The organism is Faecalicatena contorta (assembly GCF_021531895.1).
Lineage (GTDB): Bacteria > Bacillota > Clostridia > Lachnospirales > Lachnospiraceae > JAFBIX01.
Genome location: NZ_JAFBIX010000001.1, coordinates 1 through 115,343 on the forward strand (window position 1 = coordinate 1; position 115,343 = coordinate 115,343).

At 38.9% G+C, this 115,343-nt stretch carries 121 protein-coding genes (1 of these 121 running past the window's edge); 43 read left to right on the plus strand and 78 right to left on the minus strand.

Going from position 1 to position 115,343, the window contains the following annotated elements; all coding sequences use genetic code 11:
• Positions 1-71: 71 nt before the first annotated feature.
• The 32 genes from ppk1 (at position 72) to JQM81_RS00160 (ending at position 32,249) form a co-directional block, all read left to right on the plus strand.
• Positions 72-2,111 (plus strand): polyphosphate kinase 1, encoded by a 2,040-nt coding sequence (gene ppk1, locus JQM81_RS00005; RefSeq protein WP_268826396.1) that lies wholly within the window; start codon positions 72-74, stop codon positions 2,109-2,111.
• A 509-nt stretch (positions 2,112-2,620) separates the two neighbouring features.
• Positions 2,621-2,902 (plus strand): sporulation protein YqfC, encoded by a 282-nt coding sequence (gene yqfC / locus JQM81_RS00010; RefSeq protein WP_235231424.1) that lies wholly within the window; start codon positions 2,621-2,623, stop codon positions 2,900-2,902.
• 16 nt (positions 2,903-2,918) lie between these two features.
• A complete protein-coding gene (locus JQM81_RS00015; protein ID WP_235231425.1) occupies positions 2,919-4,175 on the plus strand; it encodes a sporulation protein YqfD in 1,257 nt (418 codons plus the stop codon).
• A gap of 3 nt (positions 4,176-4,178) precedes the next feature.
• Complete coding sequence (locus tag JQM81_RS00020) at positions 4,179-5,186, plus strand: PhoH family protein (protein WP_235231426.1); 1,008 nt, start codon at positions 4,179-4,181, stop codon at positions 5,184-5,186.
• Complete coding sequence (gene ybeY, locus JQM81_RS00025; protein ID WP_235231427.1) at positions 5,183-5,677, plus strand: rRNA maturation RNase YbeY; 495 nt, start codon at positions 5,183-5,185, stop codon at positions 5,675-5,677. The genes JQM81_RS00020 and ybeY overlap by 4 nt, the downstream gene beginning before the upstream one ends.
• Before the next feature lie 12 nt (positions 5,678-5,689).
• On the plus strand, positions 5,690-7,360 hold the full coding sequence (locus JQM81_RS00030; protein WP_235231428.1) for a putative polysaccharide biosynthesis protein: 1,671 nt from the start codon (positions 5,690-5,692) through the stop codon (positions 7,358-7,360).
• A 2-nt stretch (positions 7,361-7,362) separates the two neighbouring features.
• Positions 7,363-8,184, plus strand: coding sequence for a pyridoxamine kinase (locus JQM81_RS00035; RefSeq protein ID WP_235231429.1), 822 nt, complete (start codon positions 7,363-7,365; stop codon positions 8,182-8,184).
• A 46-nt stretch (positions 8,185-8,230) separates the two neighbouring features.
• Positions 8,231-8,611 carry a hypothetical protein gene (locus tag JQM81_RS00040; protein WP_235231430.1) on the plus strand — a complete coding sequence of 127 codons (381 nt, stop codon included), beginning with the start codon at positions 8,231-8,233 and terminating at the stop codon, positions 8,609-8,611.
• 119 nt (positions 8,612-8,730) lie between these two features.
• Positions 8,731-8,952, plus strand: a complete 222-nt coding sequence (locus JQM81_RS00045) for a DUF896 domain-containing protein (protein WP_235231431.1) — start codon at positions 8,731-8,733, stop codon at positions 8,950-8,952.
• Positions 8,921-9,496, plus strand: coding sequence for a 5-formyltetrahydrofolate cyclo-ligase (locus JQM81_RS00050; protein WP_235231552.1), 576 nt, complete (start codon positions 8,921-8,923; stop codon positions 9,494-9,496). Before JQM81_RS00045 ends, JQM81_RS00050 begins: the two co-directional genes overlap by 32 nt.
• A 5-nt stretch (positions 9,497-9,501) precedes the next feature.
• Positions 9,502-9,684, plus strand: coding sequence for a DUF4250 domain-containing protein (locus tag JQM81_RS00055; RefSeq protein WP_235231432.1), 183 nt, complete (start codon positions 9,502-9,504; stop codon positions 9,682-9,684).
• The gene (miaB, locus tag JQM81_RS00060) at positions 9,650-11,089 is read left to right on the plus strand and encodes a tRNA (N6-isopentenyl adenosine(37)-C2)-methylthiotransferase MiaB (RefSeq protein ID WP_235231433.1); all 1,440 of its coding nucleotides are present in this window, start codon (positions 9,650-9,652) and stop codon (positions 11,087-11,089) included. The genes JQM81_RS00055 and miaB overlap by 35 nt, the downstream gene beginning before the upstream one ends.
• Before the next feature lie 78 nt (positions 11,090-11,167).
• Positions 11,168-11,584 carry a putative ABC transporter permease gene (locus tag JQM81_RS00065; protein ID WP_235231434.1) on the plus strand — a complete coding sequence of 139 codons (417 nt, stop codon included), beginning with the start codon at positions 11,168-11,170 and terminating at the stop codon, positions 11,582-11,584.
• A gap of 80 nt (positions 11,585-11,664) precedes the next feature.
• Entirely contained in the window at positions 11,665-14,313 is a 2,649-nt protein-coding gene (mutS, locus tag JQM81_RS00070) for a DNA mismatch repair protein MutS (protein WP_331472969.1), read from the plus strand.
• Positions 14,314-14,316: 3 nt separating this feature from the next.
• Positions 14,317-16,248, plus strand: coding sequence for a DNA mismatch repair endonuclease MutL (gene mutL, locus JQM81_RS00075; protein ID WP_235231435.1), 1,932 nt, complete (start codon positions 14,317-14,319; stop codon positions 16,246-16,248).
• 2 nt (positions 16,249-16,250) lie between these two features.
• Positions 16,251-17,192, plus strand: coding sequence for a tRNA (adenosine(37)-N6)-dimethylallyltransferase MiaA (gene miaA / locus JQM81_RS00080; protein ID WP_235231436.1), 942 nt, complete (start codon positions 16,251-16,253; stop codon positions 17,190-17,192).
• The gene (locus tag JQM81_RS00085; RefSeq protein WP_235231437.1) at positions 17,186-17,479 is read left to right on the plus strand and encodes a hypothetical protein; all 294 of its coding nucleotides are present in this window, start codon (positions 17,186-17,188) and stop codon (positions 17,477-17,479) included. The genes miaA and JQM81_RS00085 overlap by 7 nt, the downstream gene beginning before the upstream one ends.
• A gap of 28 nt (positions 17,480-17,507) precedes the next feature.
• Positions 17,508-18,794: an aminotransferase class I/II-fold pyridoxal phosphate-dependent enzyme gene (locus JQM81_RS00090; protein ID WP_235231438.1), complete on the plus strand. Its 1,287-nt coding sequence runs from the start codon at positions 17,508-17,510 to the stop codon at positions 18,792-18,794.
• Positions 18,795-18,808: 14 nt separating this feature from the next.
• Positions 18,809-20,032, plus strand: a complete 1,224-nt coding sequence (locus tag JQM81_RS00095; RefSeq protein ID WP_235231439.1) for an NAD(P)/FAD-dependent oxidoreductase — start codon at positions 18,809-18,811, stop codon at positions 20,030-20,032.
• Positions 20,033-20,058: 26 nt separating this feature from the next.
• Entirely contained in the window at positions 20,059-21,684 is a 1,626-nt protein-coding gene (locus tag JQM81_RS00100; RefSeq protein ID WP_235231440.1) for an NAD(P)/FAD-dependent oxidoreductase, read from the plus strand.
• Positions 21,685-21,790: 106 nt separating this feature from the next.
• Entirely contained in the window at positions 21,791-22,051 is a 261-nt protein-coding gene (locus JQM81_RS00105; protein ID WP_235231441.1) for a DUF4321 domain-containing protein, read from the plus strand.
• A gap of 36 nt (positions 22,052-22,087) precedes the next feature.
• Positions 22,088-22,780 (plus strand): RadC family protein, encoded by a 693-nt coding sequence (radC, locus tag JQM81_RS00110; protein ID WP_235231442.1) that lies wholly within the window; start codon positions 22,088-22,090, stop codon positions 22,778-22,780.
• Between the two features lie 15 nt (positions 22,781-22,795).
• Positions 22,796-23,818, plus strand: coding sequence for a rod shape-determining protein (locus JQM81_RS00115; RefSeq protein ID WP_235231443.1), 1,023 nt, complete (start codon positions 22,796-22,798; stop codon positions 23,816-23,818).
• Between the two features lies 1 nt (position 23,819).
• Positions 23,820-24,698 (plus strand): rod shape-determining protein MreC, encoded by an 879-nt coding sequence (gene mreC / locus JQM81_RS00120; protein ID WP_235231444.1) that lies wholly within the window; start codon positions 23,820-23,822, stop codon positions 24,696-24,698.
• 3 nt (positions 24,699-24,701) lie between these two features.
• Positions 24,702-25,220 carry a rod shape-determining protein MreD gene (mreD, locus tag JQM81_RS00125; RefSeq protein ID WP_235231445.1) on the plus strand — a complete coding sequence of 173 codons (519 nt, stop codon included), beginning with the start codon at positions 24,702-24,704 and terminating at the stop codon, positions 25,218-25,220.
• Positions 25,213-28,155: a penicillin-binding transpeptidase domain-containing protein gene (locus JQM81_RS00130; RefSeq protein WP_235231446.1), complete on the plus strand. Its 2,943-nt coding sequence runs from the start codon at positions 25,213-25,215 to the stop codon at positions 28,153-28,155. The genes mreD and JQM81_RS00130 overlap by 8 nt, the downstream gene beginning before the upstream one ends.
• Before the next feature lie 18 nt (positions 28,156-28,173).
• Positions 28,174-28,764, plus strand: coding sequence for a septum site-determining protein MinC (locus JQM81_RS13645; protein ID WP_235231447.1), 591 nt, complete (start codon positions 28,174-28,176; stop codon positions 28,762-28,764).
• Positions 28,746-29,537: a septum site-determining protein MinD gene (gene minD / locus JQM81_RS00140; protein ID WP_235231448.1), complete on the plus strand. Its 792-nt coding sequence runs from the start codon at positions 28,746-28,748 to the stop codon at positions 29,535-29,537. Before JQM81_RS13645 ends, minD begins: the two co-directional genes overlap by 19 nt.
• 12 nt (positions 29,538-29,549) lie before the next feature.
• Positions 29,550-29,762 (plus strand): cell division topological specificity factor MinE, encoded by a 213-nt coding sequence (locus JQM81_RS00145; RefSeq protein WP_235231449.1) that lies wholly within the window; start codon positions 29,550-29,552, stop codon positions 29,760-29,762.
• Positions 29,759-30,883: an FtsW/RodA/SpoVE family cell cycle protein gene (locus JQM81_RS00150; RefSeq protein ID WP_235231450.1), complete on the plus strand. Its 1,125-nt coding sequence runs from the start codon at positions 29,759-29,761 to the stop codon at positions 30,881-30,883. Before JQM81_RS00145 ends, JQM81_RS00150 begins: the two co-directional genes overlap by 4 nt.
• Before the next feature lie 12 nt (positions 30,884-30,895).
• A complete protein-coding gene (mgsA, locus tag JQM81_RS00155; RefSeq protein ID WP_235231451.1) occupies positions 30,896-31,291 on the plus strand; it encodes a methylglyoxal synthase in 396 nt (131 codons plus the stop codon).
• Positions 31,275-32,249 carry a D-alanyl-D-alanine carboxypeptidase family protein gene (locus JQM81_RS00160; RefSeq protein ID WP_235231452.1) on the plus strand — a complete coding sequence of 325 codons (975 nt, stop codon included), beginning with the start codon at positions 31,275-31,277 and terminating at the stop codon, positions 32,247-32,249. Before mgsA ends, JQM81_RS00160 begins: the two co-directional genes overlap by 17 nt.
• Positions 32,250-32,298: 49 nt before the next feature.
• Here the strand turns inward: JQM81_RS00160 and JQM81_RS00165 are convergent, their stop codons facing one another.
• Complete coding sequence (locus JQM81_RS00165) at positions 32,299-32,499, minus strand: DUF378 domain-containing protein (protein WP_235231453.1); 201 nt, start codon at positions 32,497-32,499, stop codon at positions 32,299-32,301.
• Between the two features lie 82 nt (positions 32,500-32,581).
• On the opposite strand from JQM81_RS00165, the gene JQM81_RS00170 reads away from it, so the two are divergent.
• The 8 genes from JQM81_RS00170 (at position 32,582) to JQM81_RS00205 (ending at position 39,122) form a co-directional block, all read left to right on the plus strand.
• Entirely contained in the window at positions 32,582-33,532 is a 951-nt protein-coding gene (locus tag JQM81_RS00170) for a TIGR01212 family radical SAM protein (RefSeq protein ID WP_235231454.1), read from the plus strand.
• A 17-nt stretch (positions 33,533-33,549) separates the two neighbouring features.
• A complete protein-coding gene (locus JQM81_RS00175) occupies positions 33,550-34,926 on the plus strand; it encodes an HlyD family efflux transporter periplasmic adaptor subunit (RefSeq protein ID WP_235231455.1) in 1,377 nt (458 codons plus the stop codon).
• A 17-nt stretch (positions 34,927-34,943) separates the two neighbouring features.
• Positions 34,944-35,639, plus strand: a complete 696-nt coding sequence (locus tag JQM81_RS00180; protein WP_235231456.1) for a YggS family pyridoxal phosphate-dependent enzyme — start codon at positions 34,944-34,946, stop codon at positions 35,637-35,639.
• Between the two features lie 22 nt (positions 35,640-35,661).
• Positions 35,662-36,207 carry a cell division protein SepF gene (locus tag JQM81_RS00185; RefSeq protein ID WP_235231457.1) on the plus strand — a complete coding sequence of 182 codons (546 nt, stop codon included), beginning with the start codon at positions 35,662-35,664 and terminating at the stop codon, positions 36,205-36,207.
• Positions 36,208-36,212: 5 nt separating this feature from the next.
• Positions 36,213-36,968, plus strand: coding sequence for an RNA-binding protein (locus tag JQM81_RS00190; RefSeq protein WP_235231458.1), 756 nt, complete (start codon positions 36,213-36,215; stop codon positions 36,966-36,968).
• 23 nt (positions 36,969-36,991) lie between these two features.
• Positions 36,992-37,501 carry a signal peptidase II gene (gene lspA / locus JQM81_RS00195; RefSeq protein ID WP_420370564.1) on the plus strand — a complete coding sequence of 170 codons (510 nt, stop codon included), beginning with the start codon at positions 36,992-36,994 and terminating at the stop codon, positions 37,499-37,501.
• Entirely contained in the window at positions 37,479-38,399 is a 921-nt protein-coding gene (locus tag JQM81_RS00200; protein ID WP_235231460.1) for an RluA family pseudouridine synthase, read from the plus strand. The genes lspA and JQM81_RS00200 overlap by 23 nt, the downstream gene beginning before the upstream one ends.
• 78 nt (positions 38,400-38,477) lie before the next feature.
• Positions 38,478-39,122, plus strand: a complete 645-nt coding sequence (locus tag JQM81_RS00205) for an AAA family ATPase (protein ID WP_235231461.1) — start codon at positions 38,478-38,480, stop codon at positions 39,120-39,122.
• Positions 39,123-39,195: 73 nt separating this feature from the next.
• Here JQM81_RS00205 and JQM81_RS00210 read toward each other — a convergent pair whose 3' ends face one another.
• From JQM81_RS00210 to JQM81_RS00225, 4 genes are all read right to left on the minus strand, one after another.
• Positions 39,196-39,930, minus strand: a complete 735-nt coding sequence (locus tag JQM81_RS00210) for a tRNA lysidine(34) synthetase (protein ID WP_235231462.1) — start codon at positions 39,928-39,930, stop codon at positions 39,196-39,198.
• A gap of 240 nt (positions 39,931-40,170) precedes the next feature.
• Positions 40,171-41,244, minus strand: coding sequence for a tyrosine-type recombinase/integrase (locus JQM81_RS00215; RefSeq protein WP_235231463.1), 1,074 nt, complete (start codon positions 41,242-41,244; stop codon positions 40,171-40,173).
• Positions 41,245-41,407: 163 nt separating this feature from the next.
• Entirely contained in the window at positions 41,408-42,832 is a 1,425-nt protein-coding gene (locus JQM81_RS00220) for a MerR family transcriptional regulator (RefSeq protein WP_235231464.1), read from the minus strand.
• Between the two features lie 335 nt (positions 42,833-43,167).
• The gene (locus tag JQM81_RS00225) at positions 43,168-43,527 is read right to left on the minus strand and encodes a LysM peptidoglycan-binding domain-containing protein (protein ID WP_235231465.1); all 360 of its coding nucleotides are present in this window, start codon (positions 43,525-43,527) and stop codon (positions 43,168-43,170) included.
• Positions 43,528-43,753: 226 nt separating this feature from the next.
• Between JQM81_RS00225 and lexA the strand changes: the two genes are divergently transcribed.
• Positions 43,754-44,371 (plus strand): transcriptional repressor LexA, encoded by a 618-nt coding sequence (gene lexA, locus JQM81_RS00230; protein WP_235231466.1) that lies wholly within the window; start codon positions 43,754-43,756, stop codon positions 44,369-44,371.
• A gap of 54 nt (positions 44,372-44,425) precedes the next feature.
• On the opposite strand, the gene rsfS is transcribed toward lexA, so the two are convergent.
• The 33 genes from rsfS to JQM81_RS00395 all read right to left on the minus strand — a co-directional run bounded on the left by rsfS (position 44,426) and on the right by JQM81_RS00395 (position 72,171).
• Entirely contained in the window at positions 44,426-44,779 is a 354-nt protein-coding gene (gene rsfS, locus JQM81_RS00235) for a ribosome silencing factor (protein WP_235231467.1), read from the minus strand.
• A gap of 3 nt (positions 44,780-44,782) precedes the next feature.
• Positions 44,783-45,367 carry a bis(5'-nucleosyl)-tetraphosphatase (symmetrical) YqeK gene (gene yqeK / locus JQM81_RS00240; protein WP_235231468.1) on the minus strand — a complete coding sequence of 195 codons (585 nt, stop codon included), beginning with the start codon at positions 45,365-45,367 and terminating at the stop codon, positions 44,783-44,785.
• Positions 45,368-45,373: 6 nt separating this feature from the next.
• Positions 45,374-45,985, minus strand: a complete 612-nt coding sequence (gene nadD / locus JQM81_RS00245; RefSeq protein WP_235231469.1) for a nicotinate-nucleotide adenylyltransferase — start codon at positions 45,983-45,985, stop codon at positions 45,374-45,376.
• A gap of 15 nt (positions 45,986-46,000) precedes the next feature.
• Positions 46,001-46,291, minus strand: a complete 291-nt coding sequence (yhbY, locus tag JQM81_RS00250) for a ribosome assembly RNA-binding protein YhbY (RefSeq protein ID WP_235231470.1) — start codon at positions 46,289-46,291, stop codon at positions 46,001-46,003.
• Positions 46,292-46,321: 30 nt separating this feature from the next.
• Positions 46,322-47,605 carry a GTPase ObgE gene (gene obgE / locus JQM81_RS00255; protein ID WP_235231471.1) on the minus strand — a complete coding sequence of 428 codons (1,284 nt, stop codon included), beginning with the start codon at positions 47,603-47,605 and terminating at the stop codon, positions 46,322-46,324.
• A 90-nt stretch (positions 47,606-47,695) separates the two neighbouring features.
• On the minus strand, positions 47,696-47,977 hold the full coding sequence (gene rpmA, locus JQM81_RS00260) for a 50S ribosomal protein L27 (RefSeq protein ID WP_016219110.1): 282 nt from the start codon (positions 47,975-47,977) through the stop codon (positions 47,696-47,698).
• The gene (locus JQM81_RS00265) at positions 47,974-48,315 is read right to left on the minus strand and encodes a ribosomal-processing cysteine protease Prp (protein WP_235231472.1); all 342 of its coding nucleotides are present in this window, start codon (positions 48,313-48,315) and stop codon (positions 47,974-47,976) included. Before JQM81_RS00265 ends, rpmA begins: the two co-directional genes overlap by 4 nt.
• Positions 48,316-48,329: 14 nt before the next feature.
• Positions 48,330-48,638 carry a 50S ribosomal protein L21 gene (gene rplU, locus JQM81_RS00270; protein WP_235231473.1) on the minus strand — a complete coding sequence of 103 codons (309 nt, stop codon included), beginning with the start codon at positions 48,636-48,638 and terminating at the stop codon, positions 48,330-48,332.
• 106 nt (positions 48,639-48,744) lie between these two features.
• Positions 48,745-49,629: a DMT family transporter gene (locus JQM81_RS00275; RefSeq protein ID WP_235231474.1), complete on the minus strand. Its 885-nt coding sequence runs from the start codon at positions 49,627-49,629 to the stop codon at positions 48,745-48,747.
• A gap of 24 nt (positions 49,630-49,653) precedes the next feature.
• The gene (locus JQM81_RS00280) at positions 49,654-50,442 is read right to left on the minus strand and encodes an amidohydrolase family protein (RefSeq protein ID WP_235231475.1); all 789 of its coding nucleotides are present in this window, start codon (positions 50,440-50,442) and stop codon (positions 49,654-49,656) included.
• Complete coding sequence (locus tag JQM81_RS00285; protein ID WP_235231476.1) at positions 50,443-50,856, minus strand: CBS domain-containing protein; 414 nt, start codon at positions 50,854-50,856, stop codon at positions 50,443-50,445.
• A 28-nt stretch (positions 50,857-50,884) separates the two neighbouring features.
• Positions 50,885-52,219, minus strand: coding sequence for an aspartate kinase (locus tag JQM81_RS00290; RefSeq protein WP_235231477.1), 1,335 nt, complete (start codon positions 52,217-52,219; stop codon positions 50,885-50,887).
• Between the two features lie 105 nt (positions 52,220-52,324).
• Positions 52,325-52,807, minus strand: a complete 483-nt coding sequence (gene ybaK / locus JQM81_RS00295) for a Cys-tRNA(Pro) deacylase (RefSeq protein ID WP_235231478.1) — start codon at positions 52,805-52,807, stop codon at positions 52,325-52,327.
• The gene (locus JQM81_RS00300) at positions 52,800-53,552 is read right to left on the minus strand and encodes a TIGR03936 family radical SAM-associated protein (protein ID WP_235231479.1); all 753 of its coding nucleotides are present in this window, start codon (positions 53,550-53,552) and stop codon (positions 52,800-52,802) included. Before JQM81_RS00300 ends, ybaK begins: the two co-directional genes overlap by 8 nt.
• Complete coding sequence (locus tag JQM81_RS00305; protein WP_235231480.1) at positions 53,536-55,401, minus strand: TIGR03960 family B12-binding radical SAM protein; 1,866 nt, start codon at positions 55,399-55,401, stop codon at positions 53,536-53,538. The genes JQM81_RS00300 and JQM81_RS00305 overlap by 17 nt, the downstream gene beginning before the upstream one ends.
• 171 nt (positions 55,402-55,572) lie before the next feature.
• Positions 55,573-56,895, minus strand: a complete 1,323-nt coding sequence (locus JQM81_RS00310) for a dicarboxylate/amino acid:cation symporter (protein ID WP_235231481.1) — start codon at positions 56,893-56,895, stop codon at positions 55,573-55,575.
• Position 56,896: 1 nt separating this feature from the next.
• On the minus strand, positions 56,897-57,739 hold the full coding sequence (gene rfbD / locus JQM81_RS00315; RefSeq protein WP_235231482.1) for a dTDP-4-dehydrorhamnose reductase: 843 nt from the start codon (positions 57,737-57,739) through the stop codon (positions 56,897-56,899).
• 101 nt (positions 57,740-57,840) lie between these two features.
• On the minus strand, positions 57,841-58,110 hold the full coding sequence (locus JQM81_RS00320) for a hypothetical protein (protein ID WP_328282581.1): 270 nt from the start codon (positions 58,108-58,110) through the stop codon (positions 57,841-57,843).
• 90 nt (positions 58,111-58,200) lie between these two features.
• Positions 58,201-59,484, minus strand: coding sequence for a bifunctional phosphoribosyl-AMP cyclohydrolase/phosphoribosyl-ATP diphosphatase HisIE (gene hisIE / locus JQM81_RS00325; RefSeq protein WP_235231484.1), 1,284 nt, complete (start codon positions 59,482-59,484; stop codon positions 58,201-58,203).
• Positions 59,485-59,499: 15 nt separating this feature from the next.
• Positions 59,500-60,087: an imidazoleglycerol-phosphate dehydratase HisB gene (hisB, locus tag JQM81_RS00330; RefSeq protein ID WP_235231485.1), complete on the minus strand. Its 588-nt coding sequence runs from the start codon at positions 60,085-60,087 to the stop codon at positions 59,500-59,502.
• Positions 60,088-60,116: 29 nt separating this feature from the next.
• The gene (gene hisD / locus JQM81_RS00335) at positions 60,117-61,406 is read right to left on the minus strand and encodes a histidinol dehydrogenase (RefSeq protein WP_235231486.1); all 1,290 of its coding nucleotides are present in this window, start codon (positions 61,404-61,406) and stop codon (positions 60,117-60,119) included.
• Positions 61,407-61,430: 24 nt separating this feature from the next.
• Positions 61,431-62,072, minus strand: a complete 642-nt coding sequence (hisG, locus tag JQM81_RS00340; protein WP_235231487.1) for an ATP phosphoribosyltransferase — start codon at positions 62,070-62,072, stop codon at positions 61,431-61,433.
• A 7-nt stretch (positions 62,073-62,079) separates the two neighbouring features.
• Positions 62,080-63,333: an ATP phosphoribosyltransferase regulatory subunit gene (hisZ, locus tag JQM81_RS00345; RefSeq protein ID WP_235231488.1), complete on the minus strand. Its 1,254-nt coding sequence runs from the start codon at positions 63,331-63,333 to the stop codon at positions 62,080-62,082.
• Positions 63,334-63,412: 79 nt separating this feature from the next.
• Positions 63,413-63,961, minus strand: coding sequence for a Holliday junction resolvase RecU (locus JQM81_RS00350; RefSeq protein ID WP_235231489.1), 549 nt, complete (start codon positions 63,959-63,961; stop codon positions 63,413-63,415).
• A complete protein-coding gene (locus JQM81_RS00355; RefSeq protein ID WP_235231490.1) occupies positions 63,919-64,923 on the minus strand; it encodes an RluA family pseudouridine synthase in 1,005 nt (334 codons plus the stop codon). The genes JQM81_RS00350 and JQM81_RS00355 overlap by 43 nt, the downstream gene beginning before the upstream one ends.
• Positions 64,924-64,949: 26 nt before the next feature.
• Positions 64,950-65,525: a hypothetical protein gene (locus JQM81_RS00360; protein ID WP_235231491.1), complete on the minus strand. Its 576-nt coding sequence runs from the start codon at positions 65,523-65,525 to the stop codon at positions 64,950-64,952.
• A gap of 18 nt (positions 65,526-65,543) precedes the next feature.
• Positions 65,544-66,323 (minus strand): SDR family NAD(P)-dependent oxidoreductase, encoded by a 780-nt coding sequence (locus JQM81_RS00365; RefSeq protein ID WP_235231492.1) that lies wholly within the window; start codon positions 66,321-66,323, stop codon positions 65,544-65,546.
• 18 nt (positions 66,324-66,341) lie between these two features.
• On the minus strand, positions 66,342-68,237 hold the full coding sequence (locus tag JQM81_RS00370; RefSeq protein ID WP_235231493.1) for a YgiQ family radical SAM protein: 1,896 nt from the start codon (positions 68,235-68,237) through the stop codon (positions 66,342-66,344).
• Positions 68,238-68,239: 2 nt separating this feature from the next.
• Positions 68,240-68,908, minus strand: coding sequence for an HAD family hydrolase (locus JQM81_RS00375; protein WP_235231554.1), 669 nt, complete (start codon positions 68,906-68,908; stop codon positions 68,240-68,242).
• A 1-nt stretch (position 68,909) separates the two neighbouring features.
• Positions 68,910-69,626, minus strand: coding sequence for a pseudouridine synthase (locus JQM81_RS00380; RefSeq protein WP_235231494.1), 717 nt, complete (start codon positions 69,624-69,626; stop codon positions 68,910-68,912).
• Positions 69,626-71,005, minus strand: coding sequence for an RsmF rRNA methyltransferase first C-terminal domain-containing protein (locus tag JQM81_RS00385; protein WP_235231495.1), 1,380 nt, complete (start codon positions 71,003-71,005; stop codon positions 69,626-69,628). The genes JQM81_RS00380 and JQM81_RS00385 overlap by 1 nt, the downstream gene beginning before the upstream one ends.
• Positions 71,006-71,062: 57 nt before the next feature.
• Positions 71,063-71,776, minus strand: coding sequence for a M23 family metallopeptidase (locus JQM81_RS00390; protein ID WP_235231496.1), 714 nt, complete (start codon positions 71,774-71,776; stop codon positions 71,063-71,065).
• Between the two features lie 206 nt (positions 71,777-71,982).
• On the minus strand, positions 71,983-72,171 hold the full coding sequence (locus JQM81_RS00395) for a hypothetical protein (protein ID WP_235231497.1): 189 nt from the start codon (positions 72,169-72,171) through the stop codon (positions 71,983-71,985).
• A 439-nt stretch (positions 72,172-72,610) separates the two neighbouring features.
• On the opposite strand from JQM81_RS00395, the gene JQM81_RS00400 reads away from it, so the two are divergent.
• Positions 72,611-72,922: a hypothetical protein gene (locus tag JQM81_RS00400; protein ID WP_235231498.1), complete on the plus strand. Its 312-nt coding sequence runs from the start codon at positions 72,611-72,613 to the stop codon at positions 72,920-72,922.
• Here JQM81_RS00400 and JQM81_RS00405 read toward each other — a convergent pair.
• From JQM81_RS00405 to JQM81_RS00430, 6 genes are all read right to left on the minus strand, one after another.
• The gene (locus JQM81_RS00405) at positions 72,908-73,537 is read right to left on the minus strand and encodes an ATPase (protein WP_235231499.1); all 630 of its coding nucleotides are present in this window, start codon (positions 73,535-73,537) and stop codon (positions 72,908-72,910) included. The genes JQM81_RS00400 and JQM81_RS00405 overlap by 15 nt on opposite strands.
• Positions 73,521-74,033: a pantetheine-phosphate adenylyltransferase gene (gene coaD / locus JQM81_RS00410; protein WP_235231500.1), complete on the minus strand. Its 513-nt coding sequence runs from the start codon at positions 74,031-74,033 to the stop codon at positions 73,521-73,523. Before coaD ends, JQM81_RS00405 begins: the two co-directional genes overlap by 17 nt.
• A complete protein-coding gene (rsmD, locus tag JQM81_RS00415; protein WP_235231501.1) occupies positions 74,027-74,596 on the minus strand; it encodes a 16S rRNA (guanine(966)-N(2))-methyltransferase RsmD in 570 nt (189 codons plus the stop codon). The genes coaD and rsmD overlap by 7 nt, the downstream gene beginning before the upstream one ends.
• A gap of 87 nt (positions 74,597-74,683) precedes the next feature.
• Positions 74,684-76,399 (minus strand): ABC-ATPase domain-containing protein, encoded by a 1,716-nt coding sequence (locus tag JQM81_RS00420; protein WP_235231502.1) that lies wholly within the window; start codon positions 76,397-76,399, stop codon positions 74,684-74,686.
• Positions 76,400-76,414: 15 nt separating this feature from the next.
• Entirely contained in the window at positions 76,415-77,116 is a 702-nt protein-coding gene (locus JQM81_RS00425) for a pentapeptide repeat-containing protein (RefSeq protein ID WP_235231503.1), read from the minus strand.
• Between the two features lie 15 nt (positions 77,117-77,131).
• Entirely contained in the window at positions 77,132-77,668 is a 537-nt protein-coding gene (locus JQM81_RS00430; RefSeq protein WP_235231504.1) for a prolyl-tRNA synthetase associated domain-containing protein, read from the minus strand.
• A gap of 131 nt (positions 77,669-77,799) precedes the next feature.
• Between JQM81_RS00430 and JQM81_RS00435 the strand changes: the two genes are divergently transcribed.
• Positions 77,800-78,390 carry a Maf family protein gene (locus JQM81_RS00435; RefSeq protein ID WP_235231555.1) on the plus strand — a complete coding sequence of 197 codons (591 nt, stop codon included), beginning with the start codon at positions 77,800-77,802 and terminating at the stop codon, positions 78,388-78,390.
• A 47-nt stretch (positions 78,391-78,437) separates the two neighbouring features.
• Here the strand turns inward: JQM81_RS00435 and JQM81_RS00440 are convergent, their stop codons facing one another.
• The 34 genes from JQM81_RS00440 to JQM81_RS00605 all read right to left on the minus strand — a co-directional run.
• A complete protein-coding gene (locus tag JQM81_RS00440) occupies positions 78,438-79,664 on the minus strand; it encodes an aspartate aminotransferase family protein (protein WP_235231505.1) in 1,227 nt (408 codons plus the stop codon).
• A gap of 287 nt (positions 79,665-79,951) precedes the next feature.
• Complete coding sequence (gene rpsU / locus JQM81_RS00445) at positions 79,952-80,128, minus strand: 30S ribosomal protein S21 (RefSeq protein WP_004054229.1); 177 nt, start codon at positions 80,126-80,128, stop codon at positions 79,952-79,954.
• 157 nt (positions 80,129-80,285) lie between these two features.
• Positions 80,286-82,940, minus strand: coding sequence for an alanine--tRNA ligase (gene alaS, locus JQM81_RS00450; RefSeq protein ID WP_235231506.1), 2,655 nt, complete (start codon positions 82,938-82,940; stop codon positions 80,286-80,288).
• Between the two features lie 163 nt (positions 82,941-83,103).
• Positions 83,104-84,615 (minus strand): 4Fe-4S dicluster domain-containing protein, encoded by a 1,512-nt coding sequence (locus JQM81_RS00455; protein WP_235231507.1) that lies wholly within the window; start codon positions 84,613-84,615, stop codon positions 83,104-83,106.
• A gap of 111 nt (positions 84,616-84,726) precedes the next feature.
• Positions 84,727-85,734 (minus strand): aspartate--ammonia ligase, encoded by a 1,008-nt coding sequence (asnA, locus tag JQM81_RS00460; protein WP_235231508.1) that lies wholly within the window; start codon positions 85,732-85,734, stop codon positions 84,727-84,729.
• A gap of 24 nt (positions 85,735-85,758) precedes the next feature.
• Positions 85,759-88,146, minus strand: a complete 2,388-nt coding sequence (locus JQM81_RS00465; protein ID WP_235231509.1) for a homocysteine S-methyltransferase family protein — start codon at positions 88,144-88,146, stop codon at positions 85,759-85,761.
• Between the two features lie 49 nt (positions 88,147-88,195).
• Positions 88,196-88,843, minus strand: coding sequence for a vitamin B12 dependent-methionine synthase activation domain-containing protein (locus tag JQM81_RS00470; protein ID WP_235231510.1), 648 nt, complete (start codon positions 88,841-88,843; stop codon positions 88,196-88,198).
• Positions 88,844-88,877: 34 nt separating this feature from the next.
• Positions 88,878-90,314: a glycogen synthase GlgA gene (glgA, locus tag JQM81_RS00475; RefSeq protein ID WP_235231511.1), complete on the minus strand. Its 1,437-nt coding sequence runs from the start codon at positions 90,312-90,314 to the stop codon at positions 88,878-88,880.
• 69 nt (positions 90,315-90,383) lie between these two features.
• Complete coding sequence (spo0A, locus tag JQM81_RS00480) at positions 90,384-91,172, minus strand: sporulation transcription factor Spo0A (protein ID WP_235231512.1); 789 nt, start codon at positions 91,170-91,172, stop codon at positions 90,384-90,386.
• Positions 91,173-91,291: 119 nt separating this feature from the next.
• A complete protein-coding gene (spoIVB, locus tag JQM81_RS00485) occupies positions 91,292-92,356 on the minus strand; it encodes a SpoIVB peptidase (RefSeq protein WP_235231513.1) in 1,065 nt (354 codons plus the stop codon).
• 100 nt (positions 92,357-92,456) lie between these two features.
• Entirely contained in the window at positions 92,457-94,130 is a 1,674-nt protein-coding gene (gene recN, locus JQM81_RS00490; RefSeq protein WP_235231514.1) for a DNA repair protein RecN, read from the minus strand.
• Positions 94,131-94,138: 8 nt separating this feature from the next.
• The gene (gene argR / locus JQM81_RS00495) at positions 94,139-94,588 is read right to left on the minus strand and encodes an arginine repressor (protein ID WP_235231515.1); all 450 of its coding nucleotides are present in this window, start codon (positions 94,586-94,588) and stop codon (positions 94,139-94,141) included.
• A 4-nt stretch (positions 94,589-94,592) separates the two neighbouring features.
• A complete protein-coding gene (locus JQM81_RS00500; protein WP_235231516.1) occupies positions 94,593-95,426 on the minus strand; it encodes an NAD(+)/NADH kinase in 834 nt (277 codons plus the stop codon).
• A gap of 18 nt (positions 95,427-95,444) precedes the next feature.
• Positions 95,445-96,254: a TlyA family RNA methyltransferase gene (locus JQM81_RS00505; RefSeq protein WP_235231517.1), complete on the minus strand. Its 810-nt coding sequence runs from the start codon at positions 96,252-96,254 to the stop codon at positions 95,445-95,447.
• Entirely contained in the window at positions 96,251-98,125 is a 1,875-nt protein-coding gene (gene dxs, locus JQM81_RS00510) for a 1-deoxy-D-xylulose-5-phosphate synthase (protein ID WP_235231518.1), read from the minus strand. The genes JQM81_RS00505 and dxs overlap by 4 nt, the downstream gene beginning before the upstream one ends.
• Positions 98,126-98,139: 14 nt before the next feature.
• The gene (locus JQM81_RS00515) at positions 98,140-99,042 is read right to left on the minus strand and encodes a polyprenyl synthetase family protein (RefSeq protein WP_235231519.1); all 903 of its coding nucleotides are present in this window, start codon (positions 99,040-99,042) and stop codon (positions 98,140-98,142) included.
• Complete coding sequence (xseB, locus tag JQM81_RS00520; RefSeq protein ID WP_235231520.1) at positions 99,032-99,256, minus strand: exodeoxyribonuclease VII small subunit; 225 nt, start codon at positions 99,254-99,256, stop codon at positions 99,032-99,034. Before xseB ends, JQM81_RS00515 begins: the two co-directional genes overlap by 11 nt.
• Positions 99,249-100,460: an exodeoxyribonuclease VII large subunit gene (gene xseA, locus JQM81_RS00525; RefSeq protein ID WP_235231521.1), complete on the minus strand. Its 1,212-nt coding sequence runs from the start codon at positions 100,458-100,460 to the stop codon at positions 99,249-99,251. The genes xseB and xseA overlap by 8 nt, the downstream gene beginning before the upstream one ends.
• A 16-nt stretch (positions 100,461-100,476) precedes the next feature.
• Positions 100,477-100,875: a transcription antitermination factor NusB gene (nusB, locus tag JQM81_RS00530; protein WP_235231522.1), complete on the minus strand. Its 399-nt coding sequence runs from the start codon at positions 100,873-100,875 to the stop codon at positions 100,477-100,479.
• On the minus strand, positions 100,876-101,259 hold the full coding sequence (locus JQM81_RS00535; protein WP_235231523.1) for an Asp23/Gls24 family envelope stress response protein: 384 nt from the start codon (positions 101,257-101,259) through the stop codon (positions 100,876-100,878). It abuts the gene before it with no gap.
• Positions 101,260-101,379: 120 nt separating this feature from the next.
• A complete protein-coding gene (locus JQM81_RS00540) occupies positions 101,380-102,981 on the minus strand; it encodes a peptide chain release factor 3 (RefSeq protein WP_235231524.1) in 1,602 nt (533 codons plus the stop codon).
• 193 nt (positions 102,982-103,174) lie between these two features.
• Positions 103,175-103,810: a SpoIIIAH-like family protein gene (locus JQM81_RS00545; protein WP_235231525.1), complete on the minus strand. Its 636-nt coding sequence runs from the start codon at positions 103,808-103,810 to the stop codon at positions 103,175-103,177.
• 30 nt (positions 103,811-103,840) lie between these two features.
• Complete coding sequence (locus JQM81_RS00550) at positions 103,841-104,440, minus strand: stage III sporulation protein AG (protein ID WP_235231526.1); 600 nt, start codon at positions 104,438-104,440, stop codon at positions 103,841-103,843.
• Positions 104,430-104,807, minus strand: coding sequence for a stage III sporulation protein AF (locus JQM81_RS00555; RefSeq protein ID WP_235231527.1), 378 nt, complete (start codon positions 104,805-104,807; stop codon positions 104,430-104,432). The genes JQM81_RS00550 and JQM81_RS00555 overlap by 11 nt, the downstream gene beginning before the upstream one ends.
• Positions 104,808-104,816: 9 nt before the next feature.
• On the minus strand, positions 104,817-105,977 hold the full coding sequence (locus JQM81_RS00560; protein WP_235231528.1) for a stage III sporulation protein AE: 1,161 nt from the start codon (positions 105,975-105,977) through the stop codon (positions 104,817-104,819).
• A complete protein-coding gene (locus tag JQM81_RS00565; protein ID WP_235231529.1) occupies positions 105,974-106,360 on the minus strand; it encodes a SpoIIIAC/SpoIIIAD family protein in 387 nt (128 codons plus the stop codon). Before JQM81_RS00565 ends, JQM81_RS00560 begins: the two co-directional genes overlap by 4 nt.
• A gap of 16 nt (positions 106,361-106,376) precedes the next feature.
• The gene (gene spoIIIAC / locus JQM81_RS00570; protein WP_235231530.1) at positions 106,377-106,571 is read right to left on the minus strand and encodes a stage III sporulation protein AC; all 195 of its coding nucleotides are present in this window, start codon (positions 106,569-106,571) and stop codon (positions 106,377-106,379) included.
• An 11-nt stretch (positions 106,572-106,582) separates the two neighbouring features.
• The gene (locus JQM81_RS00575) at positions 106,583-107,104 is read right to left on the minus strand and encodes a stage III sporulation protein AB (protein WP_235231531.1); all 522 of its coding nucleotides are present in this window, start codon (positions 107,102-107,104) and stop codon (positions 106,583-106,585) included.
• Complete coding sequence (gene spoIIIAA, locus JQM81_RS00580) at positions 107,101-108,045, minus strand: stage III sporulation protein AA (RefSeq protein ID WP_235231556.1); 945 nt, start codon at positions 108,043-108,045, stop codon at positions 107,101-107,103. Before spoIIIAA ends, JQM81_RS00575 begins: the two co-directional genes overlap by 4 nt.
• Positions 108,046-108,209: 164 nt before the next feature.
• Positions 108,210-110,297: a polyribonucleotide nucleotidyltransferase gene (locus JQM81_RS00585; protein ID WP_235231532.1), complete on the minus strand. Its 2,088-nt coding sequence runs from the start codon at positions 110,295-110,297 to the stop codon at positions 108,210-108,212.
• 183 nt (positions 110,298-110,480) lie between these two features.
• On the minus strand, positions 110,481-111,200 hold the full coding sequence (locus tag JQM81_RS00590) for a LytR/AlgR family response regulator transcription factor (protein ID WP_235231533.1): 720 nt from the start codon (positions 111,198-111,200) through the stop codon (positions 110,481-110,483).
• Between the two features lie 113 nt (positions 111,201-111,313).
• The gene (locus tag JQM81_RS00595) at positions 111,314-113,410 is read right to left on the minus strand and encodes an RNA polymerase sigma factor (RefSeq protein WP_235231534.1); all 2,097 of its coding nucleotides are present in this window, start codon (positions 113,408-113,410) and stop codon (positions 111,314-111,316) included.
• A 176-nt stretch (positions 113,411-113,586) separates the two neighbouring features.
• Positions 113,587-113,853, minus strand: a complete 267-nt coding sequence (rpsO, locus tag JQM81_RS00600) for a 30S ribosomal protein S15 (protein WP_235231535.1) — start codon at positions 113,851-113,853, stop codon at positions 113,587-113,589.
• 126 nt (positions 113,854-113,979) lie between these two features.
• A protein-coding gene (locus JQM81_RS00605) for a Na/Pi cotransporter family protein (RefSeq protein ID WP_235231536.1) crosses the window boundary here: on the minus strand, positions 113,980-115,343 show its 3' portion. Its footprint extends 286 nt past the window's final position; 1,364 of the gene's 1,650 nt are visible here — the last part of the coding sequence; its start codon lies off the right edge, out of view; it ends in the stop codon at positions 113,980-113,982.

Consider the following 115,343-nt stretch of genomic DNA (forward strand, 5'->3'; position numbering starts at 1 on the left):
CTCTTTTTGTAGTTGTGATATATGTAATACGATATAAACTTATACAATACTGATAAAGAAAGGTGTATACAATGGATAATATGTATATGAACAGAGAATTATCCTGGCTCAAATTCAATGAACGAGTACTGGAAGAAGCAGAAAATCCATCTGTGCCGTTATGTGAAAGGCTGACATTTATGTCAATCTATCAGACTAATATGGATGAATTTTTTATGGTGCGTGTGGGTTCACTTTTTGATCAGACATTGCTTCAAAAAGAAATCCGGGAGAATAAGACAGGGATGACTTCTCAGGAACAAGTAGATGCAATATTGAAGCAGACTCGTAAGACAGACTGCCGTAAAGAAGCTGTCTATGACGAACTCATGGAATGTATTGCAAAAGAAGGAATTCAAATTTTAAGATTCCAGGATATTGATTCCGAAGGATGCAAGTATCTGGAAAAATATTTTGATTCAGAGATTGCCCCACTAATTTCGCCAACTGTTGTAGGTAGACGGCAGCCATTCCCATTTCTTCGCAATAAAGAGATATATGCAGTTGTTGTGTTGGAAACAAAGAATAAAAAAGAAAGAATAGGTCTGATTCCATGTACCGGTAGTGTATTTGGCCGTATGGTCAATATTCCTGGCATGCAGGGAAGTTACATATTGACAGAAGAATTAATTTTACATTTTGTATCAAAAATATTCAAGGGCTATAAGATTAAATCAAAATCCCTTATGCGCGTTACAAGAAATGCAGATATTGACGCGGACGCTCTGTATGATGAAGATCTGGATTACCGGGAATTTATGGTAGGTATCATTAAGCAAAGGAAGAAGTTGGCACCAATCCGTCTGGAGCTTTCAAGAGAAATGGATTCTTATGGCATCTCCCTTCTTTGTGATTATCTCGAATTAGGAAAGAATCATGTGTTCAAAACTTCAACACCGCTTGATCTTTCTTTTGTATTTCAGATACAAGATCTTCTTCGAAAAGAAACCAAACTGTTCTTCCCCAAAAGAACATCTCAAAAATCAGATCAGTTTCAGGAAGGAAGAAGTATCATAGAACAGATAAAAGAAGAAGATAAGCTTCTTTCTTATCCTTATGAATCAATTCGCCCTTTCTTACATCTGTTAAACGAAGCCGCAGAAGATAAAGATGTAGTTTCTATCAAGATGACTTTGTACCGTGTGGCAAAGCAAAGTAAAGTGGTAGAGGCATTGATCGAAGCTGCTGAAAATGGCAAAGAAGTAGTAGTATTAGTTGAACTTCGTGCGAGGTTTGATGAAGAAAATAATATTGAATGGTCCAGACGCCTGGAAAATGCAGGATGTCAGGTCATCTATGGACTCGACGGTTACAAAGTGCATTCAAAATTATGTTTGATTACCCGAAAGACCGATAAGCAGATTGAATATATTACACAGATCGGAACCGGAAACTATAACGAAAAAACTTCTAGACTTTATACAGATTTATCATTAATGACATCCAACGTGGATATTGGTATAGAGGCTTCTAATGTTTTTCAGGCACTTGCAAAAGGGGAAGTCATAGAAAAATCCGAACATCTTCTTGTAGCACCCAAATGTCTTCAGAATAAAGTTCTTGAGATGTTGGACGAAGAGATCGCACATGCAAAAAGTGGAGAGGAAGCTTATGCTGGTTTTAAACTGAATTCATTGACTGATAAGAAGATCATCGATAAATTAATAGAAGCATCCAGTGCCGGTGTTAAGATTGATATGATCATTCGAGGAATCTGTTGTCTGATTCCAGGAATTGAAGGAAAGACAGATAATATTCGTATTATCAGTATCGTAGGAAGATTTCTGGAACATTCCAGAATCTATATATTTGGATCTGGTGACCGAAGAAAATACTATATTGCATCTGCAGATTTTATGACCAGGAACACAGTAAGAAGAGTAGAAGTTGCGGCACCAGTCTATGCAGAGCATTTAAAAGAAGAATTGCAGAACATGTTTGATATTATGTTAAATGATAATCAAAAAGCAAGGCAATTGTATCCGGATGGTACATACCGGAGAGTAGAGAATGATCAGAAACCTCTTAATTCACAGGAAAAATTTTATGCAATGGCATATCATGAAGAATAGACACGAACAATGTTGAAACTTGCGAATTCTTTTTCTGTATAACAATAAAAAAATCCTGTACAATAATATCATATTTATTGAATGATAGGAGGATTTGATACAATGCAGGAAAAAGAAGTATCACTGTGCACGTGGATTCATCATATCGCGACAGTTACAGGAATATATGCCGGTTTATACCAGTTAATGACAAAGGAATTGAACTGTTGGAGAAAAGGAGGGCTGATTCTTTTTACATCGTTTCAGTCCTGGGCAGGCATTAAAATCCTTAGAGATGCTGTCACAGGTATTCCCAGATTTCGGCAGGTCTGTGACAGCATACATAATCTAACCAATGATTCAGGGCAAAGGCAAAGAATACTCTGGTTACTGACAATTGCCTGTATTTTTTATAAATGTATGATTCCTTGTCAGTTAGGTTCAAAGTGTTCCGTAAGAATAAAAAGGAGGCATGCATAATCTTCATACTCGCCACATAGATTATTATAAATTCTGCGAGTGGCATTTCTATGAAATCAAATAACGATCATTTCCTTCGAAATAAAATAGCTGAGTTATCCGAATTGCCAAAGGATGTTGTCATGGGAATGCCGGTATTGACTATCCTTGGACAAAATGAATTGTGTCTGGAGAATTATAGAGGAATTATTGAATACACAGATTCTTTAGTACGCATTCAGACAAAAACCGGGCAGATTCGCATCTTTGGAAAAAATCTACATGTCATCTATTATACGAACGACGAGATGAAGGTAAACGGACAGATTTTGTCCGTTGAATATCAGCATTAAAAAGGAGGATATTAAGTTGCTGCCAAAGATCATTCGATACATGAAAGGGTTTATTCGAATACGGGTCACCGGGTACTCAACAGAACGTTTCCTAAATGCATGCTGCCATAAAGGAATTTCGTTATGGGAACTACAGCCGGTGCAAGGCGCTTATGAAATGAATATTTCAATTCAGGGATTCCGACAGTTGAAACCGATTATCAGAAAGACTGGAACAAAAGTGGTAATTGTAAAAAGACTGGGGCTTCCTTTTTTTTTACACAAATATCACAGACGAAGATTTTTCATTGCAGGTGCTTTCATCTGTGTTTGCCTTACCATCTTGATGTCGCATTACATATGGAATATCAACATCACTGGAAATCAGACATATACAGATGATACATTATTGAAATTTCTTGCAGAAAAGAATGTTGCAAATGGAATGCCAAAATCCGAAGTTGATTGTGACCGAATCGTAAAAGATATTCGAAAAGAATATGATGATATCATCTGGGTATCTGCATCAATTCAGGGAAGCCGCCTTATCATTCAAATCAAAGAAAATGAAGATTCTATGGACACTTCTACGATCACATCAGATAATACTACAGAAATATTACCAACCGATATCATAGCTGATCACGACTGTGTTATTACAGAGATTATTTCAAGAAATGGTGTACCGGCTGTAGAAAAAGGAACCGAAGTAAAGCAGGGAGATATTTTGGTGTCCGGTCAGGTTCCTGTCACCGATGATTCTGGTGAAATAATCAGCTATCAATATTACGAAGCAGATGCCGACATTCGTGGACGGACCACAATTGTATATCAAGAAAAGATGCAGATGACATATGAAGAAAAGGAATATCTATCTGTAGAAAAAGAAGAATATTATCTAAGTATTGGTAATTATAGATTACGATTTGCATCTATCCATAATCAGTATGACTCATGGGAAATGCACGGTTGGGAAAAACAGTTAAAGTTTGGGGAAAACTTTTATCTTCCGGTTTTTTATGGAATCAGAGACGCAAAACCGTATAAATCAATCAATAAAAAATATTCAACAAAAGAAGTTCAACAGATATTATCCGATAAATTTGAGGAATATTGTAAGGATTTGGAGAAAAAAGGGGTAGAAATTATTGAGAATGATGTTAAAATATACACAGAGTCTGAAAAGGCCGAGGCACGGGGAACATTAACTGTTATTATGTCGATCGGCACCTCAGCTCCTTCTCAATTATTGGAGATTCCAGTGCAAGAAGAACAAGATGAGTCAGGAGAATAACGAATGGGATTAATGGAAGCAGTCATTGACATACCGGCTGAGCATGAAAAGAATGTATTTGGCCAATTTGATGCTTATGTAAAAAAAATCGAGCGGACACTTCACGTAACTTTAATTGCAAGAGGAGAAAGTGTAAAAATCATGGGAGATGCTGCCAATGTAGAAAGAGCACGAAATGTGCTGGGACAATTGGTGGAATTATCTCGCAGGGGCAACACCATTCAGGAACAGAATGTAGATTATACACTTGCTCTCGTTATGGAAGACAGTGAAGAGAATGTGTTAGAAATCGATAAAGATATTATCTGTCATACCTTACAAGGGAAACCTATCAAACCAAAAACTCTTGGTCAGAAGAAATATGTAGATGCAATACGAAAGCAGATGATTGTATTCGGCCTTGGACCGGCCGGTACAGGAAAGACATATCTTGCCATGGCAATGGCAATTACTGCTTTTAAAAATAATGAAGTAGGAAGAATCATCCTGACACGTCCGGCAATTGAAGCTGGCGAGAAATTAGGATTTCTTCCAGGAGATCTGCAGAGTAAGATTGATCCTTATCTTCGACCACTCTATGATGCCTTGTATCAGATCATGGGAGCAGAGAGTTTTATAAAGAATTCAGAAAAAGGACTGATTGAGGTTGCCCCATTGGCATATATGCGTGGCAGAACTTTAGATAATGCTTTTATTATTCTGGATGAGGCACAGAACACAACGCCAGCGCAGATGAAAATGTTTTTGACGAGAATCGGATTTGGATCTAAGGTTGTAATTACCGGAGATGCCACGCAGAAAGATCTTCCATCCGGACAGATATCTGGACTTGACGTAGCAACATCCGTTGTAAAAAATATTGATGATATAAGTATCTGCCATCTTACCAGTAAAGACGTAGTTCGGCATCCATTGGTACAAAAGATTGTAAAAGCATATGAAGAATATGAGAAACACGAGATTCAAAACCGTAACCGGTCAAAGAACAGAGAGAAGAGGCGAAGATCATGACACTGTATTTTGAAGAAGAAGGCGAAGTAAAGCTTCCGTTGGAATGTCAGCAGATTGCGCAACAGGTGGTTGAAGCTGCCTTAGATTATGTGGGATGTCCGTATGAGGCTGAAGTGAATCTCTTGCTTACAATGAATGAACAGATTCATGAGATGAATCTGCAGTTTCGTGGGATTGATCGTCCTACAGACGTATTGTCTTTTCCATTGATTGATTATCCAATTCCTGGTGAATTCGATTTTCTGGAAGAAAGAGATGATTGTTTTAATCCGGAATCAGGAGAACTTTCTCTGGGCGATATCGTTATCTCTAAAGAAAAGGTTCTGACTCAGGCAGAAGAATATGGTCATTCTGTGTTGCGAGAATATGCTTTTTTAATTGCTCATTCTGTGTTACACTTAACTGGTTATGACCATATGGAAGATGAGGAACGTCAGATTATGGAAGAAAAACAGAATGAGATCATGAATATATTAAATATTTTACGATAAGATGGAGTTATTATGGCAAAACAACAAAGTAGAAAAGAAAAAAATTTTCTGGTTCAGGGTTCTATCCTGGCAATTGCCGGGGTAATCACTAAGCTGATTGGAGCAGTTTATAGAATTCCTCTTACCAATATCGTTGGAAGCGAAGGAATGGGGTATTATAACGTTGCATTTTCTATCTATACGGTAGCTTTAATGCTCACCTCATACAGTCTTCCTCTTGCTGTCTCAAAACTGGTATCGGCCAGAATCGCTGTAGGGGAATATCGGAATGCATATAAAGTATTCAAATGTGCCATGGCTTTTGCATTGATTGCAGGAGGGCTGGTTTCTTTAATTATATTTGTGAGTGCAGACTTTATCGCAACAAATATCATGTCCATGGAAATGAGTGTATATGCGTTGCGTGTTCTTGCTCCATGTATACTGATTGTTGCTTTGTTGGGAGTTTTAAGAGGGTTTTTCCAGGGAAATGGCTCCATGGTTCCAACCGCAGTTTCTCAAGTGTTGGAACAGATCGTCAATGCAGTCATGTCTGTTGTTGGCGCATATCTGTTGCTTAGCGCAGGAAAAAATATTGCGGAAACAAGAGGAAATCAATCGTTTGGTCCAGCTTATGCTGCTGCAGGCGGTACCATAGGTACGATTTCTGGTGCATTTTTTGCACTCTTAGTCAGTGCAGTCATTTATTTTGCTTATCAGAAAATATTTAAGCGTAAAATAAGACGTGACCGCTCGCGCCATAGGGAAAATTATAAAAAATTATCCAGAGTTCTTCTCCTCACGATCGCACCAGTCATCCTGAGCGCAACCGTTTATAATATCAGCGACTTTTTAGACACCGCAATCTTTAATAATATTATGGCTGCTCAGGGATATAAGAATGAAGAATATGCCAGTTTAATGGGAATGTTCAGCAGTCAGTACAGTACTTTGGTGAACGTTCCATTATCTGTTGCAAGTTCTCTTGCAGCTTCATTGATTCCAAGCCTTGTTACAACTGTACAGACGGGAAATCGCAAACAGGTACATAATAAGATTCATACGGTTACCAGATTCAATATGATGATTGCAATTCCATGTGCTGCTGGATTTCTAATTCTTGCAAAACCAATTATGGATCTGTTGTTTTACACGGAAGATAATGCAACAGCAGCTCTAATGTTACAGATGGGTTCTATTTCTGTTGTATTTTTCTGCTTGTCCACTGTAACGAATTCTGTGCTTCAGGGACTTGATGACATGATTACTCCTGTCAAAAATGCAGCAATTTCTCTATTAATTCATGTCATATCTCTAATACTGATGATGGTCATCTTCAAATGGAATATCTATGCAGTTGTATTAAGCAAGATTGTTTTTTCTGGTGCTATCTGTATCTTGAATGCTCATTCTCTGAGAGAACGGGTTGGTTATGTTCAAGAAAAGAAACGTACTTTTGTGATTCCAGTGATAGCGTCTGCTATTATGGCTGTGGTGACGATTATTATTCATTTGTTGTTTGAACTATTTGCTGGTGAGAGTATTGCCACAATTATTGCATTACTTGTAGCTGTCGTTACATATGGTGCATCACTTGTATTGCTCGGTGGAGTAACAGAAGAAGAGATGCTGGAAATGCCAAAAGGAACAACCTTAATATCTCTATGCAGAAAATTACATTTGATAAGAGGAGAATACAGATAAAAATGAGACCAGTAAAAAAAGTAGCTTTGCTGCATGATCTGTGTGGCGTCGGAAAAGCTGCACTTATGAATATGATGCCGATATTAAGTGTAATGGGAATTGAAGCATGTCCGATTCCAACAATATTATTATCCACTCATACCGGTGGATACAAAACGCCGGCTATTTCACACATTCCAGGAGATTATATCCGTAATTGTGCTGATCATTATAAAAAAGAACAGATCTCTTTTGATGCTATATTTATCGGTTATCTAGGAAGTGTACAGATCATAGATTCTGTTATCTACTTTATTGAACAATTTCCAGATACCATGGTAATATTCGATCCAATCATGGGCGATCATGGACAGTATTATTCTAATTTTGATGCTTCTTATGGAAAGGCTATGAGAAAACTGCTGCCTTATGCAGATGTTATTCTCCCTAATTTAACGGAATGTTATCTTTTAACCGGGAAAGAATATCAGATTACTGGAAACCATCGAAATGTCTTGCCATTATGTAAGGAATTGCGTAAATACGGAAATTTTGATATGGTTATCACCAGTGTCCCAAAAGATGACTGTAAAAAAGGAATTGTACTTTATGAAGATAACGCATTCCTATATATTGGAAATGGTGAAGTTTTAAGTGAATATCATGGCACTGGGGACGCGTTTGACGGAATGTTTTTGTCAAAACTACTTCAGGGTTATTCATTGTTAGAAAGTGTACAGGCTTCCCATGCTTTTGTATGTGCGTGCATTCAGGAAAGCCAAAAATTCGATTATCCTGAACGAGAGGGTCTCTTGATCGAAAAAACTTTGCGTAGACTTGTATAAATCAGGAATTTTCAGCCAATACTGTACTAAAAAAGGAGTTGTCCTTATGAAAAATAAGTATGGTATTGGTTTTTTTGTAGTCATGATCATTGCTTTTGTTTTAATCGCAGGAGCTTATCAATCAAGTTATCAAAGATCAAAAGAACTTGCTCAATCAAAAGTTACCGAAGAAAAAACAGAGAAAGCGGCAACATCTCTGGAACCTTCTGTTGCAACGGAAGGACAGGCACTTAAAGATGACTGTTTTTATCTGATGGAAGTTAATGGATATGTAGTCGTATATTTAAGTGATAAGAAGACGCCTTATGAATATACAGATATTTTATATGATGAACTTCCAGGCACTCTGCGTGAAGAAATAAAAAATGGAAAATATATCGAAGACACCGAAGCTTTATATGGATTCCTGGAAAATTATTCCAGCTAATATACTCTTTACGATAAATCTAACATTTTGGAAAAAGAAAAGCAGTGGACTTCTAGGAAAAGATAGTGTAAGATAAGTATCGTAATTTCTTAGAAACCAGATAAGGAAGGACAAAAGATATGGACGAAAAAAAAATCGCAAGAATTAATGAATTATATCACAAATCGAAAGCCGAAGGATTGACAATCGCCGAACAGAAAGAACAACAAATATTACGAAGAGAGTATATTGACTCATTTAAGCGCAACCTTCGCAGCCAGCTTAATAACATTTCCATCAAGGAAGCGGATGGAACAATTACAGATTTGGGTGAGAAATTTGGAAACCAAAAAGGAAATTAGAAAAAAGATTAGCCGACTGAGACAGGAATTGGATCCTCTTATATGGCAACAAAAAACAGAATCCATCGCATCAGCGGTGATTTCCCATCCGTGGTTTAGAGAGACAACCGATATTTATAGCTATGTTGATTGCCATGGAGAAACCGGTACAACTAAGATAATAGAAGAAGCCTGGCGATTGGGGAAAAATGTTTGGGTTCCGAAAGTTATTGGCGCTGAAATGATTTTCTGTCATATCAGCAGTATACAAGAGCTGCGGACAGGGGCATATGGCATATTGGAACCAGAAACAGACTGGATATCTGAAGGGACCGAGGGATTGATGATCATACCGGGAGTCGCTTTTGACAGCAGCTTCCATCGAATTGGTTATGGCGGTGGTTATTATGACCGATATCTTGCCGCACATCCAAGACTTCGTACAATGGCCATTGCCTTTGATTTTCAGATTTTTCAACAGATTCCTCATGAGACACATGATATCCAGCCGGAAGTACTGATTACAGAGACAAAAATATGCCAGAGAGAATACTATGAGGAGTAAGTGATATGCAGACAGGATTACCAAAAGATCCTATGCTTTTGCTGAGTGTGGTAAATACGAAAATCAGAGATTATTACCATACTCTGGATGCATTATGCGAGGACATGAATGTAGAAAAAGATGAGATTATATGCAAACTGAAAGGAATTGATTATGAATATGACGAATCAAAACATCAATTTGTCTAATGAGATACCGGATAAGGAACCTGAGCGTCAATATTATTACATAGAAAAAGCCAAAGAATATATTCAAAAAAAATCCCAGGAGATTGGACGACCGCTTACCTTTTGTGTAACCACATTTGGTTGTCAGATGAATGCCAGGGATTCCGAAAAATTACGCGGAATTCTATTGGAAATCGGCTATATAGAAGCATCTGAAGATATCGCCGATTTTGTTATCTACAATACCTGTACCGTTCGTGAAAATGCAAATACACGAGTTTATGGACGTTTGGGACAGTTGAAGCCAAGGAAGAAAAAGAATCCTAATATGATGATCGGTCTGTGTGGATGTATGATGCAGGAACCGGAAGTTGTGGAAAAGCTTAAGAAAAGTTATGGTTTTATTGATATTATTTTTGGGACTCATAACATTTTTAAATTCGCAGAACTAATCGTAACACGTCTGGAATCCCAGCGTATGATCATTGACATCTGGAAAGATACAGATCAAATCGTAGAAGATCTTCCAAATGAACGAAAATATTTCTTTAAGTCCGGAATTAACATTATGTTTGGCTGCAATAATTTCTGCAGTTATTGTATCGTCCCATATGTCAGAGGAAGAGAACGCAGCCGTGAACCCCAGGCAATCATTCGTGAAATTGAGCGATTGGTTGCAGACGGTGTAGTGGAGGTTATGCTGTTAGGTCAGAATGTAAATTCCTATGGTAAGAATCTGGAACAGCCGATTACATTTGCGCAGCTTCTCCAGGAAATTGAAAAGATTGACGGTCTTGAAAGAATTCGTTTTATGACTTCACATCCGAAGGATCTGTCTGATGAATTGATTGAAGTCATGGGAAATTCGAAAAAAATCTGTAAACATTTGCACTTGCCGGTTCAATCAGGCAGTACCAGAATACTTCAAAAAATGAATCGCAGATATACAAAAGAACAGTACCTGGAATTAGTAGATAAGATTCGGAAAGCTGTACCAGATATATCTCTGACAACAGATATTATTGTCGGTTTTCCGGGTGAAACAGAAGAAGATTTTCAAGAGACGCTTGATATTGTACGCAAAGTCCGCTACGATAGCGCGTTTACTTTCATCTATTCAAAAAGAACAGGAACTCCGGCTGCAGTCATGGAAGACCAGATACCGGAAGACGTAATCAAAGATCGTTTCGATCGTCTGCTGAATGAAGTGCAGACCATTGCATCGGAAGTATGTGCTGTTCATGAAGGAACTACTCAGCAAGTTTTGGTGGAATCTGTCAGTGAACATGACAGTTCAATGGTAACCGGACGTCTAAGTAACAATCTCCTGGTACATTTTGCAGGAAGTGAAGAATTAATAGGACAGCTGATAGACGTACATTTGACAGAATGCAAGGGCTTTTACTATCTCGGAGAGAAAATCTAGTCAAGAAATATATACCACCTATATTATGAATCAAAAACGCTCACACTATGTATGAACAACAAAGTGAGGGCGTTTTTTATGAGAAAATTAAGTGAGTATTTATTCTTATGGACTCTGGGAGGAAGTATATATTATCTGTTTGAAGTCGCATTTCGAGGTTTTTCCCACTGGACCATGTTTATACTAGGTGGAATCTGTCTTGTGTTTTTTACTATACAAGGCCAAATGGTTCATTGGAAAGATCCTTTATGGCGCCAGCTTCTTCGTTGTGTGATCTTTGTCACTGCAATGGAGTTCATTACCGGGATCATCGTTAATAAATGGATGAACTGGAAAGTCTGGGATTATTCCGATCAACCTTTTCAGTTGTTTGGACAGATTTGTCTGCCTTTTGTAATCATATTTTCAGGACTATGTGTCTGTGGAATTTTTCTGGGAGGTTATCTCTCTTATTGGTTATATGGTGAAGAAAAGCCTTATTACCATGTATTATAAATGAGAAATTCTATCTTTCTTATTTTGAGAAGAAATGATATAATAAAATGTAAAAATGTTAGCAAAAGAGGAGAATTAACGTGGCGGAATTAACACCAATGATGCAGCAATATATGGAGACAAAAAAGGAATATCCTGACTGCATCTTGTTTTATAGATTGGGAGATTTTTATGAGATGTTCTTTGATGATGCAATTACTGCATCCAGGGAACTTGAAATTACATTAACCGGAAAAAACTGTGGCCTTGAGGAACGTGCACCAATGTGTGGCGTTCCTTATCATGCTGTAGATGGTTACTTGAACCGCCTTGTATCTAAAGGTTATAAAGTTGCTATCTGTGAACAGATGGAAGATCCAGCCACAGCAAAAGGACTGGTCAAAAGAGACGTTGTTCGTATTGTGACGCCAGGAACTAATCTGGACACACAGTCATTAGATGAAACGAAAAATAATTATATTATGTGCGTTGTCTATATAGCCGATCGTTATGGATTATCAGTAGCGGATGTTACAACCGGAGAATATCTGGTGACAGAATTAGGTGACAGCGAAAAATTATTTGATGAAATCTATAAATTTATGCCCTCAGAGCTGATATGCAATGAGGCTTTTTATATGAGTGGCATGGATCTGGAACTATTAAAAGAAAAGTTAGGCATCACAATCTATTCTTTGGATGCATGGTATTTTGATGATGCCATCTGTCAGCGGACTTTAAAAGAGCATTTTCATGTGAATGTAGTGGAAGGTCTGGGACTTGCGGATTATGACTGTGGAGTCATTGCAGCTGGAGCACTGCTTCAATATCTGCTGGAAACACAAAAAAGAGATTTATCTCATATTACCAAATTATCTGTATATGCTTCTGGAAAATATATGCTTCTGGACAGTTCAACAAGACGAAACTTAGAACTATGCGAGACATTACGAGAAAAGCAGAAAAGAGGATCTTTACTCTGGGTACTGGATAAAACTAAAACGGCTATGGGAGCGCGAACTCTGCGTAAATATATTGAACAGCCATTGATTGATCGCAAAGAAATCGAACGTCGACTGGATGCTGTAGATGAGTTGAAGAATAACGCAATCTCACGGGAAGAAATACGAGAATATCTTTCTCCAATCTATGATCTGGAACGATTGGTCTGCAAGATTACTTATCAGTCTGCGAACCCAAGAGATCTGATTGCATTTGAAAGCTCATTGTCCATGCTTCCGCATATAAAATACATTCTTCAGGAAATGAAAGCACCACTCTTACACGAGATCTATGAAAATCTTGATACATTGGAGGAATTGTGCGATCTGATTCAAACAGCAATTCAGGATGATCCGCCACTTGCTATGAAAGAAGGCGGAATCATAAAAGATGGTTACAATGAAGAAGTAGACCGACTCCGATCAGCAAAATCAGATGGTAAAGAATGGCTTGCAAAATTGGAAGCAGATGAGCGAGAAAAGACAGGCATTAAAAACCTTCGTATTCGTTATAATAAAGTATTTGGTTATTATCTGGAAGTTACCAATTCTTTCAAGAATCTGGTGCCTGATTATTATACTCGTAAGCAGACACTTGCAAACGCTGAACGATATATCATACCAGAATTAAAAGAACTTGAAGATACTATTTTAGGTGCAGAAGACAGACTGTATGCATTAGAATATCAGCTTTATTGCGAAGTACGCGATCAGATTGCAAAAGAAATTCTTAGAATTCAAAGTACTGCTCATGCCATCGCACAACTTGATACATTTGCCTCAATGGCGTTGGTCGCCGAGAGAAATCAATATGTAAGGCCTAAGATCAATGAAAAAGGTGTGATCAATATCAAAGATGGACGTCATCCAGTTGTAGAGAAGATGATTCCAAATGACATGTTTATCGCCAATGATACTTACCTGAATGATAAGAAAAACCGTATTTCAATTATTACTGGTCCTAATATGGCAGGAAAATCTACATATATGCGTCAAACAGCGTTGATTGTATTAATGGCACAGATTGGATCTTTTGTTCCGGCTGCCAGTGCAGACATCGGACTGGTAGATCGTATTTTCACCCGAGTCGGAGCCTCTGATGACCTGGCTAGTGGACAAAGTACTTTTATGGTAGAAATGACAGAAGTTGCTAATATTTTAAGAAATGCGACGAATAAAAGCCTTTTGATTCTTGATGAGATTGGGCGAGGGACCAGTACCTTTGACGGATTAAGTATTGCCTGGGCAGTGATCGAACATATCAGCAACAGTAAGCTATTAGGAGCAAAGACACTTTTTGCAACCCATTATCACGAACTTACAGAACTAGAAGGCAAAATTGATAATGTAAATAATTACTGTATCGCTGTCAAAGAAAAAGGAGATGATATCATCTTTCTTCGTAAAATTGTAAAAGGAGGCGCAGATAAGAGCTATGGAATTCAGGTGGCAAGACTTGCCGGAGTGCCGGATTCTGTGATTCAGCGTGCGAAAGAAATCGTAGAGGAACTGGTTCATGCAGATATTACAGAGCGTATCAAAGATATAGCATCTCATGGACATGAACAACCTAAAGCGAAGCCAAAACATTATGATGAAGTAGACCTGGCACAGATGTCTCTGTTCGATACTGTAAAAGATGATGATGTAATTGATGAAATCAAAAGTCTTGATATCAGTAATCTGACACCGATTGAAGCTTTAAATACCTTATACCAATTACAGAACAAACTAAAAAACAGGTGGTAAAACATGAGCAAGATACACGTATTAGATTCGGTAACCATTGATAAAATCGCAGCAGGAGAAGTTATTGAACGTCCCGCGTCTGTTGTGAAAGAATTGGTTGAAAATGCCATTGATGCAGGTGCTACAGCAATTGTTGTGGAAATCCAGGATGGGGGGATCGATTTGATCCGCATTGCTGATAATGGATGCGGAATCGGAAAAGAAGATGTTCCAAATGCATTTTTGAGACATTCCACCAGCAAGATTCGCTCTGTTGATGATCTGGTACACATCGGTTCTCTCGGATTCCGCGGAGAGGCGTTGTCCAGTATTGCAGCAGTTTCTCAGGTAGAATTGATTACAAAGACAAAAGAACAGACCTTTGGAACACTTTACCGCATCTCCGGCGGAAAGGAAGAGGAGCTGGATGATACAGGAGCAAAAGATGGAACTACATTTTTGATTCGACAACTCTTTTATAATACACCAGCAAGAAGAAAATTTTTAAAAACTCCTATGACAGAAGCAAGCCATGTTGGTGACTTAATGACAAAAATGGCATTGTCTCACCCTGAGATATCATTTCAGTTCATCAATAATCAGCAATCCAAGCTGCATAGTTCAGGTAATGGCAATTTGAAAGATGTCATTTATCATGTCTACGGCCGAGAGATTGCATCGAATCTTCTGAAAGCAGACTATGAGTCTAATGGAATAAAGATTACAGGATTTCTGGGAAAACCGATAATTTCAAGAGGTAACCGTAATTTTGAAAATTATTTTATTAATGGAAGATATGTAAAAAGTACTATTATTTCAAAAGCTATTGAAGATGCATATAAAGACTTCACCATGCAGCATAAATATCCTTTTACCGTTCTTCATATTGAAATTGATGGAGAACATGTGGATGTCAATGTGCATCCGACTAAGATGGAATTACGTTTTAATAATCAACAGGAGGTTTATAATGCAGTATATACTGCAGTTGATCAGGGACTGCATGCTCAAGAGCTGATTCCTCACGTGGAAGTGTCCATACCAAAAGCGGATCCACCAGTTACACCGCCTATGCCAAAGGAAGTAAAGAACAATGTACCCATGCGTACTGTCCCGGCAAAGTCAACTGAGACAAAAAAAAGTTCATCTGCCCCGCAGCAAGAACGAAATCTCGATTATTTTATGTCAAAGATGCGGGAGCGTGTGCAATCGTATCATAATCAGAATTCTTCTGCGGAAGTTGTTGATCAGAAAAAGATCTTCAAGCCAGAGATACAGGTAGACAGGATTCGTGAAACAGTAAGTTACGCGAAAAAGGAAGAAGAAGCAAAACAATTAGACTTCTTTGAAGAAAAGTTATTAACCAAAGAAGCGAAAAATGAATATAAACTAATTGGACAAGTATTTGAGACATACTGGCTGGTCGAATTCCATGACAATCTCTATATTATAGATCAGCATGCGGCCCACGAAAGAGTTCTGTATGAAAGAACTCTAAAAAGTATGAAGACAAGAGAATTCACATCTCAGATGATCAGTCCTCCGATTGTATTAGATCTAAGCATGCAGGAAGCTGAATTATTGAACCGCTATATGGATCAGTTCACACGGATTGGATTTGAATTTGAGGAATTTGGGCAAGAATCTTATGCTGTCAGAGCAGTTCCGGATAACCTATTTGGAATTGCCAAAAAAGATCTGTTATTACAGATGTTGGATAGTCTTTCTGATGAAATTCACCGTAATCTTTCGCCGGATATGATTGATGAAAAAGTTGCTTCCATGTCATGTAAGGCTGCTGTAAAAGGAAATATGAAATTATCTGCAGATGAAGTAGATTCGCTGATTGGCGAACTTTTGACATTGGAGAATCCATACCATTGCCCACATGGACGGCCAACGATTATTGCAATGAGTAAACGAGAGTTAGAGAAAAAATTTAAAAGGATTGTTTGAATATGAAAAAATCATTAGTAGTTCTAACCGGGCCTACGGCTGTCGGAAAGACCAAAGCATCTATTGGACTTGCAAAAGCAATCGGCGGAGAGATCATATCTGCAGATTCCATGCAGGTATATAAACACATGGACATTGGTTCCGCGAAAATTCGGCAGGATGAAATGCAGGGTATTCCTCATTATCTTGTAGATGAACTGGAACCTTGGGAAGAATTTCATGTAGTACGATTTCAACAGATGGCCAAAAAAGCAATGGAAGAAATCTATTCTCACCACCATATTCCAATCATTGTAGGCGGTACTGGTTTTTATATTCAGGCGTTGCTTTATGATATTGATTTTTCGGAAAATGATGGAGATTTATCCTATCGTCATGAATTGGAAGAATATGCAAGAACATACGGCAATGAAAAACTTCATGAGCGTTTGCTTGATGTTGATCCTAATGCTGCTAAAGAAATTCATGCGAATAATGTAAAACGTGTCATTCGTGCTCTGGAATTTTATTATCAGACAGGAGCGCGCATTTCTGAACATAATGAAAAGGAACGCCAAAAAGAATCACCATATTGTTTTAAGTATTTTGTGCTGAATGATGACCGACAGAATCTATATCACCGCATTGATCAAAGAGTTGATCAAATGCTTCAGGACGGATTGGTAGAAGAAGTAGCACATTTGAAGGAGATGGGATGTACCAGAGAGATGGTATCCATGCAAGGGCTAGGTTACAAAGAAATTCTTGATTATCTGGAAGGTGCCTGCAGTATAGAAGAAGCTATTTACAAAATAAAACGTGACACAAGACATTTCGCAAAACGTCAGCTTACCTGGTTCAAACGCGAAAGACAGGTAAGCTGGATTAATAAGAAAGATTATAACTACGATGAGGAAAAAATATTACATGAGATGATAAAATCTTTGGAAGGAGTCATATGTTAAGAAGATTATTTGGCAGATCTGCTTTTTTAAAAAAGATGAATATATTAATGGAAGTCTATGCACAGTCACAAAATACATCTTCTACTTATAAACAGTTAATGGAATTAAAGCCATTAATCCGTACGGAAGGAGAAGAAGCCTGGTTCCAGCTAAATCGCGCTTCTTTGTTATATGATATGAAACGTTATCGAGAGGCAGCGGATGTGATTGTTGAAATCCAGCCAATAAATCCAGAGTTTAACGCACAGTGCGCAATTGTAAAAACAAAAATTCTGGAAGCATTATAGAGTATTGTAAAAATGGAAAGGGAATATTATGTTAGATGAAAAAGAACATTTATATAAAGAAATTGGCATTCAGCCTAAAGTACTGGAATTTGGTCAGGCCATAGAGGCTGATTTGAAAGAACGCTTTGAAAACATTGATCAGATTGCGGAGTATAATCAACTGAAGGTCATCCGCGCAATGCAGGAAAACAGGGTAGATGCCACATGCTTTAATTATGCCAGTGGATATGGGTATGATGACTATGGTCGTGATACACTGGAAAAAGTATATGCTTCTGTGTTTCATACAGAAAGTGCGTTGGTACGTCCACAGATTACTTGTGGCACACATGCTTTGGCTCTGGCACTTAGTGCGAATCTAAGACCGGGAGATGAACTTCTCTCCATTGCCGGGAAACCATATGATACTTTAGAAGAAGTAATTGGAATTCGTCCGTCGAATGGTTCACTTGCTGAATATGGTATCACTTATGCCCAAGTAGATCTATTGGAAGATGGTAGCTTTGATTATGATAATATTCGCAAAGCTATCAATGAACACACCAAGATTGCTACGATCCAGCGTTCCAAAGGTTATCAGACACGTCCAAGTTTCTCTGTAAAACAAATTGGGGAAGCAATTGCTTTTGTTAAAAAGATTAATCCCGATATCATCTGCATGGTAGACAATTGTTACGGTGAGTTTGTGGAAATTATTGAACCAAGTGATGTGGGTGCAGATATGGTCGTTGGTTCTTTGATTAAGAATCCGGGAGGTGGACTTGCTCCAATTGGCGGTTATATTGCTGGTCGAAAAGACTTGATTGATTCTTGCGGTTATCGGTTGACATCACCTGGATTAGGAAAAGAAGTTGGTGCATCCCTCGGTATTATGCGCTCTTTTTATCAAGGATTATTCCTTGCACCTACCGTTGTAGCAGGTGCACTGAAGGGTGCAATTTTTGCTGCAAATATTTATGAGAAATTGGGATACCATGTGGTCCCGAACGGCACGGAAAGTCGTCATGATATTATTCAGGCTGTAGAATTCGGTATTCCAGAAGGAGTCATTGCATTCTGTAAAGGAATTCAGGCGGCTGCACCAGTTGATTCTTATGTTACCCCAGAGCCATGGGCAATGCCGGGGTATGACAGTGATGTGATTATGGCGGCAGGAGCTTTCGTGCAAGGTTCCTCCATTGAATTGAGCGCTGATGGTCCGATCAAGCCACCTTATGCTGTATATTTTCAGGGAGGATTGACCTGGCCGCATGCAAAACTTGGAATACTGATGTCTCTGGAATATCTGGTCCGAGAAGGAATTGTAACGTTATAAAGTAAGGAGAGCTTATGAAACGAATTGGAATTATCGGTGGTGGTGCCTCGGGAATTATTGCAGCGATCTCAGCCGCCAGATCAGACAGTCATACACAAGTTTTCATTCTTGAACATAAAGATACAATTGGGAAAAAGATATTGGCAACGGGTAATGGACGATGCAATCTGACAAACCAGATAATGGAGGCTACCTGTTACCATAGTGAAAATATTTCCTTTGTAGAAGAAGTTCTGAACCGTTTTGGATATCAGGCAACACTGGATTTTTTTCATTCTCTTGGGCTGATTACCAAATCTCGTGGGAATTATATATATCCCCGTTCTGACCAGGCATCATCCGTATTAGACCTATTGATACTGGAACTGAAACGACTAGAGGTACAGATATATACCGGTGTTCATGTAACAAAACTGGAAAAAAGTAAAAGGGGATTTCGCGTATATACAAAAGAACAGACGTTCCGGGCTGATAAAGTAATTCTTGCCTGCGGTGGAAAGGCATCCAGTGCATTGGGTTCTGATGGGAGTGGATATTCACTGGCCAGATCTATGGGACATTCAATCATACCGGTGTTTCCCGCATTGGTTCAGTTGAAAGTACAGAAGCATCCATTTGCCAAGGCCTCTGGTGTACGCACAGATGCAAGAGTGACCGCCTATGTCAGTGGAAATGAACTGGGTTCTGACACAGGTGAATTACAGATTACGGCATATGGAATTTCTGGAATTCCCGTATTCCAGATCAGTCGTTACATTGCAAATGGATTGTATAACAAACAAAATACAGAAGTGCATATCGATTTTTTGCCAGATATAACACACAGTGAATTCAGGGATTTTCTCTTTGAACGAAAAAACGGGCATGAAGATATGTATATTGGTGATTATCTGACAGGAATATTCAACAAGAAATTAATTCCAAGATTATTAGAACAGGCGCATATTCGTATCCAGACAAAAGTTGGTGATCTCACGCAAAAACAATTACAAACTTTTGTGGATACGTGCAAGAAAACTGTCTTAACCATTTCGGATACGAATGGATTTGAAAATGCCCAGATTTGCGCTGGTGGTGTGTGTACCGAAGAAATATATTCTGCAACAATGGAATCTAAATATGTAGAAGGTCTTTATCTGACAGGAGAATTGCTTGATGTAGACGGTATCTGTGGAGGATATAATCTTCAATGGGCATGGGCAACAGGATATCTGGCCGGTGGCTCTGCCGCATCTTGATCATTACTTCGAAAGGAGAGACATGTATGATAAGAATCAATCAATTGAAATTAGATATTCACCACTCAGAGGCGGATCTAAAAGCGAAGATTCTCAAAACCCTTCGCATAAAGGAGGATGCGCTTCTTTCTTATTCTATTCAGAAGCAGTCTATAGATGCCCGTAAAAAACCGGATCTTTTTTATGTCTATGCGATAGATGTTATAGTAAAAAATGAATCAGCTCTGAAAAAGCACATAAAAAATAAGAACATCTTATTTCGAGAGAAGCCAATTCCTTATACAGTGCATGTAACTGGGACTGAAAAACTATCCTGTCGTCCTGTTATCATTGGCACCGGTCCTGCCGGACTTTTCTGCGGATATCAACTGGCATTACTCGGATATCGTCCAATTCTTCTGGAACGCGGAGCATCTGTAGATGAGCGAATCGCAGATGTAGATAGATTCTGGGAAAAAGGAATATTGAATTTAAATTCTAATGTTCAATTCGGGGAAGGTGGCGCAGGAACTTTTTCAGATGGAAAACTGAATACTCTAGTGCATGATTCACAAGGCCGCAATACTCGCGTCCTTGAAATCTTCGTAGAACAGGGTGCGCCAAAAGAAATTTTATATCAGAATAAACCGCATATCGGAACGGATATTCTGGCCAGGGTTGTAAAGAATATAAGAGCATTTATCCTTTCTCATGGAGGAGAAGTCCATTTTCACACACAAGTAGTGGATATTCAGACTGAAACTTATAATGGTCAAAAAAAACTGACTGCATTAAAGGTTAAGAATTTGTTAGACGGAACATTCAGCATCCTAAATACAAATCTTGCTGTACTTGCGATAGGACATAGTGCAAGGGATACATTTTCTATGCTTTATAAAAATGGTATTCCAATGGATGCAAAGTCTTTTGCTGTCGGTATTCGAATGGAGCATCCTCAAGAAATGATTAATCAGAATCAATATGGAGAGAGGTATTCCAAAGACCTTCCTGCCGCTGCATATAAATTAACTGCCAATCTCCCCAACGGAAGAGGCGTGTATACTTTCTGCATGTGTCCCGGCGGATACGTTGTCAATGCATCTTCGGAATCCGGTCGCCTGGCGGTAAATGGAATGAGTTATCATGCAAGAGATGGACGTAATGCCAACAGTGCCGTCATTGTAACAGTAACACCGGAGGACTACGGAGCTGAAAATGCTCTTTCAGGTGTGGAATTTCAACGAAGACTAGAAGAGAAAGCTTATCAAGCTGGTTCTGGAAAAATTCCAGTACAATTGTTTGCTGATTTCTGTCAAAATCTCCCATCAAAAGAACCGGGAAATATTACTCCGCAGATGAAAGGGGATTACACTTGGACTAACGTAAGAGCCATTTTTCCGGAAGAACTTGCCGCTTCGCTGGAAGACGGTATTAAGACCTTTGAAACCAAGCTTTCCGGGTATTCTCGCCCGGATGCTGTCATTTCGGGCGTGGAGAGCCGTACATCATCTCCGGTGCGTATTCACCGTGATGATACTATGCAAAGTGATTTGTGTGGGCTATATCCTTGTGGAGAAGGTGCTGGCTATGCCGGAGGTATTACATCTGCTGCTATGGATGGCCTAAAAGTTGCAGAATCCATCGCCCAAAAATACCAAATTTTCGACAATTAGTCGAAATGCTTAAGAAATTTTTAATGGGATAAGTCTATACACTGATTCTGAAATATGATAAAATGTAGTGAGTTTTTTAGATAGAGAAAAACGAGGAGGAGTACATATGAAGGGAACAGGAAGCAAGAATGCCTGGTCTTTATTTCTGTTATTATTAACAGGAATTGTGTTGGGAGGTTTTATTGGAATGCTGGCTGAAGGCACTCCAGCTCTTGGTTGGCTGGCCTATGGGCAGTCCTTTGGACTTGAAGAACCGATTGTCCTGAATCTTGGGATACTGGTTCTGACATTTGGCCTTTCCATCAAGATTACCATCGCAAGTATTATTGGCATGATTCTTGCTATTATCATTTATCGTTTCTTATAACTTCTATTATGAGTGTCGTACGAATCTAAAGATAAGATGAATCAGTCAAATACCATGAAAGAAATACCTGAAATGGAACGTCCCTATGAAAAATGCGAACGAAAAGGAGCTGGCAGTTTAAGTGATGAAGAATTGCTTGCTGTATTATTACGTACCGGCACTCATGGTGAAAACGCACTTTCTCTTGCAAGGAGAATTCTTTATCACGCAGGAGAAACAGGAATATTAGGAATCCATCAGTTTAATCTGGAGCGTTTGCAAAAAATTAAAGGGATTGGCAAGGTAAAAGCAATTCAGATATCATGTATCTCAGAACTTGCCAAAAGGCTTGCAAAAGCTTCCTATCAGGATACATTAAGTTTTTCGTGCCCGGAAACAGTTGCAAAATATTATATGGAAGATATGCGGCATGAAAAACAAGAACAGATGAAATTATTAATGTTGAATTCAAGAGCAAAATTGATTGGTGAGACTAATATATCAAAAGGAACTGTAAACGCTTCCTTAATCACACCAAGAGAGCTTTTTATAGAAGCATTACAAAAGAATGCTGTATCCATAATTATTATGCATAATCACCCAAGTGGTGATCCAACTCCCAGCCGTGAAGATATGCTGACAACCAAGAGAATCCTCGATGCAGGGGCTTTGATCGGAATAGAATTGTTAGACCATATCATCATTGGCAATAATTGTTATATAAGTTTCCGGGAGGAGGGAATGCTTTAGAAAGGATCGTATCAAATGGCAAGAAATGTATACGGATTAGACCTTGGTTCTTATGAAATCAAGGTCTATGATAAGAAGAAGGATACTATATGGAAAGAGAAAGATGTCATTGCAATCAAAGATTCACGGGATATTTTTGCCGTGGGAGATGATGCTTTCGAGATGTATGAAAAGGCACCTTCTAATATTGAAGTTGTATTTCCGATGAAAGAGGGAGTCATATCACGATTTAATTATATGCAGTTCCTGCTTCAGAATCTTTTGAAAAAAGGAAGGCAATTTGCAAGAGGTTCCGAATATGTTATTGCAGTGCCAACGGATGTTACGGAAGTTGAGAAAAAGGCTTTCTTTGATCTGGTGATTCATTCTACGGCAAAAGCAAAAGAAGTCAATATTGTTGAACGTGCTATCGCAGATGCTGTGGGACTGAACCTGGATGTTAAGAACACAAAGGGATTGTTTATCGTTAATTTTGGTGGGGAAACTACGGAATTATCTGTAATTGCAGGCGGTGGTATGGTTATGAATCGTCTTCTGAAGATTGGAGGTTCGACTTTCGATCAGTCTGTTGTGACATTAATACGTCACAGCCACGATTTCCTGATTGGAAGACATACTGCTGAAGAATTGCGCAAGAATTTCGGGATTTTTACCAGTGATTCTGATTCTGTTCTTCCGGCGGCAGGACGTGATCTGATTACCGGTGTACCGATGAGAAAACCGATTTCCATCAATCTTGTGAGGTCTGCTATGAAAGATCCTCTTTTGGAATGTGTACATGCGATTAATTCGTTGCTTGACCGTACACCACCGGAAGTACGTAAAGCAATTCATGAGAATGGCATCTTCTTAACAGGAGGAGTGGCCCATACCCAGGGATTGGAGACTTATATCGAAGAGATGGTCGGAATTACAACAAGGACAGCATTGGAACCTGATATCTGTGCTGTGTCCGGTCTAAAAAAGATCATTATGTCAAAAGATTTAAAGAAACTTACTTACTCAATGTTGAATGAAAATTATAGGTGGATGAGATAAAATGAAAATAAAAAATCAATCTTCCCTTTCAAGTAAATACTGGCTCTTGATCCTTGCAGCCATCTGTATCATCCTGCTGGGCATTGAACGTTTTTCAGATGGTGGCGGTCCTTTACGTTTTATTGCTAATTATACAGTAATTCCTATGCAGAAAGGAATCAGTTATGTGGGGCGTTTTATGAGTGATGTATCCGGTAATTTTGAGACCTTAGAAGATGTGAAGAAAGAAAATAAAGAACTGCAGTCTAAGGTTGACGAGCTTACGATTGATAATACCAGACTTCGACAGGAGCAATATGAATTAGAGCGCCTTAGAGAATTATACAAGTTAGATCAGAATTATTCTGACTATGAAAAAATCGGTGCCCATGTAATCGCCAATAATGGGAGTAATTGGTTCAACGATTTTACTATTGATAAGGGGAGCAATGACGGTGTACAAGTCAATTCCAATGTTCTTGCGGGCAGTGGTCTGGCAGGGATTGTAACAGAAGTTGGTCCTGATTATGCCCGCGTACGTTCTATTATTGATGACTCAAGCAATATCAGTGCCATGATGCTTTCTACTTCTGATACGTGTGTTGTTCGAGGTGATCTGGAGCTAATGGCGGACGGAAGAATTCGTTTTGAAAAACTTGCCAATAACGAAAATGAAATCGAAGTTGGAGAGCAGGTAGTAACATCACATGTCAGCAATCGTTTTCTTCAAGGACTATTTATTGGATATGTCAGTGAAATTGAAGTGGATGCGAATAATCTGACACGCTCCGGTTATATTACACCGGCTGTTGATTTCAGTAATTTACAGGAAGTTCTGGTAATCACAACTACCAAGCAGGACTTGTTGGATTCTAAGGATAACAGCAGTAAAGGAGAATAGTCTATGAAGCGAAAGTTAATAACTTTTATTATTATTATCCTCTGTTTTTTACTGGAAGGTTCTGTATTCCATCATTTATCCTTTGCTTCCATTAAGCCGAATCTTTTGATTATCGTAACATCATCATTTGGATTTATGCGTGGGAAAAAGGAAGGGCTTTTTGTTGGATTCTTTTCCGGTCTTCTTGTCGATATCTTTTGGGGCAATGTATTGGGATTCCATATGTTGTTATATGCAGTTATTGGATATATTAATGGATTTTTCCAACGATTATTCTATGATGACGATATCAAACTTCCAATCGCGTTAATTGGAGCAAGTGAACTTGTCTATGGTTTGATCATTTATATTTGTATGTATATGCTTCAAGGTGATTTTGCATTTTTTCATCACTTGACAAGCATTATTTTGCCAGAACTGGTATACACAATTCTGGTTACTCTGGTACTATATCAAATTATATTACATGTCAATAAGAAACTTGAAGTAGAAGAACAAAGGAGTGCAAGCAAATTTGTATAATTTATGGGACCGGATCAAAACCGGAATATTGGAATTCTTACAATCCCGAATATTTGTTATCATTGTAGTATTTTGTGTAATGTCAGCAATTCTTGTTCAGCGTGTCTTTTACCTGCAGATTGTCAAAGGCCAGGAATATTATGATGACTATAAACTTCAGATTCAGAAGACGAAGGAAGTTCAAGGTACCCGTGGTAATATATACGATCGCAATGGTAACCTTCTTGCATATAACGAACTGGCATATTCTGTAACGATTGAAGATACCGGAGAATATGACAGTATCAAGCAAAAAAACAAAGAGATGAATAAAGTCATTACAACCGTCATTGAGATGGTCGAATCCAATGGAGATACTGTAATCAATAGTTTTGGCATTATTCTGGATAATGATAACGAGTATATGTTTGTCCATGAAAATGAGACACAGAAATTAAGATTTATCGCCGATGTGTTTGGCAAAAAAACAATTGACGAATTGTCTAAAAAACAACAAAATATGTCTGCGCAGGATATCATTGATTATTTGTGTACAGACGAAATATATGGTTATGGAATTGACCAGAAAAAAATGGAAAAAGAAGATGTGTTGAAGTTGATAAATGTCCGCTACGCAATTTCTTTGAATAATTTCCAAAAATATATAACAACTACAATCGCAGAAGATGTCAGTGAAGAAACGGTTGCAGATGTTATGGAAAATCTAGATAGTCTGCAGGGAGTCAATATCGAAGAAGAATCTTTAAGAAGATATACAGACAGTTACTGTTTTGCCAATATTATTGGATATACCGGACAGATCTCCCAGGAAGAATATGATGCATTAAGCAAAGAAGAGCAAGAAACATATTCAAAAACGGACACTGTAGGAAAGTCTGGACTGGAAAAGACGATGGATACCATGCTTCAAGGGAAAAAAGGAGAAGTAAAACTATACGTTAACAGTGTCGGAAAGGTTATTGAGACAGTAAAAGGAAAAGATCCTGAAGCTGGAAACGATGTCCATCTTACGATTGACGCGAATCTTCAAAAAGCTGCATATCATATCATTGAACAGGAATTAGCCGGAATTCTTCTGGCGAAGATACAAAACGCATTAGATTATGATCGAAATCAGGTCGAGGATGGAAGCGATGTTATCATTCCTATTGGTGATGTATACAATACCTTTATCAGCAATGATATTCTGGATATGACACATTTTGGTGAAGAGGATGCCGGCGCTGCCGAACAGGAAGTCTATGGTATCTTTACCAACAGAAAAGAAGAGGTTGTTCAGCAAATTTCTGACATTCTCCAGGATACAAATGCTGCTGCATATAAAGATCAGCCTAAAGAGATTCAGGCATATTTAACCTATCTTGTGACAGATGTTCTGACAAATGGGACTCAGATTATTATGCCAGATGCTATTAATACCAATGACAGTACTTATAAAGCATGGAAAGACGACGAAAGCATTAATATCAATACGTATTTAAATTATGCAATTTCTCAAAACTGGATCGATACTTCTCTGTTAAAAGAATATGTTTCAAAAGGTGAAGAATATTCCGATTCCAGTGAACTTTATCAGGGAATTGTTGCGTATCTCCTTGATTACATCAGTTCTGATAATAGTTTTGATAAACTGATATACAAATATATGATCAAATCAGGCGAAGTCTCTGGAAGACAGATATGTCTGATGTTGTATGAACAGGGAGTTCTGGAATATGATCAGGCACAATATGATGGTCTGAATTCAGGTAGTATTACTGCCTATGATTTCCTTCGCGGTAAGATTCAGACACTGGAGATTACACCTGGACAACTTGCCTTAGAGCCTTGTACCGGTTCCATGGTTGTGACGGATCCGAACAGTGGTGAAGTACTTGCCTGTGTATCTTATCCTGGTTATGACAATAATCGTCTGGCAAATACCATGGATTCCAATTATTATAATAAACTGGTAACTGATCAGGCCAGACCATTCTATAATAATGCAACACAAGAAAAAACTGCACCGGGTTCTACTTATAAACCGCTAGTCGCAATTGCCGGCTTGACAGAAGGGGTTATTGATGTGAATACAATTCTCCCTTGTACCGGTATTTATAAAAAAGTGGAACCAAATCCAAAATGCTGGATCTATCCGAATGCTCACGGCAGTTTAAATGTAGAAGGTGCTATTCAAAATTCATGTAATAATTTCTTCTATGAAGTAGGATATCGATTAAGTTTGCAAGATAGTGGCCTTGACCAGATTAGTTCTGACAACGTAGAAGGTAAAGCTACAAGCACATATTATTCTAGTGATCTGGGAACAGATACTTTGAAAAAATACGCGGAGGCGTTTGGCCTTGGAGAAACTTCGGGATTGGAAATTCCAGAATCTGAGCCACAGATATCCGATGAATCATCTGTCCCATCAGCGATTGGACAGGGTACTAACAATTATACAACGAGTCAGTTGGCAAGATATATTACAGCAGTTGCCAATAAGGGAACTGTCTATAATCTAAGCCTGATTGATAAAGTCACTTCTGTAGACGGAGAAATCATTAAAGACTATGAGCCGGAAGTAACAAACACCATAACGGATGTCGCATCTTCCACCTGGACGGCCGTTCATAACGGTATGCAAAGGGTAGTAACCGTCGCACATAGTGATATATTTTCCAAATTAAATTCCAGTGGCCTGTCTTTGTACGGGAAAACTGGTACTGCACAACAGAGTAACACACATCCTGACCACGGACTTTTCGTTGGATTCGTTCAAGATGAAAGTCAAGAGGTGGCATTTGCAATTCGTATTGCAAACGGATATAGTTCTACTTATGCTGCTGAAATTGGGAATAATGTGATGGAATACTATTATCAGATAACGCCGGAAAATGAAATCATTACCGGAGCAGCCGCAGAAATTAGTACAGGAACATCAGGAGGAGATTAAGGGAAAGGATGACCATATGTGAAAGAACCGGTACTCATTAAGAGTAACAGATACGGCATCACCATCTATTTTGAACCGGATATACCTTACAAAGAACTGATATCCGAGGTGGAAAATAAATTCCAGGCTTCTGCACATTTCTTTAATCATGCAGAAATGGCTGTGGAATTTGAAGGCCGTACTTTCACAAAAGAAGAAGAGCAGTATCTGACAGAAGTTATTCAAGATGCTGCCGGGATACGTATATTATGTATTATCGAAAAAGATACTGTTACAGAAAAGATTCATAAACGAATGCTGGATGAAAGTCTGAAAGCCATCCATGAGAGAGACGGCAGGTTTTATAGAGGTACGCTAAGAGAAAGACAGATTTTAGAATCTGAAACAAGTATCGTGATTATCGGTGACATCGAGGAAGGTGCCAAAGTGATATCAAAAGGAAATGTCATATCTACTGGTACAATTTACGGAACTGTCATTGCCGGTGCATCTGGTCGTTACGATGCGATAATAGCAGCACTCCAAATAAAGCGCGCAAAGCTAAAAATAGGAGACATTGAAGTAAAACCAGTAATAGGAGGAAGTTATTCATGGGCGAAGTTATTGTAATTACATCAGGAAAAGGTGGAGTCGGCAAAACGACAACAACAGCAAATATAGGTGCAGGTCTATCAAAATTCGACAAAAAAGTTGTGGTCATAGATACAGATCTTGGTCTTCGCAATCTTGATGTAGTCATGGGACTTGAAAATCTGATTGTCTATAATCTTGTAGATGTGATTGAAGGGACTTGTCGATTAAAACAGGCATTAATTCGTGATAAACGCTATGAAAATCTCTATCTTTTGCCTTCAGCACAGACAAAAGACAAATCAGCAATATCGCCAGGTCAGATGAAAAAACTGACTTCTGAATTAAAAGAAGAATTTGATTACATACTTTTGGATTGTCCGGCTGGAATTGAACAAGGATTTCAAAATGCGATTGCTGGTGCAGACCGCGCTATCGTAGTGACAACACCTGAAGTATCTGCAATCCGAGATGCAGATCGAATCATTGGTCTGTTGGAAAAGAACCAGATAAAAACAATTGATCTGATCATCAATCGAATTCGTATGGACATGGTAAAACGTGGAGATATGATGTCTATAGATGATGTAACGGAGATATTATCCGTTCCTTTGATCGGAGCACTTCCTGATGATGAACAGGTAGTCATTGGAACTAATCAGGGCGAACCGGTCGTTGGATTAAATTCTCAGGCCGGGACAGCATATATGAACATCTGTAAGCGGATCATGGGAGTAGAAGTTCCATTTATGGATCTGGAACATAACACTGGTATTTTTTCAAAGCTTTCACACCTCTTCAAAAAAGAATAGGAGGATATAAGAATGCTGAAAAGATCTTCTGTTTCTATCGCAAAGAACCGATTGAAAGCATTGGTCGTATCTGACCGTGTGCAATGTACTCCAGAAGCATATGATAATATTTGCAAAGAATTATATGAATCCCTTTCCAAATATTTTGAACTTACAGAAGAAAATTTTCAGGTAGATATAAAACGGACACAAGTTATTATTACATTTGCAGGAGAAGAAACGTGAGATTACCTAGATTTACAAAACCTTATCATTTAAAAGATTATAAATTCAGCTTAATCATCCTTGTCGTAGCAATATCCATACTGGGGGTTCTTGCTGTCGGCAGTGCCAAACCGGCTTATCAGTCTAAACAGATTTTAGGACTTGGAATTGGTCTTGTCGTCATGGTTATAATATCGTTGATTGATTATGTATGGATCTTGAATTTTTATTGGCTGATTTATCTGTTCTCAATAGTGATTTTGGCTGTAGTTCTGGTTTTTGGAACAGAAGTCAATGGTGCAACTCGTTGGATCGATCTTGGTTTTACAACATTCCAGCCGTCCGAACTTGCCAAGATTCTATTGATTCTGTTTTTCGCCAAATTTATCATGGAGCATGAGGAAGATATCAGTGACAAATTTACGATTATAAAATATGCGATTCTTGCAGGAATACCGCTTGTATTAATCGTATCAGAGCCTAATCTTTCTACGACTATTTGTACGGCAGCAGTTATCTGTATTTTAATCTATATCGGAGGTCTGAGTTATAAATTTATTGGAACAGTATTGGTCGTTCTTGTTCCGGTCGCAATTATTTTCCTAAGCATTGTAGTTCAGCCCAACCAACCGCTCTTAAAAGATTATCAGCAGAAACGTATCCTTGCCTTTCTGGAACCAGAAAAATATGCCAGTGATGAAGCATATCAACAAAAGAATTCTGTGATGGCAATCGGTTCCGGTCAGTTGACAGGAAAAGGGTTAAATAATAATACGACCACCTCTGTCAAAAATGGGAATTTCATCTCTGAGCCGCAGACAGACTTTATTTTTGCAATTGTAGGTGAAGAACTTGGTTTTATTGGTAGTTGTATAGTTATTGCGTTATTGTTATTAATTGTGATACAATGTATTTTAATAGGTACTCGATCGCAGGACCTGGCGGGAAAGATCATCTGTTGTGGAGTGGGCAGTCTTATTGGTGTCCAAAGTTTTATTAATATAGGTGTTGCCACACAGTTATTACCTAATACCGGAGTTCCGTTACCATTCGTAAGTTATGGGCTGACTTCTCTAGTTAGTTTATATATGGGTATAGGTTTTGTCTTGAACGTCGGGTTGCAACCGAAAAAATATCAATAAGGAGTGAGAACAATGAACATTGGCCTGATAGCGCACGATTCAAAAAAGACTTTAATGCAAAATTTTTGTATTGCATATAGAGGCATCCTTAGTAAACACAATCTATATGCGACCGGAACAACCGGACGCTTAATTGAAGAAGTAACCAATCTGAATGTCCACAAGTATCTTGCCGGACCATTGGGGGGTAAGCAGCAGTTAGGTGCACAGATTGCACAGAATGATATTGACGCGCTTATCTTTTTAAGAGAGCCCAATAACCCAAAACCTCATGAACCAGATGTGAATGACGTTATACGTCTCTGTGATATGTATAATATCCCGATGGCAACCAATCTTGCCACCGCAGAATTAATTATATTAGCAATTGATAGAGGAGATCTTGATTGGCGTGAAATGTATCGGTAAGTTTGGCAAGGTGCTAATTGTTATTACTTCTTTTTTACTTCTTGTATCAGGATGTGGAAAAAAGGAAGAAGTAGTAGCAGCATATGAAACAGAAAACTATAACAAAGCTATTTATAAAGCTGATTTATTTGCAGATAATTTGTGTGTAGTTTCCGAAGACGTTGATCTGGAGGGGACTCCTGATACTTCAGGTTTACATGCAGCTGCTTTATTTGACTTGGATGGAAAAAAAGTTGATTTTTCATATCATGTTTTTGAAAGATTATATCCAGCAAGTACAACAAAGATATTAACTGCGCTGGTGGCACTAAAAAATGCAGATTTGTCGGATATGGTGACAGTTTCTACCAATGCAGACGCCGCAAGATTTGCAGCAGATGAACAGACTTGCGGAATCCATGCGGGAGACCAGCTTACACTTTCTGATCTGCTTTATGGGCTCCTTTTATATTCAGGAAATGATAATGCTGTTGCAATTGCTGAGTATGTAGGTGGAAGTATGGATCATTTTGTGCAAATGATGAATGATGAAGCACAGGATTTATTAGCTACAGGCACACATTTTGTAAACTCTAATGGTCTTCACAATGAAAATCATTATACAACTGCTTATGATCTGTATTTGATTTTCAATGAATGCCTAAAATATGATGAATTTGTTAATATTATCAGTGCTGATTCTCATGTAGCTTCTATTACAGGGGCAGACGGAACCGTTCGACAGATCACCTGGCAGCCAACGAATTTTTATGCGACTGGTGAAGCTGAATTACCCGATTCTGCGACAGTTATCGGCGGTAAGACCGGAACAACCCAGGAAGCAGGAAATTGTCTGATCCTATTAGAAAAAGGCGCTAATGAGCATCCATATATCTCCATTGTAATGGGCGCAGATACAAAAGGTATCCTTTATCAGGATATGACAATGCTAATAAATGCGATACCAGAAAAGCAATAAGAGGGGCATCTCGAACGGGATACCCCTCTTATCTGTAAAAACCATATTATTATGAAAAACTGGTGACTCTGCCGTACAAACTAATAAGATAAAGGCCGCACAGCCCGACAATTGTGTAGATAATACGTGAAATCCACGAAAGATTACCGAATAGAAATGCCACCAGATCAAAACGGAATATCCCAATCAAAAGCCAGTTAATGGCACCTATGATTACGATTGTCAGAGCGGTATTATCAAACCATTTCATGTAAAATTCCTCCTTTTAACATGCTACCATTAGTATGGCTTATGGAGATATAATTATACATGGGAAAGGAAAAAAATATCAAATGAATCAACAATTGCCATATTATCCTTATTCTGATTATTTAAAAAATAAATACGGTGAAAAAGTGTATAAGCTTCCGGTCAACCTTCCGGTCAGCTGCCCGAATCGCAGAAATGGTCACGGATGCTCTTTTTGCGCTGAATCAGGGACTGGATTTGAAGCTATGGACTGTCATATTCCTGTTCATAAGCAATTAGAAAAAACAAAGGAATATATTGAAAATAGATATCATGCGCATAAATTTATTGCTTATTTTCAAAACTATACAAATACTTTTCTTCCATTAGATGATTTCGCGTTTTATATGAATGAAGCCGTAAAAGTTCCTGATATAATAGAGATTGCCGTCTCGACACGACCTGATTGTATCACCGAAAGTTATCTGGATGTTCTTCAGTCATTAAAAGAATCTTACCAGGTTGGAATCACAATAGAATTAGGGCTTCAAACTACAAACTGTCATACACTTCAAAGCATAAACCGTGGACATACATTGGCAGAATTTATAGATGCCGTTTTGAAGATTCATCGGTACGATTTTGATCTGTGTACTCATGTAATATTAAATCTGCCGGGAGATGATATGCTGGATGCCATTGAGAATGCAAAGATATTATCTGCACTTCATATACAAATCGTTAAAGCTCATTCACTGTACATTGCAAAAAACACACAGTTGTACAACGCCTACGAAAATGGTACAATAGCTTTATGTTCAAAAGAAGATTACATCAAAAGACTAGCTGCTTTTCTGGAATATCTAAGTCCAGATATCGCTGTGGAACGGCTCTTTAGCCGTATCCCGGAAAAAGATGCCGTATTCTGTAATTGGGGTTGCAGCTGGTGGAAATTACGAGATGAATTGTTGACATATATGGAACAGACTAATAGTTATCAGGGAAAAGAATATCATTATCTGAACGGAGCTGCTCTGAAAGAATTAGAGACATAAAACAGGAGGCTTTATTTTTGGCAGGAAACAAACTTACAAACATTCAGGTTTATCGAAAAAAATGGAATATAAATATAGGAGTTATCATTTTCGGGGCTGTATTCATCTATCTGGTTGTAACAGTTTTACTATATCTGACAGGGAATCATGTAACTGCTTACGAAGTAAGAGAAGGATCCATCTTAAAAGATAACGCTTATACTGGCTTTATTGTCAGAGACGAGACAATTGTACAGGCAGAATCTGATGGCTATATCAATTATTTTGCTTTGGAAGGAAGCAAAGTTGGAGCAAAGACCCGCGTATATACCTTGTCTGATAAAAAGCTGGAATTAACCTCGAATACTGACGAAGAATCTCTGGAACTTACTTCTGAGGAACAGAACTCTATATTGATGAAGACTCAGTCATTTTCAGAAAATTTTAGAGAAGAACAATTTAGTGATGTATATACATTAAAAAATAATATTACAAATGTATTGGAAAGCAAATCTAATCAAAGCAGACAAGCTCAATTAGACGCTATGGTTGCAGAAGGAAACAATGATCTTCAGATATATACAGCTGTTTCTGACGGAATCATTCTCTATTCTACAGACGGTTATGAAAACATAACCACTGATCAAGTGACAGAAGATGACATATCAAAAGCTAATTATGAGTCAAAAAATCTAACTGATAATACAAAAATCAAAGCTGGAGATCCTGTATATAAATTAATTCGTTCTAATGATTGGTCTGTTGTTATTCTTCTAAATGATGAGACAGCCAAAGAATTAGCAGATGTAAATCGTGTAAAAGTCTCTTTTTCTAAGGATAACGAGACTACATATGCTGGCTTTTCCATACAAACGAAAAAAGATACCTCCTATGGAATTCTTACCTTCGACAGCTCCATGATTCGCTATGCGGAAGAAAGGTATCTGGATCTGGAATTAATTCTGGAAGATGAATCAGGGCTTAAGATTCCAAAATCTTCTGTAGTAACGAAAAAGTTCTATACCGTTCCAAAGGATTATCTGACATCTGGAGGAAACAGCAGTGGTACAGGTGTACTCGTTGATATCAGTAAAGATCAATCACAATTCCAAAGTGTGGAAGTTTATTATTCTGACGAAGAATCGAATTTGGTTTATCTTGATTATGATGCTTTTGATTCAAATACTGTATTAAAAAAACCGGATTCATCCGAGACCTATGAATTGACTAAAACCAAGAAATTAAAAGGTGTGTATAATATCAACAAAGGATATGCTATATTCAGACAAGTGCAGATTCTATGTGAAAGTGATGAGTATTATATTGTTGCATCCGGTCAAGATTATGGTCTGACAAATTATGACCACATAGCATTATATGGAGATAGCGTCCGTACAGATGATGTGGTATTTTAAGAAGGAGTGGTTAACTTATGTTAAAAGAAAATCTAACATCCGTTGAAAATCAGATTCAGACTGCATGTGAGCGCTCTGGCAGAGATAGAAAGGATGTCACATTAATTGCGGTGAGCAAGACCAAGCCTGTTGAAACACTGGAAGAGGCATATAATTTAGGTGTCCGTGTTTTTGGCGAAAACAAAGTGCAAGAACTGGCAGATAAATATGAAGTACTTCCCAAAGATATTCATTGGCATATGATTGGTCATTTGCAAAGGAATAAGGTAAAGTATATCATCGATAAAGTCGATCTGATTCATTCCGTAGATTCTGTACGTCTTGCAGAAACGATTGAAAAAGAAGCCGCAAAACACAATCTGACAGCCAACATTCTAATTGAAGTAAATGTTGCAAAAGAAGAAAGCAAATTTGGAATAATGCCAGAAGAATTGGATGAATTCATTGAAAAAATTGCTGGTTTTTCACATATTCAGGTAAAAGGGCTGATGACAATCGCTCCTTTTGTAGAAGATCCTGAAGAAAACCGCCCAATTTTCGCGCGTTTACGCAAATTATCTGTTGACATCGCAGCGAAAAACGTTGATAATATTACTATGAGCATTCTTTCAATGGGCATGACAAATGATTATCAGGTAGCCATAGAAGAGGGCGCAACGATGGTCCGGGTGGGAACTGGAATTTTTGGTGCGCGCAATTATGCTCTAGTATAACCGAAGATAGGAGATAATTTAGATGGGAGTATTAGATAAGTTTTTAGATATTATGAAACTGAGTGATGACGACGATTATGAAGATGACGATTTCTTCGATGATGATTATGACGATGATTACGAAGAAAAGCCAAAGAAAAGTTTTTTCCGAAAAGATAAAGAAGAAGTTTATGATGATTATGACGATGATTATGAACCTCCTGTAAAGACAAAGTCTACACGTTCTTCTAATAATAAAGTAACACCGATGCGTCAGCCGGCCAGAAGAAATAATGTCAGCATGGAAGTTTGTGTAATCAAACCTAACTCTGTTGAGGATTCTCGTGAAATTACAGAGACTTTATTAAGTGGACGTACTGTGATCCTGAATCTGGAAGGCCTGGATCTCGAAGTTGCGCAGCGTATTATCGATTTTACTTCTGGTGCAGCGTTTGCAATCAGCGGTAATTTGCAGAAGATTTCCAATTACATATTCTTGGTAACACCTACAAATGTCGATATTTCTGGAGATTTACAGGATTTATTAAATACTTCTTTCGACGCATCATCCATGCGTTCAAGATTCTAATAGCTATGAATAAAGAAGAGATATTGTTACAAAAACGGCTGATTGAACTGTCAAAAATTGCATATGCCCGTGGGATTGTTACATTCTCTGATTTTCTAAATCTGAATGAATTAAATATATTACATACCACTCCAAAAAATTTGTTTATGTCTCAATATGAGACATATGGCGGGTATGACTTATCAGAGCGTCAGATGGTTGCATTTCTACCTGATGCTCTTTATTATGATTATCAATATCCCATTCAGATGGTAGAAATAGCACCAATCAACCAAAAATTTTCAGAAGATTTAAGTCATAGAGATTATCTGGGATCTGTAATGAATCTTGGAATCGAACGAAGTAAATTTGGAGATATTATTGTTGATAATGGCAGGGCAATTCTATTTAGCAAAGAAGAATTAGCTGATTATATCAAGGAAAATCTCACCCGTATCAAACATACGACAGTACAGGCTAAAATCATACCAGATTATGAAGTGTCATATGAGCCGAAGTATGAAGAATTAAAGGGAACAGTTCCTTCTATTCGCCTAGATACCATTCTTTCTATTGCATATCCTTTATCAAGGAGTAAATTAACACCCCTGATTGAATCCGGAAGGGTATTTGTCAACGGAAAATTAATCACAAGCAATGGGTATCATCTAAAAGAAGGAGATATGATTTCTGTTCGCAAAATGGGACGAATATCATATACAGGAATATTATCCGAGACTAAAAAAGGACGATATATGGTCTCTGTTCGCAAATATATATAGACGAGGGAATAATGAATATTGCTATGAATACAGAAAAAAAAACTTATAAGCACTATCTGACATCAATCATATGTATGGTTGTTCTCATCATTTTAGATCAAATCACAAAATTATGTGCAATAAAAAATCTGAAAAATCAGTCACCTTACATTATCATTAAAAATGTATTTCAACTTGAGTATTTGGAAAACAGAGGAGCTGCTTTTGGATTATTCCAGAACCAGCGTGTTTTCTTTTTCGCAAGTGTAATTTTGATAACTATTATTGTAGTACTTTTTTATTACAGAGCTCCAATGGAACAAAGATATCTTCCGCTGAGAATATGTGCTGTCTGCATCATGGCTGGCGCATGGGGAAATTGTATAGACCGAATACGTCTTAATTACGTTGTTGATTTTTTCTATTTTAAGCTGATAGATTTTCCAATCTTCAATGTGGCAGATATTTATGTCACCGTATCAACGATTGCGTTGGCAATCTTAATATGCTTCTATTATAAGGAGGAAGACTTTGAAAGAATACTTCACCGTTGAGAATCAGGAAGGAGAGCGAATTGATCGTTATCTTTCCGAAGAAATGGAAGACCGGTCAAGATCCTATATTCAAAAATTAATCAAAGACCAGTATGTAATCGTTAATCAGAAGCCTGTAAAAGCCAATTACAGGCTTTCTTTAGGTGACATGGTAGAGATTACTCTTCCAGAGGCAAAAGAGCCTGACATTATTCCTGAGAACATTCCGCTGGATATCTTGTACGAAGACCAAGATATTATTATTGTTAATAAACCAAAACAAATGGTAGTTCATCCAGCACCGGGACATTACAGTGGAACTTTAGTTAACGCTTTAATGTATCATTGTGGTCAGGAACTGTCCGGTATTAATGGTACAATGCGTCCTGGAATCGTACATCGCATTGATATGGACACAACTGGTTCTCTGATTGTCTGTAAAAACGATATGGCCCACCAAAGCCTCTCTGAACAATTAAAGGTTCATTCCATCAAACGTGTTTATGTTGCCATTGTGCATGGGAATATAAAAGAGGATAACGGTACCGTTAACGCACCCATCGGAAGACATCCTACTGAGCGTAAAAAGATGAGTATTCATACCAAAAACGGAAGGAATGCTATTACCCACTATAAAGTACTAGAACGTTTTGGAGAGTATACTTATATTCAATGTGAACTTGAGACCGGACGCACGCATCAGATTCGCGTGCACATGGCCAGTATCGGTCATCCATTAGTAGGAGATCAAGTATATGGTCCCAGAAAATGTCCTTTCCCTAAGCTTCAAGGACAAACTCTTCATGCAAAAACTCTTGGAATCATTCATCCCCGAACAGGTGAATATCTGGAAATAAATGCACCGTTACCAGATTATTTTATCGAACTATTAGACAGACTAAGGAATATTTATCATTAAATTATACAAAAATTCTATACAATTACTTCAAATTATTATATAATATATTCATAATTATTTTTGAGGAGCGTGATTGGTATGGCAAAGACAAATACTATAATAACTATCGGCAGACAGTTCGGAAGCGCCGGTAGAGAGATTGGCTATAAAGTAGCAAAGGATCTTGAAATTAAATTATATGATAAAGAGATGCTTGACCGTGCCGCAAAAGAGAGCGGTATATGTCAGGAATTATTCGAGACGCACGATGAAAAACCAACAAACAGCTTTTTATATTCTTTGGTAATGGATACCTATTCGCTCGGTTATTCATCAGGAAGTTATACGGATATGCCGATCAACCATAAGATTTTTCTTGCACAGTTTGATGCAATAAAAAAAATTGCAGATGAAGGCCCATGTATCCTAGTTGGTCGTTGCGCAGATTACGCATTGGAAGAATACGATAATGTATTAAGCGTATTTATTCATGCGGATCTTGATGCACGTATTCGAAGAATTGCCCGTATATACGATTTATCTGACGCCAAAGCCAAGGATATGATCTTGAAGACCGATAAAAAACGAGCTAGTTACTATAACTATTATAGCAATAAAAAATGGGGTGCTGCAGAAAGCTATAATATCTGTCTCGACAGCTCCAAATTAGGAATTGACGGAACAGCAGAGGCAATTGAAAAACTAATAGAAATCAAAGAATCTGATAACAGTAAAAAGTTATAATATGTCCAAAAAGGGGACGTAGTATTTTTTCAAAATACTACGTCCCCTTTTTTAAAATGTGGTGTACCCAAATTTATCTTTTTTGCAAAATACGTTCCGGCCATCCTTTTATATTTCCATTCAAAATAGCCGTAAACATTCTTTGTTTTGCACCGGGGTGTTCTTCATTCAACTGCTTGACCAGTTCCTTGGCATATTGTCTCTTGGTGTATCCATCAATTGGGCAACGACTGGTAACAACAGGCAGGTTATACTTATTTTTAAATCCAATAACATCTGCTTCGTCTACAAACATAATCGGACGTATAACCGTCAGATCCATACGATCTAAGTATGTCCGTGGTGAAAAAGAATAGAATCGACCTTCAAACAGCAAGGAAAGCAGCATCGTTTCTATAATATCATCTTTATGATGTGCATAAGCAACTTTATTGCATCCCATTACTTTTACAGCCTCATTCAACGCACCTTTTCTCATTTTCGCACAGAGAGAACATGGATTGCTTTCTTTTCGTTCCTCAAAAAGAATGTGCGCAATGTCTGTTTTTACAATCTTGTAAGGTACACCCAGTTCTTCACACAACTTCACAACAGGGGTAAAATCACACTCACTGTAACCCAGATCTACCGTAACAGCGCTCAATTCAAAATGCTTCGGATAAAAACGCTGAAGTCCATGAAGTGCATATAACAAAGTCAAACTGTCCTTTCCTCCAGAGATTCCAACTGCAATGTGATCTCCCTCCTCAATCATCTGATATTCGTCAACAGCTTTTCGAGTATAGCTGAGCAATTTTTGTAGCTTCATCTTATATTCATCCTTTCCTGATATCCAGCCTTTATTTTAACAGAAGCCTCTCATAATGTACATAATATTTTCTTAAGATTGTTTTGAAGGTTTCTGAATTCTATTGATGTGCATTTGGAAAATGAATATATAGATTTCTGATACAAGACCCTTTGATATGCTTCCGTGGGTCGCTATTGTAGAAAGATACTTCTGCCACGGAACATGGTAAATTCATAAAAAAGGGAATCTTAGTACCTCCTAAGATTCCCTCAATTTTACAGCTGTTGCTGCCTGTCTGCGTCTATCTTCATCAATGGCAGCATAGTGCTTTTTGGTCGTATTGACATCTTTATGACCAAGAACATCCGCCACAAGATAAATATCTCCAGTTTCTTTATAAAGAGATGTACCATAAGTGCTTCGAAGCTTATGCGGCGTTATTTTCTTATTCGGTGTTACTTGTCGCGCATATTTTTTTACCATATTTTCAACTGCCTGGATTCCCATGCGCTTTCTCTGTGTTGATAAAAACAGTGCATTTTCATGTCCGGAAAGAGGAGTTATGGCTTTTCGGTCTCCTTCCATATAATTTTCTAATGCATCTGCAACTTCATCGCCAAAATATACAACCATCTGACCTCCACCTTTTCTGGTGACGGTAATTCCATTATTTTTAAAATCAACATCCGTTACATCCAATCCTACACATTCAGATACACGAATACCCGTTCCCAGAAGAAGTGTTAAAATAGCCAGATCACGGTCACGTGTCTTTCGATAATAGGTAAGTGCCTGTCCCGTAAGCCTATCACCTGCAGATTCTACATAATCCAAAAGCATTGCAACTTCATCGGTATCCAATCGTATGATTGCCTTTTCGTGCAACTTTGGCATGTCTACCAAAAGTGTGGGATTCTTACTGATCATCTGATGTTTAAAATAATAATTATAAAAGCTGCGTAAAGCAGACATTTTTCTGGAAAGGCCCTTTTCACCATTCGTAATCATTTCGCCATCATTTTCTCGTGTATAGACCTTCAGATATTCCATATACTCCTCAATATCTACAGGTTCGAGATTCTCAAGATCCTGAAGTCGAAACTGATCAATGGTATAATTCTTGTAGATAGGATTATTCTCCATTAAATAACGAAAAAAAACACGGATATCGTATGCATAATTAATACGTGTCTTAGCTGAAGATCTAGGCTCAATTGCACGAAAATAATCCTTTGCAAATGGCGGCAAAGTCTTTAAAACTTCCCGAAGCCGAATCGTCTGTTCAATCTGAGTCTGCTTATAATAAGAGCGTGTTTTCGGTATATCTGGCATAATATAAATCCCCCTTAATATTTATTTTAACCCCTTAATACTTTACATTATATCATATACATTATTTTTCGTCTATATCTTTTGGAAAAATCGGTATTTGTCGTATAGATATATAATTGACATTTTTATGTAGGGTGCCCCCTTAGGGGCACTTGCTATAATCTTATTTCCTAAAATACAATTCACCTTTCACGCCTTTCATCTTGAAATTCTCATAAGTAAGAAAATAATGTTCGTCTGCTGAATAATCCAGATAGAAATCATTATTATCCATGTCATTTTCGTTTGAATCTTTATCCCAAATGGTTACTCCTGCATGTGTTTCATACCATAAATAATAAGTATCTGAAGTACCGGAATTGTCAGTATATTCATACTCTCCAGTCTGTGGATCCATGATCTTATAGTTTTTTCGTATCATATCTAAGTTGTATGAAAAAGTAACTTTACTTTCCATATCTGGGTCTAACTGTTTCAAATACTCCTTTTTCAATTCAAACCATGATTTTTGATATATACCTATCACTTCATCATTCTCATCTTTTTCGTACTCGATTTCATCAATAACAGTAAAATAATCTTCCCAGTTATTTTTCGTAATTTCAACAGTCTCTATTCCTTTTATCTCCTGCCTATTCTTCTGGTCTTCAAAAGAATCTGACGGATATCTTTTGACATAATCCTGATACATGATTACGACACAGACTGCAAAAGAGATAATTAAAATGACTATAGTTATCACCATGATACGTCCAGTTCGTACCTTCTTCTGTTTGCTTTCAGAAGACTTTTTAGAAGACCTCATATAGAACATAATAAAACCACGAATACCAGCTATCACAATGCACACAACTAATAGTACAATTAAAAATCTTGTCAGTGATGTTGATAGCATTCCAACACCTATTCCGCAGAAAGTAAATGAATTGGCAAGACCGCCCAGACCATTTCCACCCCAGTCTCTGGCCCATACCCACAGAAAATCTTTTCCAGTGATTCCCTCATAGACAGATAACCCAATTCCATACAAAATAAATAGTATTCCTAATCCCATATTAACATATGGAAATATTGCAGCAGTAACTGCATCATCGATTGGGATACGGAACATTGCTTCCATAAACACTTTACCAAATACAGTCCAGATGATAATATATACAATCCCTTTTCCGATAAATTTCTTATCAATATCTTCTTTCATAATCTGCTCAAACCTCACTTTCCAAGTGGCCTGATCACCGCATAGTAACTCCTCATTGAGTTCAGCAATACTGATATTTTCTGAAATAATTGTTTCACAGGTTGTTTTAATTTCTTTAATTTTCATTTCTTCTTTATTTAGTTCCCCTATTCTCCTGGTCATTACCTCTTGTAAAGTGATATTACCATCAAGAACCTGCTGTATCTCCGGTAATGAAACTTCCAATAGACGAAGTACTTTAATCTGATTCAGACGTTCTACATCCATCTCAGAATATTCCCGATATCCGTTTGCTTTTCTGGAAGGATGAATCAGACCTTCTTTTTCATAATATCTGATATTAACACCTTTGATTCCTGTCTTTTGTTCTACTTCTTTTATCAGCATTACATTCACCTCGTAAATTATTCATGCGCATGTCTTTTCTTTCTTGAATCGTAGACCCTAAAGTCGCTATAAGGTCAAGAGTTTTTATTGATCTTTTGAAATTATTTATTAACTTTATTCTATATCAGGCTCATAGGCACAGCAAGTACAATAGCTTCTGTTAAACAACAACCGACTTTTTTCTCATATAATCAAATAAAAACAAATAAAAAAATGATGCCTGGTGCAGGAATACCCTGTTCGCCAGACATCTAGATGGGTGAGTATAATATATAAGATAAGTTTTATACTTATATACCGATGTAATGAATTGCTTCTTATAAGACAGTTATATACTATAAAATATCCTTATCATAATATGCGATCGTCAGATATTGTCCTGACTGAATATCATCAGAAATCAAGCCATTCATACCCTTTATCTCGTAGATATAATCATAGATAGAATCATAATGTTCATCTGCATATTCTTCCGCGATACTCCATAAAGTATCACCGGATTCAATCTCAATACTTCTGTAATACTTATACTGAACAGGCGTGTCTTCAGAATTGTCATGTGCATCCACCAGGCTGTTTCCAAAAAAGATACTGAGTCCCATAACGAATAAACAGACTGTGAGCATAACCAATATTTTATTTCTACGTACTTCTCTTCTTCTTTTACTTGCTGTATGTAATCTGTGTGTATTCATGAAACTCTCCTCCTTAATAATATAATCCCCTTATTCTAAAATGATCAGCAAACATTTGTTCCGAACAGCTGTTCTATAGTTGTATTATATACGTCGAACAAATGTTTGTCAATATAAAATCCAAAAATTATCGAACATATTTTCTAAACATTTGTTTGCTTTTTGAATATTGCTGTGATAAAATGAATTTATTAAAGTTCTTATGTACGGAGAGAAGGAGGTTCTTATGGGAAGCGGTAAGATTAGCCCAAAACAACAAGAAATATTAGACTATATTAAATCACAGATACTGGAGAGAGGTTTTCCTCCTGCTGTACGTGATATCTGCGATGCAGTTCATCTAAAGTCTACTTCTTCTGTTCACTCACACCTGGAGACACTTGAAAAGAATGGCTTCATACGTCGTGATCCTACGAAACCAAGAGCGATTGAGATTTTGGATGATTCTTTTAATTTCACGCGTCGTGAAATGGTGAATGTTCCGATGATAGGGCGTGTTGCTGCCGGAGAACCGATACTCGCAGAACAGAACATTGAGAATTATTTTCCTATTCCAATGGAATTCATGCCTAATAACCAGACCTTTATGCTTAAAGTAAAGGGTGAAAGTATGATTAATGCCGGTATTTTCGATGGGGATCTTGTATTGGTGGAACAATGTCAGACTGCACGTAATGGCGAAATGGTAGTTGCTTTAATCGAAGACGGTGCTACTGTTAAGACCTTTTACAAAGAAAAAGATGCGATTCGACTGCAGCCTGAGAATGACTCAATGGATCCAATTATTGTAACTGATGTCAAGATTTTAGGAAAGGTCATAGGAGTCTTTCGTTTCCTTGCTTAGACATTTTCAAAAAAGGAGGACAGCTTTTCATTTCTGTCCTCCTCAAATTAATATCTATAATTCATCCGGATTTATAATTTTCTTTCCATCATTCCAGATACGTTCCAGATTATAAAATTCACGATTTTCTCTGTCAAACACATGTACGATCACATCGCCATAATCCAACAATACCCAGGCACCAGAATTCTGTCCTTCCCGCTGCTTTTGCTCATACCCTGCAATGTGCATTTTTTCTTCTACACTAGCTACCAGAGCGTTTACCTGACTGTCGCTGTTACCATTTGTAATGATAAAGTAATCTGCCAGTACTGATATCTGGGAGATATCTATGATACATGTATCTTCTCCTTTTTTATCTTCCAAAGCTTTGAATGCAACACGTGCCATTTCTTTTGCTTGATCCATAGACTACACCTCCTTATTAAGTTTATTTTTATAATATAAGTATGTTTTCTCAGTCATTGGGTCAACTGATATATTTTTACTGTTCAGATATACCAGCGAATCCTCCAGGATACGATACAGACATTCATTAATGTCCGTGAATGCTAATTTTCTCACTTCTGCCATATTAGGTAATTCTTTTCTTCCAGGCTCAATATAGTCCGCAATATAAATAATCTTGTCTAAAAGTGTCATATTGGGACATCCTGTCGTATGACTTGCGATTGCATTAATAACATCTTTATCTTTAATATGATATTTTTTGGCCGCAAGAAAGGCCCCTAATTTGGCATGAAGAAGACTTGGATTTTTTTTCTCGACTTCTGATACACTTAAATGATACTTATTACATAATTTAATCTTATTCTCACCAGAGATACATTTTGCACAATCATGAAGCAAACCTGCAAGCAATGCTTTTTCAACATCTTCGTCATAACGCATTGCCATGGAAGCTGCTGTATACATAACTCCCAATGTATGCTCATACCGTTCGGTATCTAACTCTGTCATTAATTTTCTTCGTATTTTTGTTATCTTCTGTTCCATATACTCTCACACTCCCATATACAGATGCTTTTTGTAAATATAATCTTCAACATCTGCCGGAACATAGGAAGCGATTGATTGCCCCTCTTTGATTGCTTTACGCAATTCATGTGAAGATATTTTTATTAACGGTGTAACTAATAATTCTATTTTTGCCTGGTACTTCTTTTCCAAATACTGGATTCTTCTTTCCATCTCTTTCCGTGTATTAATCTCGTCACGAAATGCTGCAAGAATTGTACATGTAGGAAAGATTCTTTCAGGATGCACCCAATGTTCTATCATAAACAGCGAGTCTGCACCTATGATAAAATAGAATTCATCCTCAGGATATTTGTTCTTAAAGTATTCTAAAGTACTGTAAGAACAAGAGACTTCTCTTCTCTTCGCTTCATATAATTCCAGTCGAAATTCCTCATATGGAGCAATAGCTAATTGAACCATTTCAACACGTTCCATGACATCCGTTTTCATAGATGTATTGTCCTTGTGAGGTGGATTCCCATTTGGCATATACCAGATCTGATCCAATCCAAACATTTCATAAGCTGCTTTTCCAAGCATCAAATGTCCATTATGAATAGGATCAAAAGTTCCTCCCATAATCCCTATTTTCATAACGTTCGCTCCATCTTATGGCAATTCAATTCGTTTATTTTTATCTTTTCCTTCTTTATACAACACAATTTTTTTACCAATCACCTGTACTACCTGTGATTTTGTACGTTCTGCAAGTATCTCTGCCAAAGCTCGTGGATCGTCCGCACAGTTCTTCAGAACACTGACCTTAATCAGTTCTCTTGCATTTAATGCCTCTTCAACAGCTTTTGTGAGCTCAGGCGTCATACTATTTTTTCCAATCTGAAAAATCGGATCCATCGTCATCGCAAGGCTTTTCAAATATGCTCTTTGCTTTGTCGTCATCTTTTTACTCCTTCATCTCTATATCGTCATTTATTTATAGTAATCAAACTGTAATCCATACATACGCACGGTATCACCTTCCTGAATTCCAGCTTCTTCCAATTCATCCAGAATACCTGTATCTTTTAAAAACTTCTGGAAAAAAGCAAATCCTTTCTCCGAATCCAGATTTGTGTAACCAAGCATTTTTTCAATCTTTGGACCTTCTACAACATAGATTCCCTCTTCCACTTCGACAGTATACGGAAGATCTTCATATATTAATTCTTCTTCAGGGAAATATTCCTGTTCAAAGATAACTGGTGCTTGGTCTAGTTCTTTTAATCGATCTGAAACATAATATAAGAGTTCCTGAATTCCCTTTCCTGTTACACCTGAAATCGGAAATACTTTGATTCCCTTTGGTTCAAATTCATCTTTCAGACGCTTTAACGGATCTTCCCCATCAGGGTAAATTACATCAATCTTGTTGGCCGCAATAACTTGTGGACGCTGTGCTATCTCAGGATTATAGGCTTCCAATTCTGCATTTATTTTATAAATATCATCTACTGGATCTCGTCCTTCAGTACCTGCCGCATCAACAACATGTATCATAAGTTTTGTACGTTCAATATGGCGTAAGAACTCATGTCCAAGTCCTACACCTTCAGATGCGCCTTCAATCAGGCCCGGAATATCTGCCATAACAAATCCTCTTCCATCAGGAAGATCGACGACTCCCAGATTCGGATTCAGAGTTGTAAAATGATAATTTGCAATTTTAGGCTGAGCATTTGTCACACGTGACAGCAATGTGGATTTCCCTACGTTAGGGAATCCTACAAGTCCAACATCTGCTATAACTTTCAATTCCAGATTTACCCAGAGTTCACGGGAAGGCTGCCCTGGCTGCGCATATTTAGGAACCTGCATGGTCGCTGTTGCATAATGTTGATTGCCCAGGCCACCTTTTCCGCCTTTTAATATAATCTGGCGTCGATTATCCCCAGACATATCGGCAATGACTTTTCCAGATTCTGCTTCTTTTATGACTGTGCCTTCTGGAACCTTCAATATAATATCTTCTGCATCTGCACCATGACATCTGCGTTTCCCGCCCGGCTCTCCATCTTTAGCGGTGTATTTTCTTTTATGACGAAAATCCTGCAATGTATTCAGCCCTTCATCAACCTCAAAAATAACATCGCCGCCGCGTCCTCCATCGCCACCGTCTGGGCCTCCATTTGGTACATATAACTCCCGGCGAAAGCTTACATGGCCGTCACCGCCTTTTCCTGATCTGATAAATATCTTTGCTCTGTCTGCAAACATATACTTATTCCTCTCTTATTTACAAAAAAGAGTGCTGCTATATAACTGAATGTCAGTTATCCTGCAACACTCTCTTCAACTCATAACTACTTAAGCTACCGGATAGATAGAAACCTGTTTCTTATCTCTTCCTTTTCTCTCAAATCTTACAACGCCATCTACAAGTGCGAACAATGTATCATCACCGCCACGTCCAACGTTAACACCTGGGTGAATCTTTGTTCCGCGCTGTCTGTAAAGGATATTACCAGCTTTTACAAACTGTCCGTCTGCTCTCTTGGCACCAAGTCTCTTAGACTCAGAATCTCTACCATTCTTTGTAGAACCAACACCTTTTTTATGAGCGAAAAACTGAAGGTTTAATTTCATCATGGTTGCTGCACCTCCTCGAATGTTAAATCAATATATTCTGCATAGTTTTCATCATCCACCATTTGTTCCAATCCGAGAATCATAGTTTTTAACAACAACTCTGCTTCTTTCGAAGGTGAATCACTTAAATAAAAAGCAATCATCCCTTCTTCCTGATCACTGTCCACAGAAAACTCATCTTCTGCATACAGATCAATCGCATTTATTGTATTCAGCACCAGCACTGAAGCTGCGGCACATACGATATCCTGGCCTTCATCCGCATATTCAGCATGCCCTTTTGTCTGAAACCCTATGCATTCTTTTCTGTCGTTCTGAAAAATGGTTACATGAATCATGGATCTTCTCCAAATTAAGCATTGATTTTGTCAATCTTTACTGCTGTATACTGCTGTCTGTGACCGTTTTTCTTATGGTATCCAGTTTTTCTCTTATACTTGTAAACGATGACTTTCTTAGCTTTGCCGTTCTCTACAACAGAAGCTTCTACTGTTGCTCCTTCAACGGTTGGATTACCAACTTTTAATTCGTTGTCACTTACTGCAAGCACCTGGTCAAATGTATAAGTTTCACCAGCTTCTACACCAAGTTTTTCTACTTTAATGATATCGCCTTCGGCTACTTTGTACTGTTTACCACCTGTTGCTATAATTGCGTACATATGGCACCTCCTATTATCATTACTCGCCAACTACGGTGTCCGTTACGGACTTTTAAACCTCGTTGTGCGGCATACTGGTATATAATAGCATATGATTTTTCAAAAATCAAGTATTCTTATGAAAATTTATTTGCAAAAATATCAATGCACTTACTACTAGAATAATCCCGAATATATTGTAGATATTCAACGTCTCCTGATACAAGAGAACCCCCAAAAGACTGGCTGCGACTACTTCAAAAGAAGCTATGATCGGAGCTTTGCTGCTCTCCATATATTTAAGTCCAATGGAATAAAAGATATATGGAAATGCCAGTGTTACCACACTCCCTACAATCACCAATGGCATTTTGGAAAGATGGTCCGATATTAAGCGAATTGTGTCAACTGGTTCACATATGATCAGCGTTGCAAAAGATGCAAATAAAAATGTATAAAATGTCAAGGTAAGCGAATCATATTTATCCATTATTGCTTTTCCAAGGATTGTATAGAGAGAATATCCTAGCCCTGAACAAAGACCAATGAATAATGTGATCATCTTGTGTTCTCCCAGACCCGTATCGGACAGTCCGACAACCAGAACACAGCCGACAAATGACATCAGTAATGCAACAATCTTCTGAAACGTTATCTTTTCCTTAAAAAATACTAATGATAAAATCATAACAAAAAAAGGAGCCGTATATAATAAGACCACTGCTACAGAAAGAGATGCCCTCTGTACAGTCTCTGCATATGCCAGGTTATTGACAAACAGACTTCCGATCCCTGTTCCCAAGAACCATTGAATATCTTTTTTTTCAATTTTTAATTTCTTACGATCTGTAAGCAATAGAAATATTGCTAAAACAATCGTTGAAACACAGATTCTGACAGCCGTTATCTGACGAGTATGGAAACCGATATCTGCAATATATCGAGTAACTATTCCCATAGATCCCCAGAGGACAGACGCAAGTAAAACAAAAAATGGAGCAGTTTTCTTCATAGATTCTCCTTAAAGATACTCTCTTTATAAATTTAACAATTTGCAGGCATTTTTAGAAAATATCATTTCTTTTTCTTCTTCTGTCAACGGCATATTAGATAGGATTTCTACAAATTCCTTCTGCCCTCCCCACGGTGAATCCGTTGCAAATAATATTTTATCTGCGCCATGATTTCTCACGATCCGAACAAACTGTTCTTCTGGCATACGATCTAACACTACTCCAGTATCAAAATACACATCTTGACCGACCAGATAATCCTCCACATCATCCCACAGTTCATTTCCACCCATATGGGCAAGAATCATCTTTTCAGGTTCTACTTCTTTTAATACCTCGCAAGCCATCTGTGGTGTACAGTGAACATCTTCTGGACACTTCGGATCTACACCTGCATGTACAACAATAATAAATCCCAGCTCAGATGCATAAGAAATTAATCTTTTGAAACATATATCATTAAAATACATATCCTGATAATCTGGATGCAGTTTTATTCCTTTCATTCCCATAGAATTGATTTCGCGAAGCTGTTCCTTATAATTAATACTTGCAGGATGAATACCTCCAAAAGAAATAACCGATCCTTCCAGATACTTCGCTGCGAACCGATTGACCGATTCAATCTGCGATACTTTCGTAACTGCCGGAAGTGCCACTGAGATATCAATACCAGCTTCTTCTGTTGATTCCAGCAACCCATGATAAGTGCCGTCTGTAAATGGTCTGATCTGACAGACATTTTGTAAAAATTCTATGGTTCCTTTCGCTATCTTATCTGGAAACATATGTGTATGAAAATCAATAATCATCTAATCCTCACATTCTTTCATCTTATCATAGCAATATCCAATGATATCACGTCTTGTTATAATTCCAATAAAATGTCCCTGATCATCCACAACCGGGACAAAATTCTGTTCCATAGCTTTACCGATCAAATCTTCCATATTGGATTTTGCAGTCACACATTGATAGTCAAGTCTGCGCTCGACTTTCATAATACTAATATCTTCTGCATCTTTCAAATTCAATATATTCCACTTTTTCAAAGACCACAAAAGATCACCTTCAGTAATAGACCCTACATATTTCCCCTCTTTATTTAAGATCGGTACAGAAGAATACTTGTGGTATTCCATGATCTCCAGCGCCTGCCGCAGAGTATGGTAGTCATAAATATACGCCAGTTCGCTTTTAGGCTTAATAAAAAACAAAATATTCATGATGAAGACCTCCCCAAGTCTTTATAAGTTAAATCATTGTATTAACAAATATGTCATAAATCGCATTAATTGCAACACTGAAATCATGGTTTCTTACACCAATGATAATATTCAATTCACTGGACCCCTGATCAATCATTTTTACATTCACATTTGCATGTGCCAACGCAGAGAATATTCTTCCAGAGGTTCCCCTAGTCGCACGCATACCTCTTCCTACAACAGCAATCAAAGCAAGATCGGATTCTAACTCGAGAAAATCCGGCTCTACAGCTCTGTGAATACCCGCAATAACTTTCTGCTCTTTCTCTTCAAATTCATCCTGATGAACAAAAATTGTCATTGTGTCAATTCCAGAAGGCATATGCTCAATAGAGATATCATTTTCTTCAAAAACTTCCAACACTTTTTTACAGAATCCTACTTCCGAGTTCATCATTGCCTTTTCTACCGTAATAGAGGCAAAGTCTTTCTTACCGGCAACTCCTGTGATTACGAATCTTGGCTTTCTGCAAGTGTCTTCGACAATTAATGTTCCTTTATCCTCTGGTGCATTTGTATTACGTATATTAATAGGAATTCCTTCCTTTCGAACTGGGAAAATCGCATCTTCATGCAAAACAGATGCTCCCATATAAGACAATTCTCGCAATTCCCGATATGTAATCACATCGATCGATTTTGGATTCTTTACAACCCTCGGATCTGCAATCAGAAAACCTGATACATCTGTCCAGTTTTCATACATCTCTGCGTGAACAGCTTTTGCAACAATCGAACCTGTAACATCTGATCCGCCTCTTGAAAATGTTTTAATTCTTCCGTCTGGCATAGATCCATAGAAACCCGGAATAACAGCACGTTCTGTCTTGGCAAGTCTCGCAGAAAGAATTGCATCCGTTTTTTCACTGTCAAAATTGCCATCTTCATCAAATTTAATTACATCTGCAGCATCAATAAATTCATATCCCAAATATGCTGCCATAACGATACCATTTAAATATTCACCTCTTGATGCAGCATAATCTCTTCCGATCTTACGGCTGAAGTTGGTACGGATCGTCTTAAATTCATCGTCCAGACTAATCGACAGACCAAGGCCCTGGATAATCTCATCATAACGTGCCTTAATTGCCAATAGCTGCTTTTCTACTTCTTCTTCATATTCATCATGGTCTAAAATAGCAATCCCATAACAACTATATAACATATCCGTAACCTTTGTATCATCTGGCGTACGTTTTCCAGGTGCTGAAGGAACAACGTATTTTCTACTTTCTTCCTTCCGGATAATTCTGCCAACTTTTTTAAACTGCTCGGCACTTGCCAACGAACTTCCACCAAATTTTACAACCTTCTTCATCTTTTCTGTAATCCTCCAAACTGCTTTTTCTACTGGTTTTACTTATACTCTTTCCATATATTACATCATTTTCCAGACATCTGCAATGGACTATCTTCATGAAATTTAATACTGAACAACATCTGCAAATGTAGCATTTGATGCTTTTTGCAAATCAGCAGGTCTTAACTTAATCTGCATTCCAAGTTTTCCCCCACTTACATGCATATACTCTAATGCTTCTGCTGATTCCTGAATAACCGTTGGAAATTGCTTTTTCATACCAATTGCCGTACATCCTCCACGCACATAGCCTGTAACTTTTGTCAAATCCTTCAGATGAAGCATTTCCAAAGATTTTTCACCGACAACTTTAGCTGCTTTCTTAAAATCAATCTCTTCTTCAATCGGAATTACAAATACATAATGCTGTCCTGTCTTCCCCGTTGTCACCAGGGTCTTATATACAAGCGAATGATCATATCCCAATTTATCTGCCACCTGGATTCCATCTGTAAACTCATCACATTCATATTCCTCATATTCATAAGGAATCTTTTGACGATCTAACATACGCATTGCATTAGTCTTTACTTCTTTTTTACTCATAAGATTCAACTCCTAATATGATATCTGTTCCTAATGATTCCAGCGAAACAAAAGCCTCTTCTGATGAAGTATCCGAATTCTCAGCATATACTTCCAATCGATGAAAATGAAGCGGCACTTCTTCTGGATTCTCCCCAATATATGACAAAAAAGCTTCCATAACAAGATTCGGCTTCAGATTCTGTTCGCTTCCTGTAGCTAATAAAAGATATATATTATCTTCTGACACCTGCATTTTATAGATCATCGGTTTGATATCTACTTCTTTTTCACTACGTTTTGTTTTCTTCCATACAACAATTTGTGGTTGGGCCATAAAGGAATCAACCTTTTCTGACCAATCCTGCGGAACAGGTAGCATGACATCAGACGACTTAAAAGACTCCAAAAGTGTCACTTTATAATCGGCAGCATCAACAATAGTCATACCACTATATTTCTTATCATCCGGGATCTGTCGAAAGCTTACGATTTCAATCCCCTCTACCATAACCTGATTCATTCTGCGTACAGCCTCTTTTGAATCAATCGGTTCCTTTAATTCGATATCCAGATACTCACCATCACTGGTAATTCCTACACCCAGAGGCTGCGCAAAAGACATAATCATATGCGGGCTGTACCCGCCAGTGAAAGCGATAGGAATATCCGCCCGCCGCATAACCTTCTGAAAGAATCGCATAACATCCAGATGACCTATAAACTTCATAATCCCATATTTTCGAAATTTAATTCTTGCCTTCAAAACAGACACCTCCTCCGTATGTTGCCGCTCCACAACCAGAGCACTGGATCCTACAATTCGGTGTGGTTTCCCCCCTCATTGCACGTTCCCATTCTCTTCTCAAAAATGCTTTGGTTACTCCGATATCAATAAAATCCCATGGGAAGATCTCGGATTCATCGCGTTCTCTTAAGTTATAGAACCCTATATCAATTCCCGTATTTTCAAATGCTTTCATCCACTTTTCGTTATCAAAAGTCTCACTCCAGGAATCGTAGATACATCCTGACTGATAGGCTTCCAAGAGCACTTTACTGACTCTCCTGTCTCCACGGGCAAATACACCTTCCAATACTGTAACTTCCGCATCATGCCAGTGATACTTTAAGCTCTTACGGTTTAATTGCTCTTGAAATTCATGTTTTACAACTGCTGCTCTGGCAATGTATTCCTCATTCGTATACATTCTCGCCCATTGAAAAGGAGTAAAAGGCTTTGGAATAAAGAAAGAAGTACTTGTCGTTATCTGACACTTTCCATTACGTTGATCCTTAGGAATCTCATAATAACGTCTTGCAATCTTATCTGCAAGCCTTGGGATCTCTTTCATGTCCTCTTCTGTCTCCGTCGGAAGTCCCAACATGAAATAAAGCTTGACCTTATTCCATCCACCTTCAAATGCCTGTCCGGCACCATCCAGAATAATTTCTTCTGTAAGACCTTTGTTGATTACATCTCTCATACGCTGAGAGCCAGCCTCTGGCGCAAATGTCAGACTGCTCTTACGAATATCCTGAACCTTCCCCATTACATCCAGAGAAAATGCATCGATTCTAAGAGAAGGCAAAGAGATATTGATTCCCTGATCTTTAAATTCATCTATCAAAAAAGTAACGAGTTCTTTTAACTGACTATAATCACTGGAACTTAAAGAGCTTAATGATATCTCTTCATGTCCGGTATTTTTTAGCATATCGTATGCACATTGCTTGAGCATCTCAACATCACGTTCTCGTGTCGGGCGATACAACATACCAGCCTGACAAAACCGACAGCCCCGGATACATCCCCGCTGAATCTCTAATACCACTCTGTCCTGTGTCGCTTTAATGAATGGAACTACAGGAGCCTGTGGATAAAACGTTTCGGTCACATCTAATACCATCTGCTTGTGAATCTTCTCTTTTGCGTGTGAATTATTCGGAATAAATGAAGCAATCGTCCCATCCTCTTTATATTCTACATCATAAAATGCCGGGATATAGACACCTTCTATTTCCGCAGCTTTTTCGAGGTAGTTCTTTTTAGAGCCACCATTTTTCTTGTTTTCTTTATAAAGATCCATCAATTCATAATATACGGTCTCACCTTCACCGATATAGAACATATCAAAAAATTCGGCAAGCGGTTCTGGATTATAAGTACAAGGTCCTCCCCCAATTATAATCGGATCATCCTCCGTACGTTCACTGGATTTTAATGGAATCCCGCTAAGATCCAGTACCTGAAGAATGTTTGTATAACACATTTCATACTGAATCGTAATTCCCAGAAAATCAAATTCTTTGATTGGATCCTGTGATTCTAAGGCGAAAAGTGGGATATGCTCCTCTCGCATGATTTGATCCAGATCCATCCAGGGGGAATAGACTCGCTCACACCATATGTCCTCTCTTCGGTTAAACATATCATACAATATCTGTATTCCCAGATGAGACATTCCAATCTCATAGACGTCTGGGAAACACATCGCAAATCTAATATCTATGTTTTCTTTAGATTTCATCACGGAGTTTACTTCTCCTCCGATATAACGTGCTGGTTTTTCTATTTTCATTAAAATATCATCACTTAACGCCAGTTTTCTCACTAATTAACACCTCATTATCATAAAATTAACATAAACTCTGACCATCTATCTGCTCACTTCTTCAAATTGTACTATAACAAATCAGATATGTCAAAAACGATATTCGGTTTTTCATATATAAGCAAAGAAAAACGACCAACTATCATAGCTGATCGTTCCCTAATTATATTATTACTTTACATCGCTTCCCATTTCTTTCTGTTTTCTCGACTCTTTCCCAGAATTGTTAAATACTTCTCGATCTAAAGCTTTATTTTGATTAGCAACAATCGTTGTACATACTGCATCACCTGTAATGTTAACAGCAGTTCTGGTCATATCCAGAATACGGTCAATACCCATGATAAGACCGATTGCTTCTACCGGAAGTCCTACGGAGTTAAATACCATTGTCAGTGTAACAAGGCCAACACTTGGAACACCCGCTGTTCCAATAGATGCCAGAGTTGCAGTACCAATAACCGTTAGATAATCTGTCAAACTAAGATGAATCCCAAATGCCTGTGCCGCAAAAACAACTGCCACACCTTGCATAATTGCTGTTCCATCCATATTGATCGTAGCACCAAGAGGAATCGTGAATGAAGAAATCTTCTTAGACACACCCATCTTTTTGCTCAAAGTGTCAATGGACATTGGGATCGTCGCATTAGATGTTGCCGTTGAAAACGCAAATGCCATGACAGGGAAGAAATTCTTAATGAATATAATCGGATTCAGCCCGGTAAATACTTTCAATAGCGCCATATATACTACGAAACACTGAATTGCAAGAGCAATCAATACACCTATCATATATTTCGCCAGTGGAACAAATGCGCTGAAACCAATATTCGCAAAAGTTCTGGAAATCAGGCAAAACACCCCTATTGGTGCCAGACTCATGACCATCATAGTCATTTCCATCATAATATCATTGAACTGACTGAAGAAGTTACCGACGGTCTCTGTGCGCTCTCCTAATTTTGCAAGAATAATACCTACAATCAACGCAAACACAATAATCTGTAGCATATTTCCATTCGCAAGTGAATTGATCGGATTATCAGGAATAATATTCAATAATGTATCCGTAAGGCTTGTAGCTTCCATGCTCTGCACATCCGCCGCATTGGACTGAACCGCACTCATATCCAATCCAACACCTGGATTAATAATATTTCCAACAGAAAGTGCTACCGTAACAGCAAGGGCTGTTGTAAAGAGATAAAAAACCAAAGTACGCACACCGACAGTTCCTAATTTCTTCGTATCACCGATAGACATACTTCCACATACCAGAGAACAGAATACCAAAGGAACAACCAGCATCTTCATCAGACGAATGAAGCCTTGTCCAATTACATATAATATTCCTTCTACAATTATGTCATCTTTTATATGGCTGGATGGTACCATATAACATAATATAATTCCAAATATTGCTCCCAAGATCAACGAAATAAATATCTTCGTTGTAAGCCCTATCTTTTTCTTTTCTTTTGCTTTTTTCATATTACACCACCTCATTCATATATTCCTTTAATGAATCCTTCCAATCCGGCATCTCATAAACATCTATGATCCTAAGGATAAAATTATCAAGCACTGCATATGCCGGTCTGGCAGAAGAAAGATCAGATTCATTGGTAGGAACGGTTTTTAATTCTGCATTCTTACCTGCAAGTCTCAATATCTCCAGCGCAAATTCATATCGATTACATACACCTTTGCAAGTAGCATGATATGTTCCATATTCGTTGGTCTGAATCAGATATAGAATAATTCTTGCAAGATCCTTGGCACTTGTCGGAGAACCAAACTGATCTGATGCTACAGATAGTACCTTCCCTTCCTCAGCAGCTGCAAGGACTCTGGTCACAAAATTATTCCCTCTTCCATAGACCCAATTACTTCGAACAATAAAATGCTTGTGTGTGAACTCTTTTACATAATTCTCGCCAGCTCTTTTCGAACGCCCATACACAGTCTTGGGATTGGTGTCATCAAACTCACTATAAGGAGTCTTACTCAGTCCATCGAACACATCATCTGTGGACAGCTGTACCATCTTCGCACCCACCTTACGTGCCACGATACTCAAGTTTCTCGCACCCAGTGCATTGACTCTATATGCCAGTTCCGGTTCCCTCTCACACAGATCGACATCCGTAACTCCAGAACAGTTAATAATGACATCTGGACGATTGATCTCTCCGAAACTAAGTACTTCGTCTGTCTTAGTGATGTCCAATTCTTCTTTATCTGTGTTAAACACTTCCATTTCCAAAGGATCAATCACATCGTTAATTGCAGTTCCAAGCTGCCCGTTCGAACCTACAATCCATACTTTTAACATATAAAAACCTCCTCAACATACGAAAAGCGTTGATTTTACTATAATCAACGCTTTATCTTCTCATTACGAGTATTATATCAATTTCAATAAACAGTGTCAAGTTATAGGTTTTTCCATACTTCTGCCACATCCAGATCATAAGTAATTTCTTCCACAATGCGATCGCTGTCTACATTCAACACTTCCTTTTCCTGGGTCTTCATAGTTACAAACACCGCAAAAAGCATAAAACATAGAAATGCACGCAACCCAAGTGTCCCCCGTACAGGTATCTGGTCTTCTCCATATATTTCTCGATATGCCATTCCATAACGAGGATGAACGGCCGGTATTGATCTACGGTCACTATAAAGTTCCCTCGTCTGCTCCAATAATTGCCTTCTACGCTTTTCTGAATCATTCAAGAATATCACCCCGATAAACTATATGATTCAGAAATCCTTTCTATTCATCTTCAGACACTAGCGTTCAGCCAATTCTTTGATAATATCTTCCCAGGTAATTCCTTTTTCTACCATTAATACCATGGCATGGTAGAGGAAATCCGATAATTCATACTTTACCTCTTCCGGATTCGGATTCTTTGCCGCAATAACAACTTCTGTAGCTTCTTCTCCTACTTTCTTCAGAATCTTATCAATTCCTTTGTCAAACAGATAATTCGTATAAGAACCCTCTTTTGGATTCATTTTTCGGTCGACAATAGTAGCATATACCGACTCAAATACCTTTAACGGATTGGTCTCATCATAATCCGTTCCTGCAAGCGGCTGGAAAAAGCATGTTGGATTTCCTGTATGACACGCCACACCAACCTGATCTACCTTTGCAAGCAATGTATCATAATCGCAGTCAATTGTCAGAGACTTTACATACTGAAAATGTCCACTTGTCTCACCTTTGACCCAAAGCTGTTGTCTACTCCTGCTAAAATAGGTCATCTTACCTGTCTTAATCGTCTGATTAAACGCTTCTTCATTCATATAAGCCAGCATCAATACTTCCTGTGTTTTGTAGTGTTGAACAACCACAGGAAGTAAGCCCTGCTCATTGGTTTTAAATTGGGAAAATTCCATAATACTCTCAAAAGAAGTCATTGCAATATCTTCTTTTCCACATTTCGTCTTAAATGCATCAAAATCCATATCCGTCTGACTGACATATTTCCCGGACAGTCCTTTCACACCAGAACATTTCAGGATTTTGAATAACTCATCTTCTTCCATCGTATCCGTCACAATTACACATGGAACATCCGTTACATTAACAACAGAATTCAAGTCTAATCTATGCATAAATACAATTTCACTGCAGCATTCCTGAATAATGTGCTGATGTTTGAATAATGCATCAAAATCCTGCAAGGAAACTGCCAGTTTTTCCTTACCAAATCTCTTGGCAGCATCTTCCAGAAGCTTTCCACTTCCTTGCTTTGAAAAATTGACCATTGCTCGTTTTGCACCTGCATATAATATTTTCTTAATATCTTCCTGTCTCTTTACATTACCACCAGCTACCATTGGAATACGAATCACACGATTCATACGTTTCATCAAATCTATCGACTCATCATGTTCTTCATCCGATTCTGATAAATCAAATATCAATAATTCATCCGCTCCATTGTCACTATAACTCTTCGCAAGTGCAACAGCATCTTCTGAAATTACAGTATGGTCATCGAACCATTTTACAGCTTTTCCTCCCGCAATAAACAGGCAAGGAATCAATTTTTTAAAATTCATATCTATCTTCTCCTTTTATAGGCTTCCTTTTGTTGTCCATGCTTCCTGTATTCTCGGCTCATCCATCGTTGCCATGTCCAGAGCTTTTCCGAAACTTTTAAACAGTGCTTCTGCCTTGTGATGATTGTTCTCGCCATCTAAAATACGAAGATGAATATTCATCATGGCACTATAAGATACTGCATAAAAGAATTCCTTTATCATTTCAGTATCCATATCTCCAATGCAATCGACCGTAAATTCAGAATCAAATCTTAGATATGGTCTTCCCGACAAGTCTACGGCACACAATGCCAAGGTCTCGTCCATTGGAAGGATAAAATGACCATAACGCCTAATTCCGACTTTATCGCCAATTGCTTCCATTATTGCCTGTCCTAACACAATCCCAGTATCTTCAATAGTATGATGGCAGTCCACCTCGAGATCACCTTTTACCTTTACAGTTAAGTCAAATAATCCATGTCTGGCAAATCCATCCAGCATATGATTCAAAAAGCCAACCCCTGTATCAATATCTGTTTTTCCGGTGCCATCCAGATTGAATGTTATCATAATATCTGTTTCTTTTGTTTTTCTTGTACAACTGGCTGTCCGCTCCATATTACGCGCCTCCTATTTTATCTCTGTTCTTATTCAAAACGAACCTTGATGGAATTTGCATGCGCAGTTAATTGCTCTGCTTTTGCAAAATTCTCAATATCTTCATGGATCTCTTCCAGCGCTTCTCTTGAATATGCAATAATGCTTGATTTTTTGATAAAATCATCCACTGATAATGGAGAGAAAAATTTTGCAGTTCCATTCGTAGGAAGGACATGGTTTGGTCCAGCAAAATAATCTCCCAGAGGCTCACTGGAATATTCGCCTATAAAAATCGCTCCGGCATTGCGGATTTTTGTCATCACATCATAAGGATTCTTTGTCTGAATCTCCAAATGTTCTGACGCAATATCATTTGCAATCTCAATCACTTCTTCCATGGTATCTGCCACAAGGATATATCCATAATTATCCAAAGACTTCTGTATAATTTCTTTTCGGGATAATACTTTTACGAATTCATCCACTTCGTCCGATACCTTTTGTGCCAATTCTTCGCTTGTCGTTACCAGAATTGCAGATGCTAATTCATCATGTTCTGCCTGCGACAGCAGATCCGCTGCAACATATCTGGGATTGGCCGTATCATCTGCAATAACGAGAATCTCACTTGGTCCTGCAATGGCATCAATACTGACATGACCATAAACTGCTTTCTTCGCCAACGCTACATATATATTGCCAGGTCCCACAATCTTATCTACTTTTGGAATACTTTCCGTACCATAGGCTAATGCTCCGATTGCCTGCGCTCCTCCTACTTTGTAGATCGCATCTGCACCTGCCTCGCAGGCCGCAATCAGAGTATTCGGCGTAACTTTACCATCCCTTCCCGGAGGTGTCACCATAATAATTTCATCCACACCGGCTACCTTTGCCGGAACAATATTCATCAATACAGAAGACGGATACACAGCTTTCCCGCCCGGCACATACACGCCAACTCTATGTAATGGTGTTACCTTCTGTCCAAGCATCGTCCCATCTGGTTTACTGTCAAACCAACTGTATTGTCTCTGCTTCTCATGATAAGTCTTAATATTATGCAGTGCCTTTCGGATAATTTCGACCAATGCCGGATCTGCCAGATCATATGCCTCCTGAATCTCTTCTTCTGTAACCCGGATATTCTCAGCAGATATAATTGCTTGATCAAACTTCTTCGTATAATCAAAAAGTGCCTGGTCTTTTTCTGTTTTCACGCGTTCTAAGATCTCAGCGACTCCCTGTTCATACTGCCCATAATTATTAGGACTTCTCTTTAAAAGATCTTCCAAAAGATTCTGTCTCGTATCTTTATCCAAATGTTGTATTCTCATACAATCGCATCCTTTCTATATTATCTATATCTGTATCTGTGTACGAAGCTTTGTAAGAAGTGACTTAATTCTGTCGCTTTCCATACGCATGCTCACTGGATTCACGATCATTCTTGCAGACAGAGGACATACTTCTTCTAATACTTCCAGACCATTTTCCTTCAAGGTAGACCCAGTCTCAACAATATCTACAATTACTTCTGACAATCCTACAATCGGAGCAAGCTCAATAGAACCATTTAACTTAATGATTTCTACCGTCTGATGCTTGGTATTATAGAAATAGTCCTTAGCAATGTTCGGATATTTCGTCGCAACGCGAATCAACTCATGATGTTGAAGTAATGGTGCTGCATCCTTATAACCACAGACACACATTCTGCACTTTCCATATCCAAGATCAAGCACCTCGTGGACCTTACGCCCCTCCTCAAGGATGGTATCTTTTCCTACAACTCCGATATCAGCTGCACCATACTCTACATAAGTAGGAACATCAGGACCCTTTGCAAGAAAGAATCGAAGTTTTAATTCTTCGTTTGTAAAGATTAATTTTCTTGAATCTTTATCTTTCATTTCCTCACAGGTAATTCCAATCTTTTCAAATAATTCCAGTGTCTGTTTTGCCAGACGTCCTTTTCCCAAAGCAAATGTAAGGTATCTCATGTTGTCACTAACTCCTATCTGTACTATTCACAATCTTATGCTCACCAGTCACCAGATTAATCATGGTAATTTCCCCTGATTTCTTGATGTAAATCAGATTGCCGGCATAATATTCTTTTCCATATGCTACATAATCTTCTAATAGCTTTCCTTTGTCTTTCTTAATAAGTTCTGCATTCTTTGCCTTTCTTCGGAAATCTTTTGCGAGGGCAATAGCCTCTCTCTGTTTTCCTTCATCGTATACGATCATTGTATTCTTTCTGGTATATACAATGCGAATTTTCAGGCGAGTCAAAGCATTCATCAATTCATCCAGTACAATAGCAAAACCTATAGACGGAGATTGCTTGCCGAACTTTTCAATCAAATGATCATATCGTCCACCTTTTACAATCGCATCTCCTGTTCCGAATGTATATCCCCGGAAAATAATGCCTGTATAATATCCATACGTACCTGTCATACTCAAATCAAAGTTCACGAACTTTTCTACCCCGTATAGCTTTAATGTATCATAGATCTTTTCCAGGCGGCGAATTGCCATTACACCTTTTGAATTCGGTGCAATATTTTTAGCATGAACGAGAATATCTACGCCACCGACCAACTCGTTTAGTGCAGCGAACGCCTCTTTAGAACTTCTCTTCACCTGGATACTCTCAAGAAATTCTTCTACTCCAAAGTAATTACGATTATTGATCAATTCTCTGACACGCTCTTCTGCTTCTTCATCCAGGCAGGCATCTTCTATCAGGCTCTGAAAGAAGTCTACATTTCCCACATTTAACTGAAATTCTTTTAATCCTATCGTAAGCAGAGATTCAATGACCAGTGCAAGCATCTCAGCATCTGCCTCAACAGAATCATCTCCCATTAACTCAGCACCCATCTGAGTTGTCTCACGCAGACGGCCCTGATAATTAGAATGGTTTACAAACGTGTTTCCGGTATAACAAAGACGAATCGGCAATTCTTCTTCTTTGAATAAGGTTGCAACTGCACGTGCGATGGACGGAGTGATATCCGGACGCAGTGCAAGTGTATTCCCGTCTTTATCAAAAAACTTATATAAATCTTTGGATGGAATAGTACCAATCTCTTTTCCAAACACATCAAAATATTCAAATGTCGGTGGCTGGATATCATGGTATCCGTAGAGGTGAAATACCTTTTTAAGACGTCCTTCCAGCGCAAGTCTTTTTCCACATTCTACATTGTATATATCTCTGACTCCTTCCGGAGTATGCAATACTTTTTTCATATTTCCTCCAAAATCATTGTAATCTTTCCACTTTAACATGCTACCACGTTAAAAACCTTATTGAATTATAAGCATTTTCCTACTCTTTGTCAAGTTCCTCTCTCAGTTCCAAATCTAAGTTTATTGCGTCGAGATAAGGGACGTAACATCCATGATGAAATTCCATAAAAAACCGGTCATCCAACTCTTCCAAGCGAAAACTTTTTCTGCCGCCTTCTTTTGCCCTCTTCCAGAACACCAACAATTCTTCAAGGCGCATATAATATAAAATATTTTTCGCTGAATAATAGATTAATATAAAAGCAATTCCATCCTGTTTTTCAAAATTAATCATGAACTGAATCTGATGCTCATGAATATTCTGCAGTGGAAATGTATCCGCCACACATTCCTTTGCGTCAAAACACACAGGGATGCCTTGAACTGCTCCAATATAATCAATCGTACTTCTCTGATCAAAATATGCCAACGTAATATGACGATGTTCCTTATCCATTTTTACCGGCGTAATTGGTGTCGGAATCTTCTGCATCAACGCCAGTCCTTTTTCCAGATACCATTCATTGGTCCGATTGACCATCTCTTCTAATGTTGAACCTCTAAGGCCTCTTGAGTTCCATGTTGCCATGCTGTCTCCTTTATTACTTTCCAAAATTCTGTCGGTACTTTCGCTGTATAAGTTTTTCTCGAAACATCTTCAAACGGAGATGTCAGCTCTGGAAATTCAAGCTGATATGCATGCAGCAGCTGAGATGTAACCTTATACTTTTTCCGAAAAGAATCATTCCAGACACAATCTCCATACTTGTAATCTCCCAAAAGTGGGTGTCCTTCAGATGCAAGATGAGCACGGATCTGATGAGTTTTTCCGGTAATCAGATGAACACGCAGCAATGTCATCGAATCATTCCAGGCAATCGGAACATATTCTGTCTCAATCGGAACATCACCAGACTTACTTACCGTTACTTTATTCGTTCTCTCATCTTTTTGAATATATCCATAAATATGCCTGGGCTTTAGAATTCTTCCTTTTACAATGCACAGATAATACTTTTTCAATGTTCTTTCTTTCAAAAGATGTCCTATGGTCTGTAGACAAATGAGTGTCTTTCCAGCCACAATCAATCCGCTGGTATTGCGATCCAGTCGATTACAAATAGAAGGCCTGAATGTCTTCAGATCCTCTTCGCTGATTTCTTTCTTATTAATAAGATATGATATCACATATTCTACTACAGAAACATCACTCTTTTCAGCCCTTTGTGACAACATACCAGAAGGCTTATTGATTAGCAGTATCTGTTTGTCTTCATATACAATATCCAAAGGAACAGATTCTATTCTATTGACAGAAGAATTTTGGACTGGAGAAGAAAACTTTTGAATTGTTTCATCAGCCAAAAATAACTTCACACTGTCTCCAACAGACAATTTTTCATTTCCCGTTGCTTTCTTACCATTCAGCACAATATTTTTCTTTCGAAGCATCTTATATATGAAACTGCCTGGTGCCTCACTTAAGTATTTTTTCAATAGTTTATCCAGTCTTTGTCCAGCTTCATTAGGTTTTATTACAATCTCTTTCATAGTAGTCCTTTTTAGAAACACTTACATTACATAGAAATATTTAAGATAATATTCTTAATTTCTCGTTCTTTCTTCCTTGAGTTCGGCTGATCGACCGCCGCAATATTATTCATTCCCTCTGCCCGCGATAAAAACGCAACATAATCATGAAATATTTTCACCGTCATCTTATCATATCGATGATTCTTTAAAATATTTTTGATATGCTTTGCAAGTGCTGTTTCATCCGTCTTAGGGCTACTCGTGTAACCACATACTATATGGTCTGAGATTACGATTGCATCAACCGGCATTACTTTTTCACTGCTTGTGATGACCATATCATAAACTTGTGTGAGAAGATTAGCTTTCTCATGAATTTCCTGATATTTTTCCGGTTCAATACTCTTATGCGGTGCCATTGTAATAAACTCAACTAACATCTTTGCTGCCGGAAGGCAGCCTACAACCGCAATTACCGTAAATAAATTCAAACGTGTTTTTGTCTGTACATATCCAAGTACAAAAATTGCAATTACAATTCCAAATTCTAGAATAGACCAAATCAGATATTTTGTTTTTTGTGCTTTGATATATCCCGGATGCCCTTTTTCAATTTTCATCTTTTGGTACACTCCCTGCTATATTTCACTTATTTTGTTTGCAGCTCCCATAATATCAGTTATCCATGTATATGGCAGCAGTTTCGTCAATCCCCTTGCGCTCTTCATTGCGTATCCATAGACAGATACAGGTTTTTTCCTCACGGAATCCGTGAGTGCAAGTTTTACCACTTCTTTAGAAGACACTTTCACAGATGATTTAAAGGAATTTGGCAAAGATCCTGAGCGTTCAAAAAATTCTGTATCAACAGGTCCCGGACATACGGCTGTTACAAAAATGCCCCTACTTTTCAGTTCCGTTCTCAACGCCAGCGACAAACTGTACACATACGATTTCGAAGCCGCATAAACAGCAAATCCAGGCTGCGGAGCAAAAGCAGCCGCAGATGCGATATTAAGAATTCTGCTTCCCTTCGAAAAATAGGGCAGACAGATTTGGATCATTTTTGTCAACGCTTTACAATTCAAATCAATCATTCCACTTTGTTCTTTTATATCAACCTTGGCAAAGCTTCCCATCTTACCATATCCTGCCGCATTCACAAGCATACGGATATCTGCCTGATGGCGGTCCAATTCTCTTTCCACTCGTTCAAATATATATTCTCTTTGAAGATCGCCGTCAAATGTTCTGACTGGAAACGTCAATTGTTCCTGAAGCTCTTTTAAACGTTCGGTTCTCCTAGCTACTACCCATAATTCATCCAGATTCTTATATAATCTCGAAATCTGGCAGGCAAACTCTCTTCCCATTCCAGAGGAGGCGCCTGTTATAATTGCGATTCTCACTGCAATCATCTCCTTGTATCTCTGTTATTATTTTGTTTTCTTTTTGTGAACATTGCGAATTGCTTTTTTCTTTTTCGGCTTGCCTTTTTGATTCCTGTCATTCTTTTGATTCGGAATAAAATCAGAATGTCTTGGACGTATCAGGCAATGCTTGTCATACCCGACCAGATCCATTCTTCCTGCTTTTTTCAAAGCTTCCAGTACCAAATCATAATTCTTTGGATTACGATACTGAATAAGGGCTCTCTGCATCGCCTTTTCATGAGGATTTTTCGGCACGTAGACAGGTTTCATATCTCGTGGATCCACGCCCGTATAATACATACATGTAGATATCGTCGACGGAGTCGGATAAAAATCCTGCACCTGTTCTGGCATATACCCAAGATCTCTCAGATATTCTGCTAATTCAATTGCTTCCTTCATCGTTGAACCCGGATGCGAAGACATCAGATACGGCACCAGATACTGTTCTTTGTGAATTTCTTGATTAATCTTTTTATATTTTTTTACAAAAGCCTGATAAACGCTGTTTTCAGGTTTTCCCATCTTCTGAAGAACTGCATCCGACACATGTTCCGGTGCAACTTTTAACTGTCCACTTACATGAAATTCACACAATTCTCGAAAAAATGTATCATCTTTATCTGCCATCACATAATCAAATCGAATTCCCGAACGAATAAATACTTTTTTAACATTTGGCAGTTCTCTTAATTTTCTTAGTAATTGAATATAATCCTGATGATCCGCTTTCAGGTTCCGACATGGACGTGGGAACAAGCACTGCTTTTCCTTACATACTCCTCGAGTCAACTGCTTTTCACAAGAAGGATATCGAAAGTTCGCTGTAGGTCCCCCTACATCGTGTATATAGCCTTTAAAATCCTTATCCCAGATAAACTGTCTCGCTTCAGCCAGCAGTGATTCGTGACTCCTTGTCTGCAGAATTCTTCCCTGATGAAAGGTCAATGCACAGAAATTGCAGCCGCCAAAGCATCCACGATTGCTGATTAGGCTAAACTTCACTTCTGAGATTGCCGGAACCCCTCCCATCGCTTCGTAAGAGGGATGGTAAGTACGCATATAGGGGTAACTGTAAATTCTGTCCATTTCTGCCTGGCTCAATGGTCTGGCCGGCGGATTCTGAACCACATAGAGATGCTCTTCATAAGGCTCTACCAGACGTTTTCCCACGAAAGGATCCGTATTACAATACTGTGTATAAAAACTTCGGGCATAGTTCAGCTTGTCCGCTTTTAAATCTTCAAAACAAGGAAGTGTAATCGCATCATATACACTATCCAGATTCTTAGCTTTATAAACAGTTCCTGGAATAAATGTAATATCTTTGACATCAATTCCACTATCCAACGCCTCAGCAATCTCTACAATAGATCGTTCTCCCATTCCATAAGACACCAAGTCCGCACCCGAATCCAAAAGCACCGACCTTTTTAAGCGATCAGACCAGTAGTCATAATGTGCCAGACGTCTTAAGCTTGCTTCAATTCCTCCCAAAATAATCGGTGTCTTCTTATATACCTGGCGAATCAGATTACTATAAACAACCGCAGCATAATCGGGCCTCTTTCCCATAACGCCGCCAGGGGTAAATGCATCTGTTTTTCTACGTTTCTTGGATACCGAATAATGATTCACCATAGAATCCATATTACCGGCAGAAACAAGGAATCCTAATCTAGGCTCACCATATTCCATAATGCTGGATTTATCCTTCCAATCCGGCTGAGCAATGATTCCTATCTTGAATCCATGTGCCTCCAGAACACGTGTAATAATTGCATGGCCAAACGATGGATGATCCACATATGCATCTCCAGATACATAGACGAAATCTACCTGCTTCCAGCCACGAGCTTCCATATCCTGTCTGCAAATAGGCAAAAAACCTTTTTCCATTCTTAAAGCACCTCATAAGTTTCTTTTTTTATTTCATCAAAACTAAATATATAATAATCTGCAAGTTCTCGTTTTTTTGCTTCTTGTGGTCTTGAAAAATCATCATCCACAGCGCATACTTTCATCCCAGCATTTTTTCCTGCCAGAATTCCCATTGGAACATCTTCAAAGACCAGGCACCGCTTTGGATCTACACCTAATTCCTGAGCAACCCTAAGGTATACATCGGGAGATGGCTTCCCGGCTGAAACTTCACAGGCACTTCGAACCACATCAAACAGTTCTGCCACATTCAAAGCTTCCAGTGTATCATCTGCAAGCCCTTTATCATTACTCGTGGCAATGCCAATTTTTTTCCCAAGGTTTCGCATCTCCAGAATAAATTCATAGACACCTTCTTTCAGAAATACTTGTGTCATATATTTATCATGCGCCATATCCATCCATTCATCCATAACCTGCTCTCGTGTACAATTCAGCTGTGGGTATGTATCCAGAAAAAACTGGGCCACTTCAATATAACTCTTTCCTTCCATGTCTTCATGGAAATTTTCAGGCTTTGTCAAATGATATTTTGCCAGATAATCATCATCAATAGATGGCCAGATCCACATAGAATCTACCAATGTTCCATCTAAATCAAATATAATTGCATCAACATCTCTAAGCATCTTAGTAGGCAATCTCTTCCAACTCCTTCTCCGTAAGCGGCCGATATTCTCCTGGTTTTAGGTTTTCATCTAGCTGAAGCCGTCCCATACTTTCTCGTCTAAGATAGATAACCTCTTTTCCCACAGCTTGAAACATACGCTTCACCTGATGGTACTTACCTTCCTGTATCGTTAATAATATCTCCGATTCTTCGCCACTTTTCAGTATTTCCAATTTTCCCGGTCTTGTCCACTCTTCTTTTTCACAAGTTCCGATATTCACTCCTCTGGCAAACGCCTCTACATCATCCAGTGTCACTTTCCCCGAAACTTTCGCGAAATAGATTTTATCTACATGTTTTTTAGGAGACAACAAACGATGAGATAACTGCCCATCATTCGTGATCAGCATCAGTCCCTCTGTATCTTTATCCAATCTTCCAACAGGGAAAAGATCCTTTCTCTTTTTTCCCCGAATCAGTTCAACGACCGTCTTATCCTTCCCATCTTCAGTCGCAGAGATGACCCCAGCCGGTTTATTCAACATATAGTATTCGAAAACAGCATAGGAAATTTCTTCTTTTTCAAGGGTAACACAGTCTTTTGTTTCATCCACTTTTAATTCCGGCGATTTTATAGTGTTCCCATTTACAGCCACTCTTCCCTGACGAATATATTTTTTTACTTCCTGGCGTGTCCCGACCCCCATATCCGCCATATACTTATCCAAACGAATCATCAACACAGCCTCCATCCCGGCAAATATTTATTTTTAAGAGTTCCATTTGTAAGCTTTCCCCATCCAAGCGGATAACCATCCACACATACAAGCTGCCATCCCTTTTTACTGGTTCCCGTCAGATCTTCGACGTCCACTGTTTCTCCCTTTAAATACCTCGCAACTCTGCAATCTTGCGCCGCCAGATCAATGCAATGCGCATACTCTTCTTTTTTCAGGCACATAGCAAAAGCCTGACTTGGTTCAAAACGATTTTTTTTCAACTCCCCGAGCAACAATCCTGTTCGTAAAAAACGAATTCCTCGAACATCCGGAAGATCTTCCGGCATATAGTAGATTCGTTCTCCATGAATATCCAGGCGTGAGCTATCCAACTCCCAAAAGACATCTTTCATAAACTTTTCCAGATCCTCAGGAATTCTTTTGGCATTCTTCTTTTTTAATTTTAATTCTTTTTCCCGCAATGAGTCTCCCCTTTGCAAAAGAGCTACATAATGTCCCTCACCTTTCATTTTGTGAGGAAAAATTCGCACAGTTCTTTTAATATCTTCTATCTTTCCTTCTGTAAACTGTGGCATTCCCTGGCAGAATCCTTCGTATGGTAAAACATCCAAAATCCGAAACTCTGGATATTTTTCAAGCAACTGTTCAATAATTCTTTCATTCTCACGGCTATCGAACGTACAGGTCGAATAGAGCATCATTCCCCCTGGTTTTAGCATTCTTGCAGCCTGAAGGATAATACTTTTCTGAATATTACTAAAGAATTCTGGTCCATGTTCTTCCCAGGCTTTTACCATTTTTTTATCCTTGCGGAACATTCCTTCTCCAGAACACGGAGCATCTATAAGGATTTTATCAAAATATTCTACGAAATAATCTTCCAGCCTTCCCGGTTCCTCGCTCAATACCAATACATTTCCAATTCCAAAAACTTCAATATTTTTCAAAAGGCCTTTCGCTCTGGAGCTACTGATATCATTCGCGACAAGTACTCCTTGTCCCTGAAGCTTTGCTCCTAATTCTGTAGCCTTGCCTCCAGGTGCTGCACAGACATCCAAAACTCTGTCCCCTGGCTCAACAGGGAGCCGATTGGCCGGTGTCATTGCACTTGGCTCTTGCAGATAATATAATCCAGCAAAATAATACGGATGCTTGGCAGGAGATATCCGGTCCCCGTCATAATAAAATCCATTCTCTATCCACGGAATCGGTGTAATCTCAAACGGACATATTTTTTGAAATTCTTCTACAGAGATCTTTCCCGTATTGACACGAAGACCATAGTATCTTGGCTCATCATAGCAGGCAATATATTCATCAAACTCTTCACCCAAGAGTTCTTTCATCTTTTCTTCAAACACACTAGGCAGATTCATTATTCTTCCTCCATATTTACATACATAGTTTAGTATAACATATTCTTTCGTATAACTCTAGAAATAAGCATACTTTAATTTCTTATTTTCCAAAGAACGCAAAACGTAATATGGATTCACACTAATCTCTTCCCCGTCCTTATATGAATAGATTCCTACATGAAGATGTACAGCGAATTTGCCTTTTGTACCTTCCGGGCCATATCCAGAATCTCCCATATATCCCAACAGTTCCCCTGCTATCACTTGTTCTCCTTCTGAAATCCCGGCATAAGAGTCCAGGTGGGCGTAGTAATAATAAGTACCACTCTCTGATGTTATGCCAATTCGATATCCTCCTTTTTCAAGCCATCCCAAGTTTGTGACAGTTCCATCCGTCATACTCACTACTGGATAGATTCCCCTTTCATTGATCGATGCCATAATATCGGTCCCTTCATGTCCAGTTGTTCCTTTGTATTTACGCTCCATCATCCAGCTGTCTGTATAGGATGTTTTCAGTGACTTATCCACAGTCGATTCGGGAATTGGAAAATAACTCACTTCTTTTTCCACATTTTGGAGTAATGTTATACACTCATCCGATAAAAGCTCTTCTTTTTCTCTCATAGATGACGAAAAAAAATCCCTTCGATATTCTGTATCTTTGATTGTTTTCTTTTGTAGACCATAATACTTTCCCATTTCCATAAGACGACCTGTTTCCAACACAGTAAAAAGAGAGAGCAAAAACAATAGAACTATAATTTTTCGTGTTTTTTTCTTTTTCATAAAAAAACTCTTTTTAATCACTATATGAACAGGACCAGTCCCCTATTCACCAGGGAACCGGTCCTATAAAATTTTAAAATATAAAAATCTTTTATTTACAGTTTTTGAGAATTCATTATTCCTTATAGCGAATCTTTCTTCATAAAACATCTATGCACTCCATAGAATAAAACAAAAGCAATTTTCCGGTGTCCCAATATGTCAATTCAACGTTTTCTGTCTACACTATCCGTCCTTCTTCTGTTTCTTTCCATGCTAATTTTTCCACAAGGTGTATTCCAAGGGGCAAGCTCTGGGATTCTTCTGTGGTTTAATACAGTACTTCCTACACTTCTTCCTTTTATCATACTGTCTAATCTGTTGCTTCGTACTCCGGCTATCGACTGGATCGCCAACTTCACAGCTCCTTTTATGTGCAGATTCTTCCATGTATCCTCATATGGTGCATTTGCGATTTTAACGGGTTTTTTATGTGGTTATCCAATGGGAAGCAAAGTAACTGCTGATCTCCTGAAACATAATTATATTTCAAAGAATGAAGGGCAATATCTACTCTCATTCTGCAATAACACAAGCCCGATGTTCATTATCAGTTACATTGTCTGGCAGAATTTGCAAAATAGTGACTTAACACTTCCTGTTTTATTTATCCTTATGCTTTCTCCTATATTTTGCAGCTTTTTCTTTCGAAGATTCCACCAGATTCCTTTCAAAACATCAACATCCGTTCATCCGTTTTCAAAAGTCCATTATGGCTCAGAGACTCTTGAAAACCTTATAGACAAATGTATCATGGACGGATTTGAAACAATCACAAAAGTTGGTGGGTATATCATGCTTTTTTCTATTCTTATAGCATTAATAGAATATATTCCTTATCACTCTGTTCTCATCACTTCCATTATTTTACCATCACTGGAAATTACAACAGGAATAAAGATTCTATGTTCCGCACCAATCAGACCGAATACCCAGATTGCATTCGTTCTCGCCCTCACTGCATTCGGCGGATGGTGCTCCGTCGCTCAGACAAAATCCATGATACACGGGACTGATCTTTCCATTCTTCCTTATATAATAGAAAAGCTGATTACCGCATTGGTAACCAGCCTGTTTGCTTCCATCTATCTGTTACTGTTGATCTAATTCTTCATCATCTATCTCATATTCCATATCCGAACCCTGGTCGCCATACTCTGCTTCCAATCCACGGGATGACTGCTCCGGTATCTCCAATTCTGAACGATTGTTGCGAACCATGTCATAGCATTCCTGCAAAGAATTCACAAGACCATCATACTTGGTTGTATAGCTATCCAATGTATGACCGATAATGCTTTCTGCATTCGCCAACAAATCATCCGTGTACTGCAATGCGCCAATTCGAATATCATTAGCATCACTAGTTGCATTATCCAGAATCTGCTGTGCCTGTTCTGTTGCTGCCGTAACAATCTCATTAGCCTGCGCATACGCCTGCTGCATGATCTCATGTTCACTGACAAGCTCACTTGTATGAATCTGTGCTTCTTCGATCAGGCTGTCTGCTTTTGCCTGGGCATCTGCAAGGATTGCATCTTTATTTGCAATAATTTTCTGATATCTCTTAATCTCATCCGGTGTCTTCATGCGTAGCTCACGAAGCAATTCATCCATCTGATCTTTATTTACAATAATTTTCGATGTAGATAACGGCTGGAACTTACAACTGTCGATATACTCTTCAATCTCTTCAATAATCTGTTCAATACGGCTGCTCATAATTTACACTCTCCTTTTTTTGATTCATCTTCTCTTCTATTCTGTCTGCAACATAGTCTGGTACAAACTGAGAAATGTCCCCTCCAAAAGCTGCCACTTCTTTTACCGTGGTAGAACTTAAATATGAATACTTCAAATTAGTCGTCAAAAATACAGTCTCTACATCCGGTTCCATCTTATGATTTGTCTGAGCCATCTGCAATTCATATTCAAAATCTGTAATCGCCCTCAATCCACGAATAACCATTCCTGCATCCATCTTACGGGCAAAATCTACTAACAGCCCTTCAAACGGAATTATCTTTACATTTGGCATATCTTTTGTTACTTCATCTAACATTCTAACACGTTCTTCTACGGAAAACAACGGACTTTTTGCTTTATTATTCAAGACTCCGACAATTAATTCATCCACCAATTTTGCAGATCTTTTTATCACATCCAAATGTCCAAATGTTACCGGATCAAAACTTCCCGGATATATTGCTCTTAACATATGTCTTTCCTTCCTGCCGACTCAATAAATACGTGTTTATTCGTCTTATACTCTTTGGTTTTAATAATAGAAAATCCCAGATCTTCCACATAGTCAAATTCTGTATTCTTAGATGCCTCAACAATAATAACTCCATCTTCTGCCAACAGGCTGGAATCTGACAAATATTCTAAAACTCTTCGTTCAAATTCATGTCCGTAAGGAGGATCCATAAAGATATAGTCAAACTGCTTTTCCCCCTCTAACTTATATAATGCTGTCATTACATCCATCGACATCGTCATTCCCTTAGATTCCAAATGCGTACGTTTCAAATTGTCCTTTACGCACGCCATTGCTTTTGGATTCTTTTCTACAAAGACAGCCTCCATGGCACCTCGACTCAAAGCTTCGATTCCGATACCTCCACTTCCTGCAAACAAATCCAAAAATATGCAATCATACAAATATGGTGCAATCATATTGAATAATGTCTCTTTGATTCGATCTGTCGTCGGTCTGGTATCCATACCGTCCAATGTCTTTAACGTAATTCTTCTTGCACTTCCTGCAATTACTCTCATAGAAATAACCCCTTATACTTATGCAACTTTCTTGTCCATTATAAATTTCTAACAAAAAAAAGTCAATTCATTCCCAGACAGATGATATTATTTTTTTCCATATGTTCCCAGATGGCGATAGCGGTTCAGGCATGCATATACCTCTTGCTTTCTTGGCATCGCCATATTCCCCGGAAGATATCCTCCTTCAGATACTATTCCAATCCCTTGACGAACCAGTTTTTTATATAATTCTTCTATTATATATCCCAAAGTCTTTTCACCATCAAACACATTCTCCTCAAGATATTTCACAATGTATCCTAGAGATGTCAATTGTTCCACATCCATCAGTTGCTCTACATATCTCAAATCTATCGTCTCATGATTAAGCATTACGCCATCCCGGCCTAATGTTTTTAGCTTAATTCTTCCTCGCTTCCTCAATCCCTGATTGACTTGAATCTTTCTGTCAAAAGAAGGCATCACTGGTTTTTCTTCCGGTAACTGAAGTTTTGGATAATTCTGTGCTGCATTTTTTGCAATTGCCGTGATTTCCCTTGGCACATAACGATCCATCTGTATAATAATATCGGCCACTTGAAAATACGCTCCAGAACTGCCTGCAACAAGAATTGTTGAGATTCCAAACTCTCCATAAAGATCCCTCACTCGTTCAATAAATGGAGTAATTGGCTCCATATCCCTGTGAATGACTTGCTGCATCAATTCATCTCGTACCATAAAATTTGTAGCACTCGTATCCTCATCGATCAAAAATGTCTTCGCACCAGCTTCTATACTCTCCACCACATTGGCCGCCTGGGAAGTACTTCCGCTGGCATCTTCCGTATCAAATGTCACCGTATCTTTACCATTGGGAAGATCATTAATAAACATAGAAATATCTGTATGCCTGATACTTCGTCCATCTTCCGCTCGAATCTTCATCGCAGTAGGATCCGTCACGACATATTCTCTTCCATCACCAGCAATATGTGGATACACACCGGCTTCTAATGCTTTTAAGAGTGTAGACTTCCCATGATAGCCTCCACCTACAATCAATGTGACACCCTTTTGAATACCCATTCCAGTAATCTTTCCCTTATGAGGGAGATTCATCTCTACCTTCACAGATTCTGGTGAACGAAACGGAACAGCTCCCTTCATAGGACGCTGTGACACTCCAGATTCCCGCGGAAGGATCGAACCATCCGCCACAAAAGCCACCAGGTTATACTCCTCCAGATGAGACCGAATATATTCCTGATCTACCGACAGTTCCATGACCTTTTGGACTTTTTGTTGATCCAATCTGTTATAATATAATGTTTTTCCCACACATACCGGGAGAAAATCATAGAGAATTTTTATTAATTCTCTGGCATTAATCGTACGGCCATTCGCCGGAAATCCGACCTCAAACCGAACTATGATATCTCCCGTTTTTTCCTGTACAGTACAAGCTGTTCTCTCCAAAATCTCCTGACCACATCTGGAAACAGAAATCACACCGCTCTTGCCTGAACCTTTCGCCCGAAAAGAATATTGTTCAATTTGTTTTGCAAAAATACGAATCAAATGATCTTGAAGGGCAATTTTTTTATAATTCCGATCATACAATTCTGCCGGAAACCCAGCAATTTTTCCAGGTACTTTGATGCTTAATTTTGAGGGAGCCGCAAACGGATCTCCCTGCACATGATCAATAGATAATACATACGCCTGAAACTGATAGGTTCCCCTGGTATCCTTATAGGCAGGATAGCTTCTATGATCAATCTTATTCAATAATTGTCTTAAATCTTCTGCCGACTTCATCTATCCACTCTTCTCCTAATATTCTATTGCTTCTTCCCGTGTCATCCAAAAATGAATTCCTGTCGTCGAATCCATCCATCGATCCTCGTTAAAATCTATTACTTCCACCCATTGTCCTTTTCGATAGACAAAGTTCTCATCTACCAGAGACCAGGCTTCCTCGAACTCTTCTGTAGAATCAAAGCTTTTAATTGTCAAAACTTTTGCTTTATTACATCTACAAGATGGAAGTGTCGCCGATGTCCGTTTCGCGTCTGCCGGAATCAACAGCTGTACCAGACGGTCATTCACACATTTTTTATACCCCAGAATCGGTCCAGTCTCCGGACAATGCATGCGAAACCACTGGGTTCTGTCATCTGATAGAATCCCGTCTAATCTTGCATATTCCAGAACAGCCCCGAACAAATTAGCCCCACATATATTTGCCTCTTCAAGATCACAATACCGAAAAGATGCTGTCTTCATGTTCGCATTCCGAAAATCCGCCCCATGAAGCGGACATCCGTCAAATAATGCATTTTCCACGCTGCTATTGCAAAAATTCACACCATTTAATATGCTGCCATGAAAAGAACTCAATGTAAAATCTATTCCACTTAAATTCCATCCGGTCAAATCTGCATGATGAATTTCCACTTCCCGGAACTCTAGTTTCTCGTCAGGCTTTTTCTTTGCAATGCTTTCTTTTAACTCATCTATTGACACACTACGCATAATAGCTATCCTCTTTTATAAATCTACGATTCTCGCTCTGTGATGGAGCGCCGGAAGAAATTTATTCAGCAGATCTTTTGTCTTAAACTTAAGATGGCTGGTATTGATGCCAGGATTACATCCAAACCATTCCGATTCAGCCACTTCCTTATCTACGATTACCTGCACATAATCATCTTCATCCGTCAATAGACCTGCCACACTGGCAGAACCCGGCGTAGTACCCAGATGTTCCAACATCTTTTCCGGCGGAGCAAATGACATGTGAGACACTCCTAATTTTTTGCTGAAAGAGGAAGTATCAAATGCCTTATTTGCAGGCATGACCAGTAAGAAAAATGTTGTCTTCTTCTGGTTACATAAAAATACATTTTTTCGGATCTCTGTCCCAATTGCCTGATCAATCGCTGCGCACTCTTCCATAGATGCAGCCGGATCATTATCTACCTGTTCATATGGAATCTTTAATTTATCTAATGTTTCATACATCTTTCGTTCTAAAGGCATTCTTTCATCTGTTGGCGCAGATGTTCTGATTTCACTGATATACATAATCTATTCCTCCATATTTATCTCGTCCTTTTTTTAACATTATATCGAATCTCTATTATCTTTGCAATTTTTTTGCTATAATATTAGATATTGTAAGTAATCCGCAGACATCTTTTAACAAAGGAGAACTAATCATGAAATATATACTCGCATCCGCCTCTCCCCGTAGAAAGGAACTCATGGAACAGGCGGGTTTTCGCTTTGAGGTAATTCCATCCATGGTGGAGGAGAGAATCACAAAAACCACACCATCAGATGTGGTCATGGAACTTGCATTCCAGAAGGCACAAGACGTGTTTAAGCGCCATCAAAAATCTTCCGGTGGTCGACAAGACTATGTTGTCATAGGTGCTGATACCATAGTCGTATATCGCAATGAAATTCTGGGAAAACCAGCAAATAAATCCGAAGCCTTTGATATGCTGTCTATGCTGTCAGACCGAACACACCAGGTCTATACTGGTGTATCTCTGATTTATTTTCAAAATGGGCAGATTCACACCAACACTTTCTACGAATCTACCGATGTTACTTTTTGTCCGATCTCCCGTGAAGATTTGCATTCTTATATCGAATCCGGCGATCCATTGGACAAGGCCGGTGCGTACGGAATTCAGGGTTCATTTGCCATCCATGTAAAATGCATTAAAGGAGATTATAATAATGTTGTCGGTCTCCCAATTTGCCGATTATATCAGGAATTAAAAAAGAGAGTCAGATAGCATTTCTGTTATCTGGCTCATCTTTTGAGGAAATATATTTGATATGTCTATTTCTCGTATTTCTCAACAGCTTCTTCAATTGCTGCACGCATGATAAGCATCAATTCATCAATCTGTTTCTTTGTTACGATCAATGGCGGAATCATACGATTTACTTTATCTCCAATCGCTGTGATAAGTGCCATACGATCCAGACATCCGTGTTTTACTTCTACTGCGATTGGAAGATCGTATTCACATCCAACCAGAAGTCCACGTCCTCTTGCTTCTACTACATGCGGAAGTTTTGCAAGTTCTTGCTTCATGTACTCTCCCATCTCTCTTGCATTTCCACTTAAATCTTTATCAAGAATTTCTGTCACAGATGCAAGACCTGCTGCACAGGCAACGCAGTGTCCGCCGTATGTAGAACCATGTGTTCCTTTTGTAAATGCTGTTGCTACTTTTTCAGTTGCACAACAAGCAGCCAGCGGCATTCCGCCACCAATAGCCTTTGCCATAGAAACTGCATCTGGTTTTACACCATATCCCATATATGCCATTGGAGCTCCGGTACGTCCCCATCCTGTCTGAACCTCGTCAAACAGGAGGAGCATATCATTATCATCACACAGCTTACGTAATCCTTCCATAAATTCCTGAGTTGCAGGATGTACTCCACCTTCTCCCTGTACAGGTTCAATCATAATAGCGATAGTATCTTTTGTAACCTTAGAAGCGAAATCTTCCAGGTTATTATATTCAGCATAACTGAATCCAGGAAGCATTGGCTTAAATCCCATCTGAATTGCGTTATCTGGCTGTCCTGTTGCAGACATAGCACCATATGTTCTTCCATGGAAACCATGTTTTGCTGTAATGATATGATATCTTTCTGGACCATAGTTATCAACACCATATTTTCTTGCCATCTTGATCATACATTCATTTGCTTCTGTTCCTGAGTTCTGATAGAAGATCTTATCCATACCGATGGTATCACATACCTTCTTTGCAAGAAGTGCCTGTGGAATAGTGTAAGGATAGTTGAATGTGTGCATAATATCATCCATCTGATCCTTTACTGCTTCTACAACCTTTGGATTTCTGTTACCAGCACTGTTAACTGCTACACCACCGTAAAAATCAAGATATGCGTTTCCTTCCTCATCATACAGATACATTCCTTCTGCTCTTTCTGCAATAAAGTCATAACGTTCATATGTCTCCACCATGTATTTATTTACGATATCTTTCAACTCTTGTGGTGTAAGACCCGTATCCTTTAATCTCATTGTAAAATCTCCTCTCTTCCATACATATTTATTTAAACTATAATTCAGGGCAAAAGAAAAAGGCACCGTATCTACGATACGGCGCCTTTGCCTTTAACGACTTAAAGTATATACCTACATTTTTTTATAGTCAATACCTTTTTTACATTTTTTCAAGATAATTTTTTAACATTTTTTACATATTTTCACATTCAAAACTGCCTATTTCACATGCTGAACTAATTCAAAAAGATCTGCTTGCTGAACTAAAAATAGAGTGTCATTCGACACTCTATTTATTGCACATATTAGTTATACTTACGTTTTCTAGCAGCTTCAGATTTTTTCTTACGTCTTACACTTGGTTTCTCGTAATGTTCTCTTTTACGAATCTCCTGCTGAATACCAGCCTTCGCACAGTTTCTTTTGAATCTGCGTAAAGCGCTATCTAACGTCTCGTTTTCTTTAACGATTACATTTGACATAGTCTCACACCTAACCTCCCCTCCAGTCCTATATTGTGCATCATACGACTGTTCGGGTATTTTTCTTGCACTACATTAGATTATAACACATATTTCCACTTCGTCAACATTTTTTTCGTTATTCTCATATATTTTATGTCAATTATATAACGAAGAACTATGCCAATTGTTGTTCCAGAACCTCTGCTGCTTTTGTAAGAGCCGCGTCAATGCCTGCAGGATTCTTTCCGCCGGCCTGTGCCATATTCGGACGTCCGCCGCCGCCTCCGCCAACTAAAGCTGCTGATGCCTTGATCAGATTACCAGCATGTGCGCCCTTATCCATAGCCTCTTTTGTAGCCATTGCCATAAGACTTACCTTGCCTTCGTTAGCAGAAGCAAGTACAACAACTCCTTCACCTAACTTTTCTTTCAGCTGATCACCAAGGTCACGCAGACCATTCATATCTACACCTTCCACCTTTGTTGCCAACAATTTTATACCTTTAACTTCAACCACCTGATCCATTACATCACCAAGTGAATCTTGGGCAAGTTTACTCTTCAGGCTCTCTAATTCACTGTTCAATGCTTTATTATCAGACAAAAGGTGCTGAATCTTCTCAGCGAGCTGATCAGGATTTGCTTTTACAAGACTGGAAGCTTCCAGAAGTTTCTTTTCAAGTTCATCATAATATTTTAACAATCCTTTTGAAGTTAATGCTTCGATACGTCTAACCCCTGCGGCAACTCCAGTTTCTGACACAATCTTTAAAGCTGTGATCACTCCGGTATTCGCCACATGAGTACCACCACAGAACTCGACGGAAAAGTCTCCCATGCTTACTACACGAACGATATCGCCGTATTTTTCACCGAACAATGCAGCCGCCCCAGTCTTTCTTGCCTCTTCAATCGGCATATTCTGTGCTACTACAGGAAGGCATGCTGCAATCTTTGTATTCACAATATCTTCTACCTGTTTCAATTCCTCTTTGGTCATTGCAGAAAAATGTGTAAAGTCAAAGCGAAGTCTGTCTGCATTGACGGAAGATCCCGCCTGCTCTACATGAGTACCAAGCACCTGACGAAGTGCCGCATGCAGAAGATGCGTTGCACTGTGATTTCTTGCACACAGACCACGATTCTCTTCTTCTACAGTCAATTCTGCCTCATCTCCAACTTTTACCATTCCTTTTGATACATAACCAATATGTCCGACCTTTGTTCCTGCAAGATGAATACATTCTTCTACTACGAATTCGCCATCTGCAGTCCTGATTACACCGATATCACCTTCCTGACCACCCATGGTAGCATAGAAAGGAGTCTTATCAACAATGATAGTTCCTCTTTCTCCGTCAGATAATGCATCCACCACTTCTGCGTCTGCTTTGGATGCATCGGTCGTAAGTGCAGTAATCTTAGAAGTAAAGATAAGATCTTCATATCCTACAAATTCTGTTGCAAGTGCGGGATCCAGTTCATCATATACTGTCGCATCTTTTCCGGACATCGCATGTGTACCAAAGGTACCTTCTGATTTGGCGCGCTGCTCTTTCTGTGCTTTTTTGAAACCTTCCTCATCATAAGTAAGCCCCTTTTCTTCCAGAATCTCGCTGGTTAGATCTATCGGGAATCCATAAGTATCATAAAGCTTAAATGCATTTTCTCCGGAAAGAACCTTTTCTTCATTTTTTGCCATCTCGGCTTCCATTTCTGCAAGAATAGACAATCCCTGATCAATAGTTTTATTAAACTGTGCCTCTTCTTTAGCAATAACATTAAAGATAAAGTCTTTCTTTTCTTCCAGTTCAGGATAACCATCTTTTGAACCATCAATGACAGTCTGTGCCAATTCTACTAAAAATGCACCTTTAATATTCAACAATCTTCCATGACGGCAAGCACGACGAAGCAAACGACGAAGAACATAGCCACGTCCACTGTTGGATGGCATAATTCCATCAGAAATCATAAATGTCACAGAACGGATATGGTCAGTAACAACACGGATAGAGACATCCGTCTCATCATCTTTTCCATATTCTACGTCTGCAAGACGACAGACATGGTCACGTAAAGCCTTAATTGTATCAATATCAAACATGGAATCCACATCTTGTACAATACAAGCCAGACGCTCCAACCCCATACCAGTATCGATATTCTTCTGCGCTAATTCAGTATAATTATTGTGTCCGTCATTATCAAACTGTGAAAATACATTGTTCCAGATCTCCATATAACGATCGCATTCACAGCCTACTGTACAGTCAGGACTGCCGCAGCCATACTTTTCTCCACGATCATAATATACTTCAGAACATGGACCGCACGGGCCGGAACCATGTTCCCAGAAATTATCCTCTTTTCCAAACCGGAAGATTCTTTCTGTTGGAATTCCAATCTCCTTGTTCCAGATCTCCCATGCTTCATCATCCTCCAAATAAACAGAAGGATACAGTCTGTCAGGATCAAGTCCCACAACCTCTGTCAGGAATTCCCATGTCCAGTGAATGGATTCTGTTTTAAAATAATCTCCGAACGAAAAATTACCAAGCATTTCAAAAAAGGTACCGTGACGTGCTGTTTTACCTACATTTTCAATATCTCCGGTACGAATACATTTCTGGCAGGTTGTCACTCTTCTTCTTGGTGGAATCTCCTGTCCGGTAAAATATGGCTTTAATGGTGCCATTCCTGAATTGATCAACAATAAGCTCTTATCATTATGTGGCACCAATGAAAAACTTTTCATAGCGAGATGTTCTTTACTCTCAAAAAATTCAAGGAACATCCTTCTTAATTCATTTACTCCGTATTTCTGCATAACATCCTCCTGTTCCCTATTCATATGCATTCATGACCCATTCCTATATATGACCCATACGTATACATGAAATATTTTAGATTCTGTAAAATATTTAAATAACTAAGTTTTAATTATAAAGAGAAGCAAGCGGTTTGTCAACGCTCCGCTTGCCCCTTTGTAGTTACTTTAATTCAATTTCTTCTAATTCTTTTGGAGGTAATTTCTTTGTAGATCCATCTACGAACTCTTTTACCTTCTTCTGTGCTTTTGTAACTTGAAGATTGGTACCTGCACCTGCTACACATCCGCCAGGACATCCCATACCTTCGATCAGACAGCCATTCATTCTTCCGACCTTGGCCATAGACAATATCTTCTTACATTCTGCCAGCCCTTCAGCATGTTCAATCTTAACTTCCACATCTGGGTAATATTCTTTGATGCACTTTTCAATTGCATCAGCAACACCGCCTGCAACCGCATATCCACGTCCTGCACCCGTTGCATTATGGAAAGAAGATTCCGCTTCATATTCCAGAAGATCAATATCCTTTGCATCAAACATTGCCTGCAATTCTTCAAAAGTAATAACAAAGTCTACATCACTTCTTACCGTTCTTCTCATGGCTTCCAGCTTCTTCGCAGCACATGGCCCGATAAATACCACTCTTGCATTCGGATGTTCTTTCTTAATTGTACGGGCAGTTGCCACCATCGGTGTCAGTTCCTGAGAAACCTGGTCAATCATATCTGGAAAATACTTTTTCGCAAGCATCGCCCAGGAAGGACAACAAGAAGTTAATAAGAATGGCAATTCTCCGGTAGCTACTTTATGTACATAATGACGTGCCTCAGCGATTGCTCCGATATCAGCACCCAGTGCAACTTCATATACTTCAGAAAATCCAAGTTCCTGAAGAGCTGCTTTTAAGTTTCTCGGCGTAATATTATCTCCAAACTGTCCTGCAAATGCCGGTGCGATCTCCGCAACGATCTCAGCGCCCTCTGTCAGAGCTCTTGCAAGTTGGAAAATCTGAGACTTATCAGAAATAGCTCCAAACGGACAGCTTACCATGCACATTCCACAGGAAACACATTTATCTACGTTGATTTTTGCACGTCCCTGTTCATCTGTTTCAATTGCAGAGACACCACACGCCTTTGCACATGGACGTTCCTTTTTTGAGATTGCATCATATGGACAGACTGTTTTACATTTTCCACAGCTAATACACTTCTCCTGATCGATAAAAGAACGACCATTGACCATAGAGATCGCGCCTCTTGGACAGACTTCCATACATGGATGCGCCAGACAGCCTTTACACATATTGCTGACTTCATATCCTTTCTCCTGACATCCTTCACAGGCTGATGGAATCACCTGCATAAGCGGCGGTTCATAATATTTATCTGAGATGTTGCTGGCTTCCACACCTGCAGTCAGATGAACCGGTTTGTTTTCTGGACGCAGAGACAAGCCCATTGCAAGACGAAGACGCTCTCTTACTACTGCACGTGCACGATAAACACTCTCTCTGTATTTAATCGTATCATCATTCACGATTTTATATGGAATTGCTTCCATATCATCATTCAGAGTATCTGCATTCGCCTTAAATCCCAGTCTGGCAACTTCCTCAAATACTGTTCGTCTGAGTTTTCTAACTGTCGTGTCCAATCCTCTCATCATAGTTCTCATATCCTCCTGGTATAACGTATCATTTTTACAGATTCAACTATAATTATTTGTTAATGAATTGTCAACCATTTCTCTTGTTCCTATTTTAAAACATTTTCTTAATTAGAGAAGGAAGATATTATGTTGTCTGCAAGTCTCCCGCATCTCTTTTGGCCAGATACTTGCCTGTACTTCTCCTACATGTGCACGATCCAAAAGGAGCATACATAATCTGGATTGTCCAATACCGCCGCCGATTGTATAAGGCAATTCTCCATTCAACAGCATCTGATGATATGGAAGATCTTTTCTCTCCTCGCATCCTGCCTTTTTCAGCTGCTCTTCCAGTGATTTTTCATCAACACGGATCCCCATACTGGAAATCTCCAAAGCACTGTTCAGATTCTCAAACCAGAACAGAATATCTCCGTTTAACTGCCAGTCATCATAATCAGGTGCACGTCCATCATGAGGTTTTCCACTTGCCAGTTTATCTCCGATCTGCATTAAGAATACGCAGCCATATTCTTTGGTAATCAGATTTTCTCTTTCTTTTGGCGTTTTATCCGGATAACGATCCTCTAATTCCTGAGAGGTGATAAAGAACACATCATTCGGAAGTTTCTTTACAGCATTGGGATACTTATACCAAACCTCATGCTGCATATGCTTGATGATTTTAAAAATAGTTCTCACAGTTTCTTTTAGAGTATCAATATTTCGTTCTTCCTTCGTAATAACCTTCTCCCAATCCCACTGGTCCACGTAACAGGAATGGAGGTTATCCAGTTCTTCGTCCCGGCGAATGGCATTCATATTGGTATATAACCCTTCTCCTGGCTGAAAACCATACTCATGCAAGGCCATACGTTTCCATTTTGCAAGGGAATGTACCACCTCTACAGTCTCCCCGGGAATTCCAGCAATATCAAACTGTACAGGACGTTCCACACCATTCAGGTTATCATTCAGTCCACTACTCTTTTCCACGAACAACGGTGCTGAGATTCTCTCGAGATTCATTTCCTTCCCTAATTCTTTCTGAAATGTATCACGAATGTATTTAATTGCCTCCTGCGTTTCTCGCACACCCAGACGGGGGTCATATTTTTCTGGTAATATTAATGACATATTCTTCTTCCTCTTTTCCTTCTTTTATTCTTCTGAAAATACTCTCTGTGCATAATACACTGATTGCATTGCATCTTTCCCATAGAAATCGGCACCAATCATATCCGCATAATCTTGATTCAGCACTGCCCCACCAACCATAACTTTACATTCTGGCTTTTTCTGATGCAGAAGCTTAATTGTATCTTCCATGCTGACAACCGTGGTCGTCATCAATGCACTCAAACCAATCAGCTTGACATCTTCCCGGATTGCACAATCTACAATCGTTTCCGGTGGAACATCCTTTCCAAGATCAATCACATCAAAACTGTAGTTTTCCAGCAATACTTTCACAATATTTTTCCCTATATCATGGATATCTCCCTTTACCGTTGCCAGAATCACTTTATCTTTTTTCTGAACATCTCCGCCGTTCTGGGCAAGGACATCTTTCAGCACCGCAAACGCAATCTTCGCTGCATCAGCACTCATCAACAATTGCGGTAAAAAAATGGTTCCTTTCTCAAAACCCTTTCCTACAACATCCAAAGCCGGAATTAAATGTTGATTGATAATCTCCAATGGTTCTTGGGACTTTAACAATTCTCTGGTTGCATGATGAGCTTCTTCTTTTAATCCTTTTTCAATTGCAGATTTTAGAGTAAGCTCTGAAGACATTATTGATGTCGTAGAGATTTGCTGATTTCCATATTTTTGAATATATTCCTCACAATTTTCATCATAATTCATCAATGCGCAAAAAGAATAATAAGAACGCATCATATCTTCGGAAGATGGATTAATAATTCCTGCACTCAGACCATTCTGCATTGCCATAGTATAAAAATTGGAATTAATCGCCGGACGATAAGGAAGTCCAAAAGAGATGTTGGACACCCCCAACACTGTGCATACACCGTATGCTTCCCGTACCCCTTTTAATGCCTCCAATGTTACCTTTGCGCCATCTGGTTCAGAACTGATTGTCATTGCAAGGACGTCAATGACAATATCTTTTTTCTGAATACCATATTTTTCTGCTTCTTTTATAATCTTCCCAGCAATCTTAATCCTTCCTTCTGCAGTATTAGGAATTCCTTCTTCATCAATGGTCAGTCCAATCACCACACCACCATATTTTTGAATCAAAGGAAAAACCTGATCCATAGATTCCTGCTTGCCATTCACAGAATTTACCATCGGTTTCCCATTATATATACGCATCGCAGCTTCCATAGCTTTAATATCTACCGTATCAATCTGTAATGGCAGACTGGTTACACTCTGTAGCTCAGTAATAACTTCTTTCATCATGGCAACTTCATCTATATCCGGAAGGCCGACATTAACGTCCAGAATATGCGCACCTCTGTCTTGCTGTGTGATTCCTTCTTTCAATATGTAATCCATATCGTGTTCTTTTAAAGCCTGCTTGAACTTCTTTTTTCCGGTCGGATTAATTCTCTCTCCGATGATCATAGGCTTCTGCCCTAACAAAACCGCTTTTCCATAAGAAGATACAATCGTTTTATCTGTAGGAACCGGTCTTTGCAGCTGACGGCTCTGAACACCTTGAATCATGACACGGATATGTTCCGGTGTAGTACCACAACATCCACCGATCACACTGGCTCCTAATTGCAGAACTTTCTGCATCGTTTGCGCAAATTGTCTTGGAACTACATCATAGTATACTTCACCATCCCTTTGTTTTGGAAGTCCTGCATTCGGTTTTACAATGACCGGAATAGAAGTGTACTCCATAATCTCACTTAGAATCGGGAGCATCTGCTCAGGCCCCATTCCACAGTTAATTCCTAATGCATCAACTCTTAATCCTTCCAACATAGCAACAACTGACGGAACATCTCCGCCTGTCAAAAGCTTTCCTTTTTCATCAAAAATCATTGTTGCAAATACCGGCAAGTCTGTATTCTCTTTTGCGGCGAGAACAGCTGCTTTTACTTCATAGGTATCACTCATAGTCTCAATATGAATCAGATCCACACCAGCATCTTCTCCATATTTTACCACTTCTTTGAAAGCCTCGTAGGCATCTTCAAACGCAAGATCCCCCATCGGCTTCAGCAGTTTACCAGTTGGTCCTATATCCAATGCCGTATATACTTCTCGTCCGTCATGCACTCCTAAAGATGCTGCTTTTTTTACATTCGCTACAGCAGCTGTCACAATATCTTTTAATGCATATTTTGAATCATGGAATTTTAATGCGTTAGCACCAAAAGTATTCGTCAGAACAATGTCACTTCCCGCCTCATAATATTGACGATGAATATCAACGATTTCTTCTGTATGTTCCAGGTTCCATACTTCTGGAAGTTCTCCTGGCTTCAGTCCTTTCGACTGAAGCAAAGTTCCCATTCCACCATCAAAATACAATAATTCTTTTCCCAGTCGTTCTAATAACATTCGTCTTCTCCTTTGTTGTCATCTCATCTGTTCATTCTTCCGCAATCCTCTATGGACATCTCCGATATATACAATCTTTTTTTTCACAAGCTTCACACCCTTTCATATGGCAAGGCTCTTTGCTTCGACTCACACCAATGACGGCTGTCACAGATTTCGTCGGCGTCAACATACTGCTGTCTGTCATAGTTAAACCGATGGTTTTTGCTGTATCCAGCATTCGTAAGATCATTTCCTGATGTTCAATAGGAAAGTCTCCATATCCTGGGCTGAATCTCGGCCTAAGATAGAGTCTATCTTTTTCTAATTCTTTTCCTATGCTCTGCTGACACTCATCCAGATATTCTTCCAGCATAGCTGCTGCACATGCCTGCAGTGTAACTACTCTGGCCATATCTGTCAGCGCGTACTTTCGCAACAGCATATCTACTCCTGCACCAAGAGTCGCTCCTAATATGACCGCTGATTGACACCCCGCCAAATTCTTTCCCAGATTTTTACTGATAATATTCAGCTTCCCAATTTGCAAACGATCTGTCTCCTTGAAGGATACGTCAAAAATGCGATAGATGATTCGCTTTCCCGCTATCTGGTCCAGTTCCGCAAACGAACTTTCCACTAAAGCAAGTGTATGATCATCTACCGCATGGCTTCCATATCCCAAGTAACGAATCGCCTCTTTCGTCCTTGTATCCATAACCTCGTCCTTCTACATATCTCTTGCGAACTTCTTACATACTATCGTATAATTCCTCATACTGTCTTGCAGAATTATTCCATGAGAAGTCCTGTGCCATAGCACGTTCAACAATCTTATTCCAGTCACGCTTTTTATCATAGTAAATGCGCTCTGCATAACGTATCGTCGCAAGCATCTCATGCGCATTGTAATTTGAAAAACTAAAGCCCGTACCAGTCTTTTCATATTCATTATATGGCTCTACCGTATCTTTCAAACCACCAGTTTCTCTTACAATCGGCAACGTTCCATAACGAAGACTCATCAACTGACTCAATCCACATGGTTCAAACAGAGATGGCATCAAAAATGCATCGCAGGAAGCATATATCTTATGGGAAAGTGCATCTGAGTAATAAATATTTGCAGATACCTTACCTGGATATTTCCACTCGAAATGGCGGAACATATTCTCATACTGTGCTTCTCCTGTTCCAAGCACTACCAATTGAATTGCATCCTGACAAAGCTCATCCATCACATAGGCCACAAGATCAAATCCTTTTTGATCTGTCAAACGAGATACCACACCAATCAACATCGTATGGCTGTCCTGAGTCAGATTAAGTTCTTTCTGAAGAGCAATCTTATTTTTGACTTTTTCTCGCCGGAAATTGCTGATCGAATATTTTTTCTCAATCTTTGTATCTGTCTCTGGGTTATATTCATCATAATCCAGACCATTTACAATACCTGACAAACAATTGGAGCGGGCATTCATCAGCCCATCCAGTCTTTCGCCATAGAATGGCATCTTGATCTCTTCTGCATAGGATTTACTTACCGTTGTGATCTTATCCGCATATACAATTCCGCCCTTCAGATAATTAGCATCTTTATATGCTTCTAACTTGTCCGGGGAAAAATAATACTCCGGAAGTCCCGTAATATCCCCTACTCTCTTAGCATCCCATGTGCCCTGGAACTTCAGATTATGTATCGTCATAATAGTCTTGATTCCGCGATAAAACTCATTGCCATAACGGAAATTATCCAGATATACAGGAACCAGCCCTGTCTGCCAGTCGTGGCAATGAATGATGTCTGGTCTGAAATCAATCAATGGAAGTGCGCTTAACACTGCTTTCGAAAAGAATGCAAATTTTTCAATATCGGCATACATATCGCCATAAGGTGCAAAACCATTGAAATAATATTCATTATCTATAAAATAGAATGTAATTCCTTCATATTCGTATATTAACACCCCTACATACTGCTTTCTCCAATTCAAATCCATGTAGAAGTGGGTATGATAAGTAAGTTTCTCCATCCACTCTTCTTTCATACACATGTATTTTGGCAGCATCACCCGAACGTCATATTTTTCTTTATTGAAATATTTGGGCAGAGAACCAACTACATCCGCAAGCCCACCCGTTTTTATAAAAGGTACTGATTCTGACGCTGCAAATAGTATTTTTTTCATAACTTTTCCTCCAAACCTCACAAATATAAATATATTATACCGTATTTTTTTTTAGAAGAAAAGTACCAATCAATTTTTATATTCTAATCTAATTGTATCCGCAATTAATGCAATAAATTCGGAATTTGTGGGTTTTCCTTTTCCATTGCTTACTGTATATCCAAACAAATCATCTAACGTATCTAATTTTCCTCTGCTCCAGGCAACTTCAATAGCATGCCTGATTGCTCTTTCCACTCTGCTTGCAGTTGTCTGATGCTTTTTCGCTACGGTGGGATAGAGGACTTTTGTAACTGCATTCAGTACATCCATATCCTCTACAGCCATCATGATCGCATCTCTGAGATAATGATATCCTTTGATGTGTGCTGGTATCCCTATTTCATGAATCATATCAGTGACCTTCGTTTCCAGATGAAGTTCCGGCTTTACTTCTTCTTGTTGACTCACCATATTCTGAGGTTTTAATTCATGGCGAATAATCTCATTGGCATGTTTAATCCTATTTAATACTGTTTCATTATTAAAAGGTTTCATAATGTAGTAACTTGCACCTCTTTTAAAGGCATCTTCTGTAATTCTTTCCTGTCCAACTGCTGTTACAACAATAAAATCAGGATGTTTTTTCAATTCTTTATCATTTCCGATCATCTCCATTACGCTCAATCCATCCATTTTCGGCATAATCAGATCAAGCAGAACTACATCCGGCTGTTTTTCCTTGATCAGTTGGTACATATCCTCCCCATTGTTCGCCTTCCCGACCAGTCGTAATTCCTTATCGCTGCTTATTATTTCGTCAAGCAGATCCAGAATTCTTTCATTGTCGTCGGCTATTGCCACATTTATCTCTCCCATTTTCTGCGATGCCTCCTTCTCTTACATCAAAAACCGTCGAGTTTGATTATATAATTTGACATATCTCAAATCAAGAAATTGCTGTCGTAAAAACTTGACTCTAATCGACAAGTTTTTTATTATTTGACATTTTTCAGCATATTTTCGATAAATACACCATATCCTTTTGTAGCATCTTGTACAAACACATGTGTTACTGCACCCACAAGTTTTCCATTTTGAATAATCGGGCTTCCACTCATTCCCTGGACAATTCCGCCTGTGATTTCAAGAAGTTTTTCATCTGTCACTTCAATGACAATTCCTTTATTGATCTCCTGAGTTCCTTTGTCGATTTTTGTAATACGAATCTCGTAATCTTTTACTTCGCCTTCAACAGCGCACCGTATAACTGCCGGTCCTACTTCGATTTCTTCTTTTGATGCAGTTTCCATCGGTTTTAGATCCGTAAAAAGAGAATCAATACGATCAATTGTTCCAAATATCCCGCAATCAGTATTTTCAGTTATAGTGCCAAGTACATTATAATTATTATAAACAATAATACCTTCCATGCCGCCAGGTGTTCCGTTTTCTCCTTTTTTAATATCTTTGATACTGGTCTCATATACGGTCCCATTGTCAATTTCTAACAGCGTATTAGTATCCACATCATGAATTCCATGTCCTAATGCTCCAAAACGACTGTCAGCATTTAAAAAAGTGATGGTCCCCAGCCCTTGCGCATTATCTTTGACCCAGATTCCAAGTTTATATCCCTCTTGACCACATGACACTGGTTTTAATTTTATATCAATATACTCGTCATCCCTTCTAACTTTCAGAATGGTCTCTTTCTTGTCCAAATGTTTGACAGCTTCCTGTAATTCTTCCTTATCGCGAATCTCTTGATCATCCAAAGCGACAATATAATCTCCTGCTTTTACAAGGTGGGCTCCGGGCTCATACTCCATCCCATCCTCCCCTGTAATTGGTTCTGTTCCCAGCACCATAACGCCTTCTGTCTCCAGATAGATTCCTATCGGCATCCCGCCGGGAATCACCATGTTACCAGAAGCCGTCTCTGCATTTACTTCTTGCTGTAATTTATTCTGCTGATATTCATTCATGTAATATCCACTGCTTATAGCAACCGTAAATGTTGTAATCATAATCAGAATTCTTCGATACCAGTATTTTCTCATCGTACAACCTCACTTTACTTATTATCAGACAAAAAGAAAGATAGATATCCATTTTGGATATCTATCTTATTATGTGATGTTTTCAATAATTTACTCTGTTTTACTTCATCTGATTCGCAAGTTCTTTCATCTCAACAGCACTTTGAATCACAGTGTCTGTGATTTTTGCTCCGCCAAGAATTCTTGCCAGCTCATGAATAGATTCTTTTTCATCCAATGGGAAGATACTCGTTCTGGTAATTCCTTCTTGTGTCTTCTTCTCTATCATGTAATGATGGTCCGCCATTGCTGCAATCTGTGCCAGATGCGTAATACAGATTACCTGGTGTTTTCTTCCGATTACAGCCATTTTTTCAGAGACTTTTTGTGCTGTTCTTCCGCTGATTCCCACATCAATTTCATCAAAAATCAATGTTTCAATATCGTCACGCTCTGCCATAACCGTCTTGATGGCAAGCATAATTCTGGATAATTCGCCGCCGGATGCAACATTCGCCAAAGGTTTTAACGGCTGTCCGGGATTCAAAGATATCATAAATTCAATATCATCAATTCCTTCTGAAGTATAATTTTTAGTCTTCTCGAACTGAATCTTAAACTGAACACCCTCAAAATTCAGATCCTTAAGTCCTTCTTCAATTGATGTTTCCAGGATGAATGCCTGTTCCTTGCGAAGTTTTGACAATTTTTCTGCCGATTCTTCAAAAGATCTTTCCGCCTGCGTACATTGCTCTTTTAACTCTTCAAGATAATGGTCAAAATCCTCCAGAATCCGAATCCTCTCTTCCTGCTTTTTACAATAATCACAGATTTGTTCTATACTGTCACCATACTTTGTCTTTAGATGATTCAGTTCATTCAGACGGTTTTCCGTCTCATAGAACTCTTCATCAGAGAATTCGCAAGTCTTGCTGTATTCTGAAAGCTCACGGTTGAAATCATTCAACAGGCTGTCTACTTCAACCAACTGTTCATACAGTTCTGAAGCTTTTGCATCGTATTCAGCGATTTCTGAAAGAGAACGAATCGCGCGGCTCAATGCTTCACTGGCATTATCATTTCCCTCACTAGTGTATGTATATGCTTCATTCACTGATTCTACGATTCTCTTGCTGTTCGTCATTCGACGATATAAAACCTCCAGATCTTCATCTTCTCCTGGCTGAAGATCAGCATTGTGGATCTCATCCACTTCAAACTTAAGAAAGGAGAGTTCTTTCGCGCGCTGAGCTTCATCCGTCTGCATCTCATTCAGTTTTTTTATACAAGCTTTATATTCCTTATATGCCTTCTCGGTCCTTTGCCGCAATTCACCGATTGAATCTCTGGCAAATGCATCTACAATTCCAAGATGATTCTTTTTATACAACAGAGACTGATGCTCATGTTGTCCGTGAATATCAATCAGAATCGCTGCCACTTCTTTCAAAAGGCCGATTGACACTGTCTCGCCATTGATTCTGCTGACACTTCTTCCAGTCATCATGCGTCGACTAAGTGTCACCATCCCATCTTCCGGATAGATATCTAACTTGTTCAACTTTTCCTTCTGGTGTTCATTTTCTACCAGAAATGTTAATTCTACAAAGCCATATTCCGCACCTTGCCTCAAAATATCTTTCGAATACCTTCCTCCAAGTGCCAGATTCACTGACCCTAAAATAATAGACTTTCCTGCACCAGTTTCCCCGGTAAGGATATTCAGTCCATCTTTAAATTCCACTTCTATTTCATCAATCAGTGCAAGATTTTTTACATGCAAACTCTGTAACATTCTGCCTCCTATAAGACAATCTTACTAATCTTATCCATCACTTTTATAGTATCATCAACACTTCGGATCGCACACATAATCGTGTCATCTCCGGCAATACTCCCTACAACTTCATTCCATTTCATAGCATCAATTGCTGCACATACCGCCATTGCCATTCCAGCCACCGTTTTAATAACAAGTATATTTTGTGCCATATCCATGGACACGAATCCATCTTTCAATACACGAATATATTTTTCACTCATGCCGTTTTCAGCGCTCTGATGTACTGCATAACGCTGCTTGCCATTTTCAGCCGGCACTTTCGTTAATTTCAGATCTCTGATATCACGGGACACGGTTGCCTGCGTCACTTTGAAACCTTCTTTGTTCAGATATTCTGCTAATTCTTCTTGCGTTTCAATGTAATTTTTATTAATTAGTTCAATAATCTTTGCATGTCTGTTTACTTTCATGACGCTAATTTCCTTTCATCTTTCTACGTAATGTTTCCAAAAAGCTGATATTACTTAACTTCATAATCGTTGTAGATGCTTCTGACTTTTTCACCGTGACTCTGTCTTTGGTCCTAAGGACTACCGTATCTGCTCCGTCAAACGTAACAAATACTTCTTCTTCCGAATCATTACGGCCTTCACCGATCTCAATTACAATCTCATCTTCTGCTGACAATACAATACTGCTTGTATTCAACGCATGAGAACAAATCGGTGTAATTACGATCAATGATGCAGTCGGCTCAACAATTGGCCCTCCAGCCGATAAATTATATGCAGTGGAACCTGTCGGTGTCGACAATATAACTCCATCTGCTTCATAAGAATTCAACAATTCCCCATTCACGTATAATCGAAAATGAATAACTCGCAGCTCTCCTTTACGGGATACCACAATATCATTTAAGGAGACATCACAACTTCCGTCATCAAAGATCCCTTGCAGCATCATTCGTTTTTCAAATGTATAGTCGCCTTTCAACATTTGCTGAAAAGCTTCATCGATATGTGTTACTTCAACCTCTGTGAGATAACCAAGTGTTCCCATATTAATTCCCAAAATCGGTACTTCTCGTTTCCAAAGCATACGAGCCACTTCAATCAGGCTGCCATCTCCCCCAATCACGATTGCGCATCCGATTTCAGCTGGCACGGAATCCCGAATAATCTTTTTATTTTCATCTTTTTTGCATAAAATGCATTCTTTTCCAGCAAATTCCAACAGATTCATTATCTGATTGGTAATAGCGTGATCTTTATCTTTTCCGTCATTTGTAACAATTAAAAACCTGTCCATAATCTGTGTTCTTTCCCCTTAATTTTTTGCAAGAGTGTCAAATGCCTGATCTACAATGTCCTGTATGTCAACATTGCCCGTTATTTCCCCGGAGCCCTCACATTTTTCCAAATGAACCAGATATTCTATATTTCCTTCTGGTCCTTTGATTGGCGAAAACTCCAGATTCAATACATCAAAACCAATAGATAACGCATACTCAATAACAGTTGTTATTACTTCCAAATGTGTACTTTTCTCCCGTACTACACCTTTCTTTCCAACTTTTTCTCTTCCCGCCTCAAACTGCGGTTTAATCAAAGCAACAATCTGTCCTTTCTCTCTAAGATAATTACGGATTGGCAACAGCACTTTAGTCAGTGAAATGAACGACACATCTATAGATGAGAAATCAACAGGTTCACCAATATCTTCTGGTGTCACATAACGAATGTTTGTCTTTTCCATACATACAACTCTATCATCTTGTCGAAGCTTCCAATCAAGCTGCCCACGTCCAACATCAATAGCAAAGACCTTAACTGCTCCATTCTGCAGCATACAATCTGTAAACCCGCCAGTAGAAGATCCGACATCAGTACAGACCTTTCCCGCCACGCTTACATCGAAATTCTTAATTGCTTTTTCTAATTTCAAACCGCCTCTGCTCACATACGGAAGTGTATGTCCCCTCACTTCAATCTGAACTTCTTCTGCAAAAGTCGTACCTGCCTTGTCTTCCCGTTGACCCTCCACAAACACATTGCCTGACATTATGATTGCTTTCGCCTTCTCACGCGACGGAGCAAGATTTCTTTTTACAAGTAATACATCTAAACGTTCTTTCATACTCTCTCCCACATTTTATCATATAGTTCCTGAATTCTTCTGGTCATCGTCTTAACATCAATTCCAGTTTCTTTCCGTAATACTTCAATACTTCCATGCTCTATATAGTCATCTGGAAGTGCCAGTGGAAGTACTTTTACATTTAAATTTTCCCTGGATACATACTCCAACACATGTTCGCCATAACCACCCGTCTGCACATTTTCCTCAATCGTTGCAATCAAACGATGATTCTTGCCAAGCTTTCGAATCATTTCTTCATCAATCGGTTTTACAAATCTTGCATTCACAAGCGTACAAGAATATCCTGCCATTTTCAGCTGTTCCCGTACTTTTACCGCGTCTTCGAACATATGACCAACAGATACAACTGCAATCTCTGATTCTTCATAAATCATCTCACTCTTTCCAAGCATGATCGGTTCTCGAAAATCTTCATATTCATCATAAGCACTTCCTCTTGGATACCGAAGCGCAATTGGTCCATCATAAGACAATGCAAACCGAAGCATATCCGCTAACTCCCATTTGTGTTTCGGCGACATGACTACCATATTAGGAATATTACTTAAATAAGACAAGTCAAAGATTCCCTGATGCGTCTCTCCATCACTGCCTACCAATCCTGCACGGTCAACAGCAAAAACAACCGGAAGATTCTGAAGTGCTACATCATGAATCAGCTGATCATATCCTCGCTGAAGGAAGGAAGAATACACAGCAAATACCGGATGCACTCCTCCGGCTGCCAGACCTGCTGCAAATGTAACTCCATGTTCTTCTGCAATTCCAACATCAAAAAAACGTTCTGGATACATCTGTCGGAATCGTTTTAGACCAGTCCCATCCGTCATAGCTGCCGTAATCGCCACAATATCCGGATGATTTCTGGCCTCATCACAAAGGACTTTACCAAAGACATCCGTATAACTGTCTCTCTTTTTGGGACTTTCTGGTTCTCCAGTCTCAATCTGAAATGGTCCAATTCCATGGAACTTATCAGGCTGTTTTTCTGCAGGTTCATATCCTTTTCCCTTTTCGGTAATCACATGAAGCAGTACAGGTCCCTCTATCTTCTGTGCGTCATGAAATGCTTTACACAGCATCGATAGATTATGTCCAGGGATCGGCCCCAGATAAGTAATTCCCATATCTTCAAAAAACATACCAGGAACGACTAGCTGCTTTATACTGCTTTTTGTCCGGTGGAGTTGATCAATTACATGTTCTCCTACCACAGGAATCTTATTCAGTGCATTGGTTACTCCTTTTTTTAAGCCAGTGTAGATATCTGCTGTTCGAAGTCCTGCCAGATACTTAGACATTCCTCCTACATTTTCTGATATCGACATCTTATTATCATTCAATACAATTATAAAATTAGTCTTTAGAAGTGACGCATTATTCAGTGCTTCATACGCCATTCCTCCAGTCAGTGAACCATCTCCGATCACTGAGATAACATGATATTTTTCTCCTTTGATATCTCTGGCATGAACATAACCCAGCCCTGCCGATATAGATGTAGAGCTGTGCCCGGTATCAAACGCATCACAGGCACTTTCTTTGCGCTTAGGGAAGCCACTCATTCCTCCATATTTACGCAGATCATCAAATCCCTCTTTTCTTCCGGTTAAAAGCTTATGTGTATAAGCCTGATGACCGACATCCCAGATAATCTTATCTTCTGGAAGCTGAAAGACCAGATGCATAGCCATTGTCAATTCCACGACCCCAAGATTAGATGCAAGATGACCACCTGTCTTACTAATCTTTTCAATCAAAAAATGTCGGATTTCTTCCGCTAACTGATCTAACTCATCTGGATTCAGTTCTTTAATATCATTTGCCTTTTGTATACGTTCTAACATAATCAGGTTCCCCTCTATTTGTCTCTGTGAATCAGTTGAATCAACAACTGTTCCAGATATTTATTTTCTCCTGATAACTGATGCAAAAGTCCAATTGCTTTTTCCGAAAGTTCCTCTACGACCTTTCCCGCCTCAGTTGTTCCCATTAATGTGACATACGTCGTCTTTTCATTCTTTTCGTCACTGTGAATTGGCTTTCCAAGCACTTCTTCTGTACTAGTCACGTCCAGGATATCATCTTGAATCTGAAAAGCAATTCCTACATAATGAGCAATTTTTTCCACTTTTTTTACTTCTTCCTCAGTAGCACCAGCCAAGATTGCACCAATCATCATTGATGCCTCTATCAACGCTGCCGTCTTCAATTCATAGATTGTGTCCAACACCTCTTTGGTCACGGCATGTCCTGTCTCTTTTACGTCAATCACCTGACCGCCGATCATACCATATATTCCGGCCTTTTCTCCCAAAACCGTCAATGCTCTTCCAATCAAAAGTCCATCTTCTGGATCTGACACAAAAGCTTTAAAAGCAGTCTCAAATGCATAATTAAGCAAGGCATCCCCCGCCAGAATTCCCATATCTTCTCCATAGACCACATGCGTTGTTTTTCTTCCACGTCTATACTCATCATTATCCATCGCCGGTAGATCATCATGCACAAGAGAGTAAGTATGTATCATCTCAATTGCTGCCATAAATGGCTGAATCGCTTTGGAAGTTCCCTGAAACAAAGAGTATGTCTCTTGCATCAGCATTGGCCGCAGACGCTTTCCACCAGCCAGAAGACTATAACTCATCGCTTCCATTATGACGCTTTGATATCCCTTCTGTTTCGGAAGATATTCCTGTAAGATACCCTCGATATTCTGAACTTTCTGCTTCATTTGTATCTGAAAATCATCTTTAGAACTCATGAGTCTCTCCCTCTTCATCTAATATCAGCATTTTTTTCTCTACTTTGTCTATTTTATCATTACACTGTTTTAACAGATCCATACCTTTATGGTATAACTGAAAAGAATCTTCCAGAGAAATTTCTTCTTTTTCCATCTTCTGGATCGTATCTTCCAGTTGACCAAAAAGTTCTTCCAGATTCTGTCCCTCTTGTAATTCTGCCTGATTAGCCATGCTGCTCCTCCTTCACCTCTTCCACAACAGCGTGTATTACTCCATCTGTCACATACACGGACAATAGATCCTGCGGACGCACTTGCTCAATACTTTTAACAACAGTTCCTGATTCACTTTCTACATACGAAAAACCATGATTCAGCTTTTGAATCGGCGATAATCCTTTCATAATCTCCATGTAAATAGCCATCCTGTGTCTGGCATCTCTGACCTTCCCATCCATCAACGCCCGAAGTCGATCTTCTAATTCCACGATTCTTTGCTGATGTTCTTGTAATTTGTAACGTGGATGTAGATATTTTAACCTTGTCTGTAGTTCTTTCAGACGAAGGCGTTCCATCTGTATCCTCTGAGCCAGAAGTCGATTCATTTTGAATTGATATTCCTGCAATCGCTGCTCGGTCTGCCGAACATCACTGACCGCCAATTCTGCAGCTGCTGACGGAGTCGGTGCCCGAAGATCAGCCACATAATCTGCAATTGTAGTATCCGTCTCGTGACCAACCGCAGAGATTATCGGAATACTACAGTTAAAGATTGCTCTGGCAACTTCTTCTTCATTAAATGCCCACAAATCTTCTATCGAACCACCGCCACGGCCCACAATCATTACGTCAACATCTGCTTTTTCCAGCATCTGGATTCCTCGTACAATGCTTTCCTTTGCTCCCTCGCCCTGTACCTGGGCAGGATATAGTATCAGCTGGACATAAGGATTCCTGCGCGCAGTAATATTCATAATATCCCGGATTGCGGCTCCTGTGGAAGCCGTTACTACACCAATCCGTCTGGCATAGGCCGGGATCGGCTTTTTATACTCAGGCGCAAACATACCCATCTCTTCCAGTTCTTTCTTCAACATCTGAAAACGTTCATAGAGAAGCCCATCTCCATCGAGATGAATTTCTCTGGCATAGAGCTGATAGGAACCACTTCGCTCATAGACATTTACCGATCCCAGAACCACTACCTGCTGACCTTCGCTCATACGAAAAGAGAGTCCGCCTCGCTGCCCTGCAAACATAACACAGGCAATCGTTCCAGACTCATCTTTTAATGAAAAATATATATGTCCTGATGTGTGATACTTACAGTTCGAGACTTCACCCTTCACATAGATACGGTTCAGCATATAATCCTGGGTAAACATATTTTTAATATATGCATTTACCTGTTTTATAGTATATACATTTCGAGCCATTATCTACCTCTGCTTATTATTCTGCAAGTTTTCCAAGCACAGCATTTATGAAAGCAGGGCCTTCATCACTGCTATACTTTTTCGCTAATTCTACTGCCTCATCAATTGCTACGCCTGTCGGTACATCTTCATCCCACTTCATTTCATATACAGCAAGTCTGAGAATCGTCAGATCCACCTTGTTCATTCGACTGGTCTTCCATCCGGTAGTATGCTCATTAATCAACGAATCAATTTCCGCAATCTTCTCCGCAATTTTAGATGATTTGGTTCGAATATAATCCAGATCTTTTTCCCTGGCATCCTCTAATTGTTCAAAATAAAGCTGTAATTGTTCTGGCATTTCCTGCTCTGCATTAAACTCTACTCCAAACAATACCTTAAAGATATGTTCTCTTAACTCTGTTCTCTTCACTTATACTTCCTCCGGCACATCTACCCCGGCCACACGGATATTCACGTCAGCAACTTCAAGACCTGTCATATTTTCAATTGCCGCTTTTACCTTCTCCTGCACCTTAGCTGTAGTCTCTTTGATACTATACCCATACTTCAGGTTCAGCGCCAGTGAAACGGTAACAATTCCTTCCAGTACATCAACTTTTACTCCTTTAGACAGAGACTTCATTCCCAACTTGCTAATCAACTCTCTGGTCGCATTCCCGGCCATTGATGACACACCGTCCACTTCCATCGCTGCAAGACCGGCAATGATAGATACAACATCATCTGCGATCTTAACCTCTCCAAGATTCTCGTCAGCTTTTATTGTATACGTACTTTTCTCTTCTTTACTCATTCTAGAAACCTCCTGTCTCATCTTACAATTCATTTTATTATATCAAATTTATACACATTTGCAAAGTGGGGACGGGGGTTTTTTCATTTTCCCCCGTCCCAAATTAAATTTACCGTGTCCCTATCTGCCAAATTCGGATAATTCTAGTCCGTTGTTTCTTTCCAATGTCATACGGATGCTCCAGTCATTGACGAACAGGAGTAACGGACGTCCTTTCAGATCTTTTACTTTCTTCATATCTGAAGTTCCAGTGAGTTTATCGAGATCAATATCTGTATTTTCTATCCAGCGAATGTGTTCATATGGCAGAGTATCCAGACGGATCTCTACGTTATATTCATTCTCAAGTCTGTATTTCAGTACATCAAACTGGAGAACACCAACTACTCCAACGATAATTTCTTCCATTCCTGTATTATATTCCTGGAATATCTGGATTGCACCTTCCTGAGCGATCTGGTTGATACCTTTGATGAACTGCTTTCTCTTCATGGTATCTACCTGACGCACTCTTGCAAAATGTTCTGGCGCAAAGGTCGGGATTCCTTCATATGCAAATTTATCACCGGATGTCGTCAGAGTATCTCCAATGGAAAAGATTCCCGGATCAAATACACCGATGATGTCTCCACCATATGCTTTTTCAATCATCTTCCTTTCACTTGCCATCATCTGCTGTGGCTGAGAAAGCCGTACTTTTTTGCCGCCTTGTATATGAAATACATCCATTCCTGCTTCGAATTCACCGGAACAGATTCTCATAAATGCAATTCTGTCTCTGTGTGCCTTATTCATATTCGCCTGAATCTTGAATACAAATGCAGAGAATTCTGATTCTTCCATCGGATCTATCGCCCCCTGATCAGACATTCTTGGAAGCGGTGAAGTCGTCATTTTTAAGAAATGTTGTAAAAATGTCTCTACTCCGAAATTTGTAAGTGCTGATCCAAAGAATACAGGTGACAATTCGCCTTTACTGACTAATTCCTGATCAAATTCTGCACCGGCACCATCCTGAAGTTCAATCTCTTCTTCAAGCTTCTCCCTTTGTTCTTCTGTCACCCAATCTGTAATCTCAGGGGCATCGATTGCGATCTTCTTTACTTCACCCTGTGTTGTTCCCTTATGGGTATCGGAAAAAAGTTCTACTTTCTTCGTTGCTCTGTCATAAACCCCTTTAAATTCCTTACCTGAACCAATCGGCCAGTTTACCGGGCAGGTTGCAATTCCAAGCTCGCTTTCAATATCATCCAAAAGCTCGAATGTGTCCAACGCCTCACGATCCATCTTATTAATAAATGTAAAAATTGGAATGTGACGCATAGTACATACCTTGAACAGCTTTCTGGTCTGTGCCTCGACACCTTTCGATGCATCAATGACCATCACCGCAGAATCAGCCGCCATCAGGGTACGGTAAGTATCTTCCGAGAAATCCTGATGTCCAGGCGTATCCAGAATATTAATACAATAGCCGCCATAATTAAACTGCAATACGGAAGACGTAACAGAGATACCTCTTTCCTTCTCAATTTCCATCCAGTCAGACACGGCATGCTTTGCAGTGGCTTTTCCCTTGACACTTCCGGCCTGATTGATGGCTCCTCCATACAACAGGAACTTTTCTGTCAATGTTGTTTTACCGGCATCCGGGTGGGAAATAATTGCAAATGTTCTTCTTTTTTTAATCTGCTCCTTTACTTCATTCGTAATCTGTGACATATATATAAACACTCCTATAAATAATATAACCGTTTTTACACGCTATTAGTCAGTATAACACACCTGTTTTCATTCCTCAATTACGAATTTTCGGAATCTATCAAAGAATCCCGAATCCACCATTGTCAGCTTCCTTCGGATGCATAAAATAAAAAAGGAAACCCGAAATGGATTTCCTTAATCTATTCATGATTTATTCCGATTTTCCTTCATTATATACAGGCGTGATTACGATATTCTGCGCTGCCACTCCGGTCTTTCTGGTAACAATATCTTCAATCTGGGCCCGATTCGCATCACTCAATTCTGCGGCATTGACAACTACATCCGCAGTATCGGCTGTTAAACTGACGACAACTTCATCAAACCCTTTGGATGCAAGCAATGTCTCTGCCGCTGCTTCTTTTTCTGCCAATTCAGTCATTGCTACCATCTGATTGACTGCTTCCTGTTTCTGTTCATCACTTAGATTCTCATTATCTATGATTTCCATCAAAGATTCTTTGTTCTTTGCACGCACCTGCTCTCTGGTTACCTTCGCTTCTGCCACAACACCTCTTGCCTCTCCGCTTGTAAGTACTGCTTCCCCTGGAGTTCCGTCTACGCTGTCACCTGCATCACTGTCCTGACTTTCGATATCACCCGCTGAACTTTCCAGATCTTCCTCCGAAATATCCAAAAGTTCCTGATTCGCCAATTCTGCATTTGTCTGTTCTGCATCATTTTTCTCACCAAATATTTTGCCGGAATAATTCAAGTATCCGGCCGCTGCGATCATAACAGCCAATGCTGCAATAATAATCTGGTTCTTCTTCAAAATTCGTTTCACTGTTCATCCTCCTACCATGCCACTTATTTTTTAACTTTTCTTCATTACCCTAATCTTATGCGTGTCTATTCCAAATAATGCTTGGACAGCTTCAGTAATATTCTGTTTCACGACTGCATTATCACCACCTTCCGCAAGAACAACTACTCCTTCTACCTGAGGGCTTAATTCTTTACTTATATAGGGTTCCTGACTCTGCGTATTGTCTCCGTTATATACAGTGGTTTCTCCATGCGTACTGTTCTGCGTTGTACGTGTCCCTCCCTGACTGTCTGTCTCCGTAACCGTCTCGCTGTCCGCCTCTATATCCTTTTCCACCACTTTCTCTGCAGAAGACTCCAAAGTAATCATAACCGTGACTTTGCCAGTTCCTTCCATCTGTGATAAGACATTTTCCAGCCGCCTTTCTAGTTTCGAAAGATACACATCCTGCTCGGTATCAATTCCGCTTCCTGCAGTTGAAACCGTTTCTTCTTCATAACTATCTGATTGTTCTTTCTTTTGTTCTGTAGGAAGAGCAATGACAAGTAAAAGAACTCCCACCAAAAAAATAATCATTAACTGATCTTTCTTTATATTTTTTATTGAGAAATCCTTTGGAATCTTAAACCACTTCTTCTTATCTTCCAATTCTTATCTCCTCCACATCAATTTCCATATTTTCTTCACTGCCTTCTTCATTTTCGTTATCATCCTGATATTCCTTCTGAACTTCATTCAGATATTCTTCCGGATTAATTGTTTCCAGATAATCTGTGGAATTCTCTATTTTTTCAATCTTAGTCAAATATTCATCATTCTCGTATAGATTTTCCCAACTGCTCTCCATTCCCAAGAGTTTCACTATCGGCGCAGCCAGCATAATAATCAGGACCAGCCCCGTAAAGAAGCGCAGATATCGTTGATATCCCTTATCAGGAATAATATGCATAACCGCTGTGATCATAACCATATAAAACGCAAGATTTTCCATCCATTGATACAGATATTCAAACATCTCATCACCTTAGATATTTCCCGTTGTTGCTGCCACTACAACGATTGTAAGAAGGAACAAAACTCCTGTCGTAAATAAGACTTTTAATAAGAGATGGCATCCTTCACTGACTGTTTCTACACACCCCACCATTCGTTTATCAGAGATTGGCTGGATCAAGGCTGCCATTAATTTGTATAAAAATATAATACATATAATCTGAAGCATTGGCACAACACAAAGGGCAATACAGATTACTGCTCCAGTCATGCCAATACCATTTTTTACTAAAACCGCTGTCCCTAGCACAACTTCTGTGATTCCGCCGATTGCATCTCCAACTCCAGGAATTGCCTCTGCACTGCGTGTAACGACACTTCGTTTTACCGTATCAATAGCCGGATTAATCAACCCCTGAACTACATTTAACCCTATAATACACGCTAATAAAGTTTTTAAGATCCAAGATACGCCCAGTTCAATAAGCTCCGAAAACTTACTGAGATAATCTTCCTCAGACAGATAATTTAGTACTTTTACCATCATGTAGATATGTATCAATGGAAGTAAAAAATTAGCCACCAGAAGTTCTACCAGATAAATCAGAAATAAAACCAGATTATAAAAAGCAACGGATGTAACACTACCTTTTGCAATTGCAACTGCCAAAAAATACAATGGACAAAACACTCCCATAAACGAAGTCAGATTTGTAATCCCACCGCTGACCCAGTCTACTACAGCTGCAAAAGAACTTAATGTCAATGCAATCACCAGAAGATATAAGACATAAAAACTGATTTCTGCAATTTGGCGGCTTTGAAAAACTCTGGAAAAATTCGTAAATACTGCTGCAATCACAGCGATCAGAAGAATATGAATCAGATTGTCTTTGCTGACTCGAAATGCATATCCGACCTGGTCTTCCAATAACCGATTCAGCAATTCTGCAGAGAAAGTCAGATCCCCAGAAAGAATCCCCAATAATGTTTCCTTAAAATCCATCTTTTCTTCTGGAAATAAATCTTTCAGAACATCGTTGATATCCTCAAAATCAAACTGGTCTATCATTTCTTCTTTCAGTCTGCTTTGTTCTTCCTCTGTTTCCGCTGCCGATACCTGACCTCCAATCCCAATCCACACAGCCATGATTTCAAATATCGTAAGCCATATAATCAGCCTTTTTCTCATGACAAAAACCCCTTGATCGTATCCAGAAGCGCCATAAGAATCGGCATGCTTAATAACATAACTGCCAGTTTGCCGAATATTTCAATCTGCGTGGCAATCGTCTGATATCCTGAATCTTTGCAGATGCTGGAAGAGAATTCTGCCACATAAGTAATTCCTAGCATTTTCATTAATGTGCCTATATAAGACTGATCCATCTTAATATAATTTCCAATTGTTTTCACGGCATCCACGATGATATCCAGTTGTCCAAGAATACAGGAAAAAATAATCAGACTCAACGCAGCGCTTATATAGATACCATATTCTGATTTTCCACTTTTGAATTGTACTGCCAGAAGTGTTCCCGCAACTCCCAGAATTCCAATCTGCAGCATATTCATATGTATCCCTTCTTTCCTATAACAAAAACAGCTGCCGGATGGAAGAAAACAATTCATATATATATGGTACAATCCAAAACAGCACCAGTATCAGACCTGCCAGACTTGTCAGAAATGCCTGTTCTTCTCTCCCACTGTGTTTTAAGACCTGGCACAGTACTGATACCAATATTCCAACCGCCGCAATCTTAAAAATTAGATTTATACTCATTTATGCCTCCTTTATATCAGCAGGATCGTAACAAAGATTCCACTCATGACACCCAGACAACGATATAATCTGATTCTTGAATTCATCGTTTCATGTTGTTCTTCCATAGACAGATTCAATTCTTCCAGATAAAGATCCAGCGTCCGGACCTGCATCTCAATATCTGCAATTCCAAATTGTCCGCCCAGTGCCGATAATCTATCCAGAACATCTTTCGGAAGTCCGGCATCTGCAAGATATTTTCGTGTGTTTTCTTCCCATATGATTGAAAATACCCCTCCGGTTCTTCTTTCTGTCTGTTCCGCCAGCTGCTTCATCCAACTCTTGTACGGCTCTTTGGATGATACTGCAATCTGCTGAAATGCTTCGCCCAGATATGCTCTAGAATAAAAGATCTCACTACGGAGCCGGTAGATCAACTTCTGAAGATATCTCATCTGTTCATATTGATCCCGAATGTGCTCTGCAGCCACAATTCCTCCACAGGCAGATGTCATTATAACAATCAGACTTCCTATAACTTTCAACATCATGACACTTGTAACGTCTCCCGATACAAAAGAGTTCCTCTGCTGTCATAGATTCCTTCTACCTGTCCTACATGTTCCCGGTTTTCCAGCAATACATACCGTTCAAACCGTTTTTCAGCCACCATCTGATCAAACAAAGGCTTCTTCCGTAATTCTTCCATAGAATCTGCATGCACGGTTGCCAGCATCTTACATCCACAATGCATGGCATATTCAATAGCATGTACATCCTCTGCCGTTCCAATTTCATCCACCGCAATCACTTCCGGCCCCATGGAACGAATCAACATGATCATACCCTCTGCTTTCGGGCAGCAGTCCAATACATCCGTACGGATTCCAAGCTGAGTCTGTGCTACTCCCATATAACATCCGCCGAGTTCCGAGCGCTCATCTACTACTCCAACTGACATTCCGTTTATCCATCCATTTCCATTGGAAATTTGTCGGATCATATCCCTTAGCAGAGTTGTTTTTCCACACCGCGGCGGTGATACGATCAATGTATGGTACAATTTTTTGTTATACGTTATAAACGGAAATATCGGATCCGCACATCCAAGAATCTCATGAGACATTCTCAGATTAATTGACGAAATATATCTTAAATTCTTTACTTTTCCATTTTCAATGATTGCCTGTCCTGTCATTCCAACTCTATGTCCTCCTTCAATCGTAATATATCCTTGCTTCATTTCCTGCTCATATGCATATAAAGAATAATTACTGATATATTCCAGCATTTCTCTGATGTCTTCCCTGGTAACGATATAAGGCTTGCCCCGCTGATTGCCAGGTATTATCTCCTCTCCGCGGTAAACCAGAAGCAGCGGCTTCTCCACACGTAGTTTAATCTCCTGCAAATACTCATATTGCAGATGTTCTTTACCGATCAACACCCGAATGCTGCGGGGTAAAACACTTAATATTCGATTCTCTTGCATCATTGTCCACCTCTTTAACTCAATATATGTTCCAATCCAACATTTATGCCAAAATAAAAAAAGACATAGACTTTTCGTCTAAATCTTTTCATTTGGGTACACCGCATATTGCAAATGGGGACGTAGTATTTTGCAAAAATACTACGTCCCCATTTAACACTTTTTTATTCAGCTACGTCTTTCATACTAAATGACATTCTGCCCATCTTATCTTTTCCAAGGCATACAACTTTGACTACATCGCCTAATGTCAATACGTCTTCTACATGGTTGATTCTCTCTTTGGAAATCTTTGAAATGTGCACCATTCCTTCTTTTCCTGGTGCAAATTCCAGGAATGCGCCAAATTCTTTGATGCTGACTACTTTTCCTTCTAACACCTGTCCGGCCTCAAAGTCTGTTACAATAATGTGAATCAGTCTCTGGGCTTTTTGCATATTATCTGCGTCTGTTCCGCAGATGGATACTGCTCCGTCATCGGTAATGTCAATCTTTACGCCTGTCTGTTCAATAATCGCATTGATTGTCTTACCGCGCTGACCTACAACATCACCAATCTTCTGTGGATCGATCTGCATCTGGATGATCTTCGGTGCGTATGGGCCTACTTCTGGTCTTGGCTCGGCGATTGTCTTTGACATTACTTCATCCAGAATATAGGTTCTTGCCTTCTTTGTTGCAGCAATAGCTTCTTCAATAATTGGTCTTGTCAAGCCGTGGATCTTGATATCCATCTGGATTGCGGTAATACCTTTGTGTGTACCGGCTACTTTAAAGTCCATATCGCCGAAGAAGTCTTCCAGCCCCTGAATATCTGTCAACACCAGATAATCGTCATCCGTCTCTCCTGTTACCAATCCTGCAGAGATACCTGCAACTGCGGATTTGATTGGCACACCTGCAGCCATCAGTGACATAGAAGATGCACAGATACTTGCCTGAGAAGTTGAACCATTAGATTCAAATGTCTCAGATACGGTACGAATTGCATATGGGAATTCTGCTTCGCTTGGAAGTACCGGTACCAATGCTCTCTCAGCCAATGCACCATGTCCGATCTCACGACGACCAGGTCCTCTGGACGGTCTTGTCTCACCAACAGAGTAAGACGGGAAATTATAGTGGTGCATATATCTCTTAGAAGTCTCGGATTCATCCAGTCCATCCAGTCTCTGCGCTTCTGCAAGTGGCGCAAGTGTTGTAACTGTACAGATCTGAGTCTGTCCACGTGTAAACATTGCAGAACCATGAACTCTCGGAATCAGGTCGATCTCTGCAGCAAGCGGTCTGATCTGATCGATTGCTCTTCCATCCGGACGCTTGTGATCTTTCAAGATCATCTTACGAACCGTCTTTTTCTGATATTGATATATCGCTTCACCCAGCACAGCCAGCCATTCTTCATTGTCTGCAAATGCTTCCTCTAATTTTTCTGTAATCTGTCGGATATTTTCTTCTCTTACCTGCTTCTCATCGGTAAATACAGCTTCTTCCATCGCCTCAGGCGGAACGATTTCTTTGATTGCAGCAAATAATTCTTCCGGTACTGCACAGCTTTCGTATTCATGTTTTGGCTTACCGCACTCTTCTACGATTGTTTCAATAAAAGCAATAACTTTCTGATTCACTTCATGTGCAGCAAAAATCGCCTCGATCATCTGCTGTTCCGGAACTTCATTTGCTCCGGCTTCAATCATGATAACCTTTTCTTTTGTAGAAGCAACTGTTAACGCAAGATCAGATACTTCTTTCTGCTCTGCCGTCGGATTAAATACAAATTCTCCATTAACCAGACCTACCTGAGTCGTAGAGATCGGTCCATCAAACGGGATGTCTGAGATGCATGTTGCAATAGCAGCTCCCAACATTGCTGTTAATTCTGGAGAGCAATCCTGATCTACAGATAATACAAGGTTTTCCAAAGTAACATCATTACGGTAATCCTTTGGGAATAACGGTCTCATCGGGCGGTCAATTACACGACAGGTGAGGATTGCATTCTCAGATGCTTTTCCCTCTCTCTTATTGAATCCTCCCGGAATCTTTCCAACAGAATATAATCTTTCATTATATTCAACACTTAAAGGGAAGAAGTCAATTCCTTCTCTTGGTTTTTCAGATGCTGTTGCCGTACATAATACGGTAGTATCTCCATAATGCATTAAGACTGCACCATTGGCTTGCTTTGCAACTCTGTCAACATCAACGCGCAGAGTTCTTCCAGCTAATTCCATTTCAAACTTCTTATACATATGATTCTCCTTTATCATTCTTAGATATGCATTTCTTGCAAAACAGGAGCTGCCGAAACTACTGAAAAACACATTTATCAGGCAAATGTACTTTTCAGTGGTCTCGGTCTAGATATTCCTGTTCGCAATCTTAAATATTATATCATATAGGTTTTAAATATTCTACTACCAAATTACATATTCTCACAGATTTGAACAACTTTCGATTTTTCGATTTACTTCTTCACGGTATTTTCGGCTGACCGGAATTTTCTCATTTCCTTTCATCACAATGCTGTTGCCATCCCAGTAGAGGACATGATGCATATTTACCAGATAGCTCTGATGACATCGAAAAAATCCTGCTGATTTCAATACTTCTTCTGCTTCTTGCATCTTCATATAAAATTCAATGGATTCGCAGGGATATTCAACGACTGCTTTAATTTTTCGTTTATCACTCATCAGATATTTAATTGCATTTAATAGGATAAACTCTTTCCTTTTCTGCCTTTTTATTAAAAAGAACTGTCCCTGAACCTTTCTTCGTTTTTCCAGATAAGACTGCAGTATTTCTTCCAGTTTTTCTACTGCCACAGGTTTTATTAGATATGCATACGCCTGTACTTCATATCCCTGAAATACCATATCCTTTCTTGCAGTAATAAAAATTATTGCAGAATCCACATCATTTCTCCGTAAAATATGTGCTGTTTTCATTCCATCTAATCTGGGCATCGTAATATCCATGAAGATTAGATCTGCCCAGATATGTCCGCCTCTTTCCATCACTTCCACCAATTCAGATCCGTCTTCATAACACTCAAAAGTCACTTCCTCTCTGTCAAAAAGCAGATGACTGAGTGTCTGTTTTAATTCTTCACAATCATTTATATTATCTTCACAGATTATTATTTTTAACATATGTTCTCCCCCTTTGTCATTTTCCTATTCGTTTCAAAATCAAAAACGGGGACATATTATTTATTTTTTTGTAAAAAAAGAAGCCGATTATGAAGTCGACTTCTTTTCTTTCATTATTCTTGAAGTGTAATATCAAATAAAACTTCTTTCTTCAATACATATACCGGGCTATAAAATTGTACATTCAAAGATTCCGGTATATCCTCACTCTCTACAGATAACGCATAGAACTCCCGGTCATCTATATATGGAACACTGGCATTTACCGACTGCCCATTTGATGCAGTCCCTGTCGCCTTTGCAATCACAAACTGAGGCTCCGTTTCAGGCGATCCAGAAACCGGTTCATATAATAGTTCATAATCCCAGCGACGGCCCTCAATGATATCGACCTGTCCGTTCGAGAGATTATATTGATACGTAATGGTACAATGACGTCTGATCCCTGTGATATGAAGCCCTGTCCCATCATCAAATAAAACCGTCTGGTCACACCCCAGGTAATCATCCTCTTCCATTGGAAGATCAATCTCTACCGGCTCTGTCATAGCTTCTTTTCTCAGGCATAACTGAGGGATCCGCAGTATATATTCCCCTGGCTCTATATTCCGAAAATAAATCTCAAATCCTCTTCTGTATCCTGTTTCCGTCTCTGTATCCTGCACATTTATCCGGCAGCGTTCATAAGAATTCCCAGCCGAGTCAATTAATACAGGATGCTCTATCTCCCCTTCCTGATACCAAAAGTAACCTCTGGTTATCAGATCATCTATTTTATATTCTTCCGGATTCTCCTGATAGAGATTAACAATGGCCATTCCTTCTTTTAACGCTGTAAGCCCTGTCTTCATATAGATTCCATTCACAACTGCTGAGTTCCGTTTTACCCCTTCTGAAGTATCTTCTGAAGATTCACTATATTCTTTTACATCCAGTTTTTTCATTGTCACAAAGAATTCATTCCCCTCAGGAAGCACGATTGAGACATCGATCTTGTCGGCTCCATCCTCTTCCGGTACCCATTTTCCATAATAACTGGCTATAAATATGTACTCCTCTCCGGGACTATTAATGTGTCCCTTTTGATATTCCAAGAAAAATTTTCTATCACCTGCCGACTGCAAATATGCCTTTTCCAGATAGTGTGCTTCATTATAGCTCCAGCCATTCGGCTTATTTTGGAATAGTTCCGCCTTTTCTTCTGGTGTCAGTTCTTCATAAGAATCTATATCATCATATACTCGCTCCATATCCGAACACGTTAATCTGATATCTATCTTCCATATTCCATTTTGATAAAATACATTATCCAGTTCATATGTCACATCATCCTTCACAAATTTCTGTGTATTTTTCACCATTTCATAGGACGGAATATCGGACCAGATCAAGCCGTCCATAAGAGAAAACTGATACTTTTTCACACCACTTACTGCTTCTTTTATAGAATGAACTGCGCCAGCCACTCCTGACTGTTTTATTTCTTCTTCCTGATTGTCTTCCGTTTCCTCTTCTTTTGAACGAGTTTTTATTGGATCTTCTCCTTTCCTTTTTTGCACAGTTTCATCTTGATCCGAAGATTCTTCCGACATAATCAAATCATAGAATGGGAACCAGGATGGAAGCCAGCCATGTCTCTTCATGATATTGACTGCACTGGCTGTAATGCCGAATATCAATATACTGATCAGGATAAAATACAACAATTTCTTTTTCCCTCTCGATCCTCTTTTCTTGACATTTTCATACTTCATATCCAGCTCTTCTGCAATTTCCCCATAACTTAAGCCATTATAATAATGCATGCTCAAAATCTGCTGGTCCAAAGGCGGAAGCTGTTCCATTGCTTCTTCCAATTGTTCCGCCTGCTTTGTCTGATTAATATGGATGTCCTTTTCTTCTTTATATCTTTCCAGGACCTCATTCTCTATTTTCTGTCTTCGACAGTTTTTCCGAAATCTGTCAACGGCTCTTCGTTCAGCAATAGTACACAGATAATTTCTGAGAGTTCCCTTTGATTTGTCAAAACGACTGTGATTCAGACAGAATTCTGCAAACACATCATTCACACATTCATCAATATCTTCCTGACTCCTAAGTTTTGAGGCACAAGTACTTCGAATCAAAGACGAATACTGTTCCATCAGCACTTTTGCCCCGTAATCTTTATCTTGCTCTAATAAATCTAAAATTTCTTCGTCTGTAAACATCTCAATTCCTTTTTTCTATACGTATCTTAAGATTAGAATACCAGATATACAGTAAATTGCGTCTGTTTTCGTAATATCCAGCTTGATTTTTGTAATTTTTGTCACTGCATTTCAGGTAACAAAAAGAAAACCCTGCCTGTATCCAGGCAAGGTTCTTTCGTACACAAACTATGCAATTATTTTCTTAATCCAAGTCTTTCAATTAATGTACGATATCTCTCGATATCTGTCTTCTTAAGATAAGCAAGAAGTCCTCTTCTCTGACCAACCATTTTCAAAAGTCCTCTTCTTGAATGATGATCCTTTGGATTGTTCTTGAAATGCTCTGTCAGATCATTAATTCTTGCTGTCAGAATAGCAATCTGTACTTCTGGTGAACCTGTATCCCCAGGTGTTCTTCCATATTCTGCTACAATCTGTTCTTTCTGTTCTTTAGAAATCATTTTTGTTTCCTCCTTAAACTTTTATAACGCCAGACATTAAGTAACGGTTGGAGATTCCATTTACCGAACATCGGCTCTCACAGTGATATAGTATATCATAACATACACCTAATGTAAAGAAAAATCTTATTCTTCCTCTTCATCATCCTGTTCATTCATTGGTTCCAAAATTGCAAATGCAATATTGGTCGCATGATCAGCTACACGCTCCAGACCTGATATTGTATCAGAGAATATCATTCCCGCCTCCGGAGTACATTTATTCTTCGTCAATCTCTTTACATGTGCATTCTGCAGTTTCTTCTCCATCTCATCAATCTCTTCTTCCAACTGCAGAATTTCCCTCATATGCTCATAATTGCGGTTTGTAAACATTTCAAGAGAATATTCTAATATTTTCGTAGTCTTATCCATCATATCAAGAAGCTGCTTTTTTGCCTTATCAGTCAGCTCTATCCCGCGCTCAATTCTAGTCTTCGCAGAATCCACAAAATTCTCTGCATGATCTCCGATTCTTTCAATATCATTCACCACATGAAACAAACCACCGATCAATTTTTCATCCGCAATAGGGAGCGCGATCTCATTTGCTTTTACTAAATAATCCGTAATTTTACGGTTCAAGAAATCGATATATTCTTCTGTTTCATAGACTTCTTGTATCTCTTTTTCATTCAGATTACAAAGCGCATCCATTGATTTTTTTAAATTCATGACCGCAACTTTACCCATATGCTCAATTTCATGAATGCTATCCATTACTGCTGTTGTAGGTGACATCATAGAACCATCACCAATATAAAGCAATTCATACTGATCCTCTGCAGTTGTATCTTTACCCGGAACAATCTTATAAGTTAATTTCACAATCCATCCCATGAATGGGAACATCATGGCTACTTCCAATACTTTCATCAGAGTATGTACATTTGCAACGGAACGTGCCAGACTACCACCAGATATATACAAAATCGCATTTGTAAACGGTTCAACTGCAACAAGCAAAATACAGAAGAATATTGCAGAACCTATCACATTGAACAGGAAATGAATCAATGCGGCACGTTTTGCATCCTTTTTTCCGCTAAGGCTCGCTACTAATGCAGATACGCAAGAACCAATATTACAGCCCAAAATCATAAACGGGCAAATGGTAAATTCCAAAAGTTTCTGGGATACCATCAACAGAATGATACCTACCGTTGCAGAAGAGCTTTGTAGTACAGCGGTAATCAAAAAACCAACCAAAATCGCTGCAAACGGATTCGTCAATGAAGCCAGGAAATTCAAAATTCTCGGCGAATTTTTAACTGCTGACATACTGTCTGACATGATACTCAGACCCATGAATAAAATACCAAATCCCAGTATTACTTCTCCGATTTTTTTGATACTCTGTTTCTTACAGAACATGATCATAATGACACCAATAATAACAATTAATGGTGCAATATCCGATAAATTAAATGCGATAAGCTGCCCTGTTATCG

What these genes read in the sequence shown, in the direction of transcription:
- obgE (WP_235231471.1), bottom strand. Translation starts at nt 47,605, where the DNA reads ATGTTTGCAGACAGAGCAAAGATATTTATCAGATCAGGAAAAGGCGGT.
- mgsA (WP_235231451.1), top strand. Translation starts at nt 30,896, where the DNA reads ATGAACATTGGCCTGATAGCGCACGATTCAAAAAAGACTTTAATGCAA.
- hisG (WP_235231487.1), bottom strand. Translation starts at nt 62,072, where the DNA reads ATGAGATACCTTACATTTGCTTTGGGAAAAGGACGTCTGGCAAAACAG.
- dxs (WP_235231518.1), bottom strand. Translation starts at nt 98,125, where the DNA reads ATGTTAGAACGTATACAAAAGGCAAATGATATTAAAGAACTGAATCCA.
- JQM81_RS00045 (WP_235231431.1), top strand. Translation starts at nt 8,731, where the DNA reads ATGGACGAAAAAAAAATCGCAAGAATTAATGAATTATATCACAAATCG.
- JQM81_RS00165 (WP_235231453.1), bottom strand. Translation starts at nt 32,499, where the DNA reads ATGAAATGGTTTGATAATACCGCTCTGACAATCGTAATCATAGGTGCC.
- JQM81_RS00365 (WP_235231492.1), bottom strand. Translation starts at nt 66,323, where the DNA reads ATGATTGCAGTGAGAATCGCAATTATAACAGGCGCCTCCTCTGGAATG.
- JQM81_RS00185 (WP_235231457.1), top strand. Translation starts at nt 35,662, where the DNA reads ATGGGAGTATTAGATAAGTTTTTAGATATTATGAAACTGAGTGATGAC.
- JQM81_RS00030 (WP_235231428.1), top strand. Translation starts at nt 5,690, where the DNA reads ATGGCAAAACAACAAAGTAGAAAAGAAAAAAATTTTCTGGTTCAGGGT.
- spoIIIAC (WP_235231530.1), bottom strand. Translation starts at nt 106,571, where the DNA reads ATGAGTATAAATCTAATTTTTAAGATTGCGGCGGTTGGAATATTGGTA.
- hisZ (WP_235231488.1), bottom strand. Translation starts at nt 63,333, where the DNA reads ATGAAAAAAGTATTGCATACTCCGGAAGGAGTCAGAGATATATACAAT.
- rsmD (WP_235231501.1), bottom strand. Translation starts at nt 74,596, where the DNA reads ATGAGAGTAATTGCAGGAAGTGCAAGAAGAATTACGTTAAAGACATTG.
- JQM81_RS00055 (WP_235231432.1), top strand. Translation starts at nt 9,502, where the DNA reads ATGCAGACAGGATTACCAAAAGATCCTATGCTTTTGCTGAGTGTGGTA.
- rsfS (WP_235231467.1), bottom strand. Translation starts at nt 44,779, where the DNA reads ATGGATCAAGCAAAAGAAATGGCACGTGTTGCATTCAAAGCTTTGGAA.
- JQM81_RS00515 (WP_235231519.1), bottom strand. Translation starts at nt 99,042, where the DNA reads ATGAGTTCTAAAGATGATTTTCAGATACAAATGAAGCAGAAAGTTCAG.
- rpsU (WP_004054229.1), bottom strand. Translation starts at nt 80,128, where the DNA reads ATGTCAAATGTAATCGTTAAAGAAAACGAGACGTTAGATAGCGCTTTA.
- JQM81_RS00280 (WP_235231475.1), bottom strand. Translation starts at nt 50,442, where the DNA reads ATGATTATTGATTTTCATACACATATGTTTCCAGATAAGATAGCGAAA.
- JQM81_RS00405 (WP_235231499.1), bottom strand. Translation starts at nt 73,537, where the DNA reads ATGAGCAGCCGTATTGAACAGATTATTGAAGAGATTGAAGAGTATATC.
- JQM81_RS00210 (WP_235231462.1), bottom strand. Translation starts at nt 39,930, where the DNA reads ATGAAGCTACAAAAATTGCTCAGCTATACTCGAAAAGCTGTTGACGAA.
- JQM81_RS00540 (WP_235231524.1), bottom strand. Translation starts at nt 102,981, where the DNA reads ATGTCACAGATTACGAATGAAGTAAAGGAGCAGATTAAAAAAAGAAGA.
- glgA (WP_235231511.1), bottom strand. Translation starts at nt 90,314, where the DNA reads ATGAAAAAAATACTATTTGCAGCGTCAGAATCAGTACCTTTTATAAAA.
- JQM81_RS00535 (WP_235231523.1), bottom strand. Translation starts at nt 101,259, where the DNA reads ATGAGTAAAGAAGAGAAAAGTACGTATACAATAAAAGCTGACGAGAAT.
- JQM81_RS00170 (WP_235231454.1), top strand. Translation starts at nt 32,582, where the DNA reads ATGAATCAACAATTGCCATATTATCCTTATTCTGATTATTTAAAAAAT.
- JQM81_RS00500 (WP_235231516.1), bottom strand. Translation starts at nt 95,426, where the DNA reads ATGGACAGGTTTTTAATTGTTACAAATGACGGAAAAGATAAAGATCAC.
- JQM81_RS00465 (WP_235231509.1), bottom strand. Translation starts at nt 88,146, where the DNA reads ATGTTATTAGAACGACTGGGAAAAGAATTATTGTATTTTGATGGTGGA.
- argR (WP_235231515.1), bottom strand. Translation starts at nt 94,588, where the DNA reads ATGAAAGTAAACAGACATGCAAAGATTATTGAACTAATTAATAAAAAT.
- JQM81_RS00035 (WP_235231429.1), top strand. Translation starts at nt 7,363, where the DNA reads ATGAGACCAGTAAAAAAAGTAGCTTTGCTGCATGATCTGTGTGGCGTC.
- JQM81_RS00100 (WP_235231440.1), top strand. Translation starts at nt 20,059, where the DNA reads ATGATAAGAATCAATCAATTGAAATTAGATATTCACCACTCAGAGGCG.
- JQM81_RS00590 (WP_235231533.1), bottom strand. Translation starts at nt 111,200, where the DNA reads ATGTTAAAAATAATAATCTGTGAAGATAATATAAATGATTGTGAAGAA.
- JQM81_RS00505 (WP_235231517.1), bottom strand. Translation starts at nt 96,254, where the DNA reads ATGAAAGAACGTTTAGATGTATTACTTGTAAAAAGAAATCTTGCTCCG.
- spo0A (WP_235231512.1), bottom strand. Translation starts at nt 91,172, where the DNA reads ATGGGAGAGATAAATGTGGCAATAGCCGACGACAATGAAAGAATTCTG.
- ybaK (WP_235231478.1), bottom strand. Translation starts at nt 52,807, where the DNA reads ATGAGTAAAAAAGAAGTAAAGACTAATGCAATGCGTATGTTAGATCGT.
- JQM81_RS00065 (WP_235231434.1), top strand. Translation starts at nt 11,168, where the DNA reads ATGAGAAAATTAAGTGAGTATTTATTCTTATGGACTCTGGGAGGAAGT.
- JQM81_RS00290 (WP_235231477.1), bottom strand. Translation starts at nt 52,219, where the DNA reads ATGAAGAAGGTTGTAAAATTTGGTGGAAGTTCGTTGGCAAGTGCCGAG.
- JQM81_RS00440 (WP_235231505.1), bottom strand. Translation starts at nt 79,664, where the DNA reads ATGAGATTAAAGGATACGGGTCTTACACCACAAGAGTTGAAAGATATC.
- JQM81_RS00575 (WP_235231531.1), bottom strand. Translation starts at nt 107,104, where the DNA reads ATGATGTTGAAAGTTATAGGAAGTCTGATTGTTATAATGACATCTGCC.
- JQM81_RS00355 (WP_235231490.1), bottom strand. Translation starts at nt 64,923, where the DNA reads ATGAAAGAGATTGTAATAAAACCTAATGAAGCTGGACAAAGACTGGAT.
- miaB (WP_235231433.1), top strand. Translation starts at nt 9,650, where the DNA reads ATGAATATGACGAATCAAAACATCAATTTGTCTAATGAGATACCGGAT.
- alaS (WP_235231506.1), bottom strand. Translation starts at nt 82,940, where the DNA reads ATGCAGAAATACGGAGTAAATGAATTAAGAAGGATGTTCCTTGAATTT.
- asnA (WP_235231508.1), bottom strand. Translation starts at nt 85,734, where the DNA reads ATGTCATTAATATTACCAGAAAAATATGACCCCCGTCTGGGTGTGCGA.
- recN (WP_235231514.1), bottom strand. Translation starts at nt 94,130, where the DNA reads ATGTTACAGAGTTTGCATGTAAAAAATCTTGCACTGATTGATGAAATA.
- JQM81_RS00285 (WP_235231476.1), bottom strand. Translation starts at nt 50,856, where the DNA reads ATGAATATTTTGTTTTTTATTAAGCCTAAAAGCGAACTGGCGTATATT.
- JQM81_RS00430 (WP_235231504.1), bottom strand. Translation starts at nt 77,668, where the DNA reads ATGTATATCAGTGAAATCAGAACATCTGCGCCAACAGATGAAAGAATG.
- JQM81_RS00585 (WP_235231532.1), bottom strand. Translation starts at nt 110,297, where the DNA reads ATGTATAAGAAGTTTGAAATGGAATTAGCTGGAAGAACTCTGCGCGTT.
- JQM81_RS00360 (WP_235231491.1), bottom strand. Translation starts at nt 65,525, where the DNA reads ATGAAAATTGAAAAAGGGCATCCGGGATATATCAAAGCACAAAAAACA.
- ybeY (WP_235231427.1), top strand. Translation starts at nt 5,183, where the DNA reads ATGACACTGTATTTTGAAGAAGAAGGCGAAGTAAAGCTTCCGTTGGAA.
- JQM81_RS00565 (WP_235231529.1), bottom strand. Translation starts at nt 106,360, where the DNA reads ATGAATATGCTGCAGATTGGAATTCTGGGAGTTGCGGGAACACTTCTG.
- mreC (WP_235231444.1), top strand. Translation starts at nt 23,820, where the DNA reads ATGAAAATAAAAAATCAATCTTCCCTTTCAAGTAAATACTGGCTCTTG.
- JQM81_RS00420 (WP_235231502.1), bottom strand. Translation starts at nt 76,399, where the DNA reads ATGAAGTCGGCAGAAGATTTAAGACAATTATTGAATAAGATTGATCAT.
- JQM81_RS00205 (WP_235231461.1), top strand. Translation starts at nt 38,478, where the DNA reads ATGGCAAAGACAAATACTATAATAACTATCGGCAGACAGTTCGGAAGC.
- JQM81_RS00040 (WP_235231430.1), top strand. Translation starts at nt 8,231, where the DNA reads ATGAAAAATAAGTATGGTATTGGTTTTTTTGTAGTCATGATCATTGCT.
- hisB (WP_235231485.1), bottom strand. Translation starts at nt 60,087, where the DNA reads ATGGAGCGGACAGCCAGTTGTACAAGAAAAACAAAAGAAACAGATATT.
- xseA (WP_235231521.1), bottom strand. Translation starts at nt 100,460, where the DNA reads ATGGCTCGAAATGTATATACTATAAAACAGGTAAATGCATATATTAAA.
- JQM81_RS00400 (WP_235231498.1), top strand. Translation starts at nt 72,611, where the DNA reads ATGCTTTTTTCTATTCTTATAGCATTAATAGAATATATTCCTTATCAC.
- spoIIIAA (WP_235231556.1), bottom strand. Translation starts at nt 108,045, where the DNA reads ATGCAAGAGAATCGAATATTAAGTGTTTTACCCCGCAGCATTCGGGTG.
- JQM81_RS00220 (WP_235231464.1), bottom strand. Translation starts at nt 42,832, where the DNA reads ATGCTGATAAAAGAAGTAGAACAAAAGACAGGAATCAAAGGTGTTAAT.
- JQM81_RS00275 (WP_235231474.1), bottom strand. Translation starts at nt 49,629, where the DNA reads ATGAAGAAAACTGCTCCATTTTTTGTTTTACTTGCGTCTGTCCTCTGG.
- hisIE (WP_235231484.1), bottom strand. Translation starts at nt 59,484, where the DNA reads ATGAATTTTAAAAAATTGATTCCTTGCCTGTTTATTGCGGGAGGAAAA.
- mutL (WP_235231435.1), top strand. Translation starts at nt 14,317, where the DNA reads ATGAGCAAGATACACGTATTAGATTCGGTAACCATTGATAAAATCGCA.
- JQM81_RS00090 (WP_235231438.1), top strand. Translation starts at nt 17,508, where the DNA reads ATGTTAGATGAAAAAGAACATTTATATAAAGAAATTGGCATTCAGCCT.
- spoIVB (WP_235231513.1), bottom strand. Translation starts at nt 92,356, where the DNA reads ATGAGAAAATACTGGTATCGAAGAATTCTGATTATGATTACAACATTT.
- rpsO (WP_235231535.1), bottom strand. Translation starts at nt 113,853, where the DNA reads ATGATTTCTAAAGAACAGAAAGAACAGATTGTAGCAGAATATGGAAGA.
- coaD (WP_235231500.1), bottom strand. Translation starts at nt 74,033, where the DNA reads ATGTTAAGAGCAATATATCCGGGAAGTTTTGATCCGGTAACATTTGGA.
- JQM81_RS00115 (WP_235231443.1), top strand. Translation starts at nt 22,796, where the DNA reads ATGGCAAGAAATGTATACGGATTAGACCTTGGTTCTTATGAAATCAAG.
- JQM81_RS00095 (WP_235231439.1), top strand. Translation starts at nt 18,809, where the DNA reads ATGAAACGAATTGGAATTATCGGTGGTGGTGCCTCGGGAATTATTGCA.
- yqeK (WP_235231468.1), bottom strand. Translation starts at nt 45,367, where the DNA reads ATGGAACAGAAGATAACAAAAATACGAAGAAAATTAATGACAGAGTTA.
- JQM81_RS00145 (WP_235231449.1), top strand. Translation starts at nt 29,550, where the DNA reads ATGCTGAAAAGATCTTCTGTTTCTATCGCAAAGAACCGATTGAAAGCA.
- rpmA (WP_016219110.1), bottom strand. Translation starts at nt 47,977, where the DNA reads ATGATGAAATTAAACCTTCAGTTTTTCGCTCATAAAAAAGGTGTTGGT.
- JQM81_RS00370 (WP_235231493.1), bottom strand. Translation starts at nt 68,237, where the DNA reads ATGGAAAAAGGTTTTTTGCCTATTTGCAGACAGGATATGGAAGCTCGT.
- JQM81_RS00425 (WP_235231503.1), bottom strand. Translation starts at nt 77,116, where the DNA reads ATGCGTAGTGTGTCAATAGATGAGTTAAAAGAAAGCATTGCAAAGAAA.
- JQM81_RS00215 (WP_235231463.1), bottom strand. Translation starts at nt 41,244, where the DNA reads ATGCCAGATATACCGAAAACACGCTCTTATTATAAGCAGACTCAGATT.
- JQM81_RS00375 (WP_235231554.1), bottom strand. Translation starts at nt 68,908, where the DNA reads ATGCTTAGAGATGTTGATGCAATTATATTTGATTTAGATGGAACATTG.
- JQM81_RS00470 (WP_235231510.1), bottom strand. Translation starts at nt 88,843, where the DNA reads ATGGATACAAGGACGAAAGAGGCGATTCGTTACTTGGGATATGGAAGC.
- rplU (WP_235231473.1), bottom strand. Translation starts at nt 48,638, where the DNA reads ATGTACGCAATTATAGCAACAGGTGGTAAACAGTACAAAGTAGCCGAA.
- JQM81_RS00380 (WP_235231494.1), bottom strand. Translation starts at nt 69,626, where the DNA reads ATGATTCGTTTGGATAAGTATATGGCGGATATGGGGGTCGGGACACGC.
- JQM81_RS00560 (WP_235231528.1), bottom strand. Translation starts at nt 105,977, where the DNA reads ATGAGAAAAAGGCTGATTATATGGCTTACGATATTTGAAATCATGGCT.
- JQM81_RS00555 (WP_235231527.1), bottom strand. Translation starts at nt 104,807, where the DNA reads ATGTTTGAATATCTGTATCAATGGATGGAAAATCTTGCGTTTTATATG.
- JQM81_RS00390 (WP_235231496.1), bottom strand. Translation starts at nt 71,776, where the DNA reads ATGAAAAAGAAAAAAACACGAAAAATTATAGTTCTATTGTTTTTGCTC.
- lexA (WP_235231466.1), top strand. Translation starts at nt 43,754, where the DNA reads ATGGGAAGCGGTAAGATTAGCCCAAAACAACAAGAAATATTAGACTAT.
- rfbD (WP_235231482.1), bottom strand. Translation starts at nt 57,739, where the DNA reads ATGTTAAAAGTATGGATTGTAGGTTCGAACGGGCAGCTTGGAACTGCA.
- minD (WP_235231448.1), top strand. Translation starts at nt 28,746, where the DNA reads ATGGGCGAAGTTATTGTAATTACATCAGGAAAAGGTGGAGTCGGCAAA.
- xseB (WP_235231520.1), bottom strand. Translation starts at nt 99,256, where the DNA reads ATGGCTAATCAGGCAGAATTACAAGAGGGACAGAATCTGGAAGAACTT.
- JQM81_RS00180 (WP_235231456.1), top strand. Translation starts at nt 34,944, where the DNA reads ATGTTAAAAGAAAATCTAACATCCGTTGAAAATCAGATTCAGACTGCA.
- JQM81_RS00455 (WP_235231507.1), bottom strand. Translation starts at nt 84,615, where the DNA reads ATGATGAGAGGATTGGACACGACAGTTAGAAAACTCAGACGAACAGTA.
- JQM81_RS00085 (WP_235231437.1), top strand. Translation starts at nt 17,186, where the DNA reads ATGTTAAGAAGATTATTTGGCAGATCTGCTTTTTTAAAAAAGATGAAT.
- radC (WP_235231442.1), top strand. Translation starts at nt 22,088, where the DNA reads ATGAATCAGTCAAATACCATGAAAGAAATACCTGAAATGGAACGTCCC.
- JQM81_RS00190 (WP_235231458.1), top strand. Translation starts at nt 36,213, where the DNA reads ATGAATAAAGAAGAGATATTGTTACAAAAACGGCTGATTGAACTGTCA.
- JQM81_RS00595 (WP_235231534.1), bottom strand. Translation starts at nt 113,410, where the DNA reads ATGTTTACAGACGAAGAAATTTTAGATTTATTAGAGCAAGATAAAGAT.
- mreD (WP_235231445.1), top strand. Translation starts at nt 24,702, where the DNA reads ATGAAGCGAAAGTTAATAACTTTTATTATTATTATCCTCTGTTTTTTA.
- ppk1 (WP_268826396.1), top strand. Translation starts at nt 72, where the DNA reads ATGGATAATATGTATATGAACAGAGAATTATCCTGGCTCAAATTCAAT.
- hisD (WP_235231486.1), bottom strand. Translation starts at nt 61,406, where the DNA reads ATGAGAATACAACATTTGGATAAAGATACGAGACAGAATCTTTTGGAA.
- nadD (WP_235231469.1), bottom strand. Translation starts at nt 45,985, where the DNA reads ATGAAAATAGGGATTATGGGAGGAACTTTTGATCCTATTCATAATGGA.
- JQM81_RS00225 (WP_235231465.1), bottom strand. Translation starts at nt 43,527, where the DNA reads ATGAATACACACAGATTACATACAGCAAGTAAAAGAAGAAGAGAAGTA.
- JQM81_RS00310 (WP_235231481.1), bottom strand. Translation starts at nt 56,895, where the DNA reads ATGAAAAAAGCAAAAGAAAAGAAAAAGATAGGGCTTACAACGAAGATA.
- JQM81_RS00105 (WP_235231441.1), top strand. Translation starts at nt 21,791, where the DNA reads ATGAAGGGAACAGGAAGCAAGAATGCCTGGTCTTTATTTCTGTTATTA.
- yqfC (WP_235231424.1), top strand. Translation starts at nt 2,621, where the DNA reads ATGAAATCAAATAACGATCATTTCCTTCGAAATAAAATAGCTGAGTTA.
- JQM81_RS00350 (WP_235231489.1), bottom strand. Translation starts at nt 63,961, where the DNA reads ATGGCAACATGGAACTCAAGAGGCCTTAGAGGTTCAACATTAGAAGAG.
- JQM81_RS00385 (WP_235231495.1), bottom strand. Translation starts at nt 71,005, where the DNA reads ATGAATCTGCCTAGTGTGTTTGAAGAAAAGATGAAAGAACTCTTGGGT.
- lspA (WP_420370564.1), top strand. Translation starts at nt 36,992, where the DNA reads ATGAATACAGAAAAAAAAACTTATAAGCACTATCTGACATCAATCATA.
- JQM81_RS00020 (WP_235231426.1), top strand. Translation starts at nt 4,179, where the DNA reads ATGGGATTAATGGAAGCAGTCATTGACATACCGGCTGAGCATGAAAAG.
- miaA (WP_235231436.1), top strand. Translation starts at nt 16,251, where the DNA reads ATGAAAAAATCATTAGTAGTTCTAACCGGGCCTACGGCTGTCGGAAAG.
- JQM81_RS00265 (WP_235231472.1), bottom strand. Translation starts at nt 48,315, where the DNA reads ATGATTCATGTAACCATTTTTCAGAACGACAGAAAAGAATGCATAGGG.
- yhbY (WP_235231470.1), bottom strand. Translation starts at nt 46,291, where the DNA reads ATGACGACAAAGCAAAGAGCATATTTGAAAAGCCTTGCGATGACGATG.